The 115,343-nt window shown below is 34.2% G+C and carries 96 protein-coding genes, 2 tRNA genes, 1 pseudogene and 1 riboswitch (1 of these 100 running past the window's edge); of the genes and pseudogenes, 56 read left to right on the top strand and 43 right to left on the bottom strand.

Going from position 1 to position 115,343, the window contains the following annotated elements:
- The 8 genes from BUE10_RS05840 to porU all read right to left on the bottom strand — a co-directional run.
- Positions 1-690, bottom strand: partial view of a helix-turn-helix domain-containing protein gene (locus BUE10_RS05840; protein WP_083597978.1) — the 5' portion only. Its footprint begins 186 nt before the window's first position; only the first 690 of its 876 coding nucleotides appear in the window; the start codon lies at positions 688-690; its stop codon lies beyond the left edge, outside the window.
- 91 nt (positions 691-781) lie between these two features.
- Positions 782-1,321 (bottom strand): carboxymuconolactone decarboxylase family protein, encoded by a 540-nt coding sequence (locus BUE10_RS05835; RefSeq protein ID WP_073483241.1) that lies wholly within the window; start codon positions 1,319-1,321, stop codon positions 782-784.
- Between the two features lie 374 nt (positions 1,322-1,695).
- On the bottom strand, positions 1,696-3,543 hold the full coding sequence (locus BUE10_RS05830) for a hydrolase/aminopeptidase (protein WP_073483239.1): 1,848 nt from the start codon (positions 3,541-3,543) through the stop codon (positions 1,696-1,698).
- A 137-nt stretch (positions 3,544-3,680) separates the two neighbouring features.
- Positions 3,681-5,318 carry a pyruvate dehydrogenase complex dihydrolipoamide acetyltransferase gene (locus BUE10_RS05825; RefSeq protein WP_073483237.1) on the bottom strand — a complete coding sequence of 546 codons (1,638 nt, stop codon included), beginning with the start codon at positions 5,316-5,318 and terminating at the stop codon, positions 3,681-3,683.
- A 4-nt stretch (positions 5,319-5,322) separates the two neighbouring features.
- Positions 5,323-6,321 carry a pyruvate dehydrogenase (acetyl-transferring) E1 component subunit alpha gene (gene pdhA / locus BUE10_RS05820; protein ID WP_053472631.1) on the bottom strand — a complete coding sequence of 333 codons (999 nt, stop codon included), beginning with the start codon at positions 6,319-6,321 and terminating at the stop codon, positions 5,323-5,325.
- Positions 6,322-6,478: 157 nt separating this feature from the next.
- A complete protein-coding gene (gene cdd, locus BUE10_RS05815; protein ID WP_073483234.1) occupies positions 6,479-6,961 on the bottom strand; it encodes a cytidine deaminase in 483 nt (160 codons plus the stop codon).
- Between the two features lie 76 nt (positions 6,962-7,037).
- Positions 7,038-8,243 carry a type IX secretion system outer membrane channel protein PorV gene (porV, locus tag BUE10_RS05810; RefSeq protein WP_073483232.1) on the bottom strand — a complete coding sequence of 402 codons (1,206 nt, stop codon included), beginning with the start codon at positions 8,241-8,243 and terminating at the stop codon, positions 7,038-7,040.
- Positions 8,244-8,284: 41 nt separating this feature from the next.
- A complete protein-coding gene (gene porU / locus BUE10_RS05805) occupies positions 8,285-12,121 on the bottom strand; it encodes a type IX secretion system sortase PorU (protein WP_073483229.1) in 3,837 nt (1,278 codons plus the stop codon).
- Between the two features lie 212 nt (positions 12,122-12,333).
- Between porU and gldJ the strand changes: the two genes are divergently transcribed.
- Positions 12,334-14,019 carry a gliding motility lipoprotein GldJ gene (gene gldJ, locus BUE10_RS05800; RefSeq protein ID WP_073483226.1) on the top strand — a complete coding sequence of 562 codons (1,686 nt, stop codon included), beginning with the start codon at positions 12,334-12,336 and terminating at the stop codon, positions 14,017-14,019.
- A 100-nt stretch (positions 14,020-14,119) separates the two neighbouring features.
- On the top strand, positions 14,120-15,406 hold the full coding sequence (locus tag BUE10_RS05795) for a UDP-N-acetylmuramoyl-tripeptide--D-alanyl-D-alanine ligase (protein WP_073483223.1): 1,287 nt from the start codon (positions 14,120-14,122) through the stop codon (positions 15,404-15,406).
- A gap of 32 nt (positions 15,407-15,438) precedes the next feature.
- On the opposite strand, the gene BUE10_RS05790 is transcribed toward BUE10_RS05795, so the two are convergent.
- On the bottom strand, positions 15,439-18,309 hold the full coding sequence (locus BUE10_RS05790; protein WP_073483221.1) for a triple tyrosine motif-containing protein: 2,871 nt from the start codon (positions 18,307-18,309) through the stop codon (positions 15,439-15,441).
- Positions 18,310-18,654: 345 nt separating this feature from the next.
- On the opposite strand from BUE10_RS05790, the gene BUE10_RS05785 reads away from it, so the two are divergent.
- The 11 genes from BUE10_RS05785 (at position 18,655) to BUE10_RS05735 (ending at position 36,311) form a co-directional block, all read left to right on the top strand.
- Complete coding sequence (locus BUE10_RS05785; protein ID WP_073483219.1) at positions 18,655-21,765, top strand: SusC/RagA family TonB-linked outer membrane protein; 3,111 nt, start codon at positions 18,655-18,657, stop codon at positions 21,763-21,765.
- Between the two features lie 13 nt (positions 21,766-21,778).
- Positions 21,779-23,290 carry a RagB/SusD family nutrient uptake outer membrane protein gene (locus tag BUE10_RS05780; protein WP_073483216.1) on the top strand — a complete coding sequence of 504 codons (1,512 nt, stop codon included), beginning with the start codon at positions 21,779-21,781 and terminating at the stop codon, positions 23,288-23,290.
- Positions 23,291-23,326: 36 nt separating this feature from the next.
- On the top strand, positions 23,327-24,202 hold the full coding sequence (locus BUE10_RS05775; RefSeq protein ID WP_143055949.1) for a hypothetical protein: 876 nt from the start codon (positions 23,327-23,329) through the stop codon (positions 24,200-24,202).
- A 133-nt stretch (positions 24,203-24,335) separates the two neighbouring features.
- Positions 24,336-25,790 carry a glycoside hydrolase family 30 protein gene (locus BUE10_RS05770; RefSeq protein WP_073483210.1) on the top strand — a complete coding sequence of 485 codons (1,455 nt, stop codon included), beginning with the start codon at positions 24,336-24,338 and terminating at the stop codon, positions 25,788-25,790.
- Between the two features lie 92 nt (positions 25,791-25,882).
- A complete protein-coding gene (locus BUE10_RS05765; RefSeq protein ID WP_073483208.1) occupies positions 25,883-27,352 on the top strand; it encodes a glycoside hydrolase family 30 protein in 1,470 nt (489 codons plus the stop codon).
- Between the two features lie 27 nt (positions 27,353-27,379).
- Complete coding sequence (locus BUE10_RS05760) at positions 27,380-28,852, top strand: glycoside hydrolase family 30 protein (RefSeq protein ID WP_073483205.1); 1,473 nt, start codon at positions 27,380-27,382, stop codon at positions 28,850-28,852.
- Positions 28,853-28,881: 29 nt separating this feature from the next.
- Entirely contained in the window at positions 28,882-30,639 is a 1,758-nt protein-coding gene (locus BUE10_RS05755) for a cellulase family glycosylhydrolase (protein ID WP_073483203.1), read from the top strand.
- A gap of 6 nt (positions 30,640-30,645) precedes the next feature.
- Positions 30,646-31,728: a glycoside hydrolase family 16 protein gene (locus BUE10_RS05750; RefSeq protein ID WP_083597976.1), complete on the top strand. Its 1,083-nt coding sequence runs from the start codon at positions 30,646-30,648 to the stop codon at positions 31,726-31,728.
- 73 nt (positions 31,729-31,801) lie between these two features.
- The gene (locus BUE10_RS05745) at positions 31,802-32,641 is read left to right on the top strand and encodes an endonuclease/exonuclease/phosphatase family protein (RefSeq protein ID WP_073483200.1); all 840 of its coding nucleotides are present in this window, start codon (positions 31,802-31,804) and stop codon (positions 32,639-32,641) included.
- Positions 32,642-32,643: 2 nt separating this feature from the next.
- Positions 32,644-34,068: a glycoside hydrolase family 30 protein gene (locus BUE10_RS05740; protein WP_073483197.1), complete on the top strand. Its 1,425-nt coding sequence runs from the start codon at positions 32,644-32,646 to the stop codon at positions 34,066-34,068.
- A 14-nt stretch (positions 34,069-34,082) separates the two neighbouring features.
- Complete coding sequence (locus tag BUE10_RS05735) at positions 34,083-36,311, top strand: glycoside hydrolase family 3 N-terminal domain-containing protein (RefSeq protein ID WP_073484166.1); 2,229 nt, start codon at positions 34,083-34,085, stop codon at positions 36,309-36,311.
- A gap of 50 nt (positions 36,312-36,361) precedes the next feature.
- Here BUE10_RS05735 and BUE10_RS05730 read toward each other — a convergent pair whose 3' ends face one another.
- Positions 36,362-36,619, bottom strand: a complete 258-nt coding sequence (locus tag BUE10_RS05730) for a hypothetical protein (RefSeq protein WP_073483194.1) — start codon at positions 36,617-36,619, stop codon at positions 36,362-36,364.
- Positions 36,620-36,905: 286 nt separating this feature from the next.
- Here BUE10_RS05730 and BUE10_RS05725 point away from each other — a divergent pair, with 286 nt between their 5' ends.
- Together BUE10_RS05725 and BUE10_RS05720 are read left to right on the top strand one after the other, a co-directional pair.
- Positions 36,906-37,661: an NUDIX hydrolase gene (locus BUE10_RS05725; protein ID WP_073483191.1), complete on the top strand. Its 756-nt coding sequence runs from the start codon at positions 36,906-36,908 to the stop codon at positions 37,659-37,661.
- A 63-nt stretch (positions 37,662-37,724) separates the two neighbouring features.
- Entirely contained in the window at positions 37,725-38,042 is a 318-nt protein-coding gene (locus BUE10_RS05720; RefSeq protein ID WP_073483188.1) for an MmcQ/YjbR family DNA-binding protein, read from the top strand.
- A 46-nt stretch (positions 38,043-38,088) separates the two neighbouring features.
- Here the strand turns inward: BUE10_RS05720 and BUE10_RS05715 are convergent, their stop codons facing one another.
- From BUE10_RS05715 to ahcY, 8 genes are all read right to left on the bottom strand, one after another.
- Entirely contained in the window at positions 38,089-38,697 is a 609-nt protein-coding gene (locus tag BUE10_RS05715) for an alpha-ketoglutarate-dependent dioxygenase AlkB family protein (RefSeq protein ID WP_073483186.1), read from the bottom strand.
- Complete coding sequence (locus tag BUE10_RS05710) at positions 38,684-38,929, bottom strand: Ada metal-binding domain-containing protein (RefSeq protein WP_073483185.1); 246 nt, start codon at positions 38,927-38,929, stop codon at positions 38,684-38,686. The genes BUE10_RS05715 and BUE10_RS05710 overlap by 14 nt, the downstream gene beginning before the upstream one ends.
- 247 nt (positions 38,930-39,176) lie before the next feature.
- Positions 39,177-39,890 carry a 2OG-Fe(II) oxygenase gene (locus BUE10_RS05705; RefSeq protein WP_073483183.1) on the bottom strand — a complete coding sequence of 238 codons (714 nt, stop codon included), beginning with the start codon at positions 39,888-39,890 and terminating at the stop codon, positions 39,177-39,179.
- Positions 39,891-40,055: 165 nt separating this feature from the next.
- The gene (locus BUE10_RS05700) at positions 40,056-40,904 is read right to left on the bottom strand and encodes a bifunctional helix-turn-helix domain-containing protein/methylated-DNA--[protein]-cysteine S-methyltransferase (protein WP_073484164.1); all 849 of its coding nucleotides are present in this window, start codon (positions 40,902-40,904) and stop codon (positions 40,056-40,058) included.
- A 219-nt stretch (positions 40,905-41,123) separates the two neighbouring features.
- A complete protein-coding gene (locus BUE10_RS05695) occupies positions 41,124-41,456 on the bottom strand; it encodes a DMT family transporter (RefSeq protein WP_073483181.1) in 333 nt (110 codons plus the stop codon).
- Positions 41,457-41,503: 47 nt separating this feature from the next.
- Positions 41,504-42,586, bottom strand: coding sequence for a hypothetical protein (locus BUE10_RS05690; RefSeq protein WP_073483179.1), 1,083 nt, complete (start codon positions 42,584-42,586; stop codon positions 41,504-41,506).
- A 9-nt stretch (positions 42,587-42,595) separates the two neighbouring features.
- Entirely contained in the window at positions 42,596-42,880 is a 285-nt protein-coding gene (locus tag BUE10_RS05685) for a hypothetical protein (RefSeq protein ID WP_073483177.1), read from the bottom strand.
- 163 nt (positions 42,881-43,043) lie between these two features.
- The gene (ahcY, locus tag BUE10_RS05680) at positions 43,044-44,360 is read right to left on the bottom strand and encodes an adenosylhomocysteinase (RefSeq protein WP_073483175.1); all 1,317 of its coding nucleotides are present in this window, start codon (positions 44,358-44,360) and stop codon (positions 43,044-43,046) included.
- A 252-nt stretch (positions 44,361-44,612) separates the two neighbouring features.
- Between ahcY and BUE10_RS05675 the strand changes: the two genes are divergently transcribed.
- The gene (locus BUE10_RS05675; RefSeq protein ID WP_073483172.1) at positions 44,613-45,263 is read left to right on the top strand and encodes a 4'-phosphopantetheinyl transferase family protein; all 651 of its coding nucleotides are present in this window, start codon (positions 44,613-44,615) and stop codon (positions 45,261-45,263) included.
- A gap of 84 nt (positions 45,264-45,347) precedes the next feature.
- Here the strand turns inward: BUE10_RS05675 and BUE10_RS05670 are convergent, their stop codons facing one another.
- The 3 genes from BUE10_RS05670 to BUE10_RS05660 all read right to left on the bottom strand — a co-directional run bounded on the left by BUE10_RS05670 (position 45,348) and on the right by BUE10_RS05660 (position 46,708).
- The gene (locus tag BUE10_RS05670; protein WP_073483169.1) at positions 45,348-45,746 is read right to left on the bottom strand and encodes a group III truncated hemoglobin; all 399 of its coding nucleotides are present in this window, start codon (positions 45,744-45,746) and stop codon (positions 45,348-45,350) included.
- Positions 45,743-46,030 (bottom strand): hypothetical protein, encoded by a 288-nt coding sequence (locus tag BUE10_RS05665; protein ID WP_053472600.1) that lies wholly within the window; start codon positions 46,028-46,030, stop codon positions 45,743-45,745. The genes BUE10_RS05670 and BUE10_RS05665 overlap by 4 nt, the downstream gene beginning before the upstream one ends.
- An 81-nt stretch (positions 46,031-46,111) precedes the next feature.
- Positions 46,112-46,708, bottom strand: a complete 597-nt coding sequence (locus BUE10_RS05660) for a Crp/Fnr family transcriptional regulator (protein ID WP_073483167.1) — start codon at positions 46,706-46,708, stop codon at positions 46,112-46,114.
- A gap of 94 nt (positions 46,709-46,802) precedes the next feature.
- Here BUE10_RS05660 and BUE10_RS05655 point away from each other — a divergent pair, with 94 nt between their 5' ends.
- From BUE10_RS05655 to BUE10_RS05635, 5 genes are all read left to right on the top strand, one after another.
- Positions 46,803-47,531, top strand: coding sequence for a phosphoglycerol geranylgeranyltransferase (locus BUE10_RS05655; RefSeq protein ID WP_073483165.1), 729 nt, complete (start codon positions 46,803-46,805; stop codon positions 47,529-47,531).
- A 31-nt stretch (positions 47,532-47,562) separates the two neighbouring features.
- Positions 47,563-48,183 (top strand): nicotinamide riboside transporter PnuC, encoded by a 621-nt coding sequence (gene pnuC, locus BUE10_RS05650; RefSeq protein ID WP_073483163.1) that lies wholly within the window; start codon positions 47,563-47,565, stop codon positions 48,181-48,183.
- Positions 48,147-50,261: a DUF4301 family protein gene (locus BUE10_RS05645; RefSeq protein ID WP_073483160.1), complete on the top strand. Its 2,115-nt coding sequence runs from the start codon at positions 48,147-48,149 to the stop codon at positions 50,259-50,261. Before pnuC ends, BUE10_RS05645 begins: the two co-directional genes overlap by 37 nt.
- Complete coding sequence (gene arfB / locus BUE10_RS05640; protein WP_073483158.1) at positions 50,261-50,665, top strand: alternative ribosome rescue aminoacyl-tRNA hydrolase ArfB; 405 nt, start codon at positions 50,261-50,263, stop codon at positions 50,663-50,665. The genes BUE10_RS05645 and arfB overlap by 1 nt, the downstream gene beginning before the upstream one ends.
- A 311-nt stretch (positions 50,666-50,976) precedes the next feature.
- Positions 50,977-53,127 (top strand): TonB-dependent receptor, encoded by a 2,151-nt coding sequence (locus BUE10_RS05635; protein WP_073483155.1) that lies wholly within the window; start codon positions 50,977-50,979, stop codon positions 53,125-53,127.
- Positions 53,128-53,176: 49 nt separating this feature from the next.
- Here BUE10_RS05635 and BUE10_RS05630 read toward each other — a convergent pair whose 3' ends face one another.
- The gene (locus BUE10_RS05630) at positions 53,177-53,590 is read right to left on the bottom strand and encodes a Rieske (2Fe-2S) protein (RefSeq protein WP_073483154.1); all 414 of its coding nucleotides are present in this window, start codon (positions 53,588-53,590) and stop codon (positions 53,177-53,179) included.
- A gap of 155 nt (positions 53,591-53,745) precedes the next feature.
- Here BUE10_RS05630 and greA point away from each other — a divergent pair, with 155 nt between their 5' ends.
- Positions 53,746-54,222, top strand: coding sequence for a transcription elongation factor GreA (greA, locus tag BUE10_RS05625; RefSeq protein WP_056208083.1), 477 nt, complete (start codon positions 53,746-53,748; stop codon positions 54,220-54,222).
- 88 nt (positions 54,223-54,310) lie between these two features.
- The gene (locus tag BUE10_RS05620) at positions 54,311-54,700 is read left to right on the top strand and encodes an HIT family protein (RefSeq protein WP_073483152.1); all 390 of its coding nucleotides are present in this window, start codon (positions 54,311-54,313) and stop codon (positions 54,698-54,700) included.
- Between the two features lie 95 nt (positions 54,701-54,795).
- On the opposite strand, the gene BUE10_RS05615 is transcribed toward BUE10_RS05620, so the two are convergent.
- Entirely contained in the window at positions 54,796-55,950 is a 1,155-nt protein-coding gene (locus BUE10_RS05615; protein ID WP_073483151.1) for a sensor histidine kinase, read from the bottom strand.
- A gap of 161 nt (positions 55,951-56,111) precedes the next feature.
- On the opposite strand from BUE10_RS05615, the gene BUE10_RS05610 reads away from it, so the two are divergent.
- The 4 genes from BUE10_RS05610 (at position 56,112) to BUE10_RS05595 (ending at position 58,979) form a co-directional block, all read left to right on the top strand.
- Positions 56,112-56,987, top strand: coding sequence for a flavin reductase family protein (locus tag BUE10_RS05610; RefSeq protein WP_073483149.1), 876 nt, complete (start codon positions 56,112-56,114; stop codon positions 56,985-56,987).
- Positions 56,988-57,018: 31 nt separating this feature from the next.
- On the top strand, positions 57,019-57,390 hold the full coding sequence (locus tag BUE10_RS05605) for a DUF3127 domain-containing protein (RefSeq protein ID WP_012023670.1): 372 nt from the start codon (positions 57,019-57,021) through the stop codon (positions 57,388-57,390).
- Between the two features lie 153 nt (positions 57,391-57,543).
- Positions 57,544-58,182 carry a leucyl/phenylalanyl-tRNA--protein transferase gene (aat, locus tag BUE10_RS05600; RefSeq protein WP_073483147.1) on the top strand — a complete coding sequence of 213 codons (639 nt, stop codon included), beginning with the start codon at positions 57,544-57,546 and terminating at the stop codon, positions 58,180-58,182.
- Positions 58,183-58,184: 2 nt separating this feature from the next.
- Positions 58,185-58,979, top strand: coding sequence for an MOSC domain-containing protein (locus BUE10_RS05595; protein ID WP_073483146.1), 795 nt, complete (start codon positions 58,185-58,187; stop codon positions 58,977-58,979).
- Here the strand turns inward: BUE10_RS05595 and BUE10_RS05590 are convergent.
- From BUE10_RS05590 to BUE10_RS05540, 11 genes are all read right to left on the bottom strand, one after another.
- Positions 58,976-59,686 (bottom strand): HesA/MoeB/ThiF family protein, encoded by a 711-nt coding sequence (locus BUE10_RS05590; protein ID WP_073483144.1) that lies wholly within the window; start codon positions 59,684-59,686, stop codon positions 58,976-58,978. The genes BUE10_RS05595 and BUE10_RS05590 overlap by 4 nt on opposite strands.
- 65 nt (positions 59,687-59,751) lie before the next feature.
- Positions 59,752-60,864, bottom strand: coding sequence for a 2-iminoacetate synthase ThiH (gene thiH, locus BUE10_RS05585; protein WP_073483142.1), 1,113 nt, complete (start codon positions 60,862-60,864; stop codon positions 59,752-59,754).
- Between the two features lie 82 nt (positions 60,865-60,946).
- On the bottom strand, positions 60,947-61,324 hold the full coding sequence (locus BUE10_RS05580; protein ID WP_073483141.1) for a GxxExxY protein: 378 nt from the start codon (positions 61,322-61,324) through the stop codon (positions 60,947-60,949).
- Between the two features lie 149 nt (positions 61,325-61,473).
- Positions 61,474-62,250, bottom strand: a complete 777-nt coding sequence (locus BUE10_RS05575) for a thiazole synthase (RefSeq protein WP_073483139.1) — start codon at positions 62,248-62,250, stop codon at positions 61,474-61,476.
- Positions 62,231-62,869 (bottom strand): thiamine phosphate synthase, encoded by a 639-nt coding sequence (locus BUE10_RS05570; RefSeq protein ID WP_073483137.1) that lies wholly within the window; start codon positions 62,867-62,869, stop codon positions 62,231-62,233. Before BUE10_RS05570 ends, BUE10_RS05575 begins: the two co-directional genes overlap by 20 nt.
- A complete protein-coding gene (locus BUE10_RS05565; protein WP_073483136.1) occupies positions 62,862-63,614 on the bottom strand; it encodes a hydroxymethylpyrimidine/phosphomethylpyrimidine kinase in 753 nt (250 codons plus the stop codon). The genes BUE10_RS05570 and BUE10_RS05565 overlap by 8 nt, the downstream gene beginning before the upstream one ends.
- Positions 63,572-64,195 (bottom strand): thiamine phosphate synthase, encoded by a 624-nt coding sequence (locus tag BUE10_RS05560; RefSeq protein ID WP_073483134.1) that lies wholly within the window; start codon positions 64,193-64,195, stop codon positions 63,572-63,574. The genes BUE10_RS05565 and BUE10_RS05560 overlap by 43 nt, the downstream gene beginning before the upstream one ends.
- A gap of 38 nt (positions 64,196-64,233) precedes the next feature.
- A complete protein-coding gene (gene thiC, locus BUE10_RS05555; RefSeq protein ID WP_073484162.1) occupies positions 64,234-66,057 on the bottom strand; it encodes a phosphomethylpyrimidine synthase ThiC in 1,824 nt (607 codons plus the stop codon).
- A gap of 140 nt (positions 66,058-66,197) precedes the next feature.
- Positions 66,198-66,404, bottom strand: coding sequence for a sulfur carrier protein ThiS (gene thiS / locus BUE10_RS05550; RefSeq protein WP_053472622.1), 207 nt, complete (start codon positions 66,402-66,404; stop codon positions 66,198-66,200).
- An 86-nt stretch (positions 66,405-66,490) separates the two neighbouring features.
- Positions 66,491-66,587, bottom strand: a riboswitch (TPP riboswitch).
- Between the two features lie 136 nt (positions 66,588-66,723).
- On the bottom strand, positions 66,724-67,284 hold the full coding sequence (locus tag BUE10_RS05545; protein WP_073483132.1) for a DNA-3-methyladenine glycosylase I: 561 nt from the start codon (positions 67,282-67,284) through the stop codon (positions 66,724-66,726).
- 15 nt (positions 67,285-67,299) lie between these two features.
- Positions 67,300-67,965 carry a queuosine precursor transporter gene (locus BUE10_RS05540; RefSeq protein WP_073483131.1) on the bottom strand — a complete coding sequence of 222 codons (666 nt, stop codon included), beginning with the start codon at positions 67,963-67,965 and terminating at the stop codon, positions 67,300-67,302.
- Positions 67,966-68,128: 163 nt separating this feature from the next.
- On the opposite strand from BUE10_RS05540, the gene BUE10_RS05535 reads away from it, so the two are divergent.
- Positions 68,129-70,192, top strand: coding sequence for a M3 family metallopeptidase (locus tag BUE10_RS05535; RefSeq protein ID WP_073483129.1), 2,064 nt, complete (start codon positions 68,129-68,131; stop codon positions 70,190-70,192).
- A 65-nt stretch (positions 70,193-70,257) separates the two neighbouring features.
- Here the strand turns inward: BUE10_RS05535 and tsf are convergent, their stop codons facing one another.
- From tsf to rplM, 4 genes are all read right to left on the bottom strand, one after another.
- On the bottom strand, positions 70,258-71,220 hold the full coding sequence (tsf, locus tag BUE10_RS05530) for a translation elongation factor Ts (protein WP_053472626.1): 963 nt from the start codon (positions 71,218-71,220) through the stop codon (positions 70,258-70,260).
- A 137-nt stretch (positions 71,221-71,357) separates the two neighbouring features.
- Positions 71,358-72,125: a 30S ribosomal protein S2 gene (rpsB, locus tag BUE10_RS05525; protein ID WP_073483128.1), complete on the bottom strand. Its 768-nt coding sequence runs from the start codon at positions 72,123-72,125 to the stop codon at positions 71,358-71,360.
- Positions 72,126-72,301: 176 nt separating this feature from the next.
- Positions 72,302-72,688, bottom strand: a complete 387-nt coding sequence (gene rpsI / locus BUE10_RS05520) for a 30S ribosomal protein S9 (protein WP_017497947.1) — start codon at positions 72,686-72,688, stop codon at positions 72,302-72,304.
- Positions 72,688-73,143, bottom strand: coding sequence for a 50S ribosomal protein L13 (gene rplM / locus BUE10_RS05515; protein ID WP_026983738.1), 456 nt, complete (start codon positions 73,141-73,143; stop codon positions 72,688-72,690). Before rplM ends, rpsI begins: the two co-directional genes overlap by 1 nt.
- A 618-nt stretch (positions 73,144-73,761) precedes the next feature.
- On the opposite strand from rplM, the gene BUE10_RS05510 reads away from it, so the two are divergent.
- Positions 73,762-74,787, top strand: a complete 1,026-nt coding sequence (locus BUE10_RS05510; RefSeq protein ID WP_073483126.1) for a LacI family DNA-binding transcriptional regulator — start codon at positions 73,762-73,764, stop codon at positions 74,785-74,787.
- Positions 74,788-74,994: 207 nt separating this feature from the next.
- Here BUE10_RS05510 and polA read toward each other — a convergent pair whose 3' ends face one another.
- Positions 74,995-77,847 (bottom strand): DNA polymerase I, encoded by a 2,853-nt coding sequence (gene polA / locus BUE10_RS05505; RefSeq protein WP_073483124.1) that lies wholly within the window; start codon positions 77,845-77,847, stop codon positions 74,995-74,997.
- Positions 77,848-78,173: 326 nt separating this feature from the next.
- Here polA and BUE10_RS05500 point away from each other — a divergent pair, with 326 nt between their 5' ends.
- The 7 genes from BUE10_RS05500 to BUE10_RS05470 all read left to right on the top strand — a co-directional run bounded on the left by BUE10_RS05500 (position 78,174) and on the right by BUE10_RS05470 (position 82,883).
- Positions 78,174-78,371 (top strand): hypothetical protein, encoded by a 198-nt coding sequence (locus BUE10_RS05500; RefSeq protein ID WP_073483122.1) that lies wholly within the window; start codon positions 78,174-78,176, stop codon positions 78,369-78,371.
- A 51-nt stretch (positions 78,372-78,422) separates the two neighbouring features.
- On the top strand, positions 78,423-78,605 hold the full coding sequence (locus BUE10_RS05495) for a hypothetical protein (RefSeq protein ID WP_073483120.1): 183 nt from the start codon (positions 78,423-78,425) through the stop codon (positions 78,603-78,605).
- Positions 78,606-78,792: 187 nt separating this feature from the next.
- Positions 78,793-79,467, top strand: a complete 675-nt coding sequence (locus tag BUE10_RS05490) for a response regulator transcription factor (RefSeq protein WP_073483118.1) — start codon at positions 78,793-78,795, stop codon at positions 79,465-79,467.
- 10 nt (positions 79,468-79,477) lie between these two features.
- Complete coding sequence (locus BUE10_RS05485; protein ID WP_234984717.1) at positions 79,478-80,815, top strand: sensor histidine kinase; 1,338 nt, start codon at positions 79,478-79,480, stop codon at positions 80,813-80,815.
- Between the two features lie 102 nt (positions 80,816-80,917).
- On the top strand, positions 80,918-81,100 hold the full coding sequence (locus BUE10_RS05480; protein WP_073483115.1) for a hypothetical protein: 183 nt from the start codon (positions 80,918-80,920) through the stop codon (positions 81,098-81,100).
- Between the two features lie 173 nt (positions 81,101-81,273).
- Positions 81,274-82,509 carry a metallophosphoesterase gene (locus tag BUE10_RS05475; protein ID WP_073483113.1) on the top strand — a complete coding sequence of 412 codons (1,236 nt, stop codon included), beginning with the start codon at positions 81,274-81,276 and terminating at the stop codon, positions 82,507-82,509.
- Positions 82,510-82,580: 71 nt separating this feature from the next.
- A complete protein-coding gene (locus BUE10_RS05470) occupies positions 82,581-82,883 on the top strand; it encodes a thioredoxin family protein (RefSeq protein ID WP_053474396.1) in 303 nt (100 codons plus the stop codon).
- Positions 82,884-82,916: 33 nt separating this feature from the next.
- Here the strand turns inward: BUE10_RS05470 and BUE10_RS05465 are convergent, their stop codons facing one another.
- Together BUE10_RS05465 and BUE10_RS05460 are read right to left on the bottom strand one after the other, a co-directional pair.
- On the bottom strand, positions 82,917-83,555 hold the full coding sequence (locus BUE10_RS05465) for a polysaccharide deacetylase family protein (RefSeq protein ID WP_073483111.1): 639 nt from the start codon (positions 83,553-83,555) through the stop codon (positions 82,917-82,919).
- 95 nt (positions 83,556-83,650) lie between these two features.
- The gene (locus BUE10_RS05460) at positions 83,651-86,932 is read right to left on the bottom strand and encodes a glycosyltransferase family 117 protein (protein WP_073483109.1); all 3,282 of its coding nucleotides are present in this window, start codon (positions 86,930-86,932) and stop codon (positions 83,651-83,653) included.
- 247 nt (positions 86,933-87,179) lie between these two features.
- Between BUE10_RS05460 and BUE10_RS05455 the strand changes: the two genes are divergently transcribed.
- The 4 genes from BUE10_RS05455 (at position 87,180) to BUE10_RS05440 (ending at position 88,448) form a co-directional block, all read left to right on the top strand.
- Positions 87,180-87,250: transfer RNA gene (locus BUE10_RS05455), tRNA-Gln, on the top strand.
- 108 nt (positions 87,251-87,358) lie between these two features.
- Positions 87,359-87,429: transfer RNA gene (locus tag BUE10_RS05450), tRNA-Gln, on the top strand.
- A gap of 233 nt (positions 87,430-87,662) precedes the next feature.
- A complete protein-coding gene (locus BUE10_RS05445; protein WP_234984716.1) occupies positions 87,663-88,202 on the top strand; it encodes a DUF2975 domain-containing protein in 540 nt (179 codons plus the stop codon).
- 3 nt (positions 88,203-88,205) lie between these two features.
- The gene (locus BUE10_RS05440; RefSeq protein WP_073483105.1) at positions 88,206-88,448 is read left to right on the top strand and encodes a helix-turn-helix domain-containing protein; all 243 of its coding nucleotides are present in this window, start codon (positions 88,206-88,208) and stop codon (positions 88,446-88,448) included.
- Between the two features lie 259 nt (positions 88,449-88,707).
- On the opposite strand, the gene BUE10_RS05435 is transcribed toward BUE10_RS05440, so the two are convergent.
- The gene (locus tag BUE10_RS05435; protein ID WP_073483103.1) at positions 88,708-89,532 is read right to left on the bottom strand and encodes a universal stress protein; all 825 of its coding nucleotides are present in this window, start codon (positions 89,530-89,532) and stop codon (positions 88,708-88,710) included.
- Between the two features lie 173 nt (positions 89,533-89,705).
- On the opposite strand from BUE10_RS05435, the gene rimP reads away from it, so the two are divergent.
- From rimP to BUE10_RS05415, 4 genes are all read left to right on the top strand, one after another.
- Entirely contained in the window at positions 89,706-90,170 is a 465-nt protein-coding gene (rimP, locus tag BUE10_RS05430; protein ID WP_073484159.1) for a ribosome assembly cofactor RimP, read from the top strand.
- Positions 90,171-90,183: 13 nt separating this feature from the next.
- Positions 90,184-91,437: a transcription termination factor NusA gene (gene nusA / locus BUE10_RS05425; RefSeq protein WP_053474392.1), complete on the top strand. Its 1,254-nt coding sequence runs from the start codon at positions 90,184-90,186 to the stop codon at positions 91,435-91,437.
- 48 nt (positions 91,438-91,485) lie between these two features.
- Positions 91,486-94,356, top strand: a complete 2,871-nt coding sequence (gene infB, locus BUE10_RS05420; protein WP_073483102.1) for a translation initiation factor IF-2 — start codon at positions 91,486-91,488, stop codon at positions 94,354-94,356.
- Positions 94,357-94,510: 154 nt separating this feature from the next.
- Positions 94,511-95,020, top strand: coding sequence for a DUF4920 domain-containing protein (locus BUE10_RS05415; protein ID WP_073483100.1), 510 nt, complete (start codon positions 94,511-94,513; stop codon positions 95,018-95,020).
- Positions 95,021-95,152: 132 nt separating this feature from the next.
- Here BUE10_RS05415 and BUE10_RS05410 read toward each other — a convergent pair whose 3' ends face one another.
- Positions 95,153-95,542, bottom strand: a complete 390-nt coding sequence (locus BUE10_RS05410) for an SPOR domain-containing protein (protein WP_073483098.1) — start codon at positions 95,540-95,542, stop codon at positions 95,153-95,155.
- A 219-nt stretch (positions 95,543-95,761) separates the two neighbouring features.
- On the opposite strand from BUE10_RS05410, the gene BUE10_RS05405 reads away from it, so the two are divergent.
- From BUE10_RS05405 to BUE10_RS05345, 12 genes and pseudogenes are all read left to right on the top strand, one after another.
- On the top strand, positions 95,762-97,099 hold the full coding sequence (locus tag BUE10_RS05405) for a c-type cytochrome (RefSeq protein WP_053474388.1): 1,338 nt from the start codon (positions 95,762-95,764) through the stop codon (positions 97,097-97,099).
- 32 nt (positions 97,100-97,131) lie between these two features.
- A complete protein-coding gene (locus BUE10_RS05400; RefSeq protein ID WP_073483096.1) occupies positions 97,132-100,185 on the top strand; it encodes a TAT-variant-translocated molybdopterin oxidoreductase in 3,054 nt (1,017 codons plus the stop codon).
- A 34-nt stretch (positions 100,186-100,219) separates the two neighbouring features.
- Positions 100,220-101,620, top strand: a complete 1,401-nt coding sequence (nrfD, locus tag BUE10_RS05395) for an NrfD/PsrC family molybdoenzyme membrane anchor subunit (RefSeq protein WP_053474386.1) — start codon at positions 100,220-100,222, stop codon at positions 101,618-101,620.
- Positions 101,613-102,137, top strand: a complete 525-nt coding sequence (locus BUE10_RS05390) for a DUF3341 domain-containing protein (RefSeq protein ID WP_017498155.1) — start codon at positions 101,613-101,615, stop codon at positions 102,135-102,137. Before nrfD ends, BUE10_RS05390 begins: the two co-directional genes overlap by 8 nt.
- Positions 102,138-102,145: 8 nt before the next feature.
- Complete coding sequence (locus BUE10_RS05385) at positions 102,146-102,691, top strand: c-type cytochrome (RefSeq protein WP_073483094.1); 546 nt, start codon at positions 102,146-102,148, stop codon at positions 102,689-102,691.
- Positions 102,692-102,718: 27 nt separating this feature from the next.
- Positions 102,719-104,116 carry a cation-translocating P-type ATPase gene (locus tag BUE10_RS05380; protein ID WP_073483092.1) on the top strand — a complete coding sequence of 466 codons (1,398 nt, stop codon included), beginning with the start codon at positions 102,719-102,721 and terminating at the stop codon, positions 104,114-104,116.
- 19 nt (positions 104,117-104,135) lie between these two features.
- On the top strand, positions 104,136-105,329 hold the full coding sequence (locus BUE10_RS05375) for a cytochrome c oxidase subunit II (RefSeq protein ID WP_073483090.1): 1,194 nt from the start codon (positions 104,136-104,138) through the stop codon (positions 105,327-105,329).
- Between the two features lie 30 nt (positions 105,330-105,359).
- Complete coding sequence (locus BUE10_RS05370) at positions 105,360-107,162, top strand: cytochrome c oxidase subunit I (RefSeq protein ID WP_056208200.1); 1,803 nt, start codon at positions 105,360-105,362, stop codon at positions 107,160-107,162.
- Between the two features lie 106 nt (positions 107,163-107,268).
- On the top strand, positions 107,269-108,291 hold the full coding sequence (gene ruvB / locus BUE10_RS05365; RefSeq protein ID WP_073483087.1) for a Holliday junction branch migration DNA helicase RuvB: 1,023 nt from the start codon (positions 107,269-107,271) through the stop codon (positions 108,289-108,291).
- 5 nt (positions 108,292-108,296) lie between these two features.
- A complete protein-coding gene (locus BUE10_RS05360; RefSeq protein WP_073483085.1) occupies positions 108,297-109,643 on the top strand; it encodes a cytochrome P450 in 1,347 nt (448 codons plus the stop codon).
- Positions 109,640-110,566, top strand: coding sequence for a tRNA epoxyqueuosine(34) reductase QueG (queG, locus tag BUE10_RS05355; RefSeq protein ID WP_073483083.1), 927 nt, complete (start codon positions 109,640-109,642; stop codon positions 110,564-110,566). The genes BUE10_RS05360 and queG overlap by 4 nt, the downstream gene beginning before the upstream one ends.
- Positions 110,567-111,119: 553 nt before the next feature.
- A pseudogene (locus BUE10_RS05345) lies at positions 111,120-115,343 on the top strand (DUF11 domain-containing protein); the annotation flags it as partial.

Raw genomic sequence — 115,343 nt, 5'->3', positions numbered from 1 at the left:
TAAATCGGTTAAGGTTTTGTTGAAATAATTCTTGGATAATTTTGCCAATGCTTTAGGCGAAATGTTCAATAAATCGGCATAATTTCCGGCCGAATGTTTGGTTTTGAAGTTGAGTTCAATGGCATCTTTTAAATTTTGAAGAATCACAGGTTCTTTTGAATCCGGAACGGATTTCATTTCTTCTAATTGTTCATTTTTTAATCGGGAAGCTGTTATCAAAAAGATTTTTAAATAGGAAATAAGCAATTCGTATTGTGCCAATTCTGCATTTTGAATTTCCGTTTTCATTTGATCTAAAACCATTGTAAAAGTCTGTGCCGCTTGTTCTGTAATTTTCGTATAAGGCGGCTGATAAACGTTGTTGAATAAAACGCCGTTGCAGGAAACTTCTTTTTGGTGCATGTGTATGCAGTAAAAGTCAGGGTGAAAATGAATCGCAATTCCTTCAATTGGTTCGTTTACGCAAAGCATAAAAGGCTGATAAGGGGAAAAGGCGAGGAGTGAGTTTTCTTCAAATTGATGTTCAGCAAAATCGGCTTTTACTTTGCCTTTTCCTTTGGTAACCCAAATTAGAGAGAAATAATTGTTTCGCTGTAAATGATCAAAATGGCTGTTGCCATCAAACGGCAGCAGTTTAAAAGCTAGATTTCCATTTTGCGGATTAATTAAAGTGAAAACATTCTGACTCATGATTTGCTGTGGTTTTTAGAAATATAAAGATAGTCATGAATTGAATTCACAACTATCTTTATAAATTGTTTTTTGTTTGAATTTTTTGAAATTATAGGCTTGAAACCTCTGGGAAATCGATTTGTGTATTTGCAGTATTGTTGAAATAGTTTGTTAAAACGTTCAATGCTACGTGCGCTACAGTTTCTGCAATTTCAGCATCAGAAACTCCTACATTTTTAGCTTTGTTTACATCTTCATCACTTACTAATCCATTTTTGCTGATTAATGTTTTGGCTAATTGTAAAATAGCTTCTGTTTTAGCATCTGCTGAATTTCCTTTTCTCGCATCTTGTAAAACTTGTGCGTCTGTTTTTAATAGTTTTCCGCCAATAAAAGTATGAGCTGCCACACAGTAATCACATGAATTGCTTTCTGAAACTGCCAAGGCAATTAATTCTCCTGTTTTTGCACTTAATTTTCCGTGGCTTAATGCACCGCTAAAGTTTAAATATCCTTCCAAAACTGCTGGTGAATTTCCCATTGTTCTCATCATGTTTGGAACTACGCCTAATTTTGATTGTACTGCGTTGAATAAATCTTTAGTTTTTCCTGTTACTTCGTCTGGGTTTAATGCTGTTAATCGTGTCATTTTATTTAATTTTTTATGTTATTTATTAGTTGTTGTCTTTTGACATTACAAAGGTGCGACGATTGCAGATTTTAGAACATGGAGAATGTACACTATGTGATGGACAATTTTCCCTGAGGTGTTTTTTTGAATAAAAAAATCCCCGATTACACATCGTAATCGGGGATTTGAATAAGTATGCTTTTATCCCAGAGGGATTATATATCGGTAGAAAAAGAATATTACGCATTAAAGTCATTTGTCCCGTCAGGGACTAAACGGATTCTATATAATGTGTAGTCCCTGACGGGACAATGGAAACGATCGCAATTTTTTTTCTACCGATATGTAATCCCTTCGGGATATAAATTGTACACGGAATTCGTGGTTATTTTTTATTTCAAAATGCCTTCAACTGCTTGAATAGTTGTTGCATGATAACCGGATTTTGCTTTTTCGAAAATTTGATTTGCCCAAACTTTTCCTTCAGGTGTTTTAACCATTTCTTTATAAAGCATCATTACAGAACCTGTTCTGCTGATTCCGATTAAAAATTGCTCGATTGCAGGATAAGCAGGTTTGTATTGGTGAATTAGTGCCTGAACAAACCATTGACGTTTAATGATGAAATTGCCTCCTTTTGTAAAGTTGAATTCACTATCAATTGCTTCCATTTCTTTTGCTGTAATATCAGTAGGAAGATGATCTATAAAATGCTGTTTTTCGGCTGTAGTTGTAATTTTTTTACTTAAACCTGTAACACCAGTTTCTCTCCAGCTTTTTTGAATTTTATCGATAGCATCAAAATCTACTGAGCTTACGGGAAGAATATTTGATGGGATTCCCGGTTTGTAAATCCAGTCTTCTAATTTAATTTTATTGGCTAATGCTTTATCTCCTTTAATAAGGTTTTCGTTTAAATATTTCACGAAATCTTCTGTAGTAATTGATTTGAAAGCATGTGAATCAAAATAATTCTTAATGAACGGATCAAATTTATCACGTCCAACAGCGTTTTCGATAACTCTTAAAAATGAATATCCTTTTACGTAAGGAATTTGACTAATTCCGTCGTCAGGGTTTCTTCCTGTCAGCGAAACTTTAAGTCTTGTATCTGGGCTTGTATCTCCATATTCTGCTACATTATCAACCAATTCTTTGTTTGTGATAACGTTTTGCATTTCAAATTCTTTCTTTCCGAAAATAGCTTCTCCAATGCGGTGTTCTACATAAGTTGTAAAACCTTCGTTTAACCAAATATCGTCCCAAGTTGCATTTGTAACTAAATTTCCGCTCCAGCTGTGACCTAATTCGTGGGCTAATAAACTAGTTAAAGAACGATCTCCAGCGATAACGCCCGGAGTTAAAAATGTTAGGTTTGGATTTTCCATTCCCCCGTAAGGAAAACTTGGAGGTAAAACCAAAACATCATAACGTCCCCAACGGTATGGACCGTACAATTTTTCGGCGGCGACAACCATATTTCCAAGTTCAGCAAATTCCCAAGCCGATTTTTTCAGCATTGATGGTTCTGCGTAAACTCCGGTTCTGTTGTCGATTGCTTGAAATTCAATATCTCCAACGGCAATTGCCATTAAATAAGATGGAATTGCTTTGTCTTGTTTGAAAGTATAAACTCCGGTATCATTTTTCTTCTGAGGATTTACGGCGCTCATTACCGCTAATAAATCTTTAGGAACAGTAACTTTTGCATTGTATGTAAAACGAATTCCCGGTGAATCCTGACATGGAATCCATGTTCTTGACCAAACGCTTTCTCCCTGAGAAAAAAGGAAAGGTTTCTTCTTATCTGCAGTTTGTGCCGGTAAAAGCCATTGTAACGCAACAGCATCTTTAGTTGTGCTGTAGTAAATGTTTACTTTGGTTGTATTTGGTTCAATTGTAATGTGAAGAGGTTTTCCGTGAAATTCGACGTCTTTTCCAAGTTCAAATTTGGTTTCTTTTTCGTCGTCACCTAAAGTTACTTTGGTAATGTTTAGCGTGTTTTCGTCGAAAATAATTTCATTTCCTTTGCTGATGTTGTCAATTGTCCACGAAGCTTTTCCTGAAATAGTCTGTGTGTCAAAATCAACTTTAATGTCAAGATCAAGGTGTTTAACTACAGCAAGTTCTGGTTTAGAATAACTGTGTTCATCAACAACGCTGGTTGGTTTTTCTGTTTGTTCTTTTTTCTGGCAGGCTATTGCTGTAAGAAACAAGATTAGAAAGGTTAGTTTTTTCATTTTATGAAGTATTGAATTTGAGGAGGAAAATTAAACAAAAAATCCCGTTTTGAATAAACAAAACGGGATTTTATTAAATATTACCTTCGACTTAGCTCAGGCTGACCCTTCGGCTTCGCTCAGGATAAACATTGAAATTATGCCAACATTGTAACTGGGCTTTCGATGTATTGTTTTAATGTTTGTAAGAATTGAGCGCCAGTTGCACCGTCAATTGTTCTGTGGTCACAAGCTAATGATAACATCATTGTGTTTCCAACTACGATTTGACCGTTTTTAACTACTGGTTTTTCAACAATTGCACCTACAGAAAGGATTGCAGAGTTTGGCTGGTTGATAATTGAATTGAATTCAGTAATACCAAACATTCCAAGGTTAGATACTGTAAAAGTACTTCCTTCCATTTCTTGTGGTCCTAATTTTTTGTTTTTAGCTCTTCCTGCAAGATCTCTTACAGCAGCACCAATTTGAGATAAACTCATAGCGTCTGTAAATTTCAATACAGGAACTACTAATCCGTCTTCAACAGCTACAGCTACACCAATATTTACGTGGTGGTTGATGATGATTGCATCTTCTTTCCACTGAGAGTTGATTTTTGGGTGTTTTTTCAATGCTAAAGCACAAGCTTTAATTACCATATCGTTAAAAGATACTTTTGTATCCGGAACAGTATTGATTGTTGCTCTTGCGCCCATTGCTTCGTCCATGCTTACTTCGATCACTAAGTTGTAGTGAGGTGCAGTAAATAATGATTCAGCAAGACGTTTTGCGATAATTTTACGCATTTGAGAGTTTTTGATCTCTTCTGTGTAAACTTCTCCGGCAGGAACAAATACTTTTGGTGCAGCAGGAGCAGAAGCTTCTTGTTTAGCGGCTGGTGCTGAAGCAGTAGTTTGTGCTTGTGCAGATGGAGTAAAGTTCTCGATATCGCTTTTCACGATACGTCCGTTTTCTCCAGAACCTTTAACTTGGTTCAATTGGATTCCTTTGTCAGAAGCGATTTTCTTAGCTAAAGGTGAAGCTAAAATTCTTCCTCCGTTAGAGTTGTCCGCTACAGTTTCTGGTGCTTTTTCAGCAGCAGGTGCAGCTTTTGTTTCTTCTGCGGCAGGAGCACTTGCAGCGCCTCCGGCAGTATAGTTGTCAGCAATTCCAGAAATATCAGTTCCAGCTGGTCCAATAATAGCTAATAAGCTGTCAACTGGAGCAGTGTTTCCTTCTTGAATTCCGATGTATAATAATGTTCCAGCATTGAAAGACTCAAACTCCATAGTAGCTTTGTCTGTTTCAATTTCTGCTAAAATATCTCCTTCTGATACAGCATCACCAACTTTTTTCAACCAAGTTGCTACTGTACCTTCAGTCATTGTATCACTCAAGCGTGGCATAGTTACTACTATAACGCCTTTTGGTAATTCCGCTGCGGCTTTTGCAGGAGCAGCAGTTTCTGTTTTTGCTTCTGCAGCAGGAGCGTCCGCTTTTGGAGCTTCAGCAGCAGGAGCATCACCACCAGCTAAAAGAGCAGAAATATCTTCTCCTTCTTTACCAATGATGGCTAATAATGAATCAACCGGAGCAGTTTCTCCAGCTTGAATTCCAATATGTAAAAGAGTTCCTTCGTTAAAAGATTCGAACTCCATTGTTGCTTTGTCTGTTTCAATCTCAGCTAAGATATCTCCTTCGCTAATTTTGTCGCCTACTTTTTTTAACCAAGTCGCTACCGTTCCTTCCGTCATTGTATCGCTCAAACGAGGCATTGTTACTTTAATCGCCATGATGTTATAGTTTATGAGGTGTAAATGGATAGTCTTCTTGTGCGTATACTACATCGTATAATTGTTGTAAGTCTGGGTATGGAGATTCTTCAGCGAATTTCTGACATTCTTCAACCAAGTCTTTAACTCTTTGGTCAATAACTTCAATTTCTTCTTCTGTAGCATATTTTTGATCCAAAATTACATCAAGAACCTGCGTAATTGGGTCAATTTTTTTGTACTCTTCTACCTCTTCTTTAGAACGGTATAATTGTGCATCAGACATAGAGTGTCCTCTGTAACGGTACGTTTTCATTTCAAGGAAAGTTGGTCCGTCTCCGCGACGTGCTCTTTCGATAGCTTCGTGCATTGCTTCGGCAACTTTCACAGGGTTCATTCCGTCAACAGGTCCGCAAGGCATTTCATAACCTAAACCTAATTTCCAGATATCAGTGTGGTTTGCAGTTCTTTCTACAGAAGTTCCCATTGCATAACCGTTGTTTTCAACGATAAATACAACTGGTAATTTCCATAACATAGCCATGTTGAAAGCTTCGTGTAAAGAACCTTGTCTCGCAGCTCCGTCACCAAAGTAAGTCATAGTAACTCCGCCAGTATTGAAATACTTATCAGCGAAAGCTAAACCTGCACCAACAGGAATTTGACCACCAACGATTCCGTGACCTCCGTAAAAACGGTGTTCTTTAGAAAAGATGTGCATTGAACCTCCCATGCCTTTAGAAGTTCCAGTAACTTTTCCTAAAAGTTCTGCCATTACGTTTCTAGGATCAACTCCCATACCAATTGGCTGAACGTGATTTCTGTATGCAGTAATCATTTTGTCTTTAGTCAGGTCCATAGCGTGCAGAGCGCCCGCTAATACAGCTTCCTGACCATTATATAGGTGTAAAAAACCTCTAACTTTTTGTTGAATGTATAATGCTGCAAGTTTGTCTTCAAACTTTCTCCAAAGCAGCATGTCTTCGTACCACTTTAAATATACCTCTTTTGTAACTTCTTTCATCTGAATTCTTTCTTTTGCTAAAGTTGTTTGTGTTATCAATTGTTGCCTGTAACGCAAAATAGTTTCCTCCCACAAATTTGCGCCCGAAAGGTCGGGATGCAAAAATAAGACATTCCGTTTAAGAACTAAAATTTAAAAGGTCTTTTTTGGCTTTTTTTTACAAGAACTTTTTATCAAACATAAAAGGGAGCAGATTTTTTAGGGATGCCGATTTGTAAACTTCGCCAATTTCGCCCATAAAATAAATTTCAATAGGGATGTCTTGTTTGATTTCATATTCTGCAATCGACTGACGGCAAGAACCGCACGGTGGAATTGGTGCCTGAGTTTGATTTGTATCTGAAGCGGCAGTAATTGCCATTTTTAAAATTTTGGCTTCAGGATATGCGCTTCCTGCATAAAAAATAGCTGTTCTTTCTGCGCATAATCCTGACGGATATGCGGCGTTTTCCTGATTCGATCCTAAAATTACTTTTCCATTATCAAGAAGAAGGGCGGCTCCAACTCTAAATTGTGAATAAGGAGCGTAAGCTTTTTTACGAATTTCGATGGCCTGATTCATTAAATCTTGTATGTCTTGAGAAAGCTCATTGATGTTGTCGTAAATAGTGAACGACGATGTAATGCTAATTTCTTTCATTGTTTTTATGGGAAAAAAAATCCAAATTTCTAAAAAGTTAGAAATTTGGATTGTAATTATTTTTTATGTTTTTAGTTTAATAAACTTCGTATTTGTCGCCAAAGTTAAAAGTTAAAGAGAAACGAAGTGTATTTTCTAAAGGATTTTTAACTTTTGATGCCGAAAATAAGTACGAAACATCAACTTTTATAATATTGTATTTAAAACCTGCCCCTAAAGAGAAGAATTGTCTCGCACCTTTTTCAGGGCTTTCGTGATAGTAACCTAGTCTCATTGCGAACGAATCCTGATACATATATTCTGCTGCTGCGCTATAGGTTATTTCTTTAACTTCTTCGCTAAAACCTCCCGGAGCATCTCCAAATGATTTGAAAATTCCTTCTACCCAGCCAGTGTCTTTATATTTGTTATAGCTAATTGCGTTTGCTTCTGATTGTGAAATGTCGTCCGGATCTGTAAAATCACCGTCTCCATTTGCATCAAAAGGTGTTCCAGGCCCCGGCGGCGTTGGAACTAATAGTTTGGTAAATTCAGCACTTACGCTAACTTTATTATAATCATCTAAAATAAAATCAAAACCTCCTCCTAATCTTAAGTTAGCTGGTAAAAAGTTTGAGCTTAAATCGTCATTATCATAACTGATTTTTGGCCCTAAGTTTTGAACGTTGAAACCTGCTCTCCATCTTCCGTTAAAATCGCTGTATGCAATTTCTTCTGATTGATAAAAACCAGCAACATCTACAGCAAATGATCTTGCAGCTGAAGCATCAACTTCGCCTGAAGGAATTTTTAAATTTGAGCTGATAAATCTACCGGCAACTGCCATCGAGAAAGTTTCACTTAATTTAAGAGAGTACGATCCGTCTAATGCAAATTCATTAGGATTTACTTCTCGTGTTGCTTCGTTTGGATCTCCGGTTTCTCTTAATTCAATTCCTCCAAAACCAAAATAACGAAAACTTGCTCCAAAGGCACTCTTTTCGTTGATTTTGTTATAATAAGTCAATTGACCAAGCGAAATATCGTTGGCAAGATCCGTTAAATACGGAGTGTAACTTATTGAAAGTCCCTGTGCATCTTCTGCGAAAGCATATTTTGCAGGATTCCATTGTTGTGAAAAAACATCTGATGAAGTGGCAACTCCCTGATCTGCTAAACCGGCTGCTCTTGCATCGGCTGCGACTAATAAAAAGGGAACTCCTGTTGTAATAGGTTCAATGTTTTGGGCTTTGGCGAAGGAAATTACTAATAAACAAATTAATAAAAGTGATATTTTTCTCATTTTTGGGACTAATGGTATTTATGTTACAAATATATATAATATTATAGAATGACAAGTTTTTCGTATTTTTCTGCTTTTTTATTTGTTAAGTTCGATTTTACAGTCAGTTTGTAAATGTAAACTCCTTTTCCAATTCGGTCGCCAAAATCATCTTTTCCATCCCATGTTATTTCCCTTGATAAAAAGCCCTCAGTTGTAATGATTTGGTTTTTTGTCCAAACCACTTTGCCTGTAATTGTCATAACCTGAACCTGAACATCTAAAGGTTCATACGGTCTATTATGTGAAAACCAAAATTGTGTGTATGTTGAAAAAGGATTAGGATAATTGAGCACATGTGTCAATTTTAATTCTTCGTCACCAATCACAACAAATTGTATTTCGCTTGTTACAGGATTGTTATAAACATCCCATGCCGTAAAACTAATGGTATGTAATCCGGCAGATAAATTTCGTAACGGAAAACGTAAATTTCCATTCGTATAATCATCTAATTTTGTTTGATAATAATCATTCAAAATATACGGATTACTTACGTCTCCATCCAGAACTGCTATAATATCATGCCCAATTCCGCTAGCTGTATTTATACCATTTTCATCTTCTAAAAACGCTAAAAGAAAGGGCGATGCATTTGTAATTCCGCCAGATACAAAAGTTTCATCGTTCATATATAACTTAACTTTTGGACTTATATTGTCCTGAGGTGCATTTTCATTTATTCCTCCTATTTTTATCACATTATTATAGCCCGATTGATTCTCAAGTGCTTGGCTTTTTTTAGAATAAAAACTAATTCGGCCATTATCAACAGGAATACGAATATCTCTTGGTACAACAAAGCTAAACTCAAACTGGCCGTTGGTTACAGAGGCATTCCCTCTAAATATGGTTTCTCCAAGAGTTTTAAATGACATTGCAGGGCTATATCCATCATTATTTAAGGTCGAAGCCGTAATCATTTTATCGAAAATAGCTGTGGCAAGTTCTCCGTTATAATTGCTTAAAAGAACATTGTTTTCATCTGTAATTTCTCCCGAAATTTTAATTTTTGATAAAGATTTAAAGTCAGGAATTGGTTGAGAAATCACAATATCGTTTACTTTCGTTAAATTAATTCGCGGTTTTGGAATGGCTAACATCAAAGCCGGATCTCCTATATATACAACAACATTACTCGAAGAACTTGGGTTTTCATTTTTTGAAATTCGCAGCGATTCTGCAATGCTATTATATTGGTTTGAACCGTATGAAAGCAGGTTTTTGCTTAAACTATCATTGAAATTTTCGGCATTAAATTGCCCGATAGTTCGAATTGTTGTCAGCATAGAAATTGCACCGCCCTTTGGATTCCAAAAAGTATATTCGCCGGCAGTTGGTCGGGTAGGGTCATCAAATCGTGAAAATTCGCAGGTAATGGTTATAAATAACGGATATTTATATTGATTGTTCAGATTTTGCCCGTCTGATTTTTCCCAGATTCTTTCACCTGCTAATCCGTCTTCACCTCCATGACCTAAATAATTAAAGACTAATGCGCCTTTTTCAAAAGCATTAAAAATATCAGTTCTTGCTTTTGGATATCTTGATCCGCCCGCAGAAGCTTCTTGTGTATAAGAATCTAAAAGTATCTTGTCGATATTTAAAAATGGCTTTTCAACAGCAATTACATCGGCTAAACTATTTTGACGTGATTGTAATGTAGCGTCTGAACTTTGATCAGAATCATCGCTTATTAAAACAAAATTATTTCTCCAGTTTCCGTATGATTTAGTATCGTGATATTCTAAAACTTTGTTGACCATTTCCTGTGCTTGCGCATTATCTGATACTAACATTCGGCCAACAGCGATGTCAATTCCTCCAAAAGGGTAAGTAACAATTCCTTCGTTAGAATCCATAAGTCCAAAAAAGTCATCAGAAGCAAAAGAGGCTTCGCCAGTTGTGTTGCTGCTTAAGGACTGATATATAGGTACAATATTAGTGTTGTTAGAAATACGATCTTTATAATCGTAAGAGGCATCGCCAAATAAGTTTACATATTTTATTTTTTTATCTGGAGAAGATGCATTGTCGTAAATATAGCGTATACAATTTCTAATAGCAGCAATGTCTTGTTTTCCTGATGAAAATTCCTGATAGATATCTTCTAACGAAATAACTTTTACAATTAAATTGGAATTAGTCCTGTGGAAATTCGCCAGTCTCTCGGCTTGCGATGCTAAAGATCTTGGGGTTATAATGGCATAATCAATATCCTGAAAACTGTTTTGATTGTTTTTTAAAAGCGTTCCTTTTAAGTTTTGATTTGCAATTTTTGACTGATTTTCTTTTAATGGAGTATAATAATCAGCAGGATCAATAGCAATATAATTCCTAATTTCACCCAGATTAGCTTTAAAGCTAAAAGAGGCTTGATTTGCATTTTCAACTTTTGATACATTATATAGGTCTGTAATATCCCAAATTTGAGAAATTCCAGAAGCACTTCCTATAGTATAATTTACAATTCCTGCGGTTGAACCTGCTAAATTGTATTGAAATTTAAATTGTTTGCCTATTCCTAAAAGTTTTCTTTTTGCAATTAGATTAATGTAATCTAAATATCCTTTTGAGCCTGGTACACCATTATTATTATAGGTAAGCTTGATTTTTACACTTTCGGCACCTGTAAATGTTGTATTTGGAGGAGTTTTGCTGGTTAGATATTTAATTTCTGAACTTGCTGTTAAACTTGCAAAATTTAGCGTTGCGATATTTTGTCCGTTTGCGGCAACAACAAATGAAGTTGGCGTAAAAGCAGCAGAAGCTGCGTTTAATTCAATTTTTACAGGTATAGTTGTGTCAAGATTAGGGAAGTTAAAAGTAAATTCCTGTTCCTGATTAATATCGAATGATTCTCCCAGCCATTGACGTCCCAGATGAACAATGTTGGTTTGGTCAACTTCGTGATATTGATAGTCATCAAACGTGTTCAATTCAAGAGTGCTGCTTGCTGTTGGCTGAGTTAGGTTTGCAATTCTTTTTCCATCGTTTCCTGATGAAGTAACATAATAATAAGATCGATTACTGTATAAGTTTAAATTAGTCTGGCTTTCATCGTTCCATTTTTCTGCACCTTCGGCATAAAATAAGATATAATCTTCGTTGTTAAAAGTACCGTCGCTTTCGCCAATAATTTGAATGGCGTTTTCGGTTAAATCTTCTGGATAATAAGAGTTGTTGGCTAATGGAACCATTCTTCCGCCATTTCCATAAATTTTAATTCTTCTGGGATCCGTTTTACTTGGGTCAAAACCCAGACTTTGAAGAAATGCTCGCGTAATTCTATAAACACCAGATTTTTCTACATAAAATCGATACCAGTCTCCAGAAGCTAAAACAGAATTTGAAATAACCGCTGCTTTTTGAAATACCGATGAGTTGCTGCTTTTTGCTGAAGAATTATTTATATTGTAAGAAAATGATCTGATTCTTTTATAGCTACTTCCGTCTTTTATAATAGGATAGAGAGACAGAAATGCCTGTTTTGTATCTCTTGAATTAGTGATTTTTATCGTTTCGGTTATCTTATTCGGAATGTTTTCTATAGCTAAATCGCCTAAATCAGTTCTTGAAATTGATTCGAAATTGATATTTGTGATTTCTACTGAACTATTGTTTGCGACGTTTGCCTGATTCAGATTAAGCAGCAGTGTTATGCTTTTTTTTGTAATGTCAAAGCGAAAAGTGTTTCCGGAAAAGTAGGGAATAATAATTTTGCTGTTGCCGTAATTCATCTCTTTTTTACTCTGCCAATCGAGCGTTAAGCTCCCATTTATCTGGGAAAATGATAAGATAGGAAGTAGAAAGATGTATAGGATTATGGCTTGTTTCATTAGCTTTAAAACCGAAATTTAATTAAAATAAAATTAGTAAGTAAAAATATAGTATTTAATGTTATAGTAATAATAAAAAGTATATTTTTGCGTTCGTAACTATAGGTTATTTTCTGGTAAAAAACAGCTAAATAAAATTATGAGAACAGATGTTGCTAATTAAATGTTAATTATTATATTGCAGCACCTAAATTTATCACCTAAGAATGAGTATGAAAGTAAACAAAATTGTAGTCTTGCAATTAATGATGTCAATGGTATTGATGTTGGGCACGGCTAGTTGTAGCAAAAAATCGAGTTCGAGTCACGCTTCTAGAGCAACTGGCTGGGATGTAGATAGTCAGAATGGAACAGCTGCTAGAAATGCTGGGAAAAAACAACAGGCTGGTCCTGGTTTAGTTTTTGTTGAAGGAGGTACGTTTACTATGGGTAAAGTACAGGATGATGTTATGCACGATTGGAATAACACACCAACTCAACAGCACGTTCAATCGTTCTACATGGATGAAACTGAAGTTACGAATGGTATGTACTTAGAATACCTTGAGTGGTTGAAGAAAGTTTTTCCTCCAACAGAAGAAAATTACAAAAATATTTACGAAGGAGCATCGCCAGATACTTTAGTTTGGAGAAATCGTTTAGGTTACAACGAAACGATGACTAATAACTATTTAAGACATCCTTCTTATGCTGACTATCCTGTAGTTGGTGTTAACTGGATTCAGGCTGTTGAATTTAGTAAATGGAGAACAGACCGTGTAAACGAAGCTGTTTTAGAAAAAAACGGATATCTTAAAAAAGGAGCTAAAACACAAGATGTTAGTGCAGAAAGCTTATTTAATACTGAAACTTACTTAGCTTCTCCAACTACTACTTATGGTGGAAACGAAGAGTTAGTTTTAAAGAAAAATCCAGCAGGGAAAAGACCAAAAGCAGGAAAAGATGGTGTTGTACCTGAAGAGCATAATGTTTATGCACAACGTTCTTCTGGTGTAATTTTACCAGAATACAGACTTCCTACTGAAGCAGAATGGGAGTATGCTGCTGCTGCTGATGTTGGACAAAGAGAATATAACATCTACAAAGGACAAAAGAAATATCCTTGGTCTGGAGATTATACTCGTTCAGCAAAACGTAAAAATAAAGGGGATCAATTGGCTAACTTTAAACAAGGAAACGGTGATTACGGTGGAATTGCTGGTTGGTCTGATGATGGTGCTGATATTACAAATAAGGTAAAAAGCTATGCTGCAAATGATTTCGGATTATACGATATGGCAGGAAACGTAGCAGAATGGGTTGCCGATGTTTACAGACCTATTATCGATAATGAAGCAAATGATTTTAACTATTACAGAGGAAATCAATATGCTAAAAACAAAATTGGTAAAGATGGTAAAATTGAAATCGTTTCGACTGCTTCAATTAAATACGATACTTTAAGCAACGGTAAAGTGATTGCAAGAAACCTTCCTGGAGAAATTGCTCAGGTTCCGGTTGATGAGCAAGAAACTTACTTAAGACAAAATTTCAGTACAAGCGATAACATCAACTATAGAGACGGAGATAAACAATCTTCAAGATTCTTTGACTTTGGAGATTCTGAGTCTGGACCTAAAGCTGATCAGGCAATGTACAATTCTCCTAAACATAACGTTACAGTTGATAGTTTAGGTAAAATGATTAGAAAATATGATAACTCTAGTAAACGTACTACTTTAATCGATGATAAAGTAAGAGTTTACAAAGGAGGATCTTGGAGAGATAGAGCTTACTGGTTAGATCCAGCTCAAAGAAGATATTTCCCTCAGGATATGGCAACTGATTACATTGGATTTAGATGTGCAATGTCTAGAGTTGGTGCTAAAACTGAAAGAAGAAAATCACCAAGAAACTAAAGTTTAAAAAACTCAATAAAAAAATTCCAAATTCCATACTGAAATATTCAGATTTTGGAATTTGGAATTTTTTTATTTTTATAATTTTAAAGTGTTATAAATGAATATTCAGGAAATTCATAACTTGTTTTTAAAATGCAGGTCTCTTTCAATTGATACTCGAAAAATTGAAAAAGATTCTATGTTTTTTGCTATAAAAGGCGAGAATTTTGATGCAAATACTTTTGCTAAGCAAGCGCTTGATTTAGGTGCTTTATATGTTGTTATTGACAACGAATCTTGTTTTATTGATGAGAGAACGATCTTGGTAAATAATAGCTTAAAGACGCTTCAGGAACTTGCAAAATTTCATCGTGCCTATTTAAAACTTCCTATTGTTGCTCTTACAGGAAGTAATGGAAAAACGACAACAAAAGAATTGATAAATGCTGTTTTGTCTCAAAAGTTTAAAACCAAAGCTACTATTGGAAATTTAAATAATCATATTGGAGTTCCTTTAACGCTGCTTTCTTTTACAAAAGAAACAGAGATTGGAATTGTCGAAATGGGAGCAAATCACAAAAAAGAAATCAAATTTTTGTGTGAAATTGCCCAGCCTGATTTTGGTTATATAACCAATTTTGGAAAAGCCCATTTAGAAGGTTTTGGAGGTGTTCAAGGTGTTATTGAAGGAAAAAGTGAAATGTATCAATACTTAGCAAAAAACAATAAAATTGCTTTTGTTAATCTTGAAGATGCTATTCAAATTGAAAAATCAAACGGCATAAAATCCTTCACTTTTGGAATAAATAAAGAAAACGCAGATCTAAAAATTAAAGATATAAAGGCAAATCCTTTTGTGGTTATTGACTATAATGATTTTACGGTTGAGTCACATTTAATAGGACTTTACAATGCTAATAACATTAATGCTGCGGCAGCAATTGGAAGATACTTTAAAGTAGAAGACGCTGCGATAAAACATGGGATAGAAAATTATATTCCGGAAAATAATAGATCTCAATTACTGAATAAAGGTTCTAATCAAATTATTTTGGATGCTTATAATGCAAACCCGAGTAGTATGGCGGTTGCAATCGCAAATTTCCTGCAATTAGAGAATCAAAATAAAATTATGATCCTTGGTGATATGTTTGAGCTAGGAGAAGAAAGTCCGCAGGAACACAAACTGATTGTAGATTCTTTAGTAAATCAAAAAGAGTCACTTTGTTATTTGATTGGAAAATCATTTTATGAAAATAAAGTTTCAAGTGATACGATTCAATTTTTCGAAACTTTTGATGCTTTTGCTGATTATTTAAAAACAACTCTATTTGAAGATAATACTATTTTGATAAAAGGATCGAGGGGAATGGCTCTCGAGAGAACTTTAGAATATATTTCGTAAAAAAAAGGCCTTCTAATAAAGAAGGCCTTTTTTTATATACTCATTAAAAAACCAATAAGGTTTTCCTTTTTATTTAATCCGAGTTTCTTTCTCAAACGATAACGGGCTAATTCGACTCCGCCGGTTGAAATATTCATAATTTCGGCAATTTCTTTGGTAGACATATTCATTAATAAATAAGTCGATAAATCAAGTTCACGGGGAGAAATTGTTGGATATTTTTCCTTTAAACGTTTTAAAAACTCAAAATGGACATTCTTGATGTGTTTCTCTAAATCTTTCCAGCTTTTATCTGTATTAACCTCTTTTACAATACTCTTGTTTAGTTTGCTGACCTGAAACTTAGTTGAGTCGTCTAGCGCCTCGACATCAATTTCTTTCAGCTTATGAATAATTCCGTTTAGGATTTTGTTCTTCTTTACTACTTGTAAGGAGTTGTTTACCAGTTCCTTATCTTTTGCTAAAATCTTGATTTGTAATTTGTCGTTTTTTAATTTTTCGATTTCTTTTTCAAGATCATATTGTTCCTGTCTAATTCTCGATTCTTTTTCAAGGTAAAGTCTTCGCTGCTCAATAGTTTCATAATATTTATTCTTTCTAATTTTCATTTTAATTCGACTGGAAATTACATAAATAGCAATTATTAAAACTATAAAATAAAGCATAAAAGCCAGAAAGTGTCTGTACCAAGGCGGAGAAACGGTAAAAGAAATGGTTGATGGTTCAGATTGAACCCCATAACTATTTCGAACTTTTACATTCATTACATAATCGCCTTCACGAAGGTTTGTGTACTCTTTAATTGAAATGGTTGACCAGTTGCTCCACTTTTCATCAAAAGGCTCTAATTGATAAGAAAACTGCACGTTTTCAAGGTTTTCATAGGTTGGTGACGAAAAAGTAAAACGAACATGATTAGACGAATAAGGAATTCGGATGTTTTCAATCTTGTTTTTATTATTTCCAAGAATTATAGTATCGCCCGGAAATGAAAAGCTGCGAACGAATGCTTTTGGTTTAGTTACAAAATTGTTTAAAAGTTCAGAGTCGTAATGTGCTAAACCGTCTGTTAACCCGATAAAGATATTTTTAGAATCAATCGTATTTACCGAAAGATAACTAGTGACCAGGTTACCGGTTAAATTAGAAAATGGTGCAACGATATTTTTATAACTATTATTCTGCTTCATTAATACACCTAAAGATTCATCATAAGCATACCATAAATTTGACTGTGAATCTTCACTTAGTGCATTTATAACCGGAATATTTTTAAAAAGACTGGTTATTTTTTTGTCTTCGTAAAATATTTCCTGTTCCGAAGAATATTTGTAAAAATGATTATTCGTTTGAAAGTACACTTTGCCATCAATTTTTTGAAGACTTCCTATATTTTTAAACTGAGTAGTTAGGCGATCAATTTTTTTGATGCTTGAAAACCTTGTTAGGTCTTCGCTTAAAGCCATTTTGTATATAGATTCATCTTTTTTAAGCCATAAATAAGATTGATCAAGTTCAAAACTATTCGATGATTTATCAAATCCTGCGACTTGATTTTTATATGAAAGCCCGTTTGCTGTTTTTTGAAAAATGGCAAATCCGTCATAATTTGAACCAATAAAAAAACCGGGATGACTTGGAATTTTCTTAAATCCAAAATATCCTTTTGAATCTATAATATTGGTAACTCTTCCTCCTTTAATTATTAATGCCCCTCTGTTGTTGGCACAAATTAATTCATCGTCGATAACTTGTACATTCCATGATTGAGCAGTAGTTCCTTCAACAAGTTTAAAAACATCTTCCTTGAAGCTATTGTTCCAGGCATGATAAAAAACACCCTGATTGGTTGCAACATATAAATTGCCCTGATGAACTACAGATGCATAAACGGTACTAATGTCATAACTAAATCCAAAATACGTAAAAGGAGAACTTTCGTTAACGAAAGTGATACCATTATCCAGTCCAAGCCAAAGATTGTTTTTGTTGTCAATAAATGAAGTTAAAACCGTGTTATTTTGAAGCCCTTTTTTTCTGTTAATATGTTGGATGATTTTGCCATCAAAGTCACAAATGGCAATTCCATCTAAAACCGAATTTAAAACAATAAATTTATTGTCTATAAGAACGCCTCCAAGGGAATTGTTTCTTTTTACAAAATTATTAGCTTCGGTATTCCATTGTGTTAAGGTGTTGTTTTCGTAAATAAATAATCCTTTTTCTAATGTAATAATTAAGATTCTGTTTTTGCCTATAGAGTACATCGCCCAAACCTCTGTGTTATTTAAGCTGGTGGTATTTGGCAGCGAATAGAGTTTTCCGTTTTTATATTCTAAAATTCCTTTTTCTTCATCTTGAAAGTAAAGCCTGTTATTGACTACAAATGAGAATTGAAAACGTTTTGGAGCTTTTAATATTGATAATTTTCCTTTTTTGAAGATATATGCCCTAGCAAAAGATTGAAAAACAGTTTGGTTATCTATGGAATGAATTTTCCATATAAAGTCAATGATTTTGATTTTATTCTTATCAACTTTTTTAGAAAGTGATGTGTATTGAAGTTTTCCTTTATTATCTGGCTGGAAATATCCAAATTCATTATAACCTCCCACATATATCTTTCCTGAGTTGTCAATCTTTAAGCATCGTACAGAAGTTAAATTTGGCAGTGGATATTTTTTCCATGAAGAGCCGTCAAACTGTAAAAGACCATTATTGTTAGCAAAATATAAATTTCCATTCTTATCCTGATCAATATTCCAGTTTTGGGTCCCTCCTTTATATTCATTACGCTTGTAATTTCTTACATCCGGCAATCCGATGTTTTTAACCTGCCCAAAAAGGGCAATTGTGAATAATGTAAAAAAAGTAATATAAAAATATGATATCGTTAATTTCATTAATTATTCGGTTTAATTTGTTTTCTGGATCCTAAGTTGTTTGTTTATAGGTGTTTACGAATGTTTTTTCTCTACTATCACGTTGTAGAAAAGTATTTCGTTCATAAAAATAAGCAATCTTATATAATTGTAGTGTTTATTTTTTCAATTAACATTTTCATAACATCTTATTTTTTGTTTTTAAATATCACTATATTAGATATTTATAAAAAAAATGATGTGTTTTTGTAATGTATAAAATTTTAGTTTGATGTGTTTTTGTAATGAAATTTAAATGTTGATAGTAAAAAAATAACATTATTATTGCATCAAATTACTAATTAATTAACCAAAATTTTTAGAAAAATGAAATTAACAAAATTACTTATTTTTTGTGTTTCGTCTTTATTATTCTCGGTTATAGCTGTGGCTCAGGATGTCACAGTAAATGGAATGATAAGCGATGAAAGTGGAATGCCGGTTCCGGGCGCAACAGTTGTCCTTAAAGGTACAACAAAGTCGACCGCATCAGATTTTGATGGGAAATTCCAACTACAAGTACCTTCAAACGGAGTTTTGACAGTTACTTTTATAGGATACTCTACAGTTACTGAAGCTGTAAATGGAAGAACAAAAATTACAATTCAATTAAAACCAGAATCACAATCATTAAATGAGGTTGTAGTAGTTGGTTACGGTACTCAAAAGAAATCAGTAGTTACAGGTGCAATTTCAAGTGTAAAAGCTGCAGATTTAGAGAAAGTTCCAAATGGCAGAGTTGAGCAGGCGTTACAAGGTCGTGTTGCTGGTGTAACAATTGCCTCAAGTTCAGGTCAGCCTGGTGCGGGATCCACAATCCGTGTACGTGGTATTACAACTTTTGGCGACGGTGGAAATAATCCTCTTTGGGTTGTTGATGGTAACGTTGTTGATGCTGGAGGAATTGGTTTCTTAAATCAGTCAGATATCGAATCTATTGAGGTGCTTAAAGATGCGGCTTCTGCTGCAATTTATGGTACTCGTGCTGCAACTGGGGTAATCTTAGTTACTACAAAAAAAGGTAAAGCAGGTAAAATTACAGTAAACTACAGCGGTTTTGCAGGGGTATCATCTCCAGCAAAAAAATTAGATTTATTGAATGCTGCTGAATATGCAACTATTATGAATGAAAAATCAGTTGCTGATGGAGGTTCAATCTTATACTCTAATCCTTCTGCTTTAGGAAAAGGAACAAACTGGCAGGATGCTATTTTTAATGACAGTGCTTTCAGATACACTCATGAATTAAGTATTAGCGGCGGTGGAGAATTTTCTACTTTTTATGCATCATTTGGTATTCAGGACCAGGAAGGTATTGTTGCTACAGAAATTTCTAATTATACTAAAAAGAATTTCCGTTTAAACTCTACTCATAAAATATCTAAGTATTTTACATTCGGACAAACTTTTGGTTATACAAGACAAAAAACGGTTGGAATTGGAAATACAAACAGTGAATTTGGCGGACCTTTAAGTTCAGCCATAAACCTTGATCCATTAACTCCATTAGTAGTTACAGATCCTGCTGTTGCAAATGCGGCACCTTATTCTACAAATCCTGTAGTTCGTGATGCAAACGGAAATCCTTATGGAATTTCAAGTGTTGTTGGTCAGGAGATGACAAACCCATTAGGGTATATCCAGACAAGATTAGGAAGATACGGATGGTCTGATGATTTCGTTGGGAATGCTTATTTAGAAGCTAATATTACTCCACATTTAAAAGTGAGATCTACACTGGGAGGTAAACTTTCTTACTGGGGAGATCAGGGATTTACTCCTGTATATTTCTTAAGCGCAAACGTGAATGTTCTTAAAAATAGTTATTATCAAAATAACAATAAATCATTCAACTGGAATATTGAAAACGTTCTTACTTATTCTAACAAATTTGGAGATCATAATGTAAATGTTTTAGCTGGTCAGGGATCTTATGTTGATAACATCGGAGGTTATGTTGGAGCTACAATGTTTGGTTTGCCAATTACTGACTATCGTGACGCATCTTTCAAGTTTGATATTCCACAAGCAGACAGAAATAGTGCTACAGATGATTTCGTACAGCATAAAGTAACATCTTTATTTGGTCGTTTAAACTACGATTACATGGAGAAATATCTTGTAACCGGAGTTATTCGTCGTGATGGATCTACTCGTTTTGGAGAGAATCATAAATTTGGAGTTTTCCCGTCATTCTCTTTAGGATGGGTAGTTTCAAAAGAAGGTTTCTGGAAAGAGAATAACGTAGTAAACCTTTTAAAAATTAGAGGAGGTTATGGAGTTGTAGGTAATGACCAGGTTGCTGATTTTAGATATATTTCATTAGTATCAGGAGGTTATAACTATTCTTTTGGAAATACAGGTGCTATCACAACAGGTTATGCTAACGTAACTCTTGATAACCCAGATCTGAAATGGGAAGAAACTTCTCAGGCAAGTATTGGTATCGATGCAAGATTATTTAACGATTTTAATATAACATTAGATTACTACAAAAAGAAAACAACAGGAATCTTGAGACCGGTTGTAATTCCGGGATATGTTGGAGTTGCTGAACAGCCATGGGCTAACGTTGCAGATATGAACAACAGCGGTGTGGAGTTTGAGTTAGGCTACAAGAAAAGACTTGGTGATTTTAATTTAGGAGTTAACGGAAACGTTGCTTACCTGAAAAACGAAATTACTTATGTTGGTGCATCTAATAACTTTATCATTGGAGATGCTTCTTTCCAATCTATGGGACCTGTTACAAGAACTCAGGTTGGTCATTCATACAATGAATTCTACGGATACAAAACGGCTGGAATTTTCCAAAATCAAGCTGAGATTAATGCTTACACAAATGCTGCAGGAGGTTTAATCCAGCCAAATGCAAAACCGGGGGATTTCCGCTGGGTTGATAACAATGGAGATGGATCTATCTCTGATGACGATAAACAATACTTAGGAAACAGTATTCCTAAATATACTTTTGGTTTAACAGTAAACTTAGATTACAAAGGATTTGATTTTATGGCATTTGCTCAGGGTGCTGCCGGAAGCAAAATCTTCCAGGGATTACGCAGGTTAGATATCCTAAATGCAAATTACCAAACAGAAGCTTTAGGTCGCTGGACAGGAGAAGGAACTTCAAATGATTACCCAAGACTTGCTAATAATGACGGAAATGGTAACTTCAGCAAAATGTCTGATTTCTACCTGGAGAGCGGAGATTATGTTCGTTTGAAAATTGTTCAGTTAGGTTATACTCTTCCAGTTGATCTTTCTTCTAAAATTGGAGCAGACAGAATCCGCTTCTATCTAACAGGTGAAAATTTATTCACTATCACAAAATACACAGGATATGATCCGGAAATTGGAGGTCAGGTATTTGGTGTAGACAGAGGTGTTTATCCACAAGCAAGAACTTTTATGCTTGGAGCGAACGTACAATTTTAATAATTAAAGAATCATGAAAAATAAATTTAAATATATATACGCTGTCATTGCTTTGGCTGCTTTAGGAGGATCTTGTTCTGAAGATTTCGTGAGCATTGACCCAAAAGGATCTTTCTTATCAACTAGTTACTATAAAGATGAACAACAGGCTACAGCTGCTCTTGTTGGTGTTTATGACCCATTAAGAAAAAATACAGGTGGTTTTGAAAATCTTGTAGCAATGCTAAATGCTGGTTCAGATGATTTCTACGCTGGTGGTGGTGGTGCTTCAGACGGTCAGGGAATTCAAAATTTCTCAACTCACTCATTAACTTCATTAATTATTCCTGGAAGTTTCTGGAATGATCATTATCAAGGTGTTTACAGAGCAAACGTTTTGTTATCAAAAATGTCTGGAGTTAATATGTCAGATGCATTAAAAGTTAGATTCACAGGTGAAGCTAAAGCTTTAAGAGCATTATACTATTTCAACTTAGTTAGAATGTTTAAGAATATTCCATTAATCTTGGAACCGCTTACAACATCAACTATGTTAAATGTTGAGCAATCAGCTCCAACTGCTGTTTATGCTCAAATCGAAAAAGATTTAGTAGAAGCTATTCCGGCTTTACCTACTAGTGTAGATGCTGCTACAGGATCAGGTCGTTTAACAAGAGGAGCTGCTCAGGCATTACTTGGAAAAGTTTATTTATATGATGGGAAAAATGCAGAAGCTGCTGCAATTCTTGCTCAAGTAAATGGCACACCAGGACAAGCTAACCAATATGGAAATAAATTACTTGCTAAGTTTAGTGATTTATGGGTTGTAGCAAACAAATTTAATTCAGAATCACTTCTTGAAGTATCTCATACTAGTGCTGGAAACTCTGATTGGGGATTCTGGGGTTCAGGAAGAGACGAAGGAAACTCATTAAATGTAATGGTTGGACCTAGAGGTTATTCTAGACCAGCAAATTCTACTGCGGCAGACCTTCCTTCTGGATGGAGTTTTAGTGTTCCAACACAAAAACTTTACGATGCAATGAAAACTGATCCTAGATTTGACGCAACTATTTTTGACTTAAAAGCGTTAAAAGCTGCTGGTAAAGCTGATTATATTCCAGGTTACCAAGACACAGGTTATTTCTTGAACAAATTTTTACCAAGAAAAACGGATGTTCGTACAGGTGGTGGAGCTGCTGAGTTGAACTACAAACAAAACTCTTATGTTATCAGGTTAGCAGATACTTATTTATTAGAAGCTGAAGCATTAGGCGCTACAGGTGCCAGAGCACAAGCTTTACTTGATGCAGTAAGAGCGAGAGTTGGCCTTGCTTCAATTCCGGTAACATTAGCTGCTATCAAAAATGAAAGAAGAATGGAGCTTGCTGGTGAAGGACACAGATTCTTCGACTTAGTAAGATGGGGTGATGCTGCTACTGCTTTATCTGACAGAGGATTCAATGCTGGGACTGATGAAATTTTCCCAATTCCTTACGTAGAATTAACAGGAACTAAATTAAAACAAAACCCTAACTACGAATAACAAAAAAAAACTATCTAACCAAAAACCAAAAAGAAAATGAACCTAAATATAATTTTAAAAAGAAGTGCTTACCTAATGCTTTCAATAGTATTAGGTTCGCTTACTGGCTGTGATGATGATCCGGCTAATAACGGTTTAACAGCTACAAATGTTGATGCTGCGTTTACAATTGCTCCTGTTGCAGGAAAAGTAAATACTTATCTTTTAACTGCTCAGGAAAATGGAGTAATTTCATCAAAATGGGATATTGGATATGGACCATATATGGGTAAAATGACAGAAGAAGTTGTTTTACCAGATGCTGGTACTTATACTGTAACTCATACAGCTATTGCTGCTGGAGGTGCTACATCTAAAGTTTCTCATGATATTGTAGTTGCAGCTTCAGACCCTGCTAAACCTAATTTAGTTAGAGGAGGATTCTTTAATAGCGCAGCTGATATAGCTCAATGGTCATCAGCAAAATTAAGCGCTACTGGTGCTGCATTTTGGTCATTTAATTCAGGAACTGCAACGATTCATTCTCCAGGAGGATGGGCGCAAGAAGGAATTTATCAAGCAATTGATGTTGTAAAAGATAAAGAATATACAATTGATATGCTTGTTTCTTGTCCAAGTGGATCTGATGAAACATGGTTTGAAGTATATGCTGGGAAATCTGTACCTAAAGACGGTGTTGAATATAAAGACAACAAAGTAATGGGTATGAGCACTTGGGATGGCTGCGCAAAAGGAGCTTTTACAGGAAGGCTTTCTTCAGTTGGCTGTGTTAAAAATGACGGAACAGCTTCTGTTTCAAATGTTGTAAAATTTGATACTACAGGTAAAATTTATCTACTAATTCGTTCTGGTGGTAATACTTTCACAAAAGATGGAATTACTGTGAGCAGAATCGAAATGAGAGGAAAATAAAAGTTTAAGTTAAGTTTAAGTTTGGTTGTAAATAGCCCATAATCATTATGAGTATGGGCTATTTTTAAATCCTAAGCAATCAGAGAACGAGTTTCTGCAAACTTCTTTTAGAATTAAAAAATTAAAGAAAAGAATGAAAAAAAATACTTTAAAGTTTCTGTGCTTTTTGTTTACAGTCACAGCTCTTGCACAGCAGACAAAAGCAAAGAAAGAATTTACAACCAACGGGAAAAAGATAACGGTTTATACTACTGCCGAAAATTCAAAACTGAGATTAACATCAACAGATAATTTGACTTTTTCAGCATCAAAACAACCTCTTGAAACGGAGATCTCTGTTTTTGTAGAACCGTCTAAAAAGTTTCAAACCTTTATGGGAATTGGAGGAGCCATTACTGACGCGAGTGCCGAAATTTTTGCTAAACTTTCAAAAGAAAAACAAACAGAATTCTTAAATGCCTACTATGATAAACAAAAAGGAATTGGCTATTCTTTGCTAAGAACCACAATCCAAAGTTCTGATTTTAGCAGTGGAAGCTATTCTTATATCACAGAAGGAGATAAAGATTTAAAAACGTTTACTATTGATCACGATAGACAATTTCGTATTTCGTTAATCAAACAGGCAATCCAGACTGCAGGAGGAAAATTATTAACTTATGTTGCACCTTGGTCACCAAATGCTTTTATGAAAAGTAACGGAAACGTACTAAAAGGCGGAACATTATTACCAGAATATTATCAAACTTGGGCAAACTTTTATGTCAAGTTTATAAAAGCATACGAGAAAGAAGGAATTCCAATTTGGGGGACATCAACTCAAAACGAGCCAATGGCTGTTCAAACTTGGGAATCTTGCATTTACACAGCAGAAGCTGAAAGAGATTTTATTAAAAACTTTCTAGGCCCAACTTTGAAAAAAGAAAAACTTGGAGATAAAAAAATTATCGTTTGGGATCACAATCGTGACCTAATGAATTACAGAGCAAACGTAATTTACTCTGATCCTGAAGCAGCAAAATATGTTTGGGGAATGGGTTTTCACTGGTATGAAAACTGGTCAGGAGGAGATTCAATGTTTGACAATGTTGCAAAAGTAAATGAGGCATATCCAGACAAAAAACTTTTGTTTACAGAAGGATGTGTTGAAAAATTTGATGCTGCAAAATATCAGTTTTGGGGTAATGGAGAACGTTACGGAATTTCTATGATTAACGATTTTAATAACGGAACCGTTGGATGGACAGACTGGAACATTCTTTTAGATCAAAACGGAGGACCTAATCATGTTGGAAATTTCTGTTTTGCACCAATCCACGCAGACACAACAACAGGGGAGTTAATTTATACACCATCTTATTATTACATAGGACATTTTTCAAAATTCATTCGATTAAATGCAAAAAGAGTTAGTTCTGCAGTAAGCAGAAGCGGTTTGTTAAGTACATCATTTTTAAATACAGATGGTACAATGGCAACAATTGTAATGAACAAAACAGATAAAGAAATTACATATAATTTGATAATAGCAGCAGAAAAATCAGTAGTTAAAATTCCTGCACACGCTATACAAACGCTTGTTTATTAATATTTTTTGAGTTAACAGAAGAGGGCTGATTTGAATCATCCATATCAGCCCTCAATTTTTTAATTTGAAATAAAATGCTTTTTGAAGTAACAATGAAAACCATCAATAGAATCTTATTAGTTTTAATAATAATTTTGCAAGTAAGTTGTTCAACATCAAAAACTGCAAACGGATCAGCTGTTTCTGCATCCAAAACAAATAAAAAAATCACGGTTTATACTACAGCCGAAAATACCAATTTGAGATTATCATTATCAGATAATTTAATTTCAAATTCTGCTGCACAACAAACAAAATCAACGATTTCTATTTCCTTAGATGCCGACAAAACAGATCAAACTTTCTTAGGAATTGGAGGCGCAATTACAGACGCAAGTGCAGAAGTTTTTGCCAAACTATCTCCAAAAAAACAACAAGAATTCCTAACTGCTTATTACGATAAAAATAAAGGAATAGGATATACTTTAGCCAGAACGAATATTCATAGCTGCGATTTTAGCAGTGATAGTTATACCTATGTTGCCGAAGGTGATAAAGATTTAAAAACCTTCAATATTGATCACGATCGAAAATATAGAATTCCATTAATAAAAAGTGCAATTGAAACTGCCGGCGGGAAATTAACTTTATTTGTTAGTCCATGGAGTCCCCCAGCTTTCATGAAAGACAATAATGATATTTTGCACGGCGGCGTTTTGTTGCCAGAGTTTGCACAATCATGGGCAAATTATTATGTTAAATTTATAAGAGCTTACGAAAAAGAAGGAATTCCGGTTTGGGGATTAACTATTCAAAATGAGCCAATGGCAAAACAAAGATGGGAATCTTGTATCTACACTCCCGAAGCCGAAAGAGATTTTCTTAAAAATTTTCTTGGGCCAACATTGGAAAAAGAAGGACTTGGTTCTAAGAACGTTATAATCTGGGATCACAATCGCGGAGATATGTTAACCAAAAGAGCCAATCTTGTTTTCTCAGATCCTGCAGTTTCAAAATATGCATGGGGAATTGGATTTCATTGGTACGAAACATGGAATGGAGGTACACCTAAATTTGAATCAGTAGGTGAGGTACACCAAGCTTTTCCAAATAAAAATTTACTTTTTACAGAAGGTTGTATTGAAAAATTTGATGCTTCAAGATTTCAGTTTTGGGGAAATGCAGAACGATACGGACTTAACATGATTAACGATTTCAACAACGGAACCGTTGGCTGGACAGACTGGAATATTCTTCTGGATCAAAACGGAGGTCCAAATCATGTTGGAAATTTCTGTTTTTCACCAATTCATGCCGACACGACAAAAGACGAATTAATCTACACGCCGATGTATTATTACATTGGACATCTTTCGAAATTTATTCGGCCAAATGCAAAAAGAATAATCCAGACAATAAGCGATAAAAAACTAATAAGCACCTCTTTTAAAAACTCTGATGACAAAATAGTAACGATAGTCATGAACCAATCAGATAATGAGATTGTTTACACCCTAATAAACCAAAATTCACAAAACACTATAACTATTCCGGCACATGCAATACAGACAATTGTATACTAATGTTGCTGCACTAAAAAACTATCAAAAATGAAACTAAATTTTAAAAACACTATAAAAATACTGTTCTTTTCAATGGCCGTATTTTCTCAGGTAAAATGTTCTACATCAAACGATGCAGTTGACCCTGTGGTAAATCCACCTGTAGTAAACCCGCCAGTAGTTGTAACAAACGATGTTGATTTTTGGCTGACAAAAGGAGATCAAAGCGTATTATTAGCAAAACAAAGTGGAACATTAGGATTTGGTACAACACCAAATTCATATACAAATATTGAAGTTAACGCAGCACAAAAATATCAAACGGTTGATGGTTTTGGATACACATTAACCGGCGGAAGTGCTGAAGTAATCAATCAATTAACAGCAGCAAAAAAGAGTGCACTTTTACAAGAATTATTTGGTACTGGAGCCAATTCAATTGGAGTTAGTTATCTAAGAATCAGTATTGGTGCATCTGACTTAAATGCTACGCCATTTACTTATGATGACCTTGCGGCTGGCGAAACTGATTTGACTTTAGCAAAATTTAGTTTAGATAAAGACAAAGCCGGAGTAATTGCACTTTTAAAAGAAATCTTAGCGATTAACCCAAAGATTTTAATTTTAGGATCACCTTGGTCAGCACCGCTTTGGATGAAAGACAAAGACAGTTTTATTGGAGGAAAATTGCAAACGCAATATTATGATGTCTATGCAAAATATTTTGTAAAATACATTCAGCAAATGAAAGCGGAAGGAATTACAATTGACGCCATAACGCCGCAAAACGAACCTTTACATGACGGAAATAATCCAAGTATGTATATGTCTGCAGCAGAGCAGGCTAACTTTATTAAAAACAATTTAGGGCCGGCTTTTAAAGCAGCAAATCTTAGTGTAAAAATTATTGCTTACGATCATAACTGTGATAACCCAAATTATCCAAAAGCAATTTTGGCTGATGCCGATGCATTTCCATTCGTAGATGGATCAGCATTCCACTTATATGCCGGAGATATCAGTGCATTAAGTAATGTTTACAACTCTTACCCAACAAAAAATGTGTATTTCACAGAACAATGGACATCTTCAGCAGGAGATTTTGCAGGAGATTTAAAATGGCACGTTCGAAACGTAGTTATTGGCTCGATGAGAAATTACAGTAAAAATGCATTAGAATGGAATTTAGCTAACGATGGAGCTTTCCAGCCTCATACAAACGGTGGCTGTTCCATGTGTAAAGGCGCATTGACCGTAACTTCATCGGAAAATTTTCAACGAAATGTTGCTTATTACATTATTGCACACGCATCAAAATTTGTTCCTTCAGGATCTATTAGAATTGCTAGTAACTCAAGCGGAAGTTTACAAAACGTTGCTTTTATAACACCATCTGGATCAAAAGTTTTAGTAGTAGTTAATGATTCGTCAGTAAGTGAAATCTTCAATGTTAAGTTCAATGATAAATGGATCACAACTTCTCTTGAGGCAGGAGCTGTTGGAACTTACACTTGGAAATAAATTAAAGGCAAAGTAAAATTGATTTTCAAATGAAAAAAGCAATAATAGCATTACAGCTTTTGTTTTCCATTACAGTTTTTGGACAAGGATTTCTGCATAGAGACGGACAAAAAATTGTTGATGGAAACGGAAAGAACATTCTTCTAAGAGGATTAGGCCTTGGCGGATGGATGGTTCAGGAAGGTTATATGTTACAAACACAGCCTTTTGCAAGTCCGCAATACCAAATCAAACAAAAAATTGAAGAAGTTATTGGAGAGCAGGGAACAAAGGAATTTTATGCAGCTTACAAAGCAAACGGAATCACAAAACGTGATATCGATTCGCTGGCAGCATGGGGTTTCAATTCGATTCGTCTCCCTATGCATTATAATCTATATACGCCGCCAATTGAGCAGGAAAAAAATGGAGAAATCACTTGGATAGAAGAAGGTTTCACCATAACAGATAATTTATTGAAATGGTGCGAAGCAAACAAAATCTACCTGATTTTAGACTTACACGCTGCACCAGGCGGACAAGGAAATGATGCTGCAATTTCTGATTACGACACAACAAAACCATCATTATGGCAAAGTGAAGCCAATCAGAAAAAAATGATTGCTTTATGGAAAAAACTGGCTTCTCGTTACAGAGACAGTCAGTGGCTTGGAGCTTATGATATTATCAACGAACCAAACTGGAATTTTACCGGATCAAATAAAAATGGCTGCGATGAAAATTCAAACGGACCTTTAAGAGATTTAATGGTTGCCGTTACAAAAGCAATTCGAGAAGTCGACACCAACCACTTAGTAATTATCGAAGGAAATTGCTGGGGAAATAATTACAACGGAGTTTTCCCTTTATGGGATGATAACATGGCGTTGAGTTTCCACAAATACTGGAATTACAATGACAAGGAATCTATCCAGAAAATGCTGGATTATAGAACCCAATACAATGTTCCTATTTGGCTTGGAGAAAGTGGCGAAAACTCAAACGTTTGGTTTAAAGATGCCTTGACATTGGTGGAAACCAATAATATTGGATGGGCTTTTTGGCCAATGAAAAAAATCGAAAATATTGCTGGTGTAACTTCGGTAACTAAAATTCCGGAATACGATGTTTTATTGAAATACTGGAAAGAAGGCGGTCAAAAACCATCAGCAGAATTTTCGAAAAAAGCATTAATGAAAATGGCAGATAACTACAAAATGGAAAACGTAACCGTTAAGCCAGATGTAATCGATGCCATGTTCAGACAAGTGCAGACAAACGACACAAAACCGTATAAAACACACACAATTCCCGGCAAAATCATTGCAACGCAATATGATTTAGGAACAAACGGATTTGCTTATTCTGATAAAGATTTTATCAATTACAGAGTAGCAACAGGAAATTTTGACCAGTGGAATAAAGGAAATACAATGCGTAACGACGGCGTTGATATTTTGCCTTGTAAAGATGCCGGATCAAACGGTTATCAGGTTTCATTTATCGAAGATGGAGAATGGCTGCAATTTACTGCACAGGTTAAAAAACAAAACAAATACAATGTTGCCATTCGTTACTCAAGCGAAAACCTTGAGGGGCAGCTTCATTTAGAAACAGCAAATGGTACAAAATCAAAAACCATAACATTGCGTGTAACTGGTGGAAATGAAAAATGGAAAACCATTATTTTATCTGATGTAGAATTAAACGCAGGTGAAAATAAAATAAAAGTAGTTTTTGAAAAAGGAGGATTCAATTTGAATTATCTGGAATTTTTGGATGGTAAAAAAAGTGTTTCTAAAAAATAAAAGCAAATGAAAAAAATTAAAAATATAATGGACAAAGCAGGTTTTCTAACCGCTATTTTACTGTTGATATTTCAATCTTGCAGCAGTAGTAACGATGCGTCAGATGGAGGTTCAGGTAATCCAGCTCCTTCAAACCTTATTATTCAGGTTGAAGTAGTGGGTAAGAATGCAGCAAATCCTAATGGGGACGGAAGCGGTAAAGTGAACTTAAAAATTAATGCGGCAAATGCAGTTTCGTATAAAGTTTTAATAGACAATCAGCTTAAAGAAATTACAAACGGAGAACTTGCATATACATTCACAACTTCGGGAACAAAGGCTTATTCCATAATTGTTTCAGCTTACAATGGTTCTGGACAGTTTATCAGTTCTACTTCTTCAGTAAATGTATATGTTGCCAGAAAAATACTTTGGGCAGATGAATTTGATGTAGACGGTGCGCCAAATTCATCAAAATGGGGTTATAATACAGGAACCGGAGACGGCTGGGGAAATAATGAATTAGAATATTATACAAGTCGTCCAGAAAATGTAATTATTTCAAATGGTACCCTAAAAATTAAAGCCATTAAAGAAGAGTATATGGGAAGCCATTATACATCAACAAGAATGCTTACAAAAGGGAAATTTTCATTTAAATACGGCAGAGCCGAAGTTCGTGCAAAATTACCAGTTGGCGGCGGAACTTGGCCGGCATTCTGGATGTTAGGAGATAATATCGATACAGCAGGATGGCCATTATGTGGTGAAGTTGATATTTTAGAATCAGTTGGAAATAATCCAAACGTAAATCACTCTTCATTGCATTCGCCTGGACGTTCAGGAAATACACCTGATACCAAAACGACAACAGTTCCAAATTCAACAACAGAATTTCATATTTACGCCGCAGAGTGGAGCGCTGAAAGCATTAAGTTTTATGTAGATGATAATTTGTTTTACACCTATGCAAATTCAAGTTCAACCCCATTCAACCAAAACTTTTTCCTGATTTTAAATTTAGCAATGGGAGGAAATTTTGGAGGAGCAGTTGATCCAAATTTCACTAATGCAACTTTCGAAGTTGATTATGTGAGAGTATATAATTAACATAAGTTTTAAATAAGTTTTATCCTTTAAGGCTAGATAAACATTAGCTTTACGGATTAAAATTTTAAAAATTATGAAAAAGACAAATAAATTTATTTTAGTATTATTCTTACTTTTTGTAAGTATTTCATTTTATGGTCAAAATTTAAAAATTATGACCTACAACATTCGTTTAGATGTAGCATCAGACGGAGAAAATGCGTGGCCAAAACGAAAAGATTATTTTACTTCTCAAATACAATTTTATGGTCCGGAAATTTTTGGAGTTCAGGAAGCAACCCCAAATCAAGTAATAGATATCGCAGCCGCTTTTCCAAATTATAACAGATTTGGAATAGGAAGAGAAGAAAACGGAACGGGAGAAGCCTGTACTATTTATTACAAAAAAGATCGCTTTAAGGTGCAGAATTCCAATACATTTTGGCTTTCAGAAACACCAAACGTAGTTTCAAGAGGCTGGGATGCAGCTTGCAACAGAGTTTGTACATATGCACTTTTTACAGATTTAAAAACAAAAAAAACGTTCTGGGTTTTTAACCTGCATCTTGATCACATGGGTGAAGAAGCAAGAGTAAAAGGCGTACAGCTTGTTTTGAAAAAAATAAGTGAAGTAAACATAAAGAAATACCCGGCATTTTTAATGGGAGATTTCAATTCAGAACCAAACACGCCGCAAATTGCAGAAATAAAAAAAGTAATGGATGATACTAGAGATGTTTCAATAGAAAAACCTTTTGGGCCATCAGGAACGTTTAATGATTTCAAACATAACGAGCCAGTTACATTATTGATAGACTATATTTTTATTTCAAAAAATAGCGGATTAAAAATTCAAAAACATGCAGTTTTAAGTGATTCTAAAGATTTAAAATATCCGTCAGATCATTTACCTGTTCTAATAGAAATAGATTAAAAATGAAAAACAGCAGCAAAAAACTTCAAATCTTACTTTTACTGCCGCTTATTGCAATGCAGATAAAATGTGGATCTTCAAAAAATGCAGTTGCCAATTCTAGAAAAGCAGAATCATGGATTACAACTACAGATGAATCTTCTAAACTTAAAAAACAGGATGATTTAGTTTTTAATACAGAAACTAATTCAAACCAAACTATTGAAGTGAATCCTTCTCAAAAATTTCAAACCATCGAAGGTTTCGGATTTTCGTTAACAGGAGGAAGCGCTCAGACAATTTTAAAACTGGATAAAGCAAAAAGAGAAGCATTGCTTCAGGAATTGTTTTCCAGAAAAAATGATGCCATTGGTTTAAGTTACCTGCGTATTAGTATTGGAGCTTCAGATTTGAATGAAAAAGTTTTTTCGTATGATGATATGCCCGAAGGACAAACGGATTTAAAACTGGAACACTTTAATCTTGGTCCGGATTTAAATGATGTTGTGCCTGTGTTAAAAGAAATTTTAGCAATAAATCCACAAATAAAAATTATGGGTTCACCTTGGTCTCCTCCAGTTTGGATGAAAGACAACGGAAGCTCAAAAGGAGGAAGCCTGCAGCCAAAATATTATGAGGTTTATGCCCAGTATTTTGTAAAATATGTTCAGGCAATGAAATCTCACGGAATTGTTATTGATGCCATTACACCGCAAAATGAACCGTTGCATCCGGGAAATAATCCAAGTTTATTAATGCTGGCAGAACAGCAGGCAGATTTTATTGGAAATCATTTAGGGCCAGCTTTTAAAGCAGCAGGAATTAAAACAAAAATTATCGTTTACGATCACAATTGTAATAAACCCGAATATCCTTTGACTATCTTAAAAGATGCAAAAGCAAACCCTTTTGTTGCAGGTTCAGCGTTTCATTTATACGAAGGAGATATTAGTGCGTTAACAACAGTTCATGATACATTTCCAAACAAAGATTTATATTTTACAGAACAATATACAGGATCAAAAAGCAGTTTTGAAGATGATTTAAAATGGAGTGTAAAAAATGTTGTAATTGGTTCAATGCGTAACTGGAGTAAAAATGCACTTTCGTGGGGATTAGCAAACGATGAATATTACAAACCATTTACACCAGGCGGATGTTCGACTTGTAAAGGAGCTTTAATGATCGATCAAAATCAAAATATTAAGCGTGAAGTGGGGTATTATATTATTGGACATGCTTCTAAATTTGTTCCGGAAGGTTCAGTAAGAATTGGAAGTAACATTGTTGGAAACTTATACAACGCAGCTTTCAAAACACCATCTGGACAAACCGTTCTAATTGTAGAAAACGACGGAACTACGGCAGAAACATTCAATATCAAATACAATCAAAAACAAATTTCAACTACTTTAAACGCTGGTGCAGTTGCAACTTACGTTTGGTAACCAAAATTAAATTCATGAAAAAAATAACCACATTTGCCTTGTTAATGGTCTCGTTTTTTGCGGCGGCCCAGCAGCAAACAATAGATCAAAAAGTAAATGATCTGTTGAAAAAAATGACAATTGAAGAAAAAATTGGTCAGCTTAATCAATACACAGGAGACAATCAGGCAACTGGGCCAATTACAATAAACCCAAACAAACAGGCCGAAATCAAACAAGGTTTAATAGGTTCGATGCTAAACATCATCGGAACAAAATATACCAGACAATATCAGGAATTGGCAATGCAGTCAAGACTTAAAATTCCGTTGTTATTTGGTCAGGACGTTATTCACGGATACAAAACAACATTCCCGCTTCCGTTAGCCGAAGCAGCAAGCTGGGATTTACAAGCCATTGAATTAGCTGCAAGAGTTGCTGCTGAAGAAGCCTCTGCAAACGGAATTCACTGGACATTTGCACCAATGGTAGACATTAGCCGTGACCCGCGCTGGGGACGTGTAATGGAAGGTGCAGGAGAAGATACTTACTTAGGATCTAAAATTGCTTATGCAAGAGTAAAAGGTTTTCAGGGAAATAAATTAGGAGATTTAAACTCTGTTATGGCCTGCGTAAAACACTTCGCAGCTTATGGAGCAGGAGTTGGAGGCAGGGATTACAACTCAGTTGATATGAGCGAAAGAATGCTTCTTGAAACGTATTTACCGCCTTTTAAAGCCGCTTTAGATGCCGGAGCAGCAACATTTATGAATTCATTTAATGATTTAAACGGAATTCCTGCAACTGGAAATGCACATTTACAAAGAGATATCTTAAAAGGAAAATGGAACTTTCAGGGATTTGTAGTGTCAGACTGGGGATCAATTGGAGAAATGGTCGCTCACGGTTATTCAAAAGACCTTAAAGAAGCTGCATATTCTGCAATTACTGCCGGAAGTGACATGGATATGGAAAGTAATGCATACCGATATAATTTAGCGCAGTTAGTAAAAGAAGGCAGAGTTTCTATTGATTTGGTTGATGATGCTGTAAAACGTATTCTTCGCAAAAAATTCGAATTAGGTTTATTTGATGATCCTTACAGATATTCTGACGATAAAAGAGCAGAAAAAGTTTTGGCTAATCCTGCAAACAGAAAAGCGGCACTTGAAGTAGCTGAAAAAAGTATCGTTTTATTGAAAAATGAAAACCAGACTTTACCAATTTCTAAAAGTGTAAAAACAATTGCATTTATTGGCCCAATGGTAAAAGAATACAAAGCTAATATGGGATTCTGGTCTGTTGAACTTCCAGATGTAAATTATGATAAATGGGTAGTTTCACAATGGGATGGTTTACAAAACAAAGTAGGTAAAAACACAAAATTACTTTACGCAAAAGGCTGTGAAGTTGATGGCGACAATAAAGATGGTTTTGCCGAAGCTGTTGAAACCGCTAAACAAGCAGACGTTGTAATCTTGAGTATTGGTGAAAGACGCGATATGAGCGGTGAAGCAAAAAGCCGAAGCGATCTGCATTTACCAGGCGTTCAGGAAGATTTAGTAAAAGCAATTCAGGCAACAGGAAAACCAGTTGTAGTTTTAATAAATGCAGGAAGACCACTTGTTTTTAATTGGACAGCAGATAATGTTCCTGCAATTGTATATACTTGGTGGTTAGGAACTGAAGCTGGAAACGCAATCGCAGATGTTTTATTTGGAGATTACAATCCGTCAGGAAAACTGCCAATAACTTTCCCAAGAGAAGTGGGGCAGATTCCAATTTATTACAATCATTTTAGTACAGGAAGACCAGCTAAAAATGAAAATGCTACAAATTATGTTTCAGCTTATATCGATTTAAAAAACTCTCCTAAATTTCCTTTTGGATACGGTTTGAGCTATACAAAATTTGATTATTCTGGTTTGAAACTTTCTTCGACAAAAATCAAAAGCAGTGAAACAATTAAAGTTTCATTTCAATTATCAAATGTTGGAAAAGTTGCCGGAGAAGAAGTGGTTCAGCTATATTTAAAAGATAAATTTGGATCAGTAGTTCGCCCGGTTTTAGAACTAAGAGATTTCCAAAAAGTAAAATTGAATGCAGGAGAAACCAAAACAATCGAATTTACAATCGACAAAGAAAAACTTTCTTTCTACAATGATAAATTAGAATGGACGGCAGAGCCTGGAGATTTTGAAGTGCTGATTGGAGCTTCATCAGCAGATATTAAACTAAAATCAGATTTTGAATTAGTACAATAATATAGAATGTCAATTAAAATTGGCGTTATGGATTTTATAAAGGTTTTGAATTATTTCAAAACAGTATTTATAAAATCCATAGCGCCAATTCCTTTATAAGATGCATATAAAGCTTTATCAAAAGCTTCGCGTTTTGCTTTTTTATCTTTAGCTTCAGTTTTAACGATCATTTCGTTAAAAATTCTTTCCTGTTCTTCACTGTATTTTAGCGAAGCCTCTAAAAGGTAAGTTTTAGAAACAAACCCGAATGAAGTCCAGATTTTGGTTCTAATTTTTTTGTTAATATTTTTTAGCGGATTGACACTCATAATCTCGTTTATTAAATTTCAATTCTCTATTTATTTTAGAATACAAAATTAAGTATCTGTAATCTTTTTCTTTCTTAATATTTATTATTTAACAATTCGTTAATCAAATGTGTTATTATGACGCAATGTACTTATTTTTTCAATTCGTTTCGTAATTTTAACTAAAATTGTGATTTGTACACTTTTGGTTTTTCAATATGTAATTATTTAATAAAGACGTACTTTTTATAAAAATGTAACAGTTTTTGAAAAATAAAAGTAAATTGCAAGTTTAATAAGAATTCAAATGCTGAAATTTATTATAGAAAATAACGAAAATTACCAGCCGGGACTTTCCATAGATTGCGTTATTTTTGGGTTTCATGATAATCAATTAAAAGTCTTGCTGATTAAAGTTCCGCATAGTGAAAAGTGGTCTTTACCGGGCGGATTTATTCCGATAGATCAGGATATTGATACAGCAGCAGTCACTATTTTAAACGAAAGAACCGGGGTAGAAGGTGTTTTTTTAAGACAGTTTGCCGCATTTGGAAAAATTAATCGAAATGATGATCATTTTGGAAAAGAGGTTTTAAAATATTTAGATATCGATCCCGAGAAAGGCAAATGGCTTACACGTCGTTTTGTAACAATTGGTTATTATGCTTTGGTCGATTTTTTAAAAATTATCCCAAACCGAATAAATTCTAACGAAATAATAGAATGGATCGATCATAAAGAAGTTCCTGAACTAATTTTAGACCACAAAGAAATCCTTGATAAAGCTCTCGATACACTAAGAACAGAATTAAATTTAATGCCTGTTGGATATAATTTATTGCCGGAAAAATTTACAATGCCGGAATTGCAAAAATTGTATGAAACAATTCTGGATAAAAAACTCGACAGAAGAAATTTTATGCGAAAAATAACCAACATCGGAATTCTGAATAAATTGGATGAAAAGAAAAATAATGTGGCACACAAAGCCCCAAACTTATATTCTTTTGATAAAGAAAACTACGATGAAGTTTTAAAAAATGGTTTGAATCAAGGTTGGTAAGATATAGTCACCAAAGACCCGACAGGTTTTTAAAACCTGTCGGGTCTACTAAATCGATATGCGATGGTCAATATTGAAAAATTTAGAAAAGCAGCGTTATCCTTTGAAAATGCAGTTGAAGAACCACATTTTGAGAAAACCTCTTTTCGGGTAAACAAGAAAATATTTGCCACTTTTGATGAAAAAAACAATCGGACCGTTTTAAAATTAAACGAAATCGATCAATCTGTTTTTTGTGCGTCGAGTGAAATGATTTTTTATCCAATTCCAAATAAATGGGGAAAACAAGGCTGGACAATTGTAGAACTTTCGAAAGTCAGACCAGAAATGTTTGAAGATGCTTTAAAGCTTTCTTATCAAAATGTATCGAAAAAGAAATGACAAACCCGACAGGTTTTTAAAACCTGTCGGGTTTACTCAAATATTCTTATTCAACAATAGTTCTAAAAGTCAAATTTACTCTTGGTTTTTGAGTGGTTTTAGTTGGTGGTAAACGATGCAGCCAATGCGTCTGTGTTTCATCTTTCATAACCAATAAACTGCCATGTTGTAAAATCAAAGAAACCGTTTCTTTAGTTTCTTTATGTTTGAAAGCAAACTTGCGTTCAGCACCAAAACTTACAGAACCAATAGCGCCATTCTTTTTCAAATCTTTTTCAGCATCGCTGTGCCAGGCCATTCCTTCTTCTCCGGAATGATATAAGTTTAATAAGCAGGAATTAAAGGTTTCACCTGTTTTAGTTTCAATTATTTTCTTTAATTTTAATAATTCTTTCGTCCACGGAAGTGCTTTTTTTGTAGTATTCGAATACGTATATTCAAATTCCTGATCGCCGTACCAAGCCACTTTTCTTTTGGTCAAAATTAATTTTCCAAAGATTATAGCTTCATCATTTTTCCATTCAATTGTATTCAATAAAACATCCAAATAACGATTAGAATCTTCTCTCGAAAACAATTTTCCATAATAATTTACAGTTCCATCTTTTGGAAGTAAGTTCGTTGTTTCGTTTATTTCAGGATTAAATAAGTCCATTTTTCCAATTTAAATATTCGGGTTTCATACAATGTCCGCAAGGTCTGAAACTGTTTTGTTTTGCTTCATTTTCAGAAGAAAAGAAAACCCGGTTTTCACGTTTCATTCTTTTTCCCGAAGAACATTTCAGCGTTCCATAAATTTTTAGTTTCCGGTTGCCGCCGAAACAAATCTCCGTATTTTTAATTTTATTTCGAAGATTTGAATCTGAAATTTTATTGTGTTCAATCATAATTTTACCACATTTTATTCCGTAGAGACGCACAGCAGTGCGTCTACGCAAAGATTGTCGACATAGATTAATTACATGACGTTAGACGCACTGCCGTACGTCTCTATGGATATGTATGATGTTTTTTGCCACAGATTAAAGGATTAAAAATCTGTGAAATCTGCGTGAGAAATAGTCTTTCTTTTTTGATTCACGTTGCGTAGACGCACTGCTGTGCATCTCTACAGATATTTCATGTCTATAAATTTTACGATAACGCATCATGAAAAATAATTCCCAGCGTATATCTTTCGCCCGAATGAATTTCGCTAACCCCATGTTTCATATTTACACGATAATAACCTTTTGTGCCTTTTACAGGTCTGAAATTTGTTGTAAAAACCAAAATATCACCTTTTTTAGGTTTTAAAACAATAGCTTTTGACTGCGCTCTTGGCGTTTGCTGTGTCAATACAAATTCGCCTCCGGTAAAATCTTCATCAGGTTCAGAGAGAAAAAGCACAATTTGAATGGGAAAATAAACATCGCCGTATAAATCCTGATGTAAAGTATTGAAACCGCTTTCTCCATATTTTAAAATTAAAACCGTCGCTTTCAATTGATTATTATCATGGCATTGTTTTAATAGTTCTTCATGTTTATCAGGAAAAAGGGTATTGATATTCAAAGCTTTCATCCATGCATTTGCAATTGGAGCTAATTTAGGATAAATCGAGGAACGTATGTTTTGAATTAAATCGGGCAGGGGATAATTGAAATATTTGTATTCGCCCAAACCAAACCGATAACGTTCCATAATGACCGTTTTTCGATACAAATTTGGATTATCATAATCGAATTTTAAATCTTCACATTGTTCGTTATTGAGTACATTCGGAATAATAGTAAAGCCATTTTCGTGCATAGATTCGGTGATGCTTTCCCAATTTTGAGAAGCAATTTTTGATTGTATAGTTTGCATAAATAATTTAATAGGATTAATTTTTACATGCAGAATAATTTACACAAAGCATATATGTAGAGACGCACAGCAGTGCGTCTACGCAAAGATTGTCGACAAAGATCGTCGTGAATATAAAACGTTAGACGCACTGCTGTGCGTCTCTACACATATATTGTGCGTAAATTATAAATTTGTATTTACCTGCGCGCCTTCCCAGCCAATTATTGCCGTTTTTCGGGTATTTCCCCACATATAACCGCCAAAGATTCCCGAAGATTGAATGACGCGGTGACACGGAATTAAAAATGCAACAGGATTACTGCCAATTGCAGTTCCAACAGCGCGGGAAGCATTTGGTTTTTGAATTTGATGTGCAATAGTTCCATAAGTAGAAAGCTGTCCCATCGGAATTTTTAATAAAGTCTCCCAAACCTTCAGTTGAAAATCGGTTCCTTTTAAATGCAGTTTTATTTCAGATAATTTACTCCAGTCATTTTGGAAAATGAAAAGTGCATTTTGCTGTGCTAAATCAAGTTTTCTGGTAAAAGCGGCATTAGGAAATTTATTCTTTAAATCATTAAATCCGATAGCTTCATCTTCGGCGAAAGCCATAAAACAAACACCTTTTTGAGTTGAAGCCACAATAATATTCCCAAACGGACTTTCGGCAAAACTGTAATTTATTTCCAGATTTTTTCCGCCGTTTTTATATTCGGCAGGCGTCATTCCTTCAATATTTACAAATAAATCATGAAGTCGGCTAGTGCCCGAAAGCCCGGTTTCGAATGCAGTTTCAGAAATCGTTGCCTGATTTTCTTTGAGTAATTTTTTGGCGTGTTCCAAACTGGTATACTGCAAAAACTTCTTCGGACTTGTTCCTGCCCAATCGCTGAAAAGCCTCTGAAAGTGAAACGGACTCAAATGCACTTTCTCTGCAACTTCATCAAGATTTGGCTGCTCTTTAAAATTTGCTTTGATATAATCGATGGCATCTGCAATACGATTATAATTGATGTTTTCCTGTGTGTTCATTTTCATTCAATTTTATAAGGCAAATATCGATTGGTTTTTGCAGGTATAAAATCCGAAACTTGCTGAGTTTTTTGCCGCAAAGACACAAAGTCGCTAAGTTTTTCTTTACAATATTGTCATCCTGAGCGAAGTCGAAGGAACGCAAAGTAAATCGGCAAAGATTGATATAAACTTAAAAAATAAAAACTTTGTGTCTTAGCGACTTCGTGGCATTATGTCTCAATGTGCCGTAGTTTTCGAAAAAACATTAATAACCACAACACCAATTATAATTAAACTCAATCCAATTATCGCAGGTAAATCTGGAATTTCCTTAAAGAAAACAGCGCCAATGATTGTAATTAAAACAATTCCAACTCCAGACCAAATAGCATAAGCAAAACCAACCGGAATTGTTCTGATCGCAAAACTTAAAAAATAAAACGCAGCAAAATAGCCAACAACGGTTATAATACTTGGTAAAAACTGTGTAAACTGCTCAGACTTTTTTAATGCCGAAGTTGCAATGATTTCGAAGATAATGGCAATAAATAAAAATAAAAAATTCTTCATGATTCCGGTTTTTTACAAAGTTAAGCTTTGTATGAAAGGAGAAAGAATTATTTAAGATTATCTTTTCTTGATGAAACACTGATTAATTTATACCCATTTTCAGTTCTTAGAAATTCAAGATGATCTTGTCGGCGTTCAGTTTTATTTTTTGGATTGATCACGATATTTTTAACTGGATATATCCAATCTTTAGATTCATTGCAATTGTTGAAGTATATTTCGTATTCGCTTGATTCAAAAATAAACTGATTTAACCCGTCAGTAGAAACAAAGTAATCTGTTTTTGGATTTTTGAGTTCCTGAAGTTTTGATTTTAAGTAAGTGTAATTTTGATCAATAAATTTTGTTTTAGACTCGTTTATCCAGCCCATTGGTTCTTTCCAATAGGTGATTTTATCGAAAGAATGTTTTAATAAATTGGCTTTGGATAAATCAGAAAACAAAATGTTTTTGAGCCATGCTTTAAATTCTTTATTAAAACTTATAAACGAATAATACTGGCCATCAACACCAAGGAAATTTTCTCTTGTTTCATCTTTGCTATTTTCTTTTGATCTTTCCAGAGAATAAAAATTCAGATCATCATTATAAGGAAAATTTTCAATTAAGATTTTATTGTTGGTATCAATAAGGAATTCTTTTCCGCCAGTCCAGAAAAAATGTTCCCCATCCATTTCTTTTTTAGCATCTTTTAGTCCTATAAACATTCCGTTTTTGACTTTAGTTAAATTGCTGTATTCTGCAGGAATTACAATTTTTCCTTCTCCATTAAACATTCCCATTTTATCAGTTTTACGATCAGTAAATCTTATAAAACCTTCATTTTCACAATCGGGACCATTGTCAAAGCTATATAAACTGTCACGACCGACTATTTTTCCTGTTTTGGTCAAATAATAACTTTCCCATTTTTGATCTTTTTCTTCACTAACGGCAATGATGCTTTCAAATTTACGCGCAGTAGTAAAACCAGTAGTGAATTTTGGTTCTATTTTGACAATGCCATTTTTATCTTTAAATCCGATAAGCGTACTGTCTTTGTTCCAAAATGAAAACCAGATATCGTTATTTTGAGCGAATGCTGTAAAATTTAGAACGAGAAATATATAAAGTACAATACTCTTTTTCATGAAATTTATTTATCGAAGATGAATTTCTGCTTCATTATTTTTTGCTTCGTCAAAGCAATCAATACATAACATTTTAAAATCAGCTTTGGCTTGAAAGATATCTGTCCATTCTTCATTATTATCAAGAAGCCATTGTTCGCATTCTCCGCACCATGCAATTTGCGGAAGATCCTCTTCAGCCTCTGAATAGAAGAAACCTACTTTTTCTTTTGAGTCTATTGCCGTTGCGATGTGAATACAGCCAAAAGACATTTCTTTTGAACCATGTATATCACATAAAACTTTTTCGATCATATTTTTCTTTTCTTCTCTTAATTTTTTGATGGGCTTTGAGTATCAAATTTAAACTTAAAATTTCGGATTTTAAACAGAAAACCCGACAGGTTTTTAAAACCTGTCGGGTTTGAATATGTAATTAAAGAAATCTAAAATCAGAAATCTTCAATCTAAAATTGATTTAGTATCTGTAGTATTCTGGCTTGAATGGACCTTCAACTGGAACACCAATATAAGCTGCTTGATCGTCACGTAAAACTTCAAGTTCAACGCCTAATTTAGCTAAGTGCAAAGCAGCAACTTTTTCATCTAAATGTTTAGGTAACATATAAACGTCATTGTTGTAAGCAGCACTGTTTTTCCATAATTCAATTTGAGCTAAAGTTTGGTTTGTAAATGAGTTACTCATTACAAAACTTGGGTGACCTGTAGCACAACCAAGGTTTACTAAACGACCTTCAGCAAGAATGATGATATCTTTTCCAGCGATAGTATATTTGTCAACCTGAGGTTTGATTTCGATTTTTGATGCACCGTGGTTTTTGTTTAACCAAGCCATATCAATTTCGTTATCAAAGTGTCCAATGTTACAAACAACAGTTTTGTCTTTCATTTGCTCGAAATGAGATCCAAGAACGATATCTTTATTTCCAGTAGTTGTAATGATGATATCAGCATTAGCAATTACAGTGTTTAATTTTTTAACTTCATAACCGTCCATTGCAGCTTGTAAAGCACAAATTGGATCGATTTCAGTAACAGTTACAATAGAACCAGCACCTCTAAAAGAAGCAGCAGTTCCTTTTCCAACATCACCATATCCACAAACGATTACTCTTTTTCCAGCTAACATTAAGTCAGTTGCACGACGTACAGCATCTACAGCAGATTCTTTACATCCGTATTTGTTATCAAATTTAGATTTAGTAACAGAGTCGTTAATGTTGATTGCAGGCATTGGTAAAGTTCCAGCTTTTACTCTTTCATAAAGTCTGTGAACACCAGTTGTAGTTTCTTCAGAAAGACCTTTAATTCCAGGAACCAATTCTGGGAAACGATCAATAACCATATTAGTTAAATCTCCACCATCATCAAGAATCATGTTCAATGGTTTTCTGTCTTCACCAAAGAATAAAGTTTGCTCAATACACCAGTCAAATGATTTTTCGTCAAGACCTTTCCAAGCATAAACTTGAATTCCCGCAGCAGCAATAGCAGCAGCAGCCTGATCCTGAGTAGAGAAAATGTTACAAGAAGACCAAGTAACTTCAGCACCAAGAGCAATTAAAGTTTCGATCAAAACTGCAGTTTGAATCGTCATGTGTAAACATCCAGCAATACGAGCACCTTTAAGAGGTTGTTCGTCTTTGTATTCAGCACGAAGCGCCATTAAACCTGGCATTTCAGCCTCAGCTAGTTCAATTTCTTTTCTTCCCCAAGCCGCTAGAGAAATGTCTTTTACTTTGAAAGCCACAAAAGGCGTAGTTGTAGTACTCATTTATAGTATATTTGTATAATTGTAAAATTTTTGCAAATTTACGGAATACCTTTTTATTTTTACTACTTTCTGTAAGATTTGTGAAATCTTTAAATTCTTAATCTTTAGAAAGTTACTTTGAGAATTATTTTTCACCATATAAAGGATATAAGTTCATTTAACAACAATCTTAGATACAGATTGTCTCAAAGAGCTAAATTTCAAAGAATATAATTTACAATTAACCATTCATAATTTATAATTAAAAGAGAAATGCCTTTATTTCAGACCATACAGTTTAACGAGACGACTAAAATCTTAATTTGGGAAATAACGGAATCCTTAGAGGAGTTATTGAGCAAAGTTGTGTTGAAAGAAAAAACACAAAAGAGACTGGATGGAATGAAATCGCAAATGCATCAGCGTGCTTTTTTAAGTGTTCGTATGCTGATTCAGGAAATGGGCTTTACAGATAAGGATTTACATTATGACGAATTCGGTAAACCTTATTTCGATTGTCATAATTATATTTCAATAACACATTCGTATCATTTTGCGGCCATAATTATAAGTCATGAAACCGTGGGAATTGACATGGAATTACAGCGTGAAAAAATCCTTAGAATTGCTGATAAATTTGTCGACACTGAATTTGAATACTTAAATCCAAATATTTTAGGAGACTACGTTAAAAAACTTACTGTAATCTGGGGTGCAAAAGAAGCAATCTTTAAAATTAGAAACGAAAAAGGGATTAGTTTTAAAGATCACATCAAAGTTGACAATTTCTCTTTAAATGAATCTCAAGTACAGGCAAGCCTTCATTTTGACGATTTAATAAAAGATTTTGATGTGCATTACAAAGAAATCAAATCAGATAATTTTGAAGGGAATTTTACTTTGGTTTATGCTTTTGAAAAATAATCCCAAAGCTTGGTCATTGCGAGGAACGAAGCAATCTCACTATGATTGATTTAGCAAATGAGATTGCTTCGTTCCTCGCAATGACTAAACTTCACTTTCTTTTTTTCGATGCTCAAACATACTCACGTATAAAAAAGTGCTCATTTTACGAGCGCGTCTTTTTAATGTTTCTACATTTTCGCCTTCAAAATGTTCGTCTAATGTCTGAGCCCAGTGATTAAGCCAGATTCCGAATTCATTTGCCGTAATTTTATCACCAAAATGTGAATCAACTTCATTGTGAACAGCATGCGGATTTCCTTTGTATTTTCTTACGGCAAACAAATTAGTTTCCCAAAAATCAGTCAGTTTTTCCAAGTGCACATCCCAATCCTTTATAATCATATTAAAATAAAAGCCGATTTCTTTATCGGCTCTTATTTTAGCATAGAACTGATGAACTAAAAAAGAAATATCGGCTCTATTTTCTATTTGCTTTTTCACAGAATAAAGGTATTTAAAAGAATAAACAATACACTTAAAAATGTACTCAAAATTAAAAGGTTAAAAACAACCTTGTGTTTCATTTGTGCCAAAATTGAAGTGTTTACAAAGATACAAGCCAATACAATAATGGCCAATTGAATCATTTGACCAATAGAAGTTCCGTGAGAAAGAATATACATTGCTGCAGCCGCACCTAAACAGCTTTGGCCAATTACAGCCATTGTTGCAGAACCAATATAATTTTTATTGAAATTTTCGAATGTTGTTTGATATAGTGTCATGATATTGAGATTTTTACACTACAAAGGTACATGCACTCTACCGCTGCGTTTTATGATTAAAATCATAAAACAGGAATTATTTTATCGGTATACTTTTCGGTTAATAATCTTCAATTCGCCTTTTTTTTCCAAAGCTTTAATAGCTCTAATAACGGTTTCAACACGTAAACCTGTTAAGTCGCCAATTTGCTGTCTGGTAAAATTTATTAAATAGCCGTTCGCATCTTTTTTAAAATTGAAATAAGCGATTCCGTGATCAATTAGTTTTAATACACGATGTTCAGGTTCGTGTGTAGAAATTTCGGCAGCCATAACCGATTTATAATACAAACGCTGCGCGAGATTTTCGATTATTTTAATGCTTATTGCAGGGTTTTCTTCCAGCAGTTTCAAAAAGGTTGATTTAGGAAGCAGCAAAATCTGACTGTCTTCAACCGCAATAGAATTGGCAGGATATTTTTGGTTTAAAAATAAAGGAGGTTCTCCAAAAGATTGATCTTTATAAAAAATGCCCTGAATAAATTCGCGTCCGTCATCATTGTAATTACTCATTTTAATTTCGCCCGAAATTATCTGATAATAATGCGTTGGCAGATTTCCTTCTTCAAAAATGATTTCACTTTTTTCAAAAGACTTTTTCAAGGCGCCATATTTTTCTAATAATTCAGTTGCGATCATATTTGTTTCCTTTGGATGTTAACAGAGACTTTACAAATATAATTCATTCAAAATAGTTCTTCTACGTTAAAAACTTTTTACTTTTACTGCCGTTATGGAGCAAAAAATACGCACGATTCACCAACAAATTTTAGATGCTAAGAAAAACAGGCAAAAACTATTGGCCATTCTTCTGGATCCTGATAAAATTGTTTGGGAAAATTTAGACCATCTATTACTTAAAATAAACCAATCTCCTGCAACACATATTTTTGTGGGCGGAAGTATTGTTCAAAGTACCATTTTAGAAGATTTAATTACACAGTTAAAACAAAAGACAAATCTGCCTGTTATAATTTTTCCGGGTGATCCGTCGCAGATTTCTCCGCAAGCCGATGCTATATTGTTTCTTTCTCTATTATCGGGTCGAAATCCGGATTATTTAATTGAATATCAGGTTCAAGCAGCGCCAATTCTCAAAAAAACAAAGCTTGAAGTTATCTCAACAGGATATATTTTAATCGAAAGCGGCAATGAAACCGCAGTTGCCCGCGTTAGTAAAACAGAACCACTTAACCGCGAAAATTTTGATTTGGCTTTAGCAACAGCTCAGGCTGGCGAAATGCTCGGAAACAAATTAATTTATTTAGAAGCAGGAAGCGGAGCAAAAAAAGCGGTGCCGCTGGAAATGATCTCATTAATTGCTCAAAACATAGAAATTCCTGTAATTGTTGGAGGAGGAATTGTAGATTTGCACGGAATTAAAAAGGCATATAATGCTGGTGCAGATTTAGTAGTTATTGGAACTGCTTTTGAAAACGACAGTCATTTTTTTGATTCATAAATAAAATTTAACAGCCACAAATACCACAAAAATGATTGACTTTTTTCTTGATAGTTATAAAAATGCTCCATTATGGCATATTGCTTTGGAGTTTTTGGTCTTTGTTTTTGGAATTTTAAGTGTTTGGTTTGCTAAAAAAGAAAACATCTGGGTTTACCCAACTGGTTTAATTGCCACCGTAATTTCAGTATATCTTTTATATGTCGCCGGTTATATTGGTGATATGATTATCAATGCCTATTTCTCGATTATGAGCATTTATGGCTGGTATGTTTGGGCAAAAGGCGGAACGGTTGAAGATAACCTGCCCATTACAAGAACAAATTTTAATGAAAAAATAATCGGGGTTTTATTGTTTTTCGTGACCATTTTCGTAGTTTTCGGGATTTATAAATATTTCGATTACGAAATACACAATGACAATTATGTCGATATGATATCGTCTGGGATATTTTTTGCGGGAATGTGGTATATGGCAAGGAAAAAAATCGAAAACTGGACACTTTGGATTATCGGTGATATTATTGTAGTGCCTCTTTATGCTTATCGCGGCTTAGGGATGCTGTCACTTCAGTATTTAATTTTTACAATTTTGGCTATTTCAGCTTATTTAGAATGGAAAAAGATCTTAGACAGCAAAAAACAACAATAATAAAAATTGCTTTATTTGGACCTGAAAGTACAGGTAAAACAACTTTAGCAAAACAGCTTGCAGATTATTATGAAACCGAATGGGTTCCGGAATTTGCACGCGATTATCTGCAGGAAAAATGGGAAGAAAATCAGCATATTTGTACTGCTGATGATATGATGCCTATTGCTTACGGGCAGACAGCATTAGAAAATGAAAAACTTGCTGCAGCAAATAAATACTTGTTTTGCGATACCAATTTAATGGTTACCAAAGTTTTTTCTGAAGTATATTATGGTTTTTGCGACCCACTTTTAAACGAAGCGGCACTAGAACATGAATATGATTTATTTTTCCTGACAGATATTGATGTTCCTTGGGAGAAAGATGATATTAGAGATACTCCGGAAGGAAGGGAAACCGTATTCTCTGTTTTTAAACAAGCTTTAATAAATACTAAAAAACCTTTTATAACACTTTCGGGCGATAAAGAAAGCCGTTTATCAAAAGCCAAAACGATTGTTGATGCTTTGGGAACTTTAAAAGAAAAAGGACTATCATCTGAAGATTTCGTTGAAATTTATAATCATGGTATCCCATTTGAAAATATTTTAAAACAATTAAAAATATTTAAGAAAGGAATAGCAAAAAGTAATCTGATTAGTCCGGCAACCGTAAACAATGGAATCTTAAGCTTGTCAGAAGCTGATTTTGAAAAAAAAGCTTCTTTTTTTGATGATCAGAAAGAAAAATTGAAAATTAAAAAGTTTGTTCCCGCATCTGGCGCTGCAACCAGAATGTTTAAGTTTTTAAGTGCTTTTTTGAATGATTTTGATATCGAAAAAGAAACGATAAACGCTTATCTAAACAGAAAAAAAGATAAAGAACTTGCCATTTTTATTATTGGAATGGATAAGTTTCCTTTTTTTGAAACAGTTCATGAAAAGCTTAAAGAAATTTATACTGATTTTGAAACTTTAGAAAGAGATTATAAAAATTATTACTTTATAAAATTGCTCTTGTCTCCTGATTATTATAATTCAGCAAATAAGCCAAAAGCAGTGTTGCCATTTCATTTATATAAAACGCACATTGCAAACCCAATAGAAGAACATTTGAATGAATGTGTACATTATGCGACATCAGAAAATGTTTCAAATCTGCATTTTACAGTTTCAGAAATACATCAGGATTTGTTTGAAAAATCGGTTGATGAGGTTAGAGAGAAAATAGAAAAGCCTTCAGGCATAAAAATTAATATTGGATATTCTTATCAAAATAAAAGTACAGATTCTATTAATGTTGATGCAAAAAATAAAATTATCAGAAACGCAGATGGCAATCTAATTTTTAGACCAGGCGGACACGGTGCTTTAATTGAGAATTTAAATAATCTTGATTCAGATATCATTTTTATTAAAAACATCGATAATGTAATTCAAAATCATATTGATCAAATAACATTATACAAAAAGGCATTAGGAGGTATATTAATTGCCGTACAGCAAAAGGTATTTGGATATTTAAAATCTATTGAAAAACAGCAAATAAGCGAAAATGATCTTCCTGAAATTGTGGAGTTTTTAATTCAAAAACTGAATGTTAAAATGACTAAAGATTTTAATAAATTCACTTTTGAAAATAAAATTGCAAAAATTAAAGACCTATTAGACAGACCTATTAGAGTTTGCGGAATGGTTCGTAATGAAGGAGAACCAGGCGGCGGGCCGTTTTGGGTGATGAATGAAAAAGGAGAAACTTCTTTGCAAATTGTAGAAACTTCTCAAGTTGATCTTGCTAATAAAAAACAACTTGAAATTTTAGAAGAAGCAACCCACTTTAATCCAGTTGATTTGGTTTGCGGAATTAAGAATTATAAAGGTGAAAAATTTGATCTGAAACAATTTGTAGATCAAAAATCAGGATTTATTGTCGAAAAAAGCGTTGAAGGAAAACCAGTAAAAAGCTATGAACTTCCGGGATTATGGAATGGTTCAATGGCAAATTGGTTAACCGTTTTTGTGGCAGTTCCTTTAATTACTTTTAATCCGGTGAAAACCGTAAACGATTTATTAAAACCGGCACACCAGCCACAATAATGGATAACGAGAAAATCATATCAGAGTTAAATTTTAAAGCCGTTAGAAGCAGTGGAGCGGGCGGACAAAATGTGAACAAGGTTTCTTCAAAAGTGGTTTTGTCTTTTGATTTAAATGCATCACAAGTTTTGTCTGAGGATGAAAAACTGCTTTTACAAACTAATATTGCTGCTCGTTTAACAACCGAAAATATCTTAATTTTAAATTGCGACGAAGACAGAAGCCAGCTTAAAAACAAAGAAATAGTTATAAAACGTTTTTTAGAAATTATTAAAAAAGGTTTGTTTGTACCCAAAGTTAGAAAAGCTACAAAGATTCCAAAATCGGTAATCAAAAAAAGGATTAAAGACAAAAAGAATATTTCTGAAATAAAACAATCAAGGAGAAAACCTAACTTGGAATAAAATTCCAATTTTTTAAATTGCTTCGCCTGTTCGCTATCGCTCGAGTCCAAATTCCAAAGAGACTAACTAAAAGTGAGTTTTTTGGGATTTGGAATTTCTTTTTTGGAGTTTTAAATATTTTAACACTAAATTTGCACTGTCTCAAAGGGGTGCTCTAAATAACGAGCTGAGATCATACCCAAAGAACCTGAGCGAGTAATGTTGCTAAGGGAAAAACGACAATTTCAGTGTGAATACGTTGTTTTGTCGTGAAACACATTTATTAATTTAACAAAAGAATAATTCCCCCTTTTATTCGTAATTCTTTACGAATGAAAACTATTTTTGAAGGTACTAAGGTATTAAGTTACAAAGGTTCTAAGTTGAACCAAAAATCTATTTTCTTTACTCTGTTCTCTATTTTCTTTGCTGTATTCTCTTTCGGACAGGAACAAGACTCAACTCAAGTAAATCAGCTTGATAATGTTTTAGTTTCAGCAGTTCGTGTTACGAGTAAAACTCCGGTTACGTTTAGTAATATGGATAAAAAGGAAATTAAATTTAGAAATCTTGGACAGGATATTCCCGTTTTAATGAATTATCTTCCATCTGTTGTTACAACTTCGGATGCAGGAGGAGGAATTGGTTACACCGGAATCCGTGTCCGCGGAAGCGATGCTACAAGGGTAAACGTGACTATTAACGGGATTCCATATAACGATGCAGAAAGCCAGGGAACTTTTTGGGTAAACATGCCCGATTTTGCTTCTTCTGTAGAAAGCTTGCAATTGCAGCGTGGAGTAGGAACTTCTACTAATGGTTCTGGAGCTTTTGGAGCAAGTTTGAATATGCTGACAGATAGTTATGCATCTAAACCAACTGGAGAAGTCTCAGGCTCGTTTGGAAGTTTTAATTCTCAAAAAGAAACAGTAAAATTCAGCACCGGTCTGTTAAATGATCATTTTGAATTGGCAGGACGTTTGTCCAGAATTAAATCTGATGGTTATGTTGACAGAGCGAGTTCTGACTTGAAATCTTATTTCTTGCAAGGAACTTATGTTGGAAAAACAACTTTAATCAAAGCTTTGGTTTTTGGCGGAACAGAAAAAACATACCAATCCTGGAACGGAATCGATGCTGCAACTTTAAATTCAGACCGTACTTTTAACTCTGCAGGAATGTATACAGATGAAGCAGGAAATGTGCGTTTTTATGACAATGAAACTGACAATTATAAACAAGATCATTATCAGTTACACTGGAGCGAATCTTTCTCTGATAAATGGAGTACTAATTTAGCTTTGCATTATACAAAAGGGCAGGGTTACTATGAAAATTATAAAGAAGATGCCGATATGGCTGATTATAATTTGAATCCTGTTGGAGCAATTACAACCACAGATTTGGTACGTCAAAAATGGTTAGATAATGATTTTTACGGCACTACATTTTCAGCAAAATATAAAGATGAAAAACTAGATGTTATTCTTGGTGGTGGCTGGAACAAATACGAAGGAGATCATTACGGAAAAGTAATCTGGGCAAGAAACGCTTCACAGTCAGAATTGGGAGATCATTATTATGATGATTTTTCTACAAAAACAGATGGAAATATCTTCGCAAAAGCAAATTATCAGTTTACAGAAAAATTAAGCTTTTATGGTGATTTGCAATATAGAAGAGTAGAATATAAAGCAGATAGTCCTGAAACTGGGTTAGTGGATGATACCTTTAATTTCTTTAATCCAAAAGCGGGTTTGAACTACGAAATCAATCAAAAAAGCACCCTGTATTTTTCATACGCGCGTGCGAATCGTGAACCAAACAGAACGGATTACGAAGGCGGAAATGTAAAACCGGAAAAACTAAATGATTTTGAATTAGGCTGGAGATTTAATTCAGAGAAATTTCAGTTGAATTCGAATTTCTACTACATGGGTTACAAAGACCAATTGATTTTAACCGGAAGATTAGACGACGTTGGAGCACCAATTCGTGCTAATACTGAAAAAAGCTACCGTTTAGGTTTTGAATTTGATGCGACAATTTCGCTTTCAGACAAATTTATTCTTAGACCAAATTTTACGCTTAGCAGTAATAAAAATGTGGATCTTGCAGTTGAAGGACAATATTACGGAACAACTAAAATTGCCTATTCTCCAGAAGTTATTGCAGGAAATATAATTGTGTACAGTCCAATTAAGAGTTTGCATATTTCGTTATTGCAAAAATATGTTGGCGAACAATACATGAATAATATCGAATTGCCAGAAGCTAAACTGGCTGATTATTTTGTAAACGATTTGAATGTTTCTTATGAAATAAAACCAAAGTCAATCTTTAAATCAATTACAATAACAGGTTTGGTAAATAATATTTTAGACAAAAAATATGTTTCAAACGGAGCCATGTGGGATATTTATCCCTATTACTATCCGCAGGCAGGAATCAATTTCTTAGCGGGATTAACATTGAAATTCTAAAAAATAAAAAAGCCTGCTAATCAATAAAAACTTTAGGCTTTTTTTATTTCTAGTTGTAAACGTGAATCACAGTTCCGGTTACCTGGACTTTATATTGTTTTAGCGGATATTCTTTTCCTCCAAGTCCGGTAAACAAACTGTAAGAAGTTTTATCACACGAACACACGGCATTTATACCATCAATTGTCATTGCAGCGCAAGAAGTTAATTCCTGATTTGGACATGCTGCATCAAATGCATTATAACCGCTTCCTGCGTTAAAAATAATAATTCCTTTTGCTCCGTAATTAGGAACAATAACAGCATTACTTACAAATTTAAGATTAGAATAAGCAGGCAGGTTCATGTCTACAGACAAATTAACGGTGTAATTAGGTATGTAAGGATTTTTATTACTGCGTTCGCTGTCGCTGCATGCGACAAGCACAGAAACGAAAAGAATTAAGAGCCAGATTTTTTTCATTATTTTAATAAGAATTAGTTAAACAAAAATAATTTATTTAGATTTGATTTTTATATGATTAACATATAATTATGTACTATTAAAAATAATAGTATATTTGTAATACAAAATCCCGTCCCGATGGGATTTTTTCTATTTATGTAAACGATGAAGTTATGAGTAAAGTATCTTATTATACCGCAGAGGGATTAAAAAAATTGAAAGATGAATTAGAGCATTTAAAAAGTGTAATGCGTCCTAAGGCATCTCAAGATATAGCAGAGGCAAGAGACAAAGGCGATTTATCTGAAAACGCCGAATATGATGCCGCAAAAGAAGCGCAGGGTTTATTAGAAATGAGAATTGCTAAATTAGAAGAAGTATATTCTAACGCAAGATTAATCGACGAATCACAATTAGATGTTTCGAAAGTTTTGGTGCTTTCTAATGTAAAAATTAAAAACCAAGGCAACGGAATGGAAATGAAATATACACTTGTTGCAGAAAGTGAAGCAGATTTAAAAACAGGAAAAATTTCTGTAACTTCTCCTATTGGAAAAGGTTTACTAGGAAAATCGGTTGGTGAAGTAGCTGAAATTACAGTACCAAACGGTGTTTTGAAATTTGAAATTCTGGAAATCTCAAGAGACTAAGTCATTGCGAGGAACGAAGCAATCCCACTATTAAGATTTTAAAAGTTCAATCAGTTAAACGATTAACCAAATAAACGAATAAACAAAAATGGCATCTATATTCACTAAAATAGTAAACGGAGAAATTCCTGCATATAAAATTGCTGAAGATGATAATTTTTTAGCTTTTTTAGATGTAAATCCAAATGCTAAAGGACACACACTTTGTATTCCGAAACAAGAAATCGATAAGATTTTTGATATGGATGACGAACTGTATTTAGGTTTGATGAAGTTTTCTAAAAAAGTTGCCGCTGCACTTGAAAAAACGGTTCCCTGCAAAAGAATCGGAATTGCAGTTGTAGGTTTAGAAGTTCCTCACGCACACGTACATTTGATTCCGCTAAACCATATGGATGAAATGCGTTTTCAAAATAAAGTTTCTCTTTCAAAAGATGAATTTGAAGCTTTAGCAAAAAATATTCAGGCAAATCTTTAAACGATAACTGTCAGACTGAGCGAAGTCGAAGTCTTGTCAATGCAAAAAAAAACACCAATTTAGAATATGAGTTGGTGTTTTTTTTATTTCTTTTTTTAAAGAGGATCAACTATTTTATAACTGATTTGAAAAGTAGTTCCTTTTCCAATTTCAGAATGTAAAACCTTAATATTTCCATTGTGATATTCTTCAACAATTCTTTTCGTTAAAGAAAGTCCTAATCCCCAGCCGCGTTTTTTTGTTGTAAAACCAGGTTCGAAAATAGTTTTGAATTGTTTTTTTTGAATTCCGCTTCCAGAATCTTTCACATTTATTTTTACATGATGAGAATCCTGCTCAATCGAAAGTTCTAAACTTCCTTTTCCTTTCATGGCATCAATCGCATTTTTGATCAGGTTTTCAATCGTCCAGCTGTGAAGCGTTGGATTAATTAAAGTAAAAATCAATTTTTCGGGAGCTTGATAAGAAAATGAAACTTGTTTAGAAAAACGAGATTGTAGATATTCGTAAGTATTTAAAGTTTCGCTGACAATATCATAAGGTTCCAAAACAGGAATAGAACCAATTTTAGAAAAACGATCCGTAATCGTTTGTAATCGATCAATATCTTTTTCTATTTCCAATGTTATAGATGGATCAATTTCTTCGGTTTTTAAAATCTCAACCCATCCAATTAAAGAGGAAAGCGGCGTTCCAATTTGATGTGCTGTTTCTTTTGCCATTCCCGCCCACAATTTGTTCTGTGTCGCCATTTTGGTGCTTTTGTAAAAATTATAAATTAAAGCAACAAATAAAAATATAATCAACAATAAGGCAATTGGATAATATTTTAGTTTATTGAGCAATTCTGAATTACCATAATACAAATGCTGATATTTTCCTGGAGCATATTCAAACGTTATGGGTTCATTTTCATTCTTTAAATTTTTCAGGAATTTTTTTAATTTTTTCTTGTCATTAAGAATATCGTCAGGAACGTTTTTTGAACTCACAACGTTACCATAAAGCATTACTACGGCAGGAATTGAAGTATTGTTGCTGAAAATTTGAAGCGGAAGATCTACATCGGTATTTTCGTCTGCATTAACAATTGTAATTTGCGCATTCGCAAAAAGGTTCATTTTCAAGCGTTCTTCATTTTTAAAAATCTGGAAAAAAGTATAAGTATTCCAAAGAATCAAAGTAATGATTGAAAAGGAAATAATAATGATGACCCAGCGAGTTGTATTTCTACTTTCAGAAAAACGCATAAATTAATTTTTGAGGTATAAATATAACGAAATTAACACATTTTATATTTTGCGGGGCTTTAAAAGTTTTTTTGGTTTTATCTTCAAAAACTATTTCCATGAATTGAACGATTTCTCTACTTTTGTACGACCGAAATGAGGTTCGGTTAAACTAGAAAATTATGATTAGCATCAATCCAAAAGAAATTACAACGCCGCAGCTGCACGCTTATCTGCAAAGTTCGGTGGGGCCAAGACCAATTGCTTTTGCAAGTACAATAAGCGAAAAAGGAATTCCAAATTTGTCGCCATTTAGTTTCTTTAATGTTTTTAGTGCTAATCCGCCAATTCTGGTTTTTTCGCCATCAAGACGTGTACGCGATAATACAGTAAAACATACTTTAATTAATGCCGAAGCAACAAGAGAAGTTGTTATAAATGTTGTAAATTACGATTTGGTACAGCAGACTTCGTTAGCAAGTACAGAATATGGAGAAGGCATAAACGAATTTATTAAAGCAGGTTTAACGCAGATTCCATCAGATTTGGTAAAACCGTATCGCGTAAAAGAATCTCCAGTTCAGTTTGAATGCAAGATAACGCAGATTATTCCGTTAGGAACAGAAGGAGGGGCAGGAAATCTGATTTTATGTGAAGTAGTAAAAATGCATATTCACGAATCAATTTTAGATGAAAATGGAGCAATCGATCAGCATAAAATAGATTTGGTTTCAAGACTTGGGGGAAATTGGTATTCAAGATCGAATGAAGGGCTTTTTGAAGTGCCAAAACCACTGACAACTTTAGGTGTTGGTGTTGACGTAATACCTAATTTTATCAAGGAAAGTCCTGTGTTTAATGGGAATGACCTCGGAAAATTAGGAAATATTGAAGCCTTGCCTACAAGCGAAGAAGTTAGTATATTTGTGAAGGAAAATTTTTCTGTGAAAGGAGTTTTAAGCTCAGATGATCAGGAAAAAGTACACTTAGAAGCCAAAAAATATCTGAATAATGATGATATAGAATCGGCTTGGAAAGTGCTTTTAGCTAAAAAATAAGAATAGAAACAATAATTAATTATAGACGAAGATGGAAGTTATAGGAAAAGTAAAAGTGGTTAATCCTGAACAGCAAGTTAGTGCTTCATTCAAAAAAAGAGAATTAGTAGTTACTACAGATGAGCAGTATCCACAACACATTTTAATCGAATTTACACAAGATAAATGCGATTTATTGAGCAGCTATAAACAAGGAGAGGCAGTAAAAGTTTCTATCAATTTAAGAGGAAGAGAATGGGTTAATCCACAAGGAGAAACTAGATATTTCAATAGTATTCAAGGTTGGAGAATCGAAAGAATGGCGCCAGAAGGTCCTGCACAAACACCGTCAGTTCCTGCTGCAGAAGCTTTTGCTCCAGCTACAAATTTAAACGAAGACGAACCAGACGATTTACCGTTCTAAGAAAGTTTAAATTTCAAAACATAAATTCCAAATTCCAATTCATTCGCGTGAATTTGGGATTTGGAATTTTATTTTTGCGTTCGTTTTGTCATTTCGACCGAAGGGAGAAATGACAAGAATTGGAATTTGGAATTTTAAAAATTGATTATTAAAATGTATTATTTATTCGAAGATTTATTTTTCCCTCCAGTTTCAGATGCCGATGAAGAAGGCATTCTGGCAATTGGCGGTGATTTAAACCCAGAGAGATTAAAACTAGCTTATAAAAACGGTATTTTTCCTTGGTTTAATGAAGGAGAACCTATTCTTTGGTGGGCGCCAGATCCTCGAATGGTATTGTTTTTAGAGGAATTAATCGTTTCAAAAAGCATGCGAAATATCCTGAATCGAAATCAATTTAAAGTTACTTTCAATAAAAGTTTTAAAGATGTAATTTTGAATTGCCAGCAAATAAAACGCGACGGTCAGGACGGAACCTGGATTTCTGATGAAATGCTCGAAGCATATTGTGAGCTCCATAAAGAGGGAATTGCAAAATCTGTTGAGGTTTGGCAGGATGAGGTTTTAGTTGGCGGTTTGTACGGAATAGATTTAGGACATGTTTTTTGTGGCGAAAGTATGTTTTCTAAAGTATCAAATGCTTCAAAAGTGGGGTTTATATATTTAGTAAATCATTTAAAAAAAGAGAATTACAAATTATTAGACTGTCAGGTTTACAATCCGCATTTAGATAGTTTAGGCTGTCGCGAAATTGATCGTGACGAATTTATGTCCATTTTAAAAAGTAAATAAAAATGAGTGCAGTTCATGTTGTAAAAGAAATTTATATTTATCCGATAAAAAGCTTAGCAGGAATTAGTCTTCAATCTGCTCAGGCCGAAGAAATGGGATTTGAAAATGACCGTAGATGGATGTTAATTGATGGTGAAAATCAAATGCTAACACAAAGAGAACATCGCATAATGAGTCAGTTTTATCCACAAATATCAGATGGAAAAATCAGTATTACTTTTCAGGATCAAAAACACGAATTTTCTATAAACGAACATTTAGAGAACGCTATAAAAGTGAATGTTTGGGATGATAAAAGTGAAGTTGTTGAGGTAAATCATGCCACTTCAAAATGGTTTAGCCAGCACTTGGGTTTTGAATGTAAATTGGTCAAAATCATAAAAATTGGAAGCCGCAAACATGAAAGTTCCAGATTAAAAGAAACTTTCAATGTAAGTCTGGCCGACGGCTATCCTTATTTATTAATTGGATCAAAAAGCCTGGATTTTTTGAATGATAAACTCAATGAAAAAATTACCATAAAAAGGTTTCGCCCAAATATTGTAATCAGCAGTCAAAGCGAACATGAAGAAGACGATTTTAATACTTTTAAGATTGGAGAAGTTCAATTTAAAAACGTAAAACCTTGCGGTAGATGCATTATGGTTAATAATGATCCAGAAAATGGTAAATTAAAAAAAGAGCCTTTAAAAACTTTAAGTAAATACAGAAATGTAAATAACTCTGTTTTATTTGGGACTAATATCGTGAGTTTAAATTCTGGAAATATTAAAGTTGGCGATGCGCTTATTTTCTAGAAATTCAGCTTTGTAAAATTCCAGTTTAGCGTATTAAAAAGAACTAATTCATTTTTTAAAGCAGGTAATTCTAAAATTAATTTAAGTGTTTCGTGCGCCATCATATTCCCAATAATTCCGGGTAAAGTTCCCAAAACACCATTTAAATCACAATTTGGAACATCTTTTGGATCGGGCATTTCTGGAAATAAATCCCGCAGGTTTTTACTTCCGTTATGATTGAAAACAGCAATTTGCCCTTCAAATTTTAAGATACTTCCGTAAACTAAAGGTTTGTTTAAATCAACACAAGTGTCGTTTACCAAATAACGTGTTGTGAAATTATCTGAGCCATCCACAATAATATCATATTGCTGTATAATTTTTGAGGCATTTTGAGAAGTTAATTTTTCCTGAATTGCTTCAACTTCAATTAACGGATTCAGCTTTGAAACAACATTTTTAGCCACAATTGCTTTAAACTGACCAATTTCATTTTCGGTATATAAAATCTGTCTGTGCAGATTATGAATTTCAATCGTATCAAAATCCATGATTCCGATAAAACCAACTCCGGCAGTTGCAATGTATTGTAAAATCGGGCAGCCCAAACCGCCTGCGCCAATTACTAAAACCCGTGCTTTTTTTAATTTTTCCTGACCTTCATCACCAATTTCAGGAAGAATAGTTTGTCTGTTGTAACGGAGGAATTCTTTGATAATACTCACTTTGCAATTTTAGATTGTTGATTTTAGATTTTAGATTGGAATTTGGGATTTAAAATATTGGAATTTTAAATAAAGCTTTTGCTCCAATCCTTCCAAACCGGTTCATATCCTGCATCTTTTATAATTTTTGAAATTTCTTCTGCCGAACGTTCATCGCTGATTTCGAATTGTTCCAAAGACTGCGGATCAACCACATAACCACCCGGATTTGTTTTTGAACCTGCACTCATACTGGTAACTCCAATTGGAATTATATTGTTTCTGAATTTTTCGTTTTCTCTGGTTGAAATCGAAATTTCGAGATCTTCATTCCACAAACGATAAGCACAGATTAATTGTGTCAAATCTTTATCATCCATAATAAAATTGGGTTCGATAATTCCTTCGGCGGGACGGAGGCGTGGAAAGGAAACCGAATATTTTGTCTGCCAGTATTTTTTTTGAAGATAATCTAAATGCAACGCATTAAAGAAACTATCAGTTCGCCAGTCTTCTAAGCCTAATAAAACGCCTAGGCCGATTTTATGAATTCCTGCTATACCAATTCGATCTGGAGTTTCAAGCCTATAATCAAAATTTGATTTCTTGCCCTTTGTATGATACTTTTTATAAACTTCCTGATGATACGTTTCCTGATAAACTAAAACCGAATATACTCCGGCTTCGTGTAAACGTTCATAATCTTCCGTAGAAAGCGGCTGAACTTCAACAGAAATAATCGAAAACTCTTCGCGAATTAAAGCAATTGCATTGAGAAAATAATTGATATTGACGGTATAATTTGCTTCGCCCGTAACCAATAAAACATGATCAAAACCTGTATTTTTTAAGGCTTCAACTTCGAGTTTTATTTCAGCATCAGAGAGTGTTTTTCGTTTGATTTTATTGTCTAAACTAAAACCGCAGTACGTACAGATATTTTGGCATTCGTTGCTTAAATAAAGCGGTGCATACATTTGGATCGTTTTCCCGAAACGTTTTTTGGTGATTTCATGGCATTTTTGTGCCATTTCTTCCAGATAATTTTGAGCAATGGGAGAGATCAAAACCAAAAAATCATCGAGATTGAGTTTGGTTTTAGCCAAAGTTCGCGCGACATCTTTTGATGTGGTTTGGTATATTCTGGATTGGATTTTATCCCAATTATATTGCTCAAAAATTGATTTAAATGTACTCATTGGATTGTTTTATTTCACGCAGATTTTGCAGATTTAGGCAGATTAAATTTGATTTTTATTTATTGATATTCTTTATTCTTTTTTATATTTTATTGGCAACTCTTTTTATATCATTTAAGATATTAAGGGTGTTAAAATTTACAAGTAAGCCTAATTTTATATTAGTTAGTCGGAGATAGGTTGCAATTTGCTTATAATGTATTGGTGCTAATTCTTCGACAGATTTTAATTCAATTATTACTTTATCTTCGACTAACAAATCGAGTCTAAAAGCGGCGTCTAATATTATTTCTTCATAATTAATAATTATTTCGACTTGGTTTTTAACATTTAGCTCTAATTTTTCTAGCTCATAAAACAAGGCACTTTCATAAACAGACTCAAATAATCCAGGACCTAAATTATTATATACTTTAAAAATTGCTCCTCGCACTAAATACGATATTTCATTTTCAGTCATCTTAATTCTTTAATTTTTAATTCAATTCAAAATTAAAGAATTTTCTTTCTTTTTTAAATAAATCGTTTACACGAAAACTTTACAGATAAACAATAAATTAATCTATATTAAATCTGCCTAAATCTGCAAAATCTGCGTGAAACAAAACTTTATTCATAAAGAAATGAAGTCAAAGGACTTGAAGCCACAGCATAATTTTGCTGATTAGCAATTCTAGCTTCAAAAGCTTTTCGACCTGCTATTACAGCTTCTTTGAAAGCTTCGGCCATTAATTTTGGATTTCCGGTAACGGCAATTGCAGTATTAATCAAAACAGCATCGGCGCCAATTTCCATTGCTTTCGCAGCGTCAGATGGAGCGCCGATTCCGGCATCTACAATAACCGGAACGTTGCTTTGTTCAATTATAATTTCTAGAAAATCAATAGTTTTTAAACCTTTATTGCTTCCAATTGGTGATCCCAAAGGCATCACGGCAGTTGTTCCCGCACTTTCTAAGTGTTTGCATAAAACAGGATCAGCGTGAATATAAGGAAGAACAAAAAAACCAAGTTTGGCTAATTCTTCCGTAGCCTTTAAAGTTTCAATAGGATCTGGCATTAAATACTTTGGATCTGGATGAATTTCCAGTTTTACCCAATTCGTTTCTAATGCTTCACGAGCTAATTGAGCAGCAAAAACAGCCTCTTTTGCATTTCTTGCTCCGGAAGTATTTGGTAATAAATTGATATTTGGATGTTGTAAATGCGAAAGAATCGCATCGGTTTCAGTTTCTAAATCGATGCGTTTTAAAGCAACGGTAACCAATTCACTTTCTGAAGCTAAAATAGCTTCTTCCATTTCTTTATTTGAACCAAATTTCCCTGTTCCTAAAAACAAACGGGATTTGAAGCTTTTGTCTCCAATATTAAACAATGACGTTTGCATATAATTTTTCCTTTAATTGTTTAATTAGTATTTTTTTCTCTGCACTTTCTGTAATGATTCCAGAAACGGCAATTCCGTGAATTCCGGTTTCCATTAACGGACTCACATCTTTTAATGTAATACCTCCAATAGCATAAACAGGAATTTCGATTTTATCTTTTTTCATTTTTTGAAGAATTTCGAAATATCCCGATAATCCTAAAATTGGACTTAGTTTTTCTTTTGTAACCGTAAATCGAAAAGGGCCTAAACCAATATAATCACAACCATTTTTGACATGATTTTGGATGTCTTCAAAAGTATTAGCTGTTCCTCCAATAATTTTGGTTGCTCCTAAAATGGCTCTCGCTTCATCGATTTTCATATCGGTTAATCCTAAATGAACCCCATCAGCAGCAATCTGCTCAGCAATCTGCAGATCATCATTTATAATAAAATTAGCCAGATACTCTTCGCATAAAGGTTTTACCTTCTCTGCTAAAGCAAATGTTTCTTTGCTAGTTTGATTTTTAAAACGCATTTGGACCCATTTACAGCCAGCATCCAGAGCCTGATGAATATTGTACAATTGGTCTTTGCTGGTTTCGCCTTGTGAAATGTATTGCAATTTGTTATACATAGTGATATCCAATTAATGTTGAACTTGAACTCAGGTAGTTTTCGATATATATTTTGGCATTTTTGGAGGCTTCTGTTATATTTTGATTTAAGGCTAAATTGGAAGCAATTGCAGAAGAAAGTACACAGCCTGAACCGTGTTTTTCAAAGCATTTTTTATTGGTTGGAAGCAAATCCAAAACTTCATTTTTAAGAAATAAAAGATCAGTTCCTATAGCTGATTTGTTATGTCCGCCTTTTAATAAAATATTTGTTGAAATCTCATTTTTCGGACGAAGATTCTTTGAAATAAACCCCGGAAATAAAATCTCAATTTCATTGTAATTAGGTGTAATCAAATCAATTTTAGACAAGATTTTATGTAAATCAGAATAATCTTTAATGGTCAAAAATTCAAATTTTGTTGTCGATCTAAGAACAGGATCCCAAACAATTTTAGTTGAAGGAGACAGCATTTTTATCGTCGAAACAATTCGGCTTAAATCATATAAAGAAGAAACAATCCCAATTTTAACGGCACTAATTTTATAATTTAAAAAAAGCGTTTCGATTGAACGAATAACAAAACTCAAATCTGTCCACTGAATCTCATAAAATGTATTTTCGGTCTGAATCGTATTTGCTGTAGCAATGGCAAAACCAGTTACTTTATGCTGTTCGAAAGTTTTGGCATCTGCCAAAAGACCAGCGCCGCCAGACGGATCTAAACCTGCGATTGTAAGTACGAAAGGACGATTTGCTGACATAATTTAAATTGTTTTATTGGGTTTTCATTATTCCAAATAGTTCCTAAAAGCGCGATATTATCAAATCCATTTTCCATTGTTTTTTGAATGTTTTGAGAATTGATTCCGCCTAAAGCAATCACTTTTGTTTTATAATTTGTTCTAGATTTTAATGCTTCAAAAAGATCTGTTTTTGGATCATAATTTTCCTTTGAAATACTTTTAAAAACAGGACTTAGAAAGGCGTAATCAAAATCATTTTCCAGAGAATTAAAATCTTCTATCGAATGTGTTGATGTTGAAATTGATTCGTATTTATACCTACAAGGTTTTTGAAACCTTGCAGGAAGATTGTTAGACTCTTTTCTTTCTTTTTCAGAAAAATGAATTCTGTTAATCCCAAAATCTTTTGCCAATAAATGTTGACTGTGCAAAATAATTCGATCTCTAAATTCTAGTTTTATTTGATGAATAAACTGCGCCATTTCCAACTCAGAAAAATCAGGTTTCCGAATATGAAACAAAGACAATCCTTCTTCAAATAAAGAATGAATTATCTTGATTTCATCTGTAACAGCAAAAGGATTAGAGATCACAACCATATCTTTTCTCTTTATTCTTTCTTCTATTTTCTAAAACTCTAAATGTAAATCTCTTTCCCTTGCACAATAAACTCCTCTGATTTCTCCTGCATTCCTTTTTCTGCAGCAGCGACATCTCTAATTTCCTGAGATATTTTCATAGAACAGAATTTTGGTCCGCACATGGAGCAAAAATGCGCCACTTTTGCACCATCTGCAGGAAGTGTTTCATCGTGGAATTCTCTTGCTGTATCTGGATCTAAAGCCAAATTAAACTGATCTTCCCAACGGAATTCAAAACGAGCTTTACTTAAAGCATTATCTCGATATTGCGCTCCCGGATGACCTTTTGCTAAATCTGCAGCATGTGCCGAAATTTTATAAGTAATCACACCATCTTTTACATCTTTTTTGTTTGGTAAACCAAGATGTTCTTTTGGTGTTACATAACACAACATCGCACAGCCGTACCAGCCAATCATAGCTGCCCCAATTGCTGATGTGATGTGATCGTAACCCGGTGCAATATCGGTCGTTAAAGGGCCTAAAGTGTAAAATGGAGCTTCATGGCAATGTTCTAATTGTTTGTCCATGTTTTCTTTAATCATATGCATCGGAACGTGTCCCGGGCCTTCAATGAAAACCTGAACATCATGTTTCCATGCAATTTTGGTTAATTCTCCTAAAGTTTCTAATTCAGCAAATTGTGCAGCATCGTTAGCATCGGCAATTGAACCCGGACGTAAACCATCTCCCAAAGAAAAAGCAACATCATATTGTTTCATGATTTCGCAGATTTCTTCAAAATGGGTGTACAGGAAATTTTCTTTATGATGAAATAAACACCATTTTGCCATAATTGATCCGCCGCGAGAAACGATTCCAGTTACACGATTTGCAGTTAAATGAATGTATCGAAGTAAAACACCAGCGTGAATTGTGAAATACGAAACACCTTGTTCTGCTTGCTCGATTAAAGTATCGCGGAAAATTTCCCAAGTTAAATCTTCGGCAACTCCTTTTACTTTTTCTAAGGCCTGATAGATAGGAACAGTTCCAATTGGAACAGGTGAATTACGAATAATCCATTCTCTGGTTTCGTGAATATTTTTTCCTGTTGACAAGTCCATAATGGTGTCAGCACCCCAGCGACAGGCCCAAACGGCTTTTTCAACTTCTTCTTCAATACTTGAAGTCACGGCACTGTTCCCGATATTAGCGTTGATTTTTACTAAGAAATTACGACCTACAATCATAGGTTCGCTTTCTGGGTGATTGATATTGTTTGGGATTATGGCTCTTCCGCAGGCAACTTCTGCACGAACGAATTCTGGAGTGATTTTGCTTTTTGGTGTATTGGCTCCAAAGCTATGACCGCTGTGCTGGCATTGCATTGCTTTGGTTTGTTCGTTTAAAAGTTCGATTCTTTGATTTTCGCGAATCGCTATATATTCCATTTCCGGAGTAATTATTCCTTGTTTGGCATAATACAATTGCGTTACGTTTGCACCTTTTTTAGCTCTTTTTGGCTGATGTAAATATTCAAAACGAAGATGATTCAGACTTTCATCTTTCAATCGGCTTTGACCGTAATCTGACGTGATTTCGTTTAGAATTTCAACATCATTTCGATCCAGAATCCAACTTTCGCGTAAGCGTGGCAATCCTTTTCTAATATCAATTTCAATATTTGGATCTGTGTATGGTCCAGAGGTATCATAAACCGTTACGGGAGGATTTTTTTCGATTCCACCGTTTGAAAGTTTGGTGTCGCTAAGATGAATCTCACGCATCGCTACTTTTATGGGATGAATTTCACCATCTATATATACTTTTTTAGAATTCGGAAATGGGGTTCTGGATATTTGTTCTTCTGTTGTCATCGTGTTTTTTGTTTCAGGTTTGAAGTTTAAAGTTTCAAGTTGATATGGATTGTTTTTTAACGCATTTTTTTCCGTAGAGACGCACAGCAGTGCGTCTACGTCCAATATATAATTGGAATTTGGAATTTTTAATTGGGATTTCACCCGCCTTGCGTGGCAGAAATAATCAAAATTTCGTCAGTTTCTTGTACGAGGAATTCGTTCCATTTGGTTTTTGGAACAACGGTATTGTTAATAGCAACGGCGATTCCGTTTTGTTTATGCGGAATTTCGAGATCGAGCAATGATTGAACGCTTAGCGATTCAGCATTGAAATGTTTGGTTTGTTGATTGATTTTTAGTTCCATTCCTTCTGAGTTTAGAGTTTTTTGAAGATGCACTACAGTACATCTCTACTCTAGGAATGGCTACAAGAACGCATAAAAATGCGTGCAGAAGTCATCTTACTTTTCCCTACGCTAGTATGAACTAGATCAGGTTCAGAGGGTAAAATCTCAGCCTACAAGTTGTAGACACCCCTAAAGTGTGAAGCAAATATATGTAATTTTTGTTTGGCAGTTAAAAAAAGTTTCAAGTTTCAGGTTTCAAGTTGCATTCGGGTAGAATTTTTTGTTTCTATTACGATAAGCACCGTAACCTGAAACTTGAAACCTGAAACAAAAACTTTTACTTTGTTCTCGTCCAGCAGTCTTCAATATGATCATTGACCATTCCGGTTGCCTGCATGTGAGCATAAATAACGGTAGAACCTACGAATTTGAATCCGCGTTTTTTTAAATCTTTGCTGATCGCATCTGAAAGCGGAGTAGTGGCCGGAACGTCTTTTAACGTTTTGGGGTTATTGTTGATAGGTTTTCCATCGGTGAATTTCCAAATATAATCTGAAAAGCTTCCAAATTCTTCCTGAACTTTCATAAAAGCCTGAGCGTTTGAAACGGCAGCTTTTATTTTTAATCCGTTTCGAATAATGCCTGTGTTTTGCATTAATTCTTCAATTTTATCTTCAGAATAATGGGCAATTTTTTTATAATCAAAATGATCGAAAGCATTTCTGAAATTCTCTCTTTTATTTAAAATGGTAATCCAGCTTAAGCCAGCCTGAAAAGTTTCTAAAATTAAAAACTCAAATAAAGATGCATCATCATAAACGGGAACTCCCCATTCTTCGTCATGATATTTTTTATATAAATCACTGGCTGAGCACCAGCCGCATCTTATTGGTTCCATTTTTTTATAAATTAATTATGATTCTTTATGGGTAGAATCTTTGTCTAAATATTTTTTTATCAAATGATGACCGGCATAAATGGCAGGCGTTAATAAAATAGCAATCGATAATTTAAACGTGTATCCAATTAATCCAGAAGAAATAAAAGTGTCAAAATCGATTTTTCCTGGAAGCCAAAAAGCGATTCCAAGAACAATGAAAGAATCAAACAATTGTGAAATAACCGTAGAACCAGTTGCTCTTAACCATATTTTCTTTTCTCCGGTTCTGTTTTTGAAGAACCAAAAAATCCATACATCGATTAACTGAGATACCATAAAAGCAATTATACTTCCGAAAATAATCCACATACTCTGTCCAAAAACGGCCTGAAATTGTTGATCGTTAACCGGACTGATTCCTTTTGCAGCGGGAATTACAATCGCCATAAATAAAAGTAAAAAAGCATATGCGATTAGGCAAGCGGTTATAAAAGAGAGTTTTTTGACTCCTTTTTCGCCAAAATATTCATTAATTAAATCGGTAGTTAAAAAAACAATAGGCCAGGGCAAAATTCCTATACTCATTACAAAAGGGCCAATCTGAATTAATTTTCCTCCAATAAGTTCTGCCACAACGGCATTGGTTATAAATATTCCTGCTAGAATTACAAAAACAATTTCTTTTCGGGTTTTAAACATGTTATTTTGGTTATGATGTTTCAAATTTAAACTATTTCTTCAAATGTTCGAAATGGATTAAGGAGTTCGTTTGAAGTTTGCTTTTGATTGGTTAATTTTGAGATTCTGTGATATTTTCTTTTTTGAAAATAGCCTAGACAGAAAATTATTAATACGCTTTATTATGAAAACACAAATAGATTTAAATAATCCGTTACTTCAGGAATGGTCTGGTGCTTATGGCGGAGTTCCGGATTTTACAAAATATAAAATCTCTGATTTTAAACCAGCAATTGAGTTTGCGATTCAGGAAAAATTAAATGAAATTGATGCAATTGCAAACAACGCTGAAGAACCTACTTTTGATAATACGATTGTTGCTTTAGAACTTTCTGGCGAAAAATTAGATAGAATTCATGCTGTTTACGGAATTTACAGATCAAATTTAAGCAGTCCTGAATTTAATGTAGTTGACACAGAAATGTCTCCAAAACTGGCAGAGATTAGCGATAAACTATATCAAAACGATAAATTGTTCCTGAGAATTGAAAAACTGTATAAAGCTGCGGAAAGCAAAAAGTTAAATGCGGAACAACAGCGTTTGCTTTGGCTTTATTATAGTGATTTTGTTCGAGAAGGAGCGGAGTTAAATGAAGAAGATAAAAAGGAAGTAGCCAAAATTAATCAGGAACTTGCCGGACTTTTTACTTTTTTCAGCCAAAAATTACTGGCAGAGGAAAACGATCAGTTTTTGGAATTAAAATCTGAAAATGATTTGGATGGTTTACCTGAGGAATTTAAAAACGCAGCAATTGCCGAAGCGAAAGAAAGAAACCTGAATAGTTTGGCTAGTATTGGTAACACAAGATCTTCGATAGAACCATTCCTGACTTTCTCAAATCAAAGAGATTTAAGAGAAAAAGCATTTGATATTTTTGTAAAACGCGGCGATAACAGAAATCAAAACGATACTAATGAAACACTGGTTTCAATTTTACAATTGCGTGCGAAGAAAGCTAAAATATTAGGTTTTAAGAATTTTGCTGAATGGAGTTTGTCTAATAAAATGGCTAAAGATCCACAGAAAACTTTGGATTTAATGGAATCTGTATGGAAGCCAGCTGTTGAAAAAGTGAAAAATGATGTTGCTGCAATGCAGGAAATGGTAAATAACGAAGGCGGGAATTTTAAAATTCAGCCTTGGGATTATCGTTATTATGCAGAAAAAGTCCGCAAGGCAAAATATGATTTAGACCAAAATGAGATAAAACAATATCTACAGTTAGAAAATTTACGTGAAGCCATGTTTTGGGTTGCGGGTGAATTATTTAATTTAGGATTTAAACAATTATTTGATGTTCCGGTTTATCATCCTGATGTTCGTGTTTGGGAAGTAAATAATAAGAATACAGGTAAATTAATCGGACTGTGGTATTTTGATCCTTATGCACGTGTTGGCAAGCGTTCTGGAGCGTGGATGAATTCGCATAGAGATCAGCAAAAAATAAAACAAAGCGTACTGCCTATCGTATCGAATAACTGCAATTTTATAAAAGGAAATAGCGATGATCCGGTATTGATTTCGTGGGATGATGCCACAACTTTATTCCATGAATTTGGGCATGCTTTGCACGGATTGTGTTCAAATGTTACTTATCCGAGTTTATCGGGAACTTCGGTTGCGAGAGATTATGTTGAGTTTCCTTCGCAATTGCTGGAACATTGGCTGGCAACGCCGGAGGTGTTGAACAGGTTTGCACTTCATTATAAAACAAATCTGCCATTGTCTGAATCTTTGGTAGAAAGAATAGAAAAAGCGGCAAATTTTAATGAAGGTTTTGCAACTGTCGAAACCATTTCGAGTTCTTTTGTAGATATGAAACTGCATTTAACAACTGAAACCGTTGATCCATATCAATTTGAGAAAGATGTTTTGGCAGAAATTAATATGCCGTCAGAGATTGTGATGCGACATAGAATTCCGCAATTTGCTCATATTTTTTCAAGTGACGGATACGCAGCCGGATATTATAGTTATTTATGGGCTGATGTAATAAATGCAGATGCTTATGAAGCTTTTCTGGAAGGAGACGGGCCTTATGATAAAAAAGTGGCAGAACGCCTTTATGAGATTGTTTTAAGTGTTGGAAATAGTGTAGATAATGAAAGTATGTATGAGGATTTTAGAGGTCATGCCCCAAAATCTGATGCTTTGATGCGTGCGAGAAATTTTCCAGTTGAGAGTTAAAAACTGAAAATAAAAAAGCCCGAATAAATTAATATTCGGGCTTTTTATATTGAAATAATAATATATTAACCTAAAGTAACTCTTTTGAAACCTGTGATTTCAACGTTGTATCCTTTAACGTAATCACCAACTTTTTTACTATCGTCTTTGATAAAGTTTTGATCTAACAAAGCTTTTTCTTGATCTAAAGTAGTATTGTCAGAGATAAAACGCTGTACTTTTCCTGGAATAATTTTGTCCCAAATTTGCTCTGGTTTACCTTCAGCTTTTAATTCAGCTTTAGCATCTTCTTCAGCTTGTTTTAAAACTTCTGGAGTTAATTGAGAGTAAGAAATATATTTAGGAACATTTTTTAAAGTTTTTCCTAAACGTTTTGCTTCTTCATTATCTTTTTCGATTACAGCAATACGAGCAGCAAGTTCAGATTCAACGAAAGCAGGATCAAAATCTTTGTAAGATAATGTATCAGCTCCCATAGAAGCAACTTGCATAGAAACATCTTTAGTTAAAACGTCAGCATTAGGAATTGCAGCAGAAATTGCAGTTAATGCAGCAATTTTGTTAACGTGAACATAAGATCCAACAAAAGCACCTTCTAAAATTTCAAAACCACCGATTTCGATTTTTTCTCCGATAACTCCAGTTTGCTCGATTAATTTTTCAGCAACAGTAATTCCGTTGAAATCTGAAGCTAAGAAATCTTCTTTAGAAGAGAAGTTAATAGCTCTTTCTACTAAATCTTTAGCCAAAGTTACGAAAGCCTCATTTTTACCTACGAAATCTGTTTCGCAGTTTAAAGTGATGATCGCTCCTTTAGTGTTGTCAGCATTAACAAAAGAAACAGCAGCTCCTTCAGAAGACTCACGGTCAGAACGGTTAGCAGCAACTTTTTGCCCTTTTTCTCTAAGGACTTGTATAGCTTTATCGAAATCTCCATCAGCTTCAACTAAAGCTTTTTTACAGTCCATCATTCCGGCACCTGTAGATTGTCTTAATTTATTTACGTCTGCAGCAGTAATTGTTGCCATAATATTTTGAATTTTAATGTTAAAAGTAAAAATTCCATCTTTTAAATTCTAAACTCCAATTTTATTAAATTATCAACATAACGTTTTTAATTTGTGGTTTGGATTTTAGAATTTAAAATTTGGAATTTAAATTTGATTTATTCTTCAGTTGCAGGAGCAGCCTCAGCCTCAGCAGCAGGAGCAGTTTCTTCAGCTACTTCAACTTCTTTTTCAGAACCTCTGTCAGAAAGACCTTCGATAACTGCAGTAGTCACTAAAGATAAAATTTTGTCAATTGATTTAGAAGCATCATCATTTGCAGGAATAACGTAATCAACCTCTCTTGGGTCAGAATTCGTATCAACCATTGCGAAAACTGGAATGTTTAATTTTTGTGCTTCTTTTATTGCGATGTGTTCAGCTTTGATATCTACTACGAACAATGCTGCAGGTAGTCTAGACATATCAGCGATTGAACCTAAGTTTTTCTCTAATTTAGCACGTAGACGATCAACTTGCAAACGCTCTTTTTTAGATAACGTCATGAAAGTACCATCTTTCTTCATTTTATCAATAGAAGACATTTTTTTAACTGCCTTTCTGATAGTTACGAAGTTAGTTAGCATTCCACCAGGCCATCTTTCAGTGATGTAAGGCATGTTTGCAGCCTTTGCTTTATCAGCAACGATGTCTTTAGCTTGTTTTTTGGTAGCTACGAATAAGATTTTTCTACCTGATGCAGCGATTTTTTTCAAAGCTTCATTAGCTTCTTCAATTTTAGCTGCAGTTTTATATAGATTGATAATGTGAATACCATTACGCTCCATATAAATGTAAGGGGCCATGTTTGGATCCCATTTTCTAGTCATGTGTCCGAAGTGAACACCTGCTTCTAGTAATTCTTTTACTTCTATTTTGTTTGCCATTTTTGTACTAGTTTACGTTCTGTTGATTAGCAATGTATAAATGGCGATTTCTCTGGCTTTATACATTTAGATGCTAAACTATATCCTACCTCGATAGGAGAGCAACAATAACTGTGTTTTTTAATTTCAATAAATAATTGATAATGTCTTGTCCCATTTGAACAAGACAGGTAATATTAACGTTTAGAGAATTGGAATCTCTTACGAGCTTTCTTCTGACCGAATTTCTTACGTTCAACCATTCTTGGGTCTCTTGTTAATAAACCTTCTGGTTTTAGGATAGCTCTGTTTTCGATGTTCACTTCACACATAACACGTGCTAATGCCATTCTAACAGCTTCTGCCTGACCAGTTGAACCACCTCCGTAAACGTTTACTTTTACATCAAAGTTACTAGCATTTTCTGTCATAGATAATGGTTGTAATACTTTGTATTGTAAAGTTGCAGTTGGAAAGTAAGTTGCGAATTCTTTTTTGTTTACAGTGATTTTACCTGTTCCTTCAGAAACATATACACGTGCAACAGCGGTTTTTCTTCTACCGATTTTGTGAATAACTCCCATTACTTAAGATCGTTTAGGTTAACAGTTCTAGGTTTTTGAGCTCCGTGAGTATGCTCAGCACCTACAACAACATTTAGATTTCTAAAAAGTTCAGCTCCTAATTTGTTTTTAGGTAACATTCCTTTTACAGCTTTTTCTACTAATAATGCAGGGTTTTTAGATTGCAATACTTTAGCAGTTAAAGTTCTTTGTCCTCCTGGGTAACCTGTATGACGCATGTAAATTTTGTCATTCATTTTTGTACCTGTAAGGTTAATTTTTTCTGAGTTGATAACAATTACGTTATCTCCACAGTCAACGTGCGGTGTGTAACTTGGCTTGTACTTACCTCTTAAGATCATCGCAACCTTTGAAGCAAGACGACCTAAGTTATGACCTTCTGCATCAACAACAATCCACTCTTTAGTTACAGTGGCTTTGCTAGCTGAAATTGTCTTGTAGCTTAATGCGTCCATAATATTATTTTAATTAAACATTCCATCCCCAATAAAGGGGATGCAAAAGTACAATTAATTATTTTAAAACCAAATACCTGAAAAGAATATTTTATATCCTGAAAATCAGGCTTTCAGTTTTTATTTTTAAAACCATAAAAAAACCGCCTTCACAATAACGCTAGGACGGTTCAAAATTAAGTTTATTTTTAACTAAACAATAAATATATTGGCGATATCGACGACTTGTTGTGTCGTTAACGGTTCATCATAAGCTTCTGATCCTGCGGCAGCACCAAAGATTGTGGCTGTATTAAGCCCTAGGGTAACTGGTAGGATTTTTGATGAATCTTTTGCGGCGCCTAATACGGTTGAAGTGCTAATAGTATTATCTCCTGCAAAATTATTTGAATTTGGGTGACTTCTTAAATTTTAAATTCGTTTTCATAATAGGTTTTTCATTAAGGATAATAATCGTATTAGGTTGCTGATGAAATTTTTAGAAATAGGGTTTCAAAAAAATCTTCTTTTCCTTATTTATTTTGAATAGATCTTATGATTTCAAATAGTGGTAGGTGATTTTTGTTTTATTTTAGGTAATTCTACTATATTTGTATTAATTACATAAAATTATTTTAAATGAAAGCTAAAGCAACTCTAAAACAAATTGCGAAAGAACTAGGTGTTTCTGTGTCTACGGTTTCTAAAGCGTTAAATGACAGTCCGGAAATTAGTGAGCAAACGAAGGTGAAGATTAAGGAGTATGCCAAACTCAAAAATTATAAACCGAATGTTATTGGTTTGAATTTAAAGAATCGTAAGACTAAAACGATAGGTGTAATTATACCTAATATATTAAACTCCTTTTTTGCAAAGGTTTTTAGCGGAATCGAAAAGGTGGCCGATAAAAAAGGATATAATGTAATTACGTGTATTTCGAACGAATCTTTAGAAAAGGAAGTTCATACGCTTGAAATGCTGAGCAACGGAACTATCGACGGATTTATTCTTTCCGTTTCTGAAGAAGCACAAAAACTACAGGATTACAATCACTTCTCGGCTATTATTAATGACGGAACGCCAATTGTAATGTTTGACAGAATTGCTGATGAAGTAGAATGTGACAAAGTTGTAGTAGATGATTTTGACTCTGCTTTAAACTCAACGCAGCATTTAATTAATTTAGGTTGTAAAAATATCGCCTTAATTTCTTCTGTAGATAATTTAAGTGTTGGAAAATTAAGAGCTGATGGATATTTAAAAGCTTTAAAAGACAATAATATTCCGGTTAACGAAAAAATTATTCTTCGTACCGATTCTGAAGATGATATGAAAGCTAAAATTGATGCCATTTTTGATCATAAAATTGATGCGATTTTTGCTTTAGATGAAAATGATTCGGTTGCAGCTTTGAGAGTAAGTTTGAAAAAAGGCTATAAAGTTCCAGAAGATATTTCGATAATTGGTTTTGCCGATGGAATTTTAGCTTCAAGACGTTTGTCTCCAAGTTTAACAACAGTAAGCCAGCACGGAATTGAGATTGGTGAAGTGGCTGCCAAAAAATTAATCGAAAGACTGGAAGAACCAGAAGGTGAAACTTCTGATTACGAAACGATCATCATCAAAACGAAATTGAAAGAAAGAGAGTCTACAAGAAAGGCTTAATTGTAAATTTTCATAAAAAAAAGGACTGTTCGCAAGAACAGTCCTTTTTTTATAAATAATTTGTGTGTCATTGCGAGGAATGAAGCAACCTCACTAAAATGAGAAACAAAACTTGATCCAGCAAATGAGATTGCTTCGTTCCTCGCAAAGACAAGATTGCGAAGTTTTATAAATCTAAAATCAACACTCTAAAATCTAAAATTATAATTAATGCGCCTCCAACCAATCTTTACCCAAACCTAATTCAACTTCTAAAGGAACCGCCATTTTAAAAGCATTTTCCATTTCGTGTTTAATCATAGGCTGGATTTTTTCTAATTCGTCGTTATGCACATCAAACACAAGCTCATCATGAACCTGCAGTAACATTCTAGATTTCCAATTTTCGTCTTGTAATTTTTTATGGATGTTGATCATGGCAATTTTAATCACATCGGCAGCACTTCCCTGAATTGGTGCATTTACAGCATTTCGTTCGGCAGCACTTCTCACAACGGCATTGGCAGAATTAATATCTTTTAAATAACGACGACGTCCTAAAATAGTTTGTACATAACCGTTTTCACGAGCAAAATCAACCTGATCCTGCATATATGATTTTAATCTCGGATATGTTTTGTAATAAGCATCGATCAAAGCAGCACTTTCACCGCGGGATAATGAAGTCTGATTACTTAATCCAAAAGCAGAAACACCATATATAATTCCGAAGTTTACTGTTTTAGCGTTGCTTCTTTGTTCGCGCGAAACTTCTTCAAGCGCTACATCAAAAACTTTTGCCGCCGTAGCTCTGTGAATATCTTCACCGTTTTGGAAAGCAGCAATCATATTTTCTTCACCGCTTAAAGCAGCAATAATTCTTAATTCAATTTGCGAGTAATCGGCAGAAATTAAAGTATGATTTTCATCGCGCGCTACGAAAGCTTTACGAATTTGTCGGCCTCTTTCGGTACGAATCGGAATGTTTTGCAAGTTCGGATTATTAGAACTTAAACGACCTGTTGCCGCAACAGTCTGCATATAATCGGTATGAACGCGTAATGTTTTTTTATCAACTTGTTCCGGCAAAGCCAAAATATAAGTACTTTGTAATTTCACCATTTGACGCCAGTCCAAAATTTGTTTTACAATAGGATTGTCGTTGGCTAAATAAGTCAAAACTTCCTCTCCGGTTGCATATTGACCGGTTTTGGTTTTCTTTTGCTTTGCTCCGCCAATTTTAAGTTTATCAAATAAGATATCTCCTAATTGTTTTGGAGAAGCAAGATTAAATTTCTCGCCGGCAGTTTCATATATCTGTTCTTCTAAAGATTTGATTTCAATTTCCATCTCTCCAGACATTTGTTTTAAGAAATCAACATCAAGGCGAATTCCTTCGGTTTCCATTGCAGCCAAAACGCTTACTAACGGAATCTCGATTTCATCAAACAGTTTTTTAGTTTCGGTATTGTCTAATTCTGTTGTAAAGATTTCTTTTAATTGTAAAGTAACATCGGCATCTTCTGCAGCATATTCTTTAATATCTTCTAAAGGAACATCGCGCATTGAAAGCTGATTTTTTCCTTTTTTACCAATTAAAGTTTCAATTGATTTTGGAGAATATTTTAAATACGTTTCGGCTAAAATATCCATATTATGACGCATATCCGGATTAATCAAATAATGCGCAATCATGGTATCAAAAAGTTTCCCTTTTACCGTAACTCCATAATTAGCAAGGATTTTTAAATCGTATTTTAAATTCTGTCCAATTTTTTCAATGTTTTCATTTTCAAAAAACGGAACAAATTTGTCTACTAAAGCTTTTGCTTCTTCCTGACTTTCCGGAAACGGAACATAAAATGCTTTTCCTTTTTCGTAAGAGAAAGACATTCCTACAAGTTCTGCATGCAAAGCATCGATTCCGGTTGTTTCCGTATCAAAACAAACCGAAGTCTGTTTTTGTAAATTTTGTAAAAGCAATTTAATTCCTAGATCACCCTGAACGGTTTGATAAGAATGCTCGGTATTTTCTAAAGTATTATAAAATGAATTTCTAGCAGCTTCGGCACTTTCGTCAAGAGTAGTTCCGCCTCCGCCAAAAAGGTCAAATTGGTCTTCATTTTTAGGCTGTGGTTTTTTATATAATTTAGGATCAGCTGCCGGAGCACTATTGGCTAATTCATTTCCGCCTCCAACTTTAAATAAGTTATCAAACTGTTCAGCCATTCTTCTGAATTCTAATTCCTGAAAAATAGCATCTGTTTTTTCGATATCAGGACGTGAAAGTTCGTAGTCATCTTCATTAAAAGTAACATCACAGTCGCAAATAATCGTTGCCAGTTTTTTAGACAAAATACCTTTATCTTTATTGGCTTCGATATTCTCCTTCATTTTTCCTTTTAGTAAATGAGTATTGTCTAAAAGGTTTTCCATCGTACCAAATTCTTTCAGGAACTTTTTAGCCGTAACTTCACCAACTCCAGGCAATCCGGGAATATTATCCACGGCGTCGCCCATCATTCCAAGAAAATCAATTACCTGTTCAGGTCTTTCGATTTCAAACTTTGCCAAAACTTCGGGAATTCCCCAAATTTCGATTCCGTTACCCATTCGGGCAGGTTTATACATGAAAATATTTTCAGAAACCAATTGCGCAAAATCCTTATCCGGCGTTACCATAAAAACCTTATAATTTTGTTTTTCGGCTTGTTTGGCAATAGTTCCAATTAAATCATCGGCTTCACAGCCTTCAACTTCAATAATCGGAATATGCATCGCTCTTAATAATTCCTGAATATACGGAACTGCAATTTTAATCGCCTCAGGCGTTGCATCGCGATTAGCTTTATATTCTACGAACATTTCTGTTCTTACATGACTTCCGCCCTTGTCAAAAGCAACGGCCAAATGATCTGGTTTTTCTCTTTTAATAACATCCAAAAGTGAGTTCATAAAACCCATAATTGCAGATGTGTCCATTCCTTTTGAGTTTATTCTCGGGTTTTTTATAAAGGCATAATAGCCGCGAAAAATTAATGCATAAGCATCTAGAAGAAAAAGGCGTTTTTGAGTTGACATATAAAAAATATTAGTCTGTAAAAATAAACAATTGGGTTCTCAAAAATTAGACTAACGAGATTTTTTTTCCACCATATAAGTTATATAAGTTCATTTTAGCAGAGACGTACCCGTAGAGGCGCACTGCAGTGCGTCTCCTATTTATGATGAATATTATTAAGGTGAATATTTAAATGAACTTATATAGCTTATATGGTTCAAAAACCAGCCAATAGTTAATGTCAAGTTAATTTTTTTTATTCAGGGATTTCTTCATTTTGTCTTCATGTTGCGAGGGTAATTTTGATCTGTAAAATAAAAGGTAATTAATTTAAATCTTAGAAATCATGAGAAATTTATTGATGGTATTAACAGCAGTTTTAGGAACAAGTGCAATGGTTCATGCGTTTCCTGCAAAAGATGGTAAAACAGTTCCTGCAAAAGAAGTAAAAGCGACAAAACACCCAAAAAGCAAAACTGATAAAAAAACAAAATCAGTAAAAGGTGAAGCTCCAAAAGCAGAAACAGCAAAAGCGAAAAAATAAGCAAAAAAATAATTTAGAATAAAAGGTTGGTTAATTTAAAAAATAAAAGTTATGAAAAAATTAATGTTATTAGCGGTAGCGGTTTTAGGAACAACTGCAATGGTAAATGCTCAAACAACTCCAGCTCAGGCGGCGCCTGCAAAAGAAGTTAAAGCTACAAAACACCATCATAAAGGAAACAAAAAGGCAAAAGCTGAAGCTCCAAAAGAAGAAGCTGCAACCGTGAAAAAATAAGAATTACTCTCGTTTTGTTTTCGAAACATTGTAACGGAGGCAAAACAGGAATAATGATTATGATGAATGCGATTGAAGAAAGCTGATGAAGAAATTTGTCAGCTTTTTTTATTCGTTAATTTTTTAATAACACGTAACTGGACTTTTGATAATTGATTAATTTTAGTTGCGTTTAAATGCCTTTTTTATGAATGTTTTAATTGTTGAGGATAATAAAGAACTTGCAGTAGAGGTTTATGACTTTTTGTGCAATGCGGGTTATATTTGTAAAATAGCAAACAACTGCGCCGATGCTCTCGAAGAATTTGCAAGCAATGATTATGATGCGATGCTGCTTGATCTTGGTTTGCCAGACGGAGATGGTTTTGAGGTTTTGCAGACCATTCGAAAAACAAAATCAAAAATTGCGGTAATTGTACTTACGGCCCGCGGAGAATTGGACGACAGGATTAACGGACTTCACCTTGGTGCCGATGATTATTTAACGAAACCTTTTGCTCTAACCGAACTGGCTGCAAGATTATTTGCGGTAATCCGTCGTATTCATGGTTTTACTTTAAACAATTTAAGTATTCACGGATTTTTACTGCAGCTTCAGGATTATAAAGTGAGTTTTGATGATGTTCCTTTAAGTTTGACCAAAAAAGAATTTGATATTTTTCAATATTTGGTTTTGAATAAAAACCGGGTAATTACAAGACTGCAATTAACGGAACATATTTGGGGCGATATTCTGGAGGTAAACTCCGATTCTAATTTTATAGATGTACATGTTCGTAACCTTCGAAAAAAATTAGACAAACATACTTCGATTGATTGGTTTGAAACCGTTCGAAATGTCGGTTATCGTATTAATGAATAAATAGATTTTTGTGAAGATAAAACATCAATTGGCCATATTTAATGCACTAACAAGATTGTTGGTGATTTTGGTTTTATGGCTCATGCTTCCTATTTTGGTTGAAAATGTGGTTTACAGGCACATTAATAACGGATTAATCGAAAAGAAAAAGAAATTTATCGATCATTTAAATCAGCAGGAAATTAATGATTTTATCGAAAATGAAGATGATTCGACCGAAACCTATTCCCAGTTTTCTACACTTCACAGCGAATTTTTGGTTCTTTCTAGAGTTCCTATAAAACCACATCAAAAGAAAACTTCTTTCAGTAATGAATACCGAATCATTGAAGGCGAAGAAAATGAATACCGAATTCTGCAGCATCATTTTAGTTATCAAAATGAGGAATATCAACTCGAAATTGGGAGCAGTTTAAGCGAAGTAAAAGACCTTACTTTTATTATAAAGCTTTTTATCATAATCGTTTTAGTTATTATTCTTTTGGTCACCTTTTTGGCAGATACTTTTTATATCGAATATTTACTGAAACCATTTTATAAAATTATTGATACTAAAATAAGGCGGGTCAACGAACCGGAGGTTTTTGATCATACGCCAATAAAGGCAAAATCGAGGGATTTTAGGGAATTAGATTTGGTTTTAAACCAAATGATGAATCGTATAGCAGAACTTTTTAAAAAAGAAAAACAGTTTATATCGAATGTTTCGCACGAGCTTTTAACTCCAATTGCTTTATTGAAAAACAAGCTGGAGAATTTATTGCAAAATGATTCTTTAGATGACAATGCGGTGGATAAAATCGCAGGTTTATTGAAAACGCTCGATATGCTGAAAAAAATTATCAATAATTTACTGCTGATTTCCCGAATCGAAAACAATCAATATGCGGCCAACGAAAATATCAGTTTTCAGGAAATAATAAAGGATTTGCAGGAAGACCTGCAGGATCGTATTGACGATAAAGGAATTGAGTTCGTTAATAAAATGGAACATGATTTTGCTTTTAGAGGAAACAAAACTTTAATTCATATTCTGATTTATAATTTAGTAACGAATGCCATAAAGTATAATAAGCCGGACGGAAGTATTATTGTTTCTGATGGTTTTTTGCAAAATCAATATTTTATTTCCATTACAGATTTTGGTATTGGTTTAAACGAATCGCAAATCGAAAATATCTTCAACCGATTTGCCAGAGTAAGTTCAGACCAGGAAGGGCAGGGGTTAGGCCTTGCCATTGCTAAGAGTATTGCTGTTTTTCATCATATAGAAATTAAAGTTAATTCTCTTATAAACGAAGGGACAACTTTTACTTTATTGTTTCCGGAAACTCAGAAACACAATTAAAAGTTAATTTTTTCAGATTGGTTCAATCTTCATTTTGTCTTCATTTACTGATTCTATCTTTGAGCTATAAATAAAGAAATAGTAATCATTAAATCTTGAATCATGAAAAAATTAATTTTATTAGCGGCAGCAGTTTTAGGAACAACTGCAATGGTAAATGCTCAAACAACTCCAGTAAAAGAAACTCCTGCAAAAGAAGCAAAAGCGACTAAAAAAGAGAAAAAAGCTGATAAAAAAGCTAAAAAAGCAGAAGCTAAGCCAGAGGCGGCAAAAGCTCAAAAATAACACGATATAAGTTTATTGAATAAACTTTGTTGTAGACTAAAGGTTTTAAATAATTTGGCTGCAAAAGCTGATAGAGAAATCTATCGGCTTTTGCTATTATTTGAGTTAAATTTTTGATAATAAAAAGCGATAGAATATTCATTCTTTGTTACTTTGCTTAAAACTGTAAATAAATGATCCTTCGTTTTGTAATTCTATGTGCTCTTTTTCTATTTATTGAGTTCTATTCATATCAAGCCTTTCGTACTTTAATCAAATTAAGATGGGTATTGATCAGCTATCAAATTATTAGTGTACTGCTTTTAGTTTTCATTATATATTCTTTTACGCAATTTGACCGTTCTGTTGGGCAAACCAAACAAACCATGTTTACAATGGGATTAATGTTGTTGGTTTACGTTCCTAAAATTGTGCTTACACTTATAATGTTTGGAGAAGATATTTTTAGAATTGGCGCCAGTATATTAAACTACTGCATGTACAATGCGCCTAGAAAAGAAATGATGCCAGACAGACGTAAGTTTGTTAGTCAGATTGCTTTAGGATTGGCAGCGGTTCCGTTTTTATCTTTGATTTACGGAATTTTCGAAGGAAAATATAATTTTAAAGTATTCAAGCAGACAATCTTTTTTCCAGATCTTCCAGATGAATTTGATGGTTTTAAAATAACACAGATTTCTGATGTTCACAGCGGAAGTTTTGATAATCCTGATAAAATTAATTATGCAATCGATTTGATTAATGAACAGGAATCAGATATGATTTTGTTTACCGGAGATATTGTAAATACGCATGCAAAAGAAATGCATCCGTGGCTGGAAACTTTTAGCAGGATTAAAGATTATAAATACGGAAAATTTGCGGTTTTAGGAAATCATGATTACGGAGAATACGTGACTTGGCCTTCTGAAAAAGAAAAAGATGAGAACTTTGCAGAAATCAAAAATCTTTATGGCAAAATAGGTTTTGATTTGATGCTGAATGAAAATAAATACATTCAAAAAGGTGCAGATAAAATTGCTTTAGTTGGTGTCGAAAACTGGGGGCAGAATTTTAAAAAGGCCGGAGATTTGAAGAAAGCTTCACAGGGACTTCAGGAAACTGATTTTAAAGTTTTAATGAGCCATGATCCAAGCCATTGGGAATATGAAGTAAAAAAAGATCCTAAAAACTTTCATCTAACTTTATCTGGCCACACGCACGGAATGCAGTTTGGAATTGAAATTCCGGGATATTTTAAATGGAGTCTGGCGCAATACATTTATAAACAATGGGCAGGACTTTATGAAGAAGCCGGAAGATATGTTTATGTGAACCGCGGATTTGGTTTTCATGCTTATCCTGGACGAGTTGGAATTATGCCTGAAATCACGGTTATTGAACTAAAAAAAGGTAAGAATGTGGCTTAATTCGTTAAAAATGCTACATTTGTATTAATTATATCTTTTTAATAGATTAAAAGAATTAAATTTTTGGTTTTATGTCAAAATTTGGAGAACTTATAAATGCTCAGGTTCCGGTGTTAATTGACTTCTACACAGATTGGAACGAATCATCAGTATTGATGCATCCGGTAATAAAGGATGTTGCGGCTGCGCTTGGAGACAAAGCGAAGGTAATTAAAATTGATGTTGATAAAAATCAGGAACTGGCCGAAGCATTACGAATTAAAGGACTTCCGACTTTAATGATTTACAAAGAAGGACAAATGATCTGGAGACAATCCGGAGAACTTGATGCAAATACACTTATCGGAATTGTTCAGGATCAATTCGACGTATAAAAAACTTCTGAAATAAGATACTATTCTGATTTTCTAATGAATAATATCAAACTTATATCCATTCTCTTTTAAAAAATGCAGCGTTTTTGGTAAGGCAAATTTTAAATTTGGCGACGCTTTTATGCTGTCATGAAATACAATTACACTTCCTGATTTTACATTTTTAGTAACATTTTCAAGGCATTTTTCAGGAGTTATACTTTGGTCGAAATCGGCACTTAAAACATCCCACATTATTATTTTATAGCCAAGTTTTCGTAAAATCTTTGATTGCGCTTTTTTAATTTTCCCGTAAGGCGGACGAAATATTAAATTGTTTGGTTTTATTTCTTCTTCTAAAATCTTGGCGCAGTTATTTACATTTTCGATATAATCATTGGTATGTATTTTCCATCCATTTACATGGTTCATGGTATGGTTTCCAATACAATGACCGTCTGTGATTAATTTTTCGAATAAAGATAAATTGGCTTTAATATTTTTTCCAATACAGAAAAAAGTAGCTTTTGCATCAAACTTTTTAAGTTCAGATAAAACCCAGTCTGTAATCTCTGGGGTTGGGCCGTCATCAAACGTTAAGTATATTTTCTTTTCGTTGTTTGGAATATCCCAACAATATTTAGAAAACACCTTTTTAATAAATGAATTAGTTTTTACCCAATAAAAGCTCATTTTGATTTTATTTATATCTACGTAAAAATAAAAAATGCAGCGCTTTTTATCAAGAAGCACTGCATTTTTTTAATCAATATATTTTTCGTATATTATTATTCTTTTTCGCGTCCAAAACGTTCAAAAACATTTACATAAGTATTAAATACTGTTTTATGTTTTTCGTAGAAAGCTTTGTCTTTATTTTCTCTCATAACATGAAGTAAACTTCTGTAACGCTCAATATCTGTAATAATATCCATTGCCAGATCCGTTTGGTCAGTTGGAGGTAGCGTAGCGTAATAGTTTAGATTTTCTTTGTATTTATTTACCAGTTTATCTAATAAATCATGCGCTTTAGCTGTTTCTCCTACTTTATAATATCCGCCTGCAAATGGCTCCACTAGAGAATAGTAGCCAAATTTATCCAATGGCATTTTTGTCATTGCTAAATTAATTACGTTTTTAGCTTTGTCGATTTTACCTTCGGCAATAAGTTCATCTACTAAACGAGACAAGTTCGTACGGTAAGTAATACTGTTTCTTCTGGTTTCAGGATCATGATAGATTTTTTCGCTTTCGCTGTTACCCCAATCCCATTTCATTACGATATCATACATTTTATCGGCATCAATTTGTCCCATATCCATTGGTCCGCCATCTTTAGAAGGTACGTTTCTAACAGGAACTAATTTATAAACCATACCGTCTAATTGCAGATAGTCTTTCAACCATAAATAATCTTCATCATCAAAAGCACCACCGCTAAAATAAATTGGACGTTTCCAGTTATTATTAGCCAAAATATCCAGCATCATTAATCTGTTTTTATAAAGCGCGCTTCCTTTAATGTCAATATCCATATATGGAACAATTGAATCATTATATTTAGGATTCACAACCTTATTTTTAAGAATGATGTTTTTGTCAACATTCACTCTAATTTTATTTGTTGGATAAAAGTGAATTGTTTGTCCGTTTTGTAAACCTACAGTTGATTTCGGATTTTTAATAAAATCAAGGAAATCTTTAATGTTCCAACGTGTTTCAATCTTCGGAATATGAGCTACATAATCTAACTTATCCCCAACATATTGATCATGCGTAAATGATATTGGTAAAGCTTCAGATTCATATGATTTTGCTTTCATTTGATCGATATACCAATCTGTCATGAAAAGACTTGTATTTACAATCTTAACATCGGTTCTAAAATGCTCGATTTCCTGAGCATACCAAAGCGGGAACGTATCGTTGTCTCCAATAGTAAATAAAATAGCATCCTTATCACACGAACTTAAATATGCTTTTGCCATTGCAACCGCAGTATATCGGTTTGATCTGTCGTGATCGTCCCAGTTTTGAGAAGCCATTAAAACCGGCGCGGCCAATAAACTTACTGCAATAATAGCTGGCCCGGCAATTTTTGGAGCAATATATTTCTGAATACTTTCATATAAAGAATAAACTCCAAAGCCAATCCAGATGGCAAAGACATAGAACGATCCAACCAGTGCATAATCCCTTTCACGAGGTTCAAAAGGCCTTTCGTTCAAATAGATTTTTAAGGCAATTCCCGTAAATAAGAATAAGGCTAAAAGAACATAAAAACTTTTAAGGTCTTTATTAGCATGATACATTATTCCGATTACACCTAAGATGAAAGGAAGGAAATAGTAAACATTACGTCCTTTGTTGTTTAAAACATCAGATGGTAATTTATCCTGAGAACCTAAATGTATAGAGTCAAGAACTTTGATTCCGCTAATCCAGTTTCCATCTAAATTGTCATATTTCCCCTGAACATCACTTTGACGTCCAACAAAATTCCACATTAAATATCTCCAGTACATATATCCAAATTGGTATTCGAACATAAAACTGAAATTATCACCAGTAGTTGGTTTTTCTATAATTAAATAATCTTTATAACTATTTAAAAATTTTACATAACCTTCATTGTCAATTTGCTTTTGAGCGTAAGCATTTCTGAATTCAGAAATTGTTTTTTCTACTTCATTACGAAGCTGACTTGTTGCTTTGTTGTATTCTTCTTCCGTTAATTGACTGGGGTCAATTCCATATTTTCCTAAATCATCCTCGTAATTATAGTCTGGATTGATTCGGAATTTAGGAGGATGTGTAAAACTGATATAGTTTTGAATGTGTCCGGTTTCTGTACTCCACATCCTTGGCAGAATCGTTTTTTGATTGTCATCACTGTTTTGTTCTGCATTTTTATAATTGTTGGTAATGACATATTTACCTGTTTTATAATCTCTTTCGTAGTTAGGTTTTTTGTCTAAATACGGAACATTAGCATCAAGTCCGGAAAAAACCTCAGTGTATTGAGGCCCATAAAATAATGGGTTTACACCATATTGCTCACGATTGTAGTAGGCTAAAACCTCGGCAGCATCAGATGGTTTGTTTTCGTTGATTACGGTATTGGCATTTGCACGAACAGGAAGCATGATCCAAGTAGAAAAACCAATTAATATAAATAGAATACAAAGGATAATAGTGTTGTAAAAAATCAATCCTTTTTGTCTGGTAAATTTTAATCCGAAATAGAAGAAAGCAATTAAAAGTAAAACCACGAAAATAGTTCCGGAATTAAAAGGTAATCCTAAACTGTTTACCATGAAAATTTCGGTTTTACCAAAGAAAGCCATCGTTAAAGGCAAAAGTAATTTGAAGATAAACAACAAAATTCCTATTACAACTACATTGGCAATAAGAAAGTTTTTAATGGTAACTTTTTCGTAATGTTTAAAATAATATAAGAATCCAATTGACGGAATCGTTAATAACGCCATAAAGTGAACTCCAAATGAAAGACCAACAACCAAAGAAATGATTAATAACCATTTATTTCCTTTTGGCTTGTCCATATCTTGTTCCCAGCGTAATCCCAGCCAAAAAAGTAATGCGATTAATAAAGAAGCCATTGCATAAACTTCTGCTTCGACAGCATTAAACCAAAAACTGTCAGAGAAAGTATAGGCTAAAGCTCCAACAAAAGAACTTCCTAAAATAACAATAGAGTTATTTTGATCGATTTCGGCAAAACGCGCTACGATTTTCTTTAAAATCATAGAAGAAGACCAAAACATAAATAAAATTGTAAATGCACTAGAAAAAACAGACATCATATTTACCATTACGGCTACATGCTGGGCATCTATCGCAAACATGGCAAAGAAAGCTCCCATCATTTGGAATAAAGGTGCTCCCGGAGGGTGGCCAACTTCTAGTTTAGCTGCTGTGGCAATATATTCGCCGCAATCCCAAAAGCTCATTGTAGGTTCGACAGTTAATGTGTAGGTAATTAAAGCGATTGCAAATGCAAACCAACCAATAATTGTATTCCATTTATTGAAATTGAATTGTGCCATATTTAGGTGTTAAAATTTTGTATGTTTTTCAATCCTACAAAGAAAATGTTTTTTTACGTAAAGAAACGAGCATTAACAAAAAATTCTATAATAACTATTTGTAAATATTAATGTATTGTGTATAAGGCTCTTTGGAAAAAGTGCGAGACTTTAAAATGAAAAAGAATGAAAAAAAATATTTTTTTTGACAAAAAAGTTTGCGCAAACTAAATAAAACCTTAAATTTGCACTCGCTTAACAGCACTGCTGGTCTATGGTGTAATGGTAACACAACTGTTTTTGGTGCAGTCTTTCTAGGTTCGAGTCCTAGTAGACCAACATAAAAGCCTCTCAATCGAGAGGCTTTTTTTTATGCAAAAAAATTTAGCTTAAAAATTTGCACAATTTAAATAAAGGTTTAATTTTGCACCCGCTTAACAGCACTGCTGGTCTATGGTGTAATGGTAACACAACTGTTTTTGGTGCAGTCTTTCTAGGTTCGAGTCCTAGTAGACCAACATAAAAGCCTCTCAATCGAGAGGCTTTTTTTATGGAATAAATTTAAAGATTATAATATTGAAATAAAATAAAATGATAGTGCTTCCCAAGTATGATGGCAAAACGTAAATAATCAGCAAATTAATGCAAGGCCCTTTTTTAAATTCGATGAATATTTTTTGAATAAAAATATATTTTTATTGTTTATCAATAAAATTTTATTATTTTTGATATATCAACTTAAATTTGAACAATGATGTCAAAAACAAACAACTTCGTATTTTGGGGCTTATATATTGTGGCCTGGCTCATTTTTGTCGGCTTGAGCATTGAAGCAGGAGGCTTAATAGTGAATTTCTTTTTCAGCCTGTATAATCCTGAATTTGTCCAAAATCTTTATCAAAAGTTGGACTTAATTGAAATGTATAAAGACAGTAGATTAGCTTTTTTTGGTATCTATAGCTTTATTTTAACCATTTCAATTTTAAAAGCTTGTCTATTTTATATAGTTATCAGATTAATGCACACAATGGATTTGTCAAAACCGTTCAACACTTTTGTTGCGAGACAAATTTCACAAATCAGTTATTACACCTTTTCAATTGGACTATTAAGTTACATTGCCAGGCAGTTAGCTAAAAATTTAATACATCACGGTTTTGTTACTGATAATCTAAATCAATTTTGGGCAGACAGTCAAGCATTTATTTTAATGGGAGCTGTAATCTATATTATTGCGACTATTTTTAAAAAAGGAGTAGATATTCAAAACGAAAATGATTTAACTGTTTAATCTATGGCAATTATAGTAAATTTAGACGTTGTAATGGCTAAACGAAAAATGTCGCTTAATGAACTTTCTGATAAAGTTGGATTGACTTTATCGAACCTTTCCATATTAAAGACAGGAAAAGCAAAGGCAATTAGATTTAGCACTTTGGAGACGATTTGTAATGTATTAGAATGTCAGCCAGGTGACATTTTAGAGTATGTTAATGACGAACAAGAAACAAAGGCTCGCTACAAAAGTTTGGCGTAATGGAAGGGGAAGTGTCGTATTTGAGCTTTAGAATTCTAATAAATATTTGCCTTAAATGTCTCGGATTCAGGCAATCTATAGACTGATAGCTGTTGACATTTAAGTGTTTTATTATTCTTTATTTTGGCTGCTTTTTTCCTCAATTAGAAAACTTTTCTCATTGTCACATTGCTCATCTTTGTGCTTTAAAATTTAAACAAAGATAATGAGTGCGTTTGATGAATTATTTGAACCATTATTTCTTCATTGGGATTTTGGTTTAAATTTTTAAGGTAATAACAGGTTTTACCGCATGATTTACTAAGCCTTCGCTTATGCTTCCGTTAAAGAAATGTGCAAAACCAGTTCTTCCGTGAGTACACATTCCAATAATATCGGCATTTATGCTGTTGGAGAAATTGATAATTCCTTTTTCAATATTAGTATCGTTGTAAATGTGCGTATCGTAATTTGTAAGATTGAAATGACTGGTAAAATCATTAATTGCTTTTTCGATTACATGTGTTGGTTTAAAGCTGTTTGGTGTGCAAATGGTGACTAGGTGTAGTTTTGCGTCAAATGATTTAGTAACGTTTAAAAGTTTTTCAAACGGTTTTTTGGTTTCTTCTGTGAAATCAGAAGCAAAAACAATATTCTGAACGTTAAAATCTGAAATGTCTTTTTTGATTACCAAAACAGGAATTTCAGAATTTCTCACTACTTTTTCGGTATTTGAGCCAATTAGTAATTCTTCAACTCCGGTAGAGCCGTGTGAGCCCATAATAATTAAATCAATATTGTAGTCCTTGCTTACTTGAGTAATACCGTGAATTGGTTTGTCCATTTTTACAACTTCCGTGACCTGAATTCCATCAAGAAAAGAGCTTTGTGAGATTGTGTCAAGAGTTTCGTTTGCTTTTTGCATAAAAAGCATAGTTTCGGGAATACTTACACCTCCAAATATTGCATCATTGGATTGATGCGGGAATTCGAGCATATGTAAAATAATGATTTCAGAATCGTTTTTTTTTGCAATTTGAGCTGCGATTTTTAAGGCGTGTTCTGCATGTTCTGAAAAATCAGTAGGTACTAAAATTCGTTTCATAATTTTCGGGTTAAATTATTAGAATAATGTGTTTTTGAACGCTACTATAAAGATAAGAAATATTTTTAGAGCAATCTATTTATTTGATTTATAAAAAAATCACTATATTTGCACCGTTATTTATTAAAATCTAAATAATGAGGGGACTAATTGTCCCCTCTTTTTATAAAATTATGACATTTAAGGAAAAAGTAAACAAATTAATTACAGAAGCTCTTCTGGAAAAGCCGTCGATCTTTTTGATTGATCTTGCGGTTTCAGATTCTTTTAAAATTAGTGTAGGTTTAGACGGAGATAATGGAGTTGCGCTTCAGGATTGTATTGATATTAGTCGTGCAATCGAGAATAATCTGGATCGTGAAGAACAGGATTTTTCACTTGAAGTAGCATCAGTTGGAGTAGGTTCTCCTTTAAAATTAATAAGACAATACAAGAAAAATATTGGTAGAACGTTGATTGTTACTACAAATAATGAAAAAATTGAAGCAGAATTAGTAGAAGCTAACGATGTTTTTATAATTTTGTCTTGGGAGGCAAGAGAACCGAAAAAAGTAGGAAAAGGAAAAGAAACAGTTCAAAAAGAACAACAGATACCTTATACAGAAATTAAAGAGGCAGTTGTTACAGTAACATTTTAATTAAAGAATTCGCATGGAAAATTTAGCATTAATCGATTCATTCTCAGAGTTTAAAGACAATAAACTTATTGATCGTGTAACGCTTATGGCAATTTTAGAGGACGTGTTTAGAAATGCATTGAAGAAAAAATACGGTTCTGATGATAATTTCGATATCATTATAAATCCTGATAAAGGAGATATGGAGATATGGAGAAGAAGAGTTATCGTTGCTGACGAAGATCTTGATTTTGAAAATGAAGAAATTACTTTGACTGAAGCAAGAATGATCGAAGCGGATTTTGAAATTGGTGAAGAGGTTTCTGAAGAGGTAAAATTGATTGATTTAGGAAGAAGAGCTATTTTAGCTTTGCGTCAAAACTTAATATCTAAAATTCACGAACACGATAATACAAATCTTTACAAGCAATTTAAAGATATTATTGGTGATATTTATACTGCCGAAGTGCACCACGTGCGTCCAAGAGTTGTTATTTTAGTTGACGATGAAGGAAACGAAATTGTGCTTCCAAAAGAAAAACAAATTCCATCTGACTTTTTCCGTAAGGGAGATAATGTTCGTGGAATCATTGAAAGCGTTGAATTAAAAGGAAACAAACCACAAATTATTATGTCTAGAACTTCGGAGAAGTTTTTAGAAAAATTATTTGAACAAGAAATTCCTGAAGTATTTGACGGTTTGATTACAGTTAAAAATGTAGTACGTATCCCGGGAGAAAAAGCAAAAGTTGCTGTAGACTCTTACGATGACAGAATTGATCCTGTTGGAGCGTGTGTTGGTATGAAAGGATCTCGTATTCACGGAATCGTTCGTGAATTAGGAAACGAAAATATTGACGTAATCAACTATACAAACAATATTCAATTGTTTATTACAAGAGCATTAAGCCCTGCTAAAGTTTCTTCTATCAAAATTGATGAAGAAAACAAAAGAGCTGAAGTATTCTTGAAATTAGAAGAAGTTTCTAAAGCAATTGGTAGAGGAGGTCACAATATTAAATTAGCAGGTCAGCTAACAGGTTACGAATTAGATGTTATTCGTGAAGGAGATGTTGCAGGTGCAACGGCAGATGAAGACGATGTTGAATTAACAGAGTTCTCAGATGAAATCGAAGACTGGGTAATTGAAGAATTTGCTAAAATAGGTTTAGATACTGCAAAAAGTATCTTAAAACAAGAAGTAGAAGATTTAGTAAGAAGAACGGATTTAGAAGAGGAAACTATTCTTGACGTTATGAAAATACTAAAAGAAGAGTTTGATAACTAATTATCTGCTCTAACAACACAACGAAAAAGGTAATAATAAAAAGGTTATATGTCTGAAGAGAGAGTAATAAGAATAAACAAGGTTTTAAGGGAATTAAATATCTCGTTAGAAAGAGCTGTTGATTATCTAAAAGATAAGGGAATTGCTATTGATGCAAATCCAAATGCTAAAATTTCTGACAGTGAATTTAATATCCTGCAAAGCCAATTTGCGGGCGATAAGGGGAATAAGGAAGCTTCTAAAGAAGTAGGGGAAGAGAAGAGAAAAGAAAAAGAAGCATTGCGTGTTGAGCGCGAGAAAGAAATTGAGGACAAACGCAGACAAGACGAAGAGCGTCAGAAACAACAAGAAATCATCAAAGCGAGAGCTGTTGTTACCGGACCTGTTCAAGTTGGTAAAATTGATTTAAATCCAAAAAAACCTGCTGTTGCCCCAGAAGAACCAGTTAAGACTGAAGAGCCTAAAACTGTTACTCCATCTCAAACAGAAAAACCTGTTCAAAAAGAAACTGCACCATCAGAGCCTGTTGCTCCTGTAGTAGCTGAAGAGAAAAAGGTGGAAAAACCAATTATTACAGAGAAAAAAGAAGTGAAAGCTGAGAATTCTAAAACAGCTCAGGAGCCAATTGTTTCAACTGACCCTGCAACTGCGGAAGAAACGATCACTACTCAATATCAAAAATTATCAGGAACTACTCTTACTGGGCAGACAATTGACTTATCTCAATTTAACAAACCTAAGAAAAAGAAGGAAGAACCGAAAATTACTCCAAATAAACCTGGAGTTCCGGGAGCCGGAAATAATAATAACGCTAATAAAAATAAGCGTAAAAGAATCGCTCCTAAACCTGGTGCGCCGGGTGCGCCAAAACCTGCTGCAGGAAATGCGCCGGGAACGCCAAATCCTAATAAAATTACTCCAAATACAGGAGGCGGAGGCTTTAATGCTAACAGAAGCGCAAGACCAGGTTTTGTAAAAGGAAACCGCCCTGCAATTGTTGCAAAAGTGGAGCCTACTGAGGAGGAAGTAAAAAACCAAATTAGAGAAACTCTTGAAAAACTTCAAGGTAAAGGTGGTAAATCTAAAGCCGCTAAATACAGAAGAGATAAGAGAGAAACGCACCGTCAGAAATCTGATGACGAGCAAAGAGCTCTTGACGAAGGAAGTAAAACGATTAAAGTTACAGAATTCGTTACAGTAGGTGAAATTGCGATCATGATGGATGTGCCGATTACTAAAGTAATTGGAACTTGTATGTCTCTTGGAATCATGGTAACAATGAATCAGCGTTTAGATGCTGAAACATTAACTATTGTTGCGGATGAATTTGGTTATGAAGTTGAGTTTATTACAGTAGACATCGAAGAAGCAATCGAGGTTGTTGAAGATAAAGAAGAAGATTTAGTTACTAGAGCACCAATTGTTACTGTAATGGGTCACGTCGATCACGGTAAAACATCTTTACTGGATTATATTCGTAAAGAAAATGTTATCGCTGGTGAGTCTGGAGGTATTACACAACACATTGGAGCTTATGGAGTAACTCTTGATAACGGTCAAAAAATCGCATTCTTAGATACACCGGGTCACGAGGCGTTTACCGCGATGCGTGCACGTGGAGCTCAAGTTACCGATATAGCTATTATCGTAGTAGCGGCGGATGATGATATCATGCCGCAAACAAAAGAAGCAATTTCTCACGCACAAGCTGCGGGAGTGCCAATTATATTTGCAATCAATAAAATTGATAAACCAAATGCTAATGTTGAGAAAATCAAAGAACGTTTGGCTAGTATGAATTTACTTGTTGAAGATTGGGGTGGAAAAATTCAGTCACATGATATTTCTGCAAAAGTTGGAACAGGAGTAAAAGAATTATTAGAGAAAGTTTTATTAGAAGCTGAAATCTTAGATTTAAAATCTAATCCAAATAAAGCGGCTCAGGGAACTGTTGTTGAAGCTTTCTTAGATAAAGGAAAAGGATATGTATCAACAATTTTAGTACAGCACGGAACGCTGAAAGTTGGAGATTATATGCTTGCAGGAAAACACCATGGTAAAGTTAAGGCGATGCATGATGAAAGAGGGCACATTGTTTTAGAAGCAGGCCCTTCGACTCCAGTATCTGTTTTAGGTTTAGATGGAGCAGCAACAGCGGGTGATAAGTTTAATGTATTTGAAGATGAAAAAGAAGCAAAACAAATTGCATCTAAACGTTCTCAATTAATGCGTGAACAATCTGTACGTACTCAGCGTCATATTACACTTGACGAAATTGGACGACGTATCGCTCTTGGTCAGTTTAAAGAATTGAACGTAATCCTTAAAGGAGACGTTGACGGATCTGTTGAAGCGTTATCAGATTCGTTCTCTAAACTTTCTACTGAAGAAATTCAAATTAATATCATACATAAAGGAGTTGGTGCAATTACAGAAACTGACGTTATGTTAGCTTCGGCATCAGATGCGATCATTATCGGATTTAACGTTCGTCCTGCTGGAAACGCAAGACAGCTTGCTGATAAAGAAGAAATCGATATCCGTTACTATTCTATCATCTACGCAGCAATCGATGACTTGAAAGATGCGATGGAAGGAATGTTAGCTCCTGAAATGAAAGAAGAAGTTTTAGGAACTGCAGAAATCCGTGAGATTTTCAAAATTTCTAAAGTAGGTTCAATCGCTGGTTGTATGGTAACAGATGGTAAAATCTTAAGGACTTCTAAAATTAGAGTTATTAGAGATGGGGTTGTAGTTCATACAGGTGACCTTGTTGCTTTAAAACGATTCAAAGATGATGTTAAAGAAGTAAGTAAAGGTTACGATTGTGGTATCCAAATTAAAGGATTTAATGATATCGAAATAAGTGATGTTATTGAAGCTTACCATGAAGTAGCAATCAAAAAGAAATTGAAGTAATATTTAAATCTATATGTAAAGCCCCAATGAAAATTGGGGCTTTTTTTATGCATTCTGGGCTTAGATTTATCTGTTTTGATATAGTTCATAAATATTTTAACCAACTCAAATTTTAGTGTTATTTTTGGGAGAAGCAATATTAATATTTTGCAATATGAAACTAATAATATATTCATTCGTTTTGTTTTTATGTTTTCCTACTTTGTCTTTTTGTCAGGAAGCTGTAGAAAAACCTGCTCCGCCAGCGGGTAATGCATTGATTGGAGATTTTTATGGAGCAGATGTTTCTAATGTTTCAATTGATCAAGCAGTTTCTGTTGAAAGCTTAGAAAATAAATTAAAAAACACGCAAAAAGCAGAAGGAATTACTGTAAAAGGTGAAGTGACAAATGTTTGTAAAAAAAGAGGATGCTGGATAACTCTTAAAACAGAAAACGGGGCTTCTTTTTTCGTAAAAATGAAAGATTATGCATTTTTTGTTCCAACAGCGTTAAAGGGTAAAAAAGTAGTTTTAGAAGGTAATGCAGAGCGAAAAGTCACCTCTGTTGATGAGCTGAAGCATTATGCAAAAGATGCTAAAAAGACAAAAGCTGAAATAGATGCTATTACTGCACCAAAAGAAGAAATTAGATTTTTGGCAGATGGAATAAAAGTGGTAAACTAAATTAAAATTCACAAAGTTGAACTTGATATTACAGATGAATTTATAAAAGCCAAGAGCTTAAAAGTGTACATAGATTTATAAAAAGAAAAAGCGAGATAACTATCTCGCTTTTTCTTTTTATTTAGTTTTAAATTATTTGCCCGGCTTCATTAGGAAGACACTTTTGTATTTTTTTCTGATGTCAATTAAATTTCTTTCAGCTTCTATTCTTGATTTAAAATTTCCAACAATAACCTTGTAATTTGGAGTGTTGAAAATTATGGTACCGTCAATATTTGTGTATTCTCTTTTGAAGTCAGACAAGGTCTTTTTTGCATCTTCGCTTTTGCCGCTAAAAATTTGAATTCGATAAGAATCGTTTGTACTTATTGATGTGTTAAATTTGCGTTTGTCGTTCAATAACTGCTCAAATTTTGGGTCTTGATTTAGTGTTAAATTTTGGCTTTGAGCATGAATATTATATGCTAATGTTAACATTGTGAATGTTAAGAAAACGTTTTTTGAAGAGGTTAAAATTCTCATAATGTGATGGTTTTTATGCAAAAATACTATTTAAAGTTTGTATGTAAAATTTTAATATTATTTAGAATTGATATAAATTGATATTTAAGACTATTTTAAGGTTTTGAGAATAGTTCATAAGTCGTATTTTTGTGCAAGTTTTAAAAGAAGGTATACATTTTTGTCTGACTTATTACAGAAAAAATCATACCAAAAATTAGTAGATAATTATTATACTATATGAAAAAGGTGGGTAACCATAATTCGATCTCAAGAAAATTATTACTTAGTTTATCGCTAACGTTAATTTTCTCCCTAACTTCATTTGCTCAAGATCCGGCTGCAGCTCCTGCGGCGACTGAAGCTGCTGCTGCTCCTGCTGCTGCATCTGGCGGTGGTGATCCAGTAAAAGGGAAAGAACTTTTTAATGCAAATTGCGCTGCATGTCACAAATTAGATGCTAAATCAACTGGTCCTGCTTTAAGAGGCGTTGCCTCTAAGCACGATATGGCATGGATTTACAAATGGGTACACAACAGCTCTGATATGATTAAATCAGGAGACCCTGTTGCTGTTAAACTTTTTGAGGAAAATAACAAGTCAGTAATGACTTCGTTCCCTCAATTGGCAGAAGCTGATATTGATAATATTATCGCTTATACTTCTCAGCCTATACCAGAAAAACCTGCTGGAACTACAGCTGCTTTACCAACTGGCCCTCAAGCAGAAGGAAGTGGGATTTCTAATAATATTATTTTAGGGGCTCTTGCTTTAGTAATGGCTATTTTAGTTGTTATGTTGTTCATGGTGAACAAAGTATTAACTAAAGTTGCAAGTAATAATGGAATCGTAGTTGGGCCTAAAGAAGCTAGAACTCCAATTTGGAAAGCATTTGCTAAAAACCAATTTTTAGTATTAGTTACTTCTATATTCTTGCTTTTAGCTAGTGGTTACTTTGTGTACGGATACTTGATGCAGGTTGGTGTTGATCAGAATTATGAGCCAATTCAGCCAATTCACTATTCACACAAAATTCACGCTGGTGATAATGAGATCAATTGTAAATATTGTCACTCTGCTGCACGTGTAAGTAAAACGGCTGGTATTCCTTCTTTAAATGTTTGTATGAACTGTCATAAAAATATTTCTGAAGTTGCAGAAACTACTGCTACTGCTGAGTACAGCAAAGCATTTTACGATGCTCAGATTCAAAAATTATACGATGCTGTTGGATGGGATAAGACTAAACAGGCTTATACTGGAAAAACACAGCCTGTAAAATGGGTTCGTATTCACAATCTTCCTGATTTTGTTTACTTCAATCACTCACAACACGTTTCTGTTGCAGGAGTTGAATGTCAAACTTGTCACGGTCCAGTGCAGGAATTTGAAATCATGAAGCAATATTCTAAATTAACAATGGGATGGTGTATTGACTGCCATAGAAAAACTGATGTTAAGATGGAAGGAAATGCATATTATGATAAAATTCATGCTGAACTTTCTAAAAAATACGGTGTAGAGAAATTAACTGCAGCGCAAATGGGAGGTTTAGAATGCGGTAAATGCCACTATTAATCGAATTATTAAGATTTTAATATTTATATACAATGTCATCAAACAAAAAATACTGGAAAAGTGTTGAAGAACTAGAAAATAGTTCTATTGTTGAGGCGCTTAGAAATAACGAATTTGTTGAAGAAATTCCTACGGATGAATTCTTAGGAAATGCAGATGCTTTAGCTTCATCTGGAACTTCACGTCGTGACTTTTTAAAGTACGTAGGATTTAGTACTGCGGCAGTTACACTTGCTGCTTGTGAAGGTCCTGTGCACAAGTCTATCCCTTATGTATTACAACCAGAGCAAATCATTCCTGGTGTTGCAGATTACTATGCAACTACTGTTTTTGATGGTTTTGATTTTGCTAACCTTTTGGTGAAAACTCGTGAGGGTCGTCCAATTAAAATTGAAAACAATACTATTTCTGGAGCTAAGTTTTCAGCTAATGCTAGAGTTCATGCATCTATCTTATCGTTGTATGATAGCGGACGTTTGAAAGAGCCAAAGAAAGATGGTAAAAATACTAGCTGGTCTACTGTTGATTTAGAAATTAAATCAGCTTTGGCTAAAGCAAAAGCTAAAGGCGGACAGGTTGTATTGTTGACTAATACATTAGCAAGTCCATCTACTGAGAAATTAATAGGTGAGTTTATTGCTAAAAACCCAAATGCAAAACATGTTGTTTATGATGCGGTTTCTTCTTCTGATGCATTAGATGCGTTCGAAACTGTATATGGTGAAAGAGCTTTGGTTGATTATGATTTTTCAAAAGCTTCATTAATTGTATCTGTTGGTGCTGATTTCTTAGGAGACTGGCAAGGTGGTGGATATGATGCTGGATATGCAAAAGGACGTATTCCTCAAAACGGAAAAATGTCTCGTCATTTTCAGTTTGAATCAAATATGACTTTATCTGGAGCTGCTGCTGATAAGCGTGTACCAATGAGTACAGCTGATCAAAAACAAGCTTTAGTTCAAATTTATAATATTGTTGTTGGTGCTTCTGTTCCGGTTACTTTAGATGCTAAATTTAAAGCAGAAGTTGTAAAAGCAGCACAGCAATTAAAAGCATCTGGTACAAAAGGAATTTTAGTATCAGGAATCGAAGATAAAAATGCACAATTATTAGTTTTAGCTATCAATCAGGTATTGGCTAGTGAAGCTTTTAATACAGCAGGAACAAGACAAATTAGAAAAGGATCTAATGCTGTTATTGCTCAATTGATAAAAGATATGAATGCTGGAAGTGTTCATACTTTAATTATGAGCGGCGTTAACCCAGTTTACACTTTAGCTGATTCAGCTTCTTTTGTATCTGGATTGAAAAAAGTAGACACATCAGTTGCTTTTTCTTTAAGAGATGATGAAACTGCTTCTATTGTTAAAGTTGCGGCTCCGGCTCCTCATTACTTAGAATCTTGGGGTGATGTAGTTATTACAAAAGGAACTTATAGTTTAACACAACCAACTATTCGTCCAATTTTCAATACAAAACAATTTCAAGACGTTTTATTATCTTTAAATGGAACTCCTGGAACTTTCTATGATTATTTGAAAGCTAATTCAGCTGCAATTATAGCAGGTTCTTCTTGGAATAAAGTTTTACATGATGGTGTTTTTGTAATTGGTTCTACTGCTTTAGCTGGTGGTTCATTTGATTTCGCTGGTGCTGCAAGTGTACTTTCAAAATCAAAATCTGCTGGAGACTTTGAATTAGTATTGTATACTAAAACAGGTATGGGTGATGGACAACATGCAAACAACCCTTGGTTACAAGAGTTTCCAGATCCAATTACAAGAGTTTCTTGGGATAATTATGTTACAGTTTCAAATACAGATGCTAAGAAATTAGGATTATCAAATGAAATTGTTGCAAATGGAGGTTTGAATGGTAGTTATGCTACTATTACTACTGCTGATGGTTCTAAATTAGAAAATGTTCCGGTAATTGTTCAGCCAGGACAAGCTGTTGGAACAGTTGGTTTAGCTGTTGGTTACGGTCGTAAAGCTTCTCTAAAAGAAGAAATGCAAGTAGGTTTGAATGCTTACGCTTTATATAAAAATTTCAATAGTGTTCAATCTGTTTCTATTGCTAAGGCAAATGGAGAGCATGAGTTTGCTTGTGTTCAAGGTCAGAAAACATTAATGGGTAGAGGAGATATCATTAAAGAAACTACTCTAGACGTATTTAATAAGGAAAATGCTGAACATTGGAACCCACAGCCAATGGTATCTTTAGATCACCAGGAAGTTAAAGCTACTACTGTTGATTTATGGGAATCATTTGATCGTTCTACTGGTCATCACTTTAATCTTTCGATTGACTTAAATGCTTGTACAGGATGTGGAGCATGTGTTATTGCTTGTCATGCTGAAAACAACGTACCAGTTGTTGGTAAAGCAGAGGTAAGAAGAAGCCGTGATATGCACTGGTTGCGTATTGACAGATATTATTCTTCTGAAAGTACTTTTGAAGGTGATAACGAAAGAAAAGAAAAAATTGCTGGTTTATCTAGTTCATTATCTACATTTAATGAAATGGAAAAACCTGGAGATAACCCACAAGTGGCATTCCAGCCTGTAATGTGTCAACACTGTAATCACGCACCATGTGAAACAGTTTGTCCGGTTGCTGCAACTTCTCACGGTCGTCAAGGTCAAAACCACATGGCATATAACAGATGTGTTGGTACTCGTTACTGTGCTAATAACTGTCCATATAAAGTTCGTCGTTTCAACTGGTTCTTGTATAACAAAAACAGTGAATTCGATTATCACATGAATGATGATTTAGGTCGTATGGTATTAAACCCAGACGTAAACGTTCGTTCTCGTGGAGTTATGGAAAAATGTTCTATGTGTATTCAAATGACACAAGCTACTATATTAAATGCGAAAAAAGAAGGGCGTCCAATTGTTGATGGAGAATTCCAAACAGCTTGTTCAAGTGCTTGTTCTTCTGGAGCAATGATATTTGGTGATGTTAATGATGCTGAAAGTAAAGTGGCTAAATTAGCTGCTGATGATAGATCATATCACTTGTTAGAGCATGTAGGAACAAAACCTAATGTGGTTTACCATGTTAAAGTTAGAAACACTTAGAAAAATTATTAATTAAGAAACAATATAAAGGATTATGTCGTCTCATTACGAAGCACCCATTAGAAAACCTTTAGTTATAGGTGATAAATCATATCACGATGTAACCGTAGATGTGGCAGCGCCTGTTGAAGGCCCTGCAAATAAACAATGGTGGATTGTATTTTCAATCGCATTAACAGCCTTCCTTTGGGGGTTAGGCTGTATAATTTACACCGTATCTACCGGAATTGGAACATGGGGATTAAATAAAACAGTTGGTTGGGCTTGGGATATTACTAACTTCGTTTGGTGGGTTGGTATTGGTCACGCTGGAACTTTGATTTCTGCGGTATTATTACTTTTCCGTCAACGTTGGAGAATGGCTATTAACCGTTCTGCAGAAGCAATGACTATTTTCTCAGTAGTTCAAGCAGGTTTATTTCCAATTATTCACATGGGACGTCCATGGTTAGCATACTGGGTTTTACCTATTCCAAATCAATTTGGATCTTTATGGGTAAACTTTAACTCACCATTGCTTTGGGACGTATTCGCAATCTCAACGTATCTTTCAGTATCATTAGTTTTCTGGTGGACTGGTTTATTACCTGACTTTGCAATGCTTCGTGATAGAGCCATAACTCCATTTAATAAAAGAGTTTATTCTATCTTAAGTTTCGGATGGAGTGGAAGAGCTAAAGACTGGCAGCGTTTTGAAGAAGTATCTTTAGTATTAGCTGGTTTAGCTACACCTCTTGTACTTTCTGTACACACGATTGTATCTATGGACTTTGCTACTTCTGTAATTCCAGGATGGCATACAACAATTTTCCCTCCATACTTCGTTGCTGGAGCGGTATTCTCAGGATTTGCGATGGTAAACACATTGTTGATCGTAATGAGAAAAGTTTCTAACCTTGAAGCATACATCACATTACAGCATATCGAATTAATGAACATCATTATCATGATTACTGGTTCTATCGTTGGTGTGGCTTACATCACTGAGTTATTCGTAGCTTGGTATTCAGGTGTAGAATATGAGCAATATGCATTCTTAAACAGAGCTACCGGACCTTACTGGTGGGCATATTGGTCAATGATGACTTGTAACGTTTTCTCTCCACAATTTATGTGGTTCAAAAAATTAAGAACAAGTATCATGTTTTCATTTATTATTTCGATCGTTGTAAACATTGGAATGTGGTTTGAAAGATTCGTAATTATTGTTACTTCTTTACATAGAGATTACCTTCCATCTTCTTGGACAATGTTCTCACCAACATTTGTTGATATTGGAATTTTCATCGGAACAATTGGTTTCTTCTTTGTATTGTTTTTATTATACTCTAGAACATTCCCTGTAATTGCTCAGGCAGAGGTAAAAACAATTTTGAAAGGAACAGGAGATAATTACATTAGAGAAAGAGCAAATAAAGATTCACATCATGAGTAATAAAGTAATATACGCCATTTATAATGACGATGATATTTTGATGGATGCAGTAAAGAAAACAAGAGCTGCTCATCATCATATTGAAGAGGTTTTTACTCCATTCCCAGTTCACGGATTGGATAAGGCTATGGGTTTAGCACCAACAAGATTAGCAATTTGTGCTTTCCTATATGGATGTGTTGGTATTTCTGTTGCAACATTTATGATGAGTTATATTATGATTCATGACTGGCCGCAGGATATTGGTGGAAAACCAAGTTTTAGTTTCATTCAGAATATGCCTTCTTTTGTGCCAATTATGTTTGAGATGACTGTATTTTTTGCTGCGCACTTAATGGTAATTACTTTTTATATGAGAAGTAGATTATGGCCATTTAAGCAAGCTGAAAATCCTGATGTAAGAACAACAGATGACCATTTCTTAATGGAAGTTGCTGTAAACGATAACGAAGCAGAACTTGTTTCTTTTTTCGAAGGTACAGGAGCTGTTGAAGTTAAAGTAATTGAAAAGAATTAATTGTAGCTATGAAAAGGATATATAAAATAACACTTTTAGTTGGTATAACTATTTTAGTTTCATCTTGCCACAATAATTCGGCACCAAACTATCAGTATTTCCCAAATATGTATGAGTCTGTGGCTTATGAGCCATATACAGAGGCAAAAATATTTAAAGGAGACAAAGAAGGACAGCTTCCTGTTGAAGGAACGATTAATAGAGGTTTTGAACCTTATGAATATGAAAATTCAACTGCAGGTTATGAATTGGCAAAAGCTAATTTAAAATCTCCTTTGACTGAAGAAGAAAGAAATTCTGGAAAAGGTAAAGAACTTTTCGAAATTTATTGTATTAGCTGCCATGGTGCTGCTGGTAACGGTAAAGGTAAATTGGTTGAAAGAGAAAAATTTCTTGGAGTACCTAGCTATAAAGACAGAGATATTACTGAAGGAAGTATATTTCATGTTGAAACTTATGGTTTAAATGCAATGGGTTCACACGCAAATCAATTAAGTGCCCACGAACGTTGGTTAGTTGCTGACTATGTTCTAAAACTAAAAAGCCAATTATAATTGTTGAACAAACTGATCGTAATAGATATGTATACATTTTCAAGTAAATTAAAAACTTTTTCTATCATCTTAATGGTTCTTGGACTATTAGGAATTGGGTATGGTTTTTTAAGTGCGCCTAAAGATATTCAAGAAGTTGAAAAAATACTAGCTGCTGAGGCTCATGGAGAACATGGTGCTGCACATGCAGAATCTGCAGAGGTTTCTCATAAAGAAGCAGGACATCATGAAGCGGCTGCTGAAGCTTCACACGAAGAACACAAAGGTGGGGAGCATGCAAAAGTTGGTGCTGCTGATGAACACACAGAACATTTAAATCACGTATTGCACCAATTGCAAAACAAGCCTTGGTCTGCATTATATGTAGCTTGTATTTTCTTTTTACTGCTTTCTATGGGGGTTTTAGCTTTTTATGCTATTCAACAAGTTGCTCAGGCAGGTTGGTCTCCGGTTTTATTTAGAGTAATGCAAGGTATTACAGCATATTTACCTGCTGGTTCTATCATCTTTTTTATAATCTTAGTTTTATGCGGATTACATTTCAATCATATTTTTGTATGGTTAGGAGAAGGAGTTACTGATCCAAAAAGCGCTAACTACGATGAAATTATTGCTGGTAAAGCTGGTTACTTAAACTTTCCTTTTTGGATCGTTAGAGCTGGTATCTTTTTACTAGGATGGAATTTATACCGTCACTATTCAAGAAAAAACTGTTTAGCTCAAGATGAAGCTAATGATGATCTATACTACAAAAAGAACTTTAAGTTATCTGCTGGATTCTTAGTTTTCTTTATTGTTTCTGAGTCAATTATGTCTTGGGATTGGATTATGTCATTTGATCCTCACTGGTTCAGTACTTTGTTTGGATGGTATGTTTTTGCTTCTTTCTTTGTAAGCGGAATTACTTCGATAGCTTTAGTTACAATATATTTAAAATCTAAAGGATATTTAGAATACGTAAATACAAGCCATATTCACGATTTAGCTAAATTCATGTTTGGTATTAGTGTTTTCTGGACTTATTTATGGTTTTCTCAATTCATGTTGATCTGGTATGCAAACATTCCAGAGGAGGTAACTTATTTTGTAACAAGAATTCAATTATATAACCTGCCTTTCTTTGGTGCGGTTGTTATGAACTTTGTTTTCCCATTATTAATATTAATCAATACTGACTTTAAACGTCTTAGCTGGGTTATTGTTATGGCAGGTGTTGTAATATTATTAGGTCATTATGTTGATTTCTTTAATATGATTATGCCTGGTACAGTTGGAGACAAATGGTTTATTGGAGTTCCTGAAATTGCGTCTATTCTTTTCTTCTTAGGTCTATTTATATTTGTTGTATTTACCGCATTAACTAAATCACCTTTGCTTGCAAAAAGAAATCCTTTCATCGAAGAAAGTAAACATTTTCATTATTAATATTTAAAGAAGTAAACAGATGACAAGTTTGTTGGTAATTATAGTTTTAGTTTTATTAGCAGTTGCGCTTTGGCAATTGACCAAGATATTTGATCTTACTCAAGTAGGATCTTCTTCGGACGATTCTCAAGTTGCATCGGATAATGATAATAACATTCAAGGATATGTTATGTTTGGCTTCTTGGCATTCATATATATATTTACTATTTATGGTTTACTAAAATGGGGTGGTTTAGCGCTTCATACGCCAGCTTCAGAGCATGGACTTTTAGTAGATAATTTGATGAATATTACTTGGGTTTTAATTTTTGTAGTTCAATTTATTACACAAGGTTTATTATATTGGTTCTCTTTTAAAAATAGAGGGCATAAAGATAGAAAAGCATTATTCTTTGCTGATAGTAATAAATTAGAAGCAATTTGGAGTATTATTCCATCTGTAGTTTTAGCTTGTTTAATTCTTTACGGATTGTATGCTTGGAATAACATTATGTTTGTTGATAAAGATGAAGATGTAGTTGAAATTGAATTATACGCTCAACAATTTAAATGGACTGCTAGATACGCAGGAAATGATAATGTTTTAGGAAAAGCTAACGTACGTTTAATTGAAGGGATAAACACATTAGGAGTTGATATGTCAGATCCTAATTCTCAAGATGATATTGTAGTTACTGAACTGCATATTCCTAAAGGTAAAAAAGTACATTTCAAAATGCGTTCTCAAGACGTTTTACACTCAGCTTATATGCCTCACTTTAGAGCGCAGATGAACTGTGTACCTGGAATGGTTACTGAATTTGCTTTTGTTCCAACTTATACTACTGCAGAGTACAGAGAGTTGCCATTTATGATTGAAAAAGTGGCAAATATCAATAAACTTAGATCTGAAAAAAGTATTGAATTAGTTGCAAAAGGAGGAACTGCTTTAGATCCTTATACATTTGATTATTTATTATTATGTAATAAAATCTGTGGAGCTTCACACTATAACATGCAAATGAAAGTTGTTGTTGATACTCCTGAGGATTATAAAAAATGGTTAAGTGAAAAAACAACTTTAGCTCAGGATATTAAAGCGGCAGCAGCTGCTGAAAAACCAGCTGAAGGAGTTGAAGGAACTGCTGCAGATACTGCTGCTAAAGTAAAAGATACTGTAAAAGCAGTTATCGATACTGTTAAGGCTGCGGTAGCTAAAGTAGCTATGAAATAATATTATTAAGAAAATTTAAAGTACACATATATGTCAGCAGAAGCGCACGGTCACGATCACGGACACGATCACGAGCACGAACATCATCATAAAGACACGTTCATTACTAAATATATTTTTAGTATTGATCACAAAATGATTGCTAAACAATACTTGATTACTGGTATTGTTATGGGAGTAATTGGTATTGCAATGTCCTTGCTTTTCAGAATGCAATTAGCGTGGCCAGAAGAGTCTTTTAAAATATTCAATGTTTTATTAGGAGATAAATTTGCACCTGATGGTGTTATGGCAAATGATATTTATCTAGCTTTAGTTACAATTCACGGTACCATCATGGTATTCTTTGTACTGACGGCTGGTTTGAGTGGAACTTTTAGTAACTTACTTATTCCACTTCAAATTGGAGCGAGAGATATGGCTTCTGGATTTATGAATATGATTTCATACTGGTTGTTTTTTATATCTGCTGTAGTAATGTTATGTTCTTTATTTGTTGAAGCTGGACCAGCTTCTGCAGGTTGGACAATTTATCCTCCATTAAGTGCTTTACCACAAGCAATTCCAGGATCAGGAGCAGGTATGACTTTATGGTTAGTTTCAATGGCTATCTTTATTGCATCTTCATTAATGGGATCATTAAACTACATTGTTACTGTTATTAACTTGAGAACTAAAGGAATGTCTATGACTAGACTTCCGCTTACAATCTGGACATTTTTCGTAACAGCTATTATTGGTGTTATTTCATTCCCAGTATTATTATCAGCTGCTTTATTATTGATTTTTGATAGAAGTTTTGGTACTTCATTCTTCTTATCTGATATCTATATTGCAGGAGAGGTTTTACACTACCAAGGAGGTTCTCCAGTATTGTTTGAACACTTATTCTGGTTCTTAGGTCACCCTGAGGTTTACATCGTAATTTTACCAGCGATGGGTCTTGTTTCTGAAATTATGGCTACGAACTCTCGTAAACCAATCTTCGGATATAGAGCGATGATTATGTCAGTTCTTGCAATTGCATTCTTATCAACTATTGTATGGGGTCATCACATGTTTATCTCTGGTATGAATCCTTTCTTAGGATCTGTATTTACTTTTACAACTTTATTGATTGCAATTCCATCTGCTGTAAAAGCTTTCAACTGGATTACAACTTTATGGAAAGGTAACTTACAGTTTAATCCTGCAATGTTATTCTCTATCGGAATGGTTTCTACTTTCATCACTGGAGGTTTAACTGGAATCATTTTAGGAGATAGTACTTTAGATATTAACGTTCACGATACTTACTTTGTAATTGCTCACTTTCACTTGGTAATGGGGATCTCTGCACTTTATGGAATGTTTGCTGGTATTTACCACTGGTTCCCTAAAATGTACGGAAGAATGTTAAACAAAAACTTAGGTTATATTCACTTCTGGGTTACAGCAGTTTGTGCTTACGGAGTTTTCTTCCCAATGCACTTTATCGGATTAGCTGGTTTACCAAGACGTTACTATACAAATACTAACTTCCCATTATTTGATGATTTACAAAATGTGAATGTTTTAATTACAACATTTGCTCTTGTTGGTGGGGCATTCCAGTTAGTATTCTTATACAACTTCTTTAGTAGTATTTTCTACGGTAAGAAAGCGGTTCAAAATCCATGGAAATCTACAACTTTAGAGTGGACAACTCCAGTTGAGCATATCCACGGAAACTGGCCAGGAGAAATTCCTCATGTATACCGTTGGCCGTATGACTATAGTAACCCAAATCATGATGTAGATTTTGTTCCTCAAAATGTACCAATGAAAGAAGGTGAAGAAGTTTTACACCACTAGAAATATCAAAAGACCGTCAGAAATGACGGTCTTTTTTCTTTAGTTAAAGTTTTAATCGTTCAGATTTACTGTTTTACAAACTGATTAGTTTCTATATCTTTGTAGAATGAATGAGAACCTAGATCCTACTACAAAAGGATATAACCCAGAAGAATTAGATCTTGAAAAAAGATTGCGTCCACTGTCATTTGATGATTTTGCAGGTCAGGACCAAGTTTTAGAGAACTTAAAAGTTTTTGTCGCAGCTGCAAATCAGCGTGGTGAGGCACTTGATCATGCTTTGTTTCATGGGCCTCCTGGGCTTGGTAAAACGACTTTGGCTAATATTCTGGCAAATGAGCTGGAAGTTGGAATCAAAATTACTTCGGGACCTGTTCTGGATAAACCGGGAGATTTAGCCGGCTTATTGACTAATCTTGATGAAAGAGATGTTTTATTTATAGATGAGATTCATCGTTTGAGTCCTATTGTAGAAGAATACTTGTATTCGGCAATGGAAGATTTCAAAATTGATATCATGATTGAGTCTGGGCCAAACGCAAGAACGGTTCAAATCAATTTAAATCCGTTTACCTTAATTGGTGCAACTACCCGTTCCGGATTATTGACAGCTCCTATGAGAGCTCGTTTTGGGATTTCGTCTCGTTTGCAATATTATTCTACAGAACTTTTAACCACTATTGTGGAGAGAAGTGCCGGTATATTAAAAATGCCAATTGATCTTGAAGCTGCTATTGAAATAGCAGGAAGAAGCCGTGGAACTCCTCGTATTGCAAATGCATTATTACGTAGAGTTCGTGATTTTGCTCAGATAAAAGGTAATGGTACTATTGATCTTGAAATTGCCAGATATGCACTAAAAGCATTGAATGTAGATGCTCATGGACTTGACGAAATGGACAACAAGATATTACTAACGATTATCAATAAATTCAAAGGAGGTCCTGTTGGACTTTCGACTTTAGCTACCGCAGTATCTGAAAGCAGTGAAACCATTGAAGAAGTTTACGAACCTTTTTTAATTCAGGAAGGATTCATTATGCGTACACCTCGCGGGCGTGAAGTTACAGAGAAAGCTTATAAACATTTAGGAAAGATAAACACAAATTTTCAAGGAGGTTTATTCTAATCGTTATGTCTAATAATGTAAAATATACTTATCCTAATAAATTATCGATAATCAGATTTTTTAAGGATGCGGAGGATGTTCGTAGAAATCCGATTCCTTTTCATAAAAAATATTTTGAGAGATTCGGTGATTCTTTTTCTATCAGAATTGGTTCTTCGAAGTATATAATCTTGTCAAGAGATAATGAAATTGCACAGTATATTTTAGTTAAAAACCAGAAGAATTATCATAAGTCTAAATTTCAATCTGTATATCTTTCTAAATATTTAGGAAAAGGACTTTTAACCAGTGACGGTGATTTTTGGCTGAAACAAAGGCGTCTTATTCAACCGGCTTTTCATAAACAAAAGATGAATCAGCTGGTAGATAATATGAACAAAACCATTAGTGCCGAATTAGATAATTTAATTGAGGATAAAGCCGTTGATCTTTTTCCTGTAATGAGTAATCTGGCATTTAATGTTGTTGCTAAATCTTTATTTCAACTTTCAACTGCTGAAAATAAATTTCATCGAATCAAATTTATTATTGAAGAAGTTCAGAATTTTTTAATTAAAGAAATTAGACTTCCGCATAAAGCATGGTGGTTTTCATTAAACGGTCAGGTAAAGAAACATCTCATGCTGGCTGAAGAGAATAATAGAATTATTCAGGAAATCATTGAAGAGAGAAAAACTTCAAAAGAAGAAATAAATGATTTATTGAACATGCTTTTGGAAACCAGATATGAAGATACTGGGGAAAGTATGTCTATTGAACAATTGGTTGATGAGATTAAAGTTTTGTTTATTGCAGGACATGAAACAACTGCAAATGCTTTGATATTTACACTTCATCTTTTAGGCAGAAACCCAGAAGTACAGCAAAAAATATTTGATGAAATCATCGAGATTGAGTCGCAAACAGAGAACATTATTGAACAGCTTCAAAAAATGACATATACCAATGCCGTTTTGAACGAATCTATGCGTTTATATCCGCCAGCCTGGATAACCGACAGACAGAATCTTGAAGATGATTCTTTGGCTCAATTCAAAATTAAGAAAGGCACATTAATTGGAATTTCTTTTTATGAATTGCATCGAAATCCTAAATATTGGAATAATCCGGATGAATTTATTCCGGAAAGATTTCTTGGTGAACAAAAAAAGAAATCAATGCAATATTTTTATCCATTTGGTGCCGGACCAAGAATGTGCATTGGAACTGGATTTGCCATTTACGAAATGTGCTTAACAATATCTCAAATTGTAAAAAAATATATCATTCAATCTAATAATGATGTTGTTCAATTTAACCCGCTAATTACTTTAAAACCTGTTAACGTCGAAGTTTTATTTTCTAAAAGATGAGTATCAATTCAAAAGAAACATATTCAAAATTTATAAAAGAGGAGGCCAAAAGGTTAGGGTTTATTTCTTGTGGGATATCTAAAGCAGGCTTTCTCGAACAAGAAGCGCCTCGGCTAGAGAAATGGCTGAATAACAATCATAATGGCCAAATGGCTTATATGGAAAACCATTTTGATAAACGCTTGGATCCAACTTTATTGGTTGATGATGGCAAAAGTGTGGTTTCTTTATTATTAAATTATTTTCCATCGGAATCTCAAAATGATGAAAGTTTTAAGATTTCTAAATATGCGTATGGACAGGATTATCACTTCGTTATAAAAGAAAAATTAAAAGAACTTCTTCATTCCATTCAAGAGAATATAGGTGAAGTTTCCGGTCGTGCCTTTGTTGATTCTGCTCCGGTTTTAGATAAAGCGTGGGCGGCAAAAAGCGGTTTAGGATGGATTGGAAAAAACAGCAACTTAATAACTCAAAAGGTAGGTTCTTTTTACTTCATAGCAGAACTTATCCTTGATCTTGATTTAGAATATGACTATGCTGTTACAGATCATTGTGGCTCTTGTACTGCATGTATTGATGCTTGTCCTACACAGGCAATTCTTGCGCCCTATATTGTAGATGGGAGCAAGTGTATTTCTTATTACACAATCGAACTAAAAGAAAATATCCCAAATGATATGCAGGGAAAATTTGATGACTGGATGTTTGGCTGTGATACCTGTCAGGATGTTTGTCCATGGAATCGATTTTCAAAGCCGCATTCTGAACCTCTTTTTAATCCAAACCCGGATTTAATTTCTTTTTCTAAAAAAGATTGGGCAGAAATTACTGAAGAAACTTTCCAAAAAGTTTTTAAAAATTCACCTATTAAAAGAACAAAATTTGATGGACTTAAGCGAAATATTAAGTTTCTCGAATAAAGTCTAAATAGGAATATTTTAATACATTTTTTTTAATTCTCCATTTTTATAGCATTTTATGTAATTACCTGATAATAAGTGCTTTATTCTTCGTGTAATCGATTTAATTCTTTTGTCTTTGTAGGATAATGTTGCGTATTTGTTGCTTAAATTAAAAAATATTAATTTTTTATTAAAATATTAAGAAATTTCTGTTGTTTAATTGTTAAATCATCATGTTTATTGACTTGTCAAAGTTAATTTATGTCGATTAAATGTGTATTTCAACGTTTTTCTGGGTAGTTTGTCGAGTAATGTAGCTAGTATTGAGGTGTTTATATATTTTCGCGGCACCAAATCTACTAATTTAATCCAAAGACGACTATGTGTCCTCAGCCTAAAATAATTATGGTTCAAATGCTTCCCAATTATTTTTATGATGTTGAAAAAATTCTTTTCAATAATCAACAAACCAACCCTTTCAATTTTTCGTATTTGCTAAATAATCTGAAAATCAATTTCTGGTATTCGGGTTCTATACTATCTATTACTCAAATTAATACCGAGTTTGTCTATGCGTAACTTTACTTTTAACTGGTTTAAGTTCTCCAAACCAAATTTTCTTATTTTATTTTTTTTATTAATTGGCTATAGTGCTTCAGCTCAATTTTACACGAAACATTATATCGCGCCGGCTCCTTGGCAGTATTTTAGTAAAGCAAATGAAATTGTTATTGCAACAAATTCTACAAGTACTGTAAATATTACGCTGACCAAGAGTGATGGTACTTTAGAAACAACTTTAACCGCTATAAAAGGAGCTCCGGCGGTGTACAGATTTAATCTTCTTGCGAAAGACCTTCCTATGAATGCCCTAAATACGGTAATTTCTGGGGCAGGATTGATCGTGACAAGTGATGGACCAACATCTGTAAACATGCGAAATGTTGCTTCTGATGACTACACTAACGGTGAAAATGTTGATGCAAACCTGAAGGGAAATGCAGCATTGACCAGTTTTGGTGATGCTGGTGTAGGGGTACGTTTTAGAGTAGGATATTATAGAGATGGTACATTAGGAAATTTTGGCAGTTTAGGAGATCAACGTCCAATTTATAGTATTATGGCAACTGCTAATAATACAACAGTAAAAATTAACAATGCTATTGCAGCTACGTTAAATGCAGGACAAAGTTATTTGTTTAAAGCTGCTATAGGAACATTGGTTGAGTCCTCAAACCCTTCTGTAATGAATACTTCAGCGGCAATAGATATGCCGGGTGGCTGTGGAGATGGTGCTTTTAATCAGATTCCGCCTGAGTCAGTTTTAGGAACGGAGTATTTTATTGAAAGAGGAAAAGGAAATGACACCGCAGAACAAACAACTGTAGTTGCAACAAAAGACAATACAGTTTTAACAATAGATACTTACTCAACAACTGGTGCATTAACAGCTACGAATAGTGTGACTTTAGCAACAGCTGGAAGTTTTCATACTTTTCAAAATGGTGTGTCGAATACGAGCTTTTCGGCATCACGTGTTTCTGCAGATAAGAAAGTTGTAGTATATTCAGGTACGGCACAATCTTGTGAGGTTGATATTTCGACAATAGCCCCAGTGTCAGAATGTGGAGGATCTAATTTTATAGAGACAGCAAAGTTTAGAAATTACGGTACAGGAACGTTACCGTATTTTGGATATATACTTTTAAGAAGTGCTTCAGATGTAGTAACTGTAAATGGAACTAATATTGAGACTATAAGTGGTATTACTGCCCGTCATCAATTAGGCACAACAGGCTGGTATTTAATTAATTTTGAAGATACTCAAATAGGAAGTCCAAATGTTCTTTCTATTTCAAGTGCAGCCAAATTAACGGTTTCAATTGTACAGCAGGGAGGGGGATTTTCGATGGCAGGATTTTTCTCTAATTTTGCAGCTCAGCCAGAAGACCCAACTTTGACCTATATTTCAGGCGGCGGATGTACTAATAATAAAGCAGAATTGACAACACCAGCCGGTTTTGCGCCTTATCAATGGTATTATAACGGGACAGCAATAGCAGGGGCTAATTCTTCAACTTATACAGCTACAAAAACAGGGGCATATTCAGTAGCTTCAACTTTAACTTGTGGAGCTCAAACGCAGTCAAAACCTGTTAGTGTTACTTTATGTACAGATTTAGGAATTACAAAAACAGTTGATAATGCAGCACCATGTGTGGGATCTACTGTAGAATTTACTGTTATAGTAAGTAATTTAGGAGGTAATAATGTTTCGGGAGTTTCGGTAAATGATTTGCTTCCTTCAGGTTATACTTATGTAAGTTCAACACCATCAGTAGGGGTTTATGATTCGGCAACGGGTATTTGGAGTATTGGTGACGTAGAAGCGCAAACATCTATGACGTTAAAAATTACTGCAACAATAAATGCAACAGGTAATTATACCAATACAGCTTCATTGCCAGCATCAATAGATACTAATACAGCAAACAATTCAGCAAGTGCGGCGGTAACACCAAAGGCATTTAATCTTGTTATTAATAACCCTGCTGCAGTTTGTTCTCCATCAACAGCAGATTTAACAGTTCCGGCTGTTACTGCAGGAAGTTCAGCAAATTTGACATTGTCATACTGGACAAATTCTGGAGCAACAACTGCTTTAACATCTCCAGCTGCAGTAGCATCATCAGGAACTTATTATATTAAAGCAGTTTCTGCAGACGGATGTACATTGGTAAAGCCAGTTGTAGTAACAATTAACCCACAGCCAACTACGCCTACAATTAGCGTAAATTCTGGTTCGGCTACCTGTACAACTGCCGGAAATACAATTTTGAGATCAAGTAATTCAGGTGGTGGAGGTAGTTATTTATGGTCAACAGGAGAAACTACAAGAAATATTACAATTAACAGCGAAGGAAGTTATAGTGTTAAAATAATAAACAGTTCTGGTTGCGTCAGCGATAGTTCTCCAGCTGTATCTATTACATTTAGACCTGCTGCACCAACAGCTTCTGCTCAGACATTTTGTTCATCCGAGAATAAAACAATTGGAGATTTAGTAGCTTCAGGAGCAGGTTTGAAATGGTATAGCGGCAATACAGGAGGAACAGCTTTGCCTTCAACTCAGGTTTTAGCAACTGGAACCTATTATGCAACTCAAACTTCATCGAATGGATGTGAAAGTAGTACCAGAACAGCAGTATCTGTAACTGTAAACTCTACATCTTCAGCACCTGTTGCGACTTCTCCTCAGGCGTTTTGTGCTGCTGCTAATAAAAAAGTAAGTGATTTAATACCTTCAGGATCTATTTATAAATGGTATAGTGCCAACACAGGAGGTACAGCTCTTCCATCTAACCAAGCTTTAGCTAGCGGGAACTATTATGTAAGCCAGACAGCTAACAGTTGTGGTGAGAGTGCCAGAACCTTAGTAGTGGTAACTATTAATACGGTGCCTGGTGCACCAACAGCATCTTCTCAAACATTTTGTGTAAATGATGCCAAAAAAGTAAGTGATTTAACACCTTCGGGATCTAACTATAAATGGTATAGTGCCAGCAGCGGGGGAACACTTTACACAGGAGCAGAAACCTTAACTTCAAGTAATTATTATGTAAGTCAGTTCAATGCATGTGGAGAAAGTACCAGAACACAGGTAGCAGTTACCGTAAACACAACAGCTGCTCCAATAGCATCTTCACAAACATTTTGCGTAAATGATGCCAAAAAAGTAAGTGATTTAACGCCTTCGGGATCTAATTATAAATGGTATAGTGCCAGCAGCGGCGGGACACTCTATACAGGAACAGAAACATTGTCATCAGGCAATTATTATGTAAGTCAGACTTTAAACAGCTGCGAAAGTACCAGAACTTTAGTAGCGGTAACGGTAAATAATGCGACGGTACCAACGGCTTCTGCTCAGACATTTTGTACTTCTGAGAATAAAAAAGTAAGTGATTTAATTCCTTCGGGATCTAGCTATAAATGGTATAATGCCAGCAGCGGAGGAACACTTTACACAGGAACTGAAACCTTAGCATCAGGTAATTATTATGTAAGCCAGACTATAAGCGGTTGCGAAAGTGCGAGAACATTAGTATCAGTAACAGTAAATCCAACACCTGCAGCACCAAGCATTACAGCAGATGGTCCAACGACATTTTGTTCTGGCGGAAGTATAACTTTAACTTCTACAGGAGGAAATAGTTATTTATGGTCAACAGGAGCTACTACTCAGTCGATTACTGTATCTGCTTCGGGAACTTATAGCGTAAGAATAACAAATGCTTCAGGTTGTCAAAGTGCAGCCTCAGCAACTACATTAGTAACCGTAAATCCAACTCCGGCAGTTCCGACATTAAGCGCTGTAACCCAGCCGACGTGCTTGACAGCTGAAGGAAGTTTTACCATATCAAACTACAGTGCTTCTAATACATATACGGTAAGTCCTTCAGCAGGAGTTACCCAGTCAGGAGATACAGTTACAGCTCCTGCAGGAAGTTATACGGTGACAGCAGCAGCTAACGGATGTACTTCGGCTGCATCAACAGCTGCGGTTATCAACGCACAGCCGGCAACTCCGGCAGTTCCGACATTAAGTGCTGTAACCCAGCCGACGTGCTTAACTGCAACAGGAAGTTTTACCATATCAAACTACAGTGCTTCTAATACTTATGCGGTAAGCCCTTCAACAGGGGTTACCCAGTCAGGAGATACAGTTACAGCTCCTGCAGGAAGTTATACGGTGACAGCATTAGCAAACGGATGTACTTCGGCTGCATCAACA

Origin of the sequence: Flavobacterium sp. CF108 (assembly GCF_900129795.1) — a bacterium.
Lineage (GTDB): Bacteria > Bacteroidota > Bacteroidia > Flavobacteriales > Flavobacteriaceae > Flavobacterium.
Note: the sequence above shows the minus strand (reverse complement) of the source record. Positions and strands in the feature narration are given on the sequence as shown.

Coding starts and splice junctions, on each gene's coding strand:
- BUE10_RS05835 (WP_073483241.1), bottom strand. CDS start 1,321: ATGACACGATTAACAGCATTAAACCCAGACGAAGTAACAGGAAAAACT.
- BUE10_RS05830 (WP_073483239.1), bottom strand. CDS start 3,543: ATGAAAAAACTAACCTTTCTAATCTTGTTTCTTACAGCAATAGCCTGC.
- BUE10_RS05825 (WP_073483237.1), bottom strand. CDS start 5,318: ATGGCGATTAAAGTAACAATGCCTCGTTTGAGCGATACAATGACGGAA.
- pdhA (WP_053472631.1), bottom strand. CDS start 6,321: ATGAAAGAAGTTACAAAAGAGGTATATTTAAAGTGGTACGAAGACATG.
- cdd (WP_073483234.1), bottom strand. CDS start 6,961: ATGAAAGAAATTAGCATTACATCGTCGTTCACTATTTACGACAACATC.
- porV (WP_073483232.1), bottom strand. CDS start 8,243: ATGAGAAAAATATCACTTTTATTAATTTGTTTATTAGTAATTTCCTTC.
- porU (WP_073483229.1), bottom strand. CDS start 12,121: ATGAAACAAGCCATAATCCTATACATCTTTCTACTTCCTATCTTATCA.
- gldJ (WP_073483226.1), top strand. CDS start 12,334: ATGAAAGTAAACAAAATTGTAGTCTTGCAATTAATGATGTCAATGGTA.
- BUE10_RS05795 (WP_073483223.1), top strand. CDS start 14,120: ATGAATATTCAGGAAATTCATAACTTGTTTTTAAAATGCAGGTCTCTT.
- BUE10_RS05790 (WP_073483221.1), bottom strand. CDS start 18,309: ATGAAATTAACGATATCATATTTTTATATTACTTTTTTTACATTATTC.
- BUE10_RS05785 (WP_073483219.1), top strand. CDS start 18,655: ATGAAATTAACAAAATTACTTATTTTTTGTGTTTCGTCTTTATTATTC.
- BUE10_RS05780 (WP_073483216.1), top strand. CDS start 21,779: ATGAAAAATAAATTTAAATATATATACGCTGTCATTGCTTTGGCTGCT.
- BUE10_RS05775 (WP_143055949.1), top strand. CDS start 23,327: ATGAACCTAAATATAATTTTAAAAAGAAGTGCTTACCTAATGCTTTCA.
- BUE10_RS05770 (WP_073483210.1), top strand. CDS start 24,336: ATGAAAAAAAATACTTTAAAGTTTCTGTGCTTTTTGTTTACAGTCACA.
- BUE10_RS05765 (WP_073483208.1), top strand. CDS start 25,883: ATGAAAACCATCAATAGAATCTTATTAGTTTTAATAATAATTTTGCAA.
- BUE10_RS05760 (WP_073483205.1), top strand. CDS start 27,380: ATGAAACTAAATTTTAAAAACACTATAAAAATACTGTTCTTTTCAATG.
- BUE10_RS05755 (WP_073483203.1), top strand. CDS start 28,882: ATGAAAAAAGCAATAATAGCATTACAGCTTTTGTTTTCCATTACAGTT.
- BUE10_RS05750 (WP_083597976.1), top strand. CDS start 30,646: ATGAAAAAAATTAAAAATATAATGGACAAAGCAGGTTTTCTAACCGCT.
- BUE10_RS05745 (WP_073483200.1), top strand. CDS start 31,802: ATGAAAAAGACAAATAAATTTATTTTAGTATTATTCTTACTTTTTGTA.
- BUE10_RS05740 (WP_073483197.1), top strand. CDS start 32,644: ATGAAAAACAGCAGCAAAAAACTTCAAATCTTACTTTTACTGCCGCTT.
- BUE10_RS05735 (WP_073484166.1), top strand. CDS start 34,083: ATGAAAAAAATAACCACATTTGCCTTGTTAATGGTCTCGTTTTTTGCG.
- BUE10_RS05730 (WP_073483194.1), bottom strand. CDS start 36,619: ATGAGTGTCAATCCGCTAAAAAATATTAACAAAAAAATTAGAACCAAA.
- BUE10_RS05725 (WP_073483191.1), top strand. CDS start 36,906: ATGCTGAAATTTATTATAGAAAATAACGAAAATTACCAGCCGGGACTT.
- BUE10_RS05720 (WP_073483188.1), top strand. CDS start 37,725: ATGGTCAATATTGAAAAATTTAGAAAAGCAGCGTTATCCTTTGAAAAT.
- BUE10_RS05715 (WP_073483186.1), bottom strand. CDS start 38,697: ATGGACTTATTTAATCCTGAAATAAACGAAACAACGAACTTACTTCCA.
- BUE10_RS05710 (WP_073483185.1), bottom strand. CDS start 38,929: ATGATTGAACACAATAAAATTTCAGATTCAAATCTTCGAAATAAAATT.
- BUE10_RS05705 (WP_073483183.1), bottom strand. CDS start 39,890: ATGCAAACTATACAATCAAAAATTGCTTCTCAAAATTGGGAAAGCATC.
- BUE10_RS05700 (WP_073484164.1), bottom strand. CDS start 40,904: ATGAACACACAGGAAAACATCAATTATAATCGTATTGCAGATGCCATC.
- BUE10_RS05695 (WP_073483181.1), bottom strand. CDS start 41,456: ATGAAGAATTTTTTATTTTTATTTATTGCCATTATCTTCGAAATCATT.
- BUE10_RS05690 (WP_073483179.1), bottom strand. CDS start 42,586: ATGAAAAAGAGTATTGTACTTTATATATTTCTCGTTCTAAATTTTACA.
- BUE10_RS05685 (WP_073483177.1), bottom strand. CDS start 42,880: ATGATCGAAAAAGTTTTATGTGATATACATGGTTCAAAAGAAATGTCT.
- ahcY (WP_073483175.1), bottom strand. CDS start 44,360: ATGAGTACTACAACTACGCCTTTTGTGGCTTTCAAAGTAAAAGACATT.
- BUE10_RS05675 (WP_073483172.1), top strand. CDS start 44,613: ATGCCTTTATTTCAGACCATACAGTTTAACGAGACGACTAAAATCTTA.
- BUE10_RS05665 (WP_053472600.1), bottom strand. CDS start 46,030: ATGACACTATATCAAACAACATTCGAAAATTTCAATAAAAATTATATT.
- BUE10_RS05660 (WP_073483167.1), bottom strand. CDS start 46,708: ATGATCGCAACTGAATTATTAGAAAAATATGGCGCCTTGAAAAAGTCT.
- BUE10_RS05655 (WP_073483165.1), top strand. CDS start 46,803: ATGGAGCAAAAAATACGCACGATTCACCAACAAATTTTAGATGCTAAG.
- pnuC (WP_073483163.1), top strand. CDS start 47,563: ATGATTGACTTTTTTCTTGATAGTTATAAAAATGCTCCATTATGGCAT.
- BUE10_RS05645 (WP_073483160.1), top strand. CDS start 48,147: ATGGAAAAAGATCTTAGACAGCAAAAAACAACAATAATAAAAATTGCT.
- arfB (WP_073483158.1), top strand. CDS start 50,261: ATGGATAACGAGAAAATCATATCAGAGTTAAATTTTAAAGCCGTTAGA.
- BUE10_RS05635 (WP_073483155.1), top strand. CDS start 50,977: ATGAAAACTATTTTTGAAGGTACTAAGGTATTAAGTTACAAAGGTTCT.
- BUE10_RS05630 (WP_073483154.1), bottom strand. CDS start 53,590: ATGAAAAAAATCTGGCTCTTAATTCTTTTCGTTTCTGTGCTTGTCGCA.
- greA (WP_056208083.1), top strand. CDS start 53,746: ATGAGTAAAGTATCTTATTATACCGCAGAGGGATTAAAAAAATTGAAA.
- BUE10_RS05620 (WP_073483152.1), top strand. CDS start 54,311: ATGGCATCTATATTCACTAAAATAGTAAACGGAGAAATTCCTGCATAT.
- BUE10_RS05615 (WP_073483151.1), bottom strand. CDS start 55,950: ATGCGTTTTTCTGAAAGTAGAAATACAACTCGCTGGGTCATCATTATT.
- BUE10_RS05610 (WP_073483149.1), top strand. CDS start 56,112: ATGATTAGCATCAATCCAAAAGAAATTACAACGCCGCAGCTGCACGCT.
- BUE10_RS05605 (WP_012023670.1), top strand. CDS start 57,019: ATGGAAGTTATAGGAAAAGTAAAAGTGGTTAATCCTGAACAGCAAGTT.
- aat (WP_073483147.1), top strand. CDS start 57,544: ATGTATTATTTATTCGAAGATTTATTTTTCCCTCCAGTTTCAGATGCC.
- BUE10_RS05595 (WP_073483146.1), top strand. CDS start 58,185: ATGAGTGCAGTTCATGTTGTAAAAGAAATTTATATTTATCCGATAAAA.
- thiH (WP_073483142.1), bottom strand. CDS start 60,864: ATGAGTACATTTAAATCAATTTTTGAGCAATATAATTGGGATAAAATC.
- BUE10_RS05580 (WP_073483141.1), bottom strand. CDS start 61,324: ATGACTGAAAATGAAATATCGTATTTAGTGCGAGGAGCAATTTTTAAA.
- BUE10_RS05575 (WP_073483139.1), bottom strand. CDS start 62,250: ATGCAAACGTCATTGTTTAATATTGGAGACAAAAGCTTCAAATCCCGT.
- BUE10_RS05570 (WP_073483137.1), bottom strand. CDS start 62,869: ATGTATAACAAATTGCAATACATTTCACAAGGCGAAACCAGCAAAGAC.
- BUE10_RS05565 (WP_073483136.1), bottom strand. CDS start 63,614: ATGTCAGCAAATCGTCCTTTCGTACTTACAATCGCAGGTTTAGATCCG.
- BUE10_RS05560 (WP_073483134.1), bottom strand. CDS start 64,195: ATGGTTGTGATCTCTAATCCTTTTGCTGTTACAGATGAAATCAAGATA.
- thiC (WP_073484162.1), bottom strand. CDS start 66,057: ATGACAACAGAAGAACAAATATCCAGAACCCCATTTCCGAATTCTAAA.
- thiS (WP_053472622.1), bottom strand. CDS start 66,404: ATGGAACTAAAAATCAATCAACAAACCAAACATTTCAATGCTGAATCG.
- BUE10_RS05545 (WP_073483132.1), bottom strand. CDS start 67,284: ATGGAACCAATAAGATGCGGCTGGTGCTCAGCCAGTGATTTATATAAA.
- BUE10_RS05540 (WP_073483131.1), bottom strand. CDS start 67,965: ATGTTTAAAACCCGAAAAGAAATTGTTTTTGTAATTCTAGCAGGAATA.
- BUE10_RS05535 (WP_073483129.1), top strand. CDS start 68,129: ATGAAAACACAAATAGATTTAAATAATCCGTTACTTCAGGAATGGTCT.
- tsf (WP_053472626.1), bottom strand. CDS start 71,220: ATGGCAACAATTACTGCTGCAGACGTAAATAAATTAAGACAATCTACA.
- rpsB (WP_073483128.1), bottom strand. CDS start 72,125: ATGGCAAACAAAATAGAAGTAAAAGAATTACTAGAAGCAGGTGTTCAC.
- rpsI (WP_017497947.1), bottom strand. CDS start 72,688: ATGGGAGTTATTCACAAAATCGGTAGAAGAAAAACCGCTGTTGCACGT.
- rplM (WP_026983738.1), bottom strand. CDS start 73,143: ATGGACGCATTAAGCTACAAGACAATTTCAGCTAGCAAAGCCACTGTA.
- BUE10_RS05510 (WP_073483126.1), top strand. CDS start 73,762: ATGAAAGCTAAAGCAACTCTAAAACAAATTGCGAAAGAACTAGGTGTT.
- polA (WP_073483124.1), bottom strand. CDS start 77,847: ATGTCAACTCAAAAACGCCTTTTTCTTCTAGATGCTTATGCATTAATT.
- BUE10_RS05500 (WP_073483122.1), top strand. CDS start 78,174: ATGAGAAATTTATTGATGGTATTAACAGCAGTTTTAGGAACAAGTGCA.
- BUE10_RS05495 (WP_073483120.1), top strand. CDS start 78,423: ATGAAAAAATTAATGTTATTAGCGGTAGCGGTTTTAGGAACAACTGCA.
- BUE10_RS05490 (WP_073483118.1), top strand. CDS start 78,793: ATGAATGTTTTAATTGTTGAGGATAATAAAGAACTTGCAGTAGAGGTT.
- BUE10_RS05480 (WP_073483115.1), top strand. CDS start 80,918: ATGAAAAAATTAATTTTATTAGCGGCAGCAGTTTTAGGAACAACTGCA.
- BUE10_RS05475 (WP_073483113.1), top strand. CDS start 81,274: ATGATCCTTCGTTTTGTAATTCTATGTGCTCTTTTTCTATTTATTGAG.
- BUE10_RS05470 (WP_053474396.1), top strand. CDS start 82,581: ATGTCAAAATTTGGAGAACTTATAAATGCTCAGGTTCCGGTGTTAATT.
- BUE10_RS05465 (WP_073483111.1), bottom strand. CDS start 83,555: ATGAGCTTTTATTGGGTAAAAACTAATTCATTTATTAAAAAGGTGTTT.
- BUE10_RS05460 (WP_073483109.1), bottom strand. CDS start 86,932: ATGGCACAATTCAATTTCAATAAATGGAATACAATTATTGGTTGGTTT.
- BUE10_RS05445 (WP_234984716.1), top strand. CDS start 87,663: ATGATGTCAAAAACAAACAACTTCGTATTTTGGGGCTTATATATTGTG.
- BUE10_RS05440 (WP_073483105.1), top strand. CDS start 88,206: ATGGCAATTATAGTAAATTTAGACGTTGTAATGGCTAAACGAAAAATG.
- BUE10_RS05435 (WP_073483103.1), bottom strand. CDS start 89,532: ATGAAACGAATTTTAGTACCTACTGATTTTTCAGAACATGCAGAACAC.
- rimP (WP_073484159.1), top strand. CDS start 89,706: ATGACATTTAAGGAAAAAGTAAACAAATTAATTACAGAAGCTCTTCTG.
- nusA (WP_053474392.1), top strand. CDS start 90,184: ATGGAAAATTTAGCATTAATCGATTCATTCTCAGAGTTTAAAGACAAT.
- infB (WP_073483102.1), top strand. CDS start 91,486: ATGTCTGAAGAGAGAGTAATAAGAATAAACAAGGTTTTAAGGGAATTA.
- BUE10_RS05415 (WP_073483100.1), top strand. CDS start 94,511: ATGAAACTAATAATATATTCATTCGTTTTGTTTTTATGTTTTCCTACT.
- BUE10_RS05410 (WP_073483098.1), bottom strand. CDS start 95,542: ATGAGAATTTTAACCTCTTCAAAAAACGTTTTCTTAACATTCACAATG.
- BUE10_RS05405 (WP_053474388.1), top strand. CDS start 95,762: ATGAAAAAGGTGGGTAACCATAATTCGATCTCAAGAAAATTATTACTT.
- BUE10_RS05400 (WP_073483096.1), top strand. CDS start 97,132: ATGTCATCAAACAAAAAATACTGGAAAAGTGTTGAAGAACTAGAAAAT.
- nrfD (WP_053474386.1), top strand. CDS start 100,220: ATGTCGTCTCATTACGAAGCACCCATTAGAAAACCTTTAGTTATAGGT.
- BUE10_RS05390 (WP_017498155.1), top strand. CDS start 101,613: ATGAGTAATAAAGTAATATACGCCATTTATAATGACGATGATATTTTG.
- BUE10_RS05385 (WP_073483094.1), top strand. CDS start 102,146: ATGAAAAGGATATATAAAATAACACTTTTAGTTGGTATAACTATTTTA.
- BUE10_RS05380 (WP_073483092.1), top strand. CDS start 102,719: ATGTATACATTTTCAAGTAAATTAAAAACTTTTTCTATCATCTTAATG.
- BUE10_RS05375 (WP_073483090.1), top strand. CDS start 104,136: ATGACAAGTTTGTTGGTAATTATAGTTTTAGTTTTATTAGCAGTTGCG.
- BUE10_RS05370 (WP_056208200.1), top strand. CDS start 105,360: ATGTCAGCAGAAGCGCACGGTCACGATCACGGACACGATCACGAGCAC.
- ruvB (WP_073483087.1), top strand. CDS start 107,269: ATGAATGAGAACCTAGATCCTACTACAAAAGGATATAACCCAGAAGAA.
- BUE10_RS05360 (WP_073483085.1), top strand. CDS start 108,297: ATGTCTAATAATGTAAAATATACTTATCCTAATAAATTATCGATAATC.
- queG (WP_073483083.1), top strand. CDS start 109,640: ATGAGTATCAATTCAAAAGAAACATATTCAAAATTTATAAAAGAGGAG.